Here is a 112,095-nt window from a genome sequence, read left to right as displayed (position 1 = left end):
AACTGGGTCCTCCCCTTCGAGGCCCTCTCCGTCCTCCTCCTCGCCGCCCTGGTCGGCGCGATCGTCCTCTCCCGCAGGACGAAGGAGGACGAGACGACCACGGCAGGCCCAAGGTCCCCGGGCCCCAGGAGCATCACGCCCACCGGGACCGCTCCGACCGCTCCGACCGCCCCGCCGGCCCGGAGCGAGCGGGCCGCGACCCCCCGGAGCGAGAAGGAAGGCCCCCGCTGATGCACCTCGCCTATCCCGCCGTGCTCTCCGCCCTCCTCTTCTGCACCGGCCTGTACGGCGTCCTCGCGCGCCGCAACGCGATCCTGGTCCTGATGTCGGTCGAGCTGATGCTCAACGCCGTCAACCTCAACCTCGTCGCCTTCGACGTGTGGCTGAGCAAGACCGCCCAGGACACCCTGCACTCCGGTCAGGCCCTGACCCTGTTCACCATCGCCATCGCGGCCGCCGAGATCGGCATCGGCCTGGCGATCGTCCTCGCCGTCTACCGCAACAGCGGCACCTCGGACATCGACAAACTCCGCGCCACCGCCGAGGGCCCGGACACGGACGGCCCCGACACCGACAGCCCCGGCGGCCCCGACACCGGCGGCACCGACGGCCACGGCACCAACGGCCCCGACAGCGAAGGCCCCACGGCAGCCGCCGTCACAGCAGACGAGAAGGCTGAGGCCACCGCGTGACCACGACCACCCTCGCCGTCCTCGTCCCCCTCCTTCCTGCCCTGGGCGCTGCGGCCGGCCTCTTCCTGGGCCGCACCGCCCCCGGTTTCGTCCGCCCCCTCGCCGTTCTCCCCACTCTCGCGGCGCTCGTCCTCGCCGTGTTCGTCGCCGTACGCCAGGGCGGGGACCAGGCCGTCGACGCCGCGACCGAGCTGACACCCACCGGCTCGGTCCCCATCGAACTCGCCCTGCACATCGACGGCTTCGCCGCCCTCGTCGCCGTCCTGGTCGGCCTGGTGGCGTCCTGCGTGCAGATCTACTCGACGGGGTATCTGCGCGACGACCCGCGCTACCCCTCGTACGCCGCTCTCGTCTCCCTCTTCACCTCCGCGATGCTGCTCGTCGTCTACTCCGGCGACCTGATCGTGCTCCTGGTCGGCTGGGAGATCATGGGCATCTGCTCGTACTTCCTGGTCGGGCACTACTGGGAGACCCCCGAGGCCCGCGCCGCCTCGATGAAGGCCTTCCTGGTCACCAAACTGGGCGATGTCCCCTTCCTGATCGGCCTGTTCGCCCTCGCCACCGACGCCGGTTCCTTCCGCATCACCAAGATCCTCGGCACCGTCGCGAGCGGCGGGCTCGACCACCCGACACTGATCGCTCTGCTGCTCCTCGCCGGTGTGGCGGGCAAGTCGGCGCAGTTCCCGCTGCACACCTGGCTGCCCGACGCGATGGCGGGCCCCACACCCGTCTCCGCGCTGATCCACGCCGCGACGATGGTCGCCGCCGGTGTCTACTTCGTCGCCCGGCTCCTTCCCGTCTTCCAGGCCTCCTCGGCCGCGATGGTCGTCCTCGCCGTCATGGCCGCCGTCACGATGGCCGGCTCCGGGCTCGCCGCGCTCGCCCAGGACGACATCAAACGCGTCCTCGCGTACTCGACGATCGGCCAGCTCGGCTACATGACCGGGGCGCTCGCCGTCGGCGACCGCGGTGCCGCCGTCTTCCACCTCCTGTCCCACGGCGCCTTCAAGGCCCTGCTGTTCCTCGCCGCCGGCGTGATCATCCACGCCTCCGGCACCAACTCGCTGGCCGCCATGTCCCGGATGAAGGACCTGCGCGCCCGCGTCCCCGACGCCTACTGGACGATGACCGTGGCGCTGCTCGCCCTCACCGCGATCCCGCCCTTCAGCGGCTTCTTCTCCAAGGAAGCCGTCCTCGGCGCCGCCGAGCACGTCGCCACCGGCCACACCGAACACGCCCCCGGCGCCGCGGGCTGGATCGTCCTCGTCGCCGGCCTGGTCAGCGCCGTGCTCACCGCCGCGTACGCCACCCGGCTGTGGCTGCTGGCCTTCCGCGGCAAGGGAGTCGAGGCCCCCGACCACGGGAGGCAGCCGCTCACCATGACCGTCGTGCTGTGGGTGCTCGCCGTCCCGTCGCTCACCGTCGGCCTGGCGTACGGCCCACTGCCCGACTGGTTCGACGGCCGCGACCTGACGCCGGTCCTGACCACCTCGGTCCTCGGCACAGGGCTCGCCCTGGTCGGTGTGATCGTCACCTACGGGGCCTGGCAGCACACCAGCTCGATGGCCGCCCATGTCCCGCTCGGCGCGGTCGCGGCCCACCCCGACGGTGACGCCGGACTGGTCGAGTCCGAGGCGATCGCGAGCCACGCGCCCGCGTACGGAGACGTGGCCTACGCCCCCGACCCGGCGGACCCGGGCCGATTGCTCCTCGGCCCGCTGCACCGCCACGCGGCCGTCGGCTTCCACCTCGACGCCGTGTACACGACACTGTTCGTCCGCCCGGTCCAGGCCGGAGCCGCACTCGCCAGGTTCCTCGACCGCGAGGTCGTCGACACCTACGTACGAGGCGCGGCGGCCCTGCCCCGCTGGCTCGGCGAAGCCGTCCGGCGGGCACAGACCGGCAATGTGCAGACCTATGTGAGCGCGCTGCTCGCCGGCACCGTCGTCCTGGTGGTCGCCGCCCTCCTAGTCGCCACGGGAGCGTGAGCAGGCGTGATCGATATCAGCGAATCCGTGATGCAGATCCTTCTGGCATTCATCGTCGTCGGCCCGCTCATCGGCGCCGCCGCGGCTCTTCTGCCGGCCCCGCCCGGACTGAAGGGGAAGTCGCCCGAGCAGGCCGTGCTGCGGCACGGCGTGGTCGTCAGCGGTGTGGTGCTCATCGCCGCGATCGTCCTCGCGCTCGGCTTCGACCACGACACCCCGGCGAAGGCACACCGGATGCAGGCCACGACGGACATCAGCTGGATCCCCGCACTCGACGTGCGGATCCACCTCGGCGTCGACGGCATCTCCCTCCCCCTTCTCGTCCTCACCGCGCTGCTGACCTTCCTCTGCGCGCTCTACAGCTACTTCAAGATGCCCGCGGGCCCGACCCCGAAGGCATTCGTCGCACTCGTCCTCCTGCTCGAGTCCGGCACCCTCGCGACCTTCGCCGTCCTCGATCTCCTGCTGTTCTTCCTCGCGTTCGAGATGGTGCTCATCCCGATGTACTTCCTCATCGCCCGCTGGGGCGGTGAGCAACGGACCCGGGCCGCTTGGAAGTTCATCCTCTACACACTGCTCGGCTCCGTCGTCATGCTGCTGGGCCTGCTCCTGATCGGAATCAAGTCCGGCACATTCGACATGGTGGCACTCGCCACTGACAACGGCCGGTCGCTGAGCACATCCGTGCAGGTCATCGCCGTTCTGGCGATCGGGATCGGGCTCGCGGTCAAGACGCCGATGTGGCCGCTGCACAGCTGGCTGCCGGACGCCCACACCGCCGCGCCCACCGTCGGCTCGGTCCTGCTGGCCGGCGTCCTGCTGAAGATGGGCACGTACGGATTCGTCCGGATCCTGCTGCCGATCGCACCCGACGGCATGCACACCTTCGCGCCCTACCTCGCCGCCTTCGCGGTGGTCGGGATCATCTACGGATCCCTGGCCTGCCTGGCCCTGGCCAAGCAGGGCGCGAAGGGCGATCTCAAGCGGCTCATCGCGTACTCGTCCGTCGGCCACATGGGCTTCGTACTCCTCGGCATCGCCACGATGACCCCCACCGGCGTGAACGGCGCCCTGTTCGCCAACATCGCCCACGGCCTCATCACCGGCCTCCTGTTCTTCCTGGTCGGCGCGCTCAAGGACCGCACGGGCACCACCGACCTCGACGCCCTCGCCGAGGAGACCGGAGCCGCCCTCTACGGCAGGGCGCCCCGCTTCGGCGGCCTCCTCGCCTTCGGCGCCGTCGCCTCCCTCGGACTGCCGGGACTCGCCGGATTCTGGGGCGAGATGCTGGCACTCTTCGGCGCGTTCAACCCCGCCGACGACCTCAGCCGCCCCGCGTTCCTGACGTTCATGGCGATCGCCGCCTTCGGCACACTGCTCACCGCCGCGTACATGCTCGTCGTCGTACGCCGCGTCTGCATGGGCGCCACCCCACAGCCGGACAGCCCACGGCTCGCCGACGTCCAGAGCTACGAGTACGCCGCCTGGGCCCCGCTCGTCGCCCTCACCCTCGTCGCCGGACTCTGGCCCAAGGCGCTCCTCGGCCTGACCGACCCGGCCGTTCAGCAGCTCTTCGCAGGAGGCACCCGATGAGCTCCCTGGCCCAGTCGGTCGTCCAGTCCGTCGACTGGCTCGCGATCGCGCCGCCCACCGTCGTCGCGGTCGTCGGACTCGTCGTGCTCGTGGCCGACCTCTTCCTCGGCGACACCAGGAAGGCACTGCTCGGCTGGGTGTCCGTCGCGGGCCTCGCCGCGGCCGCGCTCACCCTGCTGCCCCTCCTGGAGGGCGATCGCGCCACCTTCTGCCTGACCGGCGACACGGACGTCTGCAGTTACACGGCGGACCGCTTCACGCTCGTCATCCAGCTCCTGGTCCTCGGCGGCGCGCTCCTGACGGCACTCCTGTCGGTCACCGCCCTGAAGGACGCCGACAAGGAACTGCCCGAGGGCGAGTACTGGTTCCTGCTGCTCTCCTCCGCCGCGGGCGCCGCCCTGCTCCCCGCCTCGCGCGACCTCGCCACCCTCATCGTCGCCCTGGAGGTCGCCTCCCTGCCGGCCTTCGCCCTGGTCGGCATCAGACGCGGCGACAAGAAGTCCTCCGAAGCGGCCCTGAAGTTCTTCCTGTCCTCCGTCACCGCCACCGCCGTGAGCCTGATGGGCGTCAGCTTCGTCTACGCCACGACCGGCACCCTCTACCTCACTGAGATCGCCGACAAGATCCAGCAGGTCGACAGCCAGTTCCACACGCTCGCCCAGGCGGGCGTCGCCCTCACCCTCGTCGGCTTCGCCTTCAAGACGGCCGCCGTGCCCTTCCACTTCTGGGTGCCCGACACCTACGTAGGGGCGCCCCTGCCGATCGCCGCCTACCTGTCGGTCGTCGGCAAGGCGGTCGGCTTCTCCGGGCTGATCCTCGTCACCGTCGTCGCCCTCCCGTCGTACGCGGACGTCTGGGGCCCGGCGCTCGCCGCCCTGGCCGCCCTCACCATGACCGTCGGCAACATCGGCGCCCTGCGGCAGCGCACCACGCGCGCGTACAGCGCGGTACGGCTGCTCGCCTGGTCCTCCGTGGGCCAGGCCGGCTACCTCCTGGTGCCGATCGCGGCAGCCGCCTACTCCAAGGACGCCGAGAAGGCCATCGGCTCCACCGTCGCGTACGCCCTGATGTACGCCGCCGTGAACCTCGGCGCCTTCGCCGTGGCCGCCCTGGTCGCCCGCACGAGCCCCCTCAACCGCATCAGCGACTACCGGGGCCTGTACGCGGCCAGCCCGTTGTCCGCGCTGCTCCTCGGCTTCTTCCTGCTCTGCCTCGCGGGCCTGCCGCCGGGCATCATCGGTCTCTTCGCCAAGGTCACCGTCTTCTCGGCGGCCGTCGAGGCCGGGCTCGGCTGGCTGGCCGTGGTCATGGCCGTCAACGTGGTGATCGCGCTCTTCTACTACCTCCAATGGACCACGCTGCTCTTCCGCGCCCCGGAGGGGGAGTCCGCCAAGCACCGCGTCCCGGCTCCGCTCACGGCGGCGATCGCCCTGGCGGCCGTCCTCGGCATCGCCCTCTCCGGAGCACCGCAGCTGGCCCTGCGCTTCTCGGCGATCGCCCTCTTCTGACGCCCGCCGGGCACACGCGCGCGTGGACCGTCACCCGGACGGCCCACGATCGCGGGTGCGCGCACAAGGGAACTAGTGCTCCTCGTCTGGCGTTGACCAGTACGGGAGGGTCCACTGAAGAGTGGAAGTGGAAGCAGAGCAGCAGTAGGCAAAGGGTTCCCCCGCCGCACCATTTGGAGGGCGTACCGTGCACCGCCGGCACAACGGGCTCAGGACCGCCGTACTCCTCGGGGGACTGTCCGCACTCATCATCGTCATCGGCAGCTTCTTCGGGCGCACCGGCCTCGTCATCGCGCTCGTCATCGCGATCGGCACGAACGCGTACGCGTACTGGAACAGCGACAAACTGGCTCTACGCGCGATGCGCGCACGCCCGGTGAGCGAGTTCGAGGCCCCGGCGCTCTACCGCATGGTCCGCGAGCTCTCCACCCAGGCACGCCAGCCCATGCCGCGCCTGTACATCTCCCCGACGGAGGCGCCGAACGCCTTCGCGACGGGCCGCAACCCGCGCAACGCGGCGGTGTGCTGCACCGAAGGCATCCTGCGCATCCTCGACGAGCGGGAACTGCGCGGTGTCATCGGCCACGAACTCAGCCACGTCTACAACCGCGACATCCTGATCTCGTCGGTCGCCGGCGCCCTCGCCTCCGTGATCATGTTCCTGGTCAACTTCGCCTGGCTGATCCCGATCGGCCGCTCGAACGACGATGACGGCCCCGGCATCCTGGGCATGCTGATGATCATGATCCTGGGCCCGCTCGCCGCGTCCGTCATCCAGCTCGCCATCAGCCGCTCCAGGGAGTACGAGGCGGACGCGTCCGGCGCCCAGCTCACCGGCGACCCGCTCGCCCTCGCCAGTGCCCTGCGCAAGCTCGACGCGGGCACCAAGCAGCTGCCGTTGCCCCCCGAGCCGCGCATCGAGACCGCAAGCCACATGATGATCGCGAACCCCTTCCGCCCCGGAAAGGGAATGTCGAAGATGTTCTCCACCCACCCGCCCATGGCGGAGCGCATCGCCCGGCTCGAAAAGATGGCAGGTCGCCCCCAGTGAAGACAATCCTGAACGTCATCTGGCTCATCCTGAGCGGCTTCTGGCTGTTCCTCGGATACATGCTCGCGGGCCTGCTGCTGTGCATCACGATCATCGGCATCCCGTTCGGCCTCGCCGCGTTCCGTATCGGCGTCTACGCACTGTGGCCCTTCGGCTACACGACGGTGGAGCGCCGTGACGCGGGCGCCCCGTCCTGCGTCGGCAACGTCCTGTGGCTGGTTCTCGCCGGCTGGTGGCTCGCCCTCGCCCACATCGTCACCGGCCTCGCCCTCTGCCTCACGATCATCGGCATCCCGTTCGGCATCGCCAACTTCAAGCTCATCCCCGTGTCGCTGCTCCCCCTGGGCCGCGAGATCGTGCGCACCGACCAGCCGTTCGCGACGCGTTAGCGGTCGGGCCGGGGGGTGGAGCCGCCGAAGTACCTACTGCTCTCCTACGACACCGCAGCCGAGTTCGACGGCGAGGACGGGTACGAGGAGACCTGGGCGTCGTGCGCGGAGGCCGAGGGACTCTTCAGCGATCCACCCCGTCCCACGCGAGGGACGTACGAACTGCTCGGCTCCGCTCCGGAGGGCGAGCTGAGGACCGCCCTCACGCGCGCGCGTGCCGAGGGCTCGGCGCCGCTGGGCCCTCTCACCCTGGAGATCCTGGACAACAGGGGCGACTGCGTCGTCGAGTGGGAGCTGGAAGACGCCCGTGTCATCGGCGACCGCCCGTGCGCGCGTGACCTCTCGCTCCGCGACCTCACCGTGGAGGCGTCGGAATCGGCCGACAACGCGTCCGACTACCCCCAGTGCCCACCTCTCTCGCCGGGCTACCGGCTGTTCGGCGCGGACCGCCGCCCCTGGGGCACCTGTCACGACCTGGCACACGTACAGCTCGAACCGGCCGAACCACCGGAGCCTTCGGTGCGGCTGCTCGGCTGCGCTGCCGGCGGAGCACTGCGCGCGGCGCTGGACGCCGGAGACGAGGACCTGGGGCACGCCAAGCTGCTGCGCCTAGACGCGCACGGCCGCGCCGTACAGCCGGCCGTCGAGGGCGAGCTCACCGCGTGGATCCCCTCGGCGCGTGGCCGAGGCCTGATCGACCTGACATTCGAACCCTGGTCGGAACGGCCGCCCACCGCGGCGCCCGAGGTCTGGGACCTGTGGTGGGACGGCCGCCCGGCCGAGCCCAACCTCTGGGCGCGGTGCGGTTCCGAAGGCCGCGAGTTCTGGCTCCGGACGGCCCTGGCGAACCGCGCGTACGGCGAGCCCGACAGACCGCCCGGCACCACCTACCACCTCGACGGCCGCCACATCACCGATGAGCGAGGCTTCTTCTGCGCGATCGGCGAAGCGGTGAACGGGCCCGGCGGATACTTCGGCTGGGCCCTCGGCGCCCTCGACGACTGCCTCCGCGGACGCTGGGGCGCGAAGGCGCCCTTCACTCTCCTCTGGCACGACGCGGAGGTCGCCCGCGCCTGCCTCGGCGTGACCCCGCACACCGGCCACCGCCCGGTGACCTTCGAGGAACTGCTCGCCTTCTTCGCCGAAAGGCATGTCGACGTCCATCTCGCCTGACCGTGGCCCGCGTTGCTCGGCGGCGCCCGGCGCCGTGGTTATCCACAGGCTGCCCGATTGTCGGTGCCGCGCTGCATGATGAATCCATGACCGAAATCGAGCAGTTGCTGGAGAAGGTGGCGGAAGGCGCCCGCAACACCCGCCCGTGGGGCTGGCCTTCGCTCCCGGAGCCCGTGGACACGGCCACGGTGGCCCGCGCCGAAGCCGTCCTCGGCTTCCCGCTGCCCGCACTGCTCGTCGCGCTCTACCTGCGCATAGGGGACGGCGGATTCGGCCCGGATTACGGTCTGTTGCCCCTGCTCGACGGCCCTCCCTCCGGCGAACCGGCCGTCGTCCCGCAGTACCTGGCCAACAGGAAGAGCGGCCGCAAGGACCCCGACTGGCCCTGGCCCGAGGGCGTCCTGCCCATATCCCACTGGGGCTGCGGAATGTACGCGTGCGTGGACTGCCAGGACCCCGACGGCACGGTCCTCCTCTTCGAGCCGAACGCGGAGGAGGCCGACCAAGCCTGGTACGTGGACGCGCCCGACCTGGCGACCTGGCTGCGCGCCTGGCTCGACGGCACCGGTTGGTACGAGGAGTGCAACGAGGACATGGGGATGGCCCCTTGGCCCGACTTTCGCATACGTACGGCGGCACCGAGGGCTTCGTAGCCGGGGGAGCGCGCACGGGCTTGCTTCGCGGCCGGGCCCGCGAACCGCCGCGGCAGACCGAGCGTCCTGAGTACACGAAGCGTCAAAAGATCACCGGGCAAGGCATGAGCACAGCCTGCCCGGAGCAGGAACACAGCGCGAGCACAGTACGGAGAGGCAGGTTCAGGGCATGGGCATCATCAGCTGGATCATTCTGGGGCTGTTGGCCGGAGCCATCGCCAAATTCCTGCTGCCGGGCCGCGACCCGGGCGGCTTCGTCGGGACGACCGTCATCGGTGTGGCGGGCGCCTTCATAGGCGGCTGGATCTCCGCCCGCTGGCTGGACCACCCGATCAGTAAGCAGTTCTACGACGGTGCCACCTGGGCCGCCGCGATAGGCGGCGCGCTCGTCCTGCTCATCCTCTACCGGATCCTGTTCGGCGACTCGCGCCGCTGAGCGCGTACGCCTGAACCGCGCCGGCACGCGAGGAGGGTGAGCACCCTGGGACTCCGGGTGCCCACCCTTTGTGGTCTACCGGGGCTACCGGTAGTTCACGAACTGCAGGGCGAAGTCGAAGTCCTTGCCCTTGAGCAGTGCCTGAATGGCCTGAAGGTCGTCGCGGCTCTTGGAGCTGACGCGCAGCTCCTCGCCCTGCACCTGAGCCTTCACGCCCTTGGGGCCCTCGTCACGAATGATCTTCGCCACCTTCTTCGCGTTGTCCTGGGAGATGCCCTCCTCGATCGACGCGAAGATCTTGTACTCCTTGCCGGAGAGCTGCGGCTCACCGGCGTCCAGCGACTTCAGCGAGATCCCACGCTTGATCAGCTTGGTCTCGAACACGTCGAGGATGGCTTTGACCCGCTCCTCGGAGTTCGCCTCCATGAGGATCTTCTCGCCGGACCAGGTGATGGAGGCGCCCACGTTCTTGAAGTCGTAGCGCTGCGAGATCTCCTTGGCGGCCTGGTTGAGGGCGTTGTCGACCTCCTGCCGCTCGACCTTCGAGACGATGTCGAAACTGGAGTCGGCCATGTCCTGTGGCTCCTTGTATCGGGGTGTGTCGGGGCGGCCGTCGAGCCCGGCGTGGTCCCCGGCCGCATCCGCATAAGCCTAGCCACCCGCCCCCGCGCGGGGCCGATCAATCAGGTGGCGAAGCACCCCCGGTCATCAGGTATCGTTTACGTCGTTGCCACAGAGCACCGCCAAAACCGGTTCTCAAGGCAGCAAACCCTGGCGGTGTGCCCGAGCGGCCAAAGGGAGCAGACTGTAAATCTGCCGGCTTAGCCTTCCGTGGTTCGAATCCACGCGCCGCCACATGGGAAACAAAGGCCCCGTGACCTGCCCTCTACGCAGGTCACGGGGCCTTTGTCGTGTGGGCTGACGGCGGAGGGCACGAGGTTGTGGCTGAGGGTCGGGCCGGTGAGTGGCGGGCACACTGATGGCATGTCTTCGCGTCGTAGGAACTGCCCTGAGTGCCGCCGGGAGATCGCCGTTGTCGCGGGGCGGTTCGCTCGGCATGATCCACCGGGTGCGCGGGGGAGCGGCGAACTGGTCTCGTGCCCGGGGTCGCGCAGGCAGGCGCAGATCGGGGCGGCCCAGCCGGCGCTGGACGGGTACGCCGTGCCGGACTTCCCCGGGCAGATGTCGTTGTTCTGAGCGGAGTTCGGGTCTTCGGCTCCCACTCGCCCTGTTCTGAGCCGTGTTCGGGTCTACGGCTCCCACTCGCCCCTACGCCGCCGCCCCGCTAGTTCCCCGCCACCGACTTGACCGCCACCGAGATCGGGGTCGAACCGCTGACGAGTTCCAGGGTCAGGCCGGCCGTCGCCGGGGTGTCCACCAGTTCGGCCAGAGTCGCGGCGACGTCGTCGCGCGGGATCGGTCCGCGGCCGGTGGAGGCTTCCAGGCGTACGAGGCCGGTGCCGGCGTCGTCGATCAGGCTGCCGGGGCGCAGGATCGTCCAGTCCAGGGCCTCGCGGCCGCGTACGTACTCGTCGGCCTCGCCTTTGGCGCGCAGGTAGACGTCGAAGATCTCGTCCCCCGGGTGCGCGGGGTCCGCGCCCATCGAGGAGACGACGATGTGACGGCGCACGCCGGCGCGTTCCGCCGCGTCCGCGAAGAGGACGGCGGCGCCTCGGTCCACCGTGCCCTTGCGGTCCGCGCCGCTGCCCGGCCCCGCGCCCGCGGCGAAGACCGCCACGTCCGCACCTCGCAGATGGGCGGCGACCTCTTCCGGCGACGCGGACTCCAGATCGCACACGACCGGCTCGGCGCCGGCCGCCCGTAGATCGTCGCTCTGTTCGGCGCGGCGGATGATCCCCGCGACCTCGTCACCGCGCGCGGCGAGCAGCCGCTCAAGCCGCAGCGCGATCTGACCATGACCTCCAGCGATAACAATGCGCATGGTTTCGACCGTACGCCCGGATGGACGCGTTTGCCGCACAACCCTGGGGGCGACTCACGGGTCACATGGGTGATCACTGTGAACGCGGGAACGAGGGGGATGTCGTGTCAGACGCGCGGCATCATAAGGAGAACGCCATCATCGCCATACGCAAGACCGTCATAGCCGCCGGCTGCACCGCCGTCCTGCTCGCCACGGCGGCCGCCTGTGGCACGGTTCAGAATCTCACCGCGGGCCAGAAGGTCGACGAGGCCGTCGACCGGCTCGGCGAACAGAAGTCGCTCGCCTTCGAGTTGGACCTGGACGCCGACGCCGCCACGCTCGAGGCGATGGCGGGCAAGGCCGGCACCGACGAGGAGATGCCGCCGGAGTTCGCGAAGTTCCTGGCCGGGCTGCGCGTCGAGGTCTCGGTCAAGTCCAAGAAGGCGCTGGCGGATTCGGGCGAGAAGGACCTTGTCGGTACGAGCGCCACGGTCGAGGGCCCCGAAGGCGTCCTGGTCGAACTCCGGGTGGTCGGCGACTTCACGTACTACCGGGTCGACATGGCGGCCCTGGGCGAAACCATGGGTATGCCGATGCCCACGCTCGACGAGATCCCGGAGAGCGCGAAGGAGTTCAGGAAGATCTTCGAGGGCAAGTGGGTCAAGATCGACAACAGTGCCCTGGAGGGGGCCCAGGAGTCCGGCTCGTCCTCCGGTGGCGCGGGTGAGGGTGTCGACGCCAAGACCCAGAAGAAGATCCTCGATGCCGTACGCGGTGTCATCGCCCGCAACGTCACGTTCAGCACGAAGGACGGCGGTGACGGAACCGAACACGTCCTCGCCCAGGCCCACTTCCGTGACCTGATCACCGCCATCATCGACAAGCTCGGGCCGTTGGAGAGCGAACTTCCGGCGGGCGCCGAACTTCCCACCGCCAAGGACCTGAAGGACGCACCGAACAAGAAGGTCGCGGTCGACTTCACGCTGAAGAACGGCGACCTGAAGCAGGTCCAGGTCGACCTCGCGCCCCTCACCGAAGCCGCGAAGGGCACCAAGCTGCCGCTGGTCCTGAAGTTCACCGACGCCGGTGACGTCAGCGCGCCGTCGGGTGCCACGGAGATCCCCGCGGACGAGATGCTCGGCGGCAGCAGCCCGTTCGCCGGCGCTCTGCTGGGCGGCGGCGCGTTCTGAGCACCGGTCACGCCGGTTCCACCGGTGGCATCGGGTACCCCGACGGCGAGCCCCAGGGGGACGGGGAGCGCAACGGTCGGTAAGCACTTAGGCACCAACCCCGCGCGCGTGGGACGGCAGGCACCTGCCTCCCCACGCGCGCGTGCCCTCACAAAAACTCGGTGACCCCGCACACGGCGCCCCGCCCGCCGGTATGCCTACTACCCCCGCCCCTGCCGAGGCAGATCCAGCCCCGCCGCCGCGGAGTTGCAGTACTCCCGCACCGCGCTGGTCCGCGCCACCACACGCCCCCGGTGCACCACGATGCGGCTGTACGCCAGGGACAGTGCCCCCGCGAGCCGGTCCCCTCGTACGGCGAGCAACTCGGCCGGGAAACCCGCCTCCACGCGCACCTCGGGCAGCCCGAGGACGGCGCGGGCGTCGGAACTCACGGCGTCGTACGCCTCCTCGGGCCGCAGGCCGTGCCGCGAGGCCAGCAGGTAGGCGGCTTCCAGCGGATCGCCGCGGCCCACCGGATTCGCCACGTCGCGCAGGGCGCCACTGCCTGCCGCGACCTGGACCCCGGCCGCCCGCAACAGTCGTACCGGAGCGGTTCCGCGCCGCTCCACGGCCCCGCATCCGCCCTGCGGCAGGCAGACGACGGTGACGCCGGCCGCGGCGAGTTGGTCGACCGCCCGGGAGGCGACCTCGGCGGGCAGCCGGCCGAGTCCGGCGCACGGGCCGAGCGTGACCGTGGAGCGCAGTCCGCCCGCCATCGCCGCGAGCCGGCCGAGACGGGCGGGGTCGGTGGCGTCCGTGTGCAGGTCGACCGGGCAGCCGTGCTCGGAGGCCAACTCCAGGACCGCTTCCACGTATCCGGTCGGATCGGGGTCGGTGTCCGGGCATCCGCCCACCACGGAGGCCCCCATCTTCACCGCGTCCCGCAGCATCGCGAGCCCGTCCGCCCCGGCGATCCCGGTCAGCAGCCGGGGCATCGCCACCGTGGTCAACTCGGCCAGCCCGCGCAGCGACCGCCGTGCCTGGAGTACGGCGGCCAGCGCGTCGAGTCCCTGTACGTCGCCGACGCGCACGTGTGACCGCTGAGCCGTCGCCCCGTGCCCGAGTTGCAGCAGCGCGGCCTCGGTGGCGCGGCGTTGGATCTCCTCGGCGTCCTGGGAGAGGGGGCCGTCGGTTTCGGCGGTCAGGGCCGTGTCGCCGTGTGCGTGCGGTTCGGCCGGGGCCGGCAGGAGGAGGTAGCCGCTCAGGTCCACGCGTGCGGCGTGTGCGCTGAGGCTTCCGGCGGTGCCGACCGCCTCGATACGTCCGCCGCCCAGCCGTACGTCCACGGTCCGGCCGTCGGTGAGCCGTGCCCCGCTCAGCAGGAGGGCGGCCGGGTCGGTCTGTCCCGACGCGGAGGACGAGGAGTGGGGCGGCTGCGGCTGACTGCCGGGCACAGGACTGTCGGGCATCGCGCTCCTGAGGCTCGGGGGCGGCTGCGGGGTGGGCGACTGCGGAGAGTGAGTGACGCAAGATCACACAGTGTGCCGAGCCTAGGACGGCGACCTGCCCTCATCGGGGATGAGCGCAATAGTCGTACCGGTGTGGTCCGCAGGGAGACGGCAGCGGGAAAAGGGCTGACGGCACTGGCCGCGAGGCCGCGGAGATCAGCCGGGCCGGGGTCCGGACCAGACGATCGGGTCACGGGCCGAGGCGGCTATTTGACGTGGACCGGACGGCTGGATGACGTGGACCGGACGGCCGGACGGAGTGGACCGGGCAGCCGAACGGCGTGGCCCCGGACAGCCGGACGACCGGAATCACAGGTGTGGTTAGTGGTGCGTGAGAGAGCCGCAGGAACGGCCGCGAACCGGTGGGGAACAGGCCGGGGCGGTTGCCGCGAAACGGATTTGGGCGATCGGCGGCCGACCGTGTAATGTCTTCATCGCTCGCCCCAATAGCTCAGTCGGTAGAGCGTCTCCATGGTAAGGAGAAGGTCTACGGTTCGATTCCGTATTGGGGCTCTGGTGTGGGAGGTTCCCGTCGCTAGGCGGGAACCGATCGCATCTCAGCGGTGTAGCTCAGTCGGTAGAGCAAGCGGCTCATAATCGCTGTGTCACCGGTTCAAGTCCGGTCACCGCTACTGACAGTAGCCGATTGTGGGGTCGGTCCTTCGGTCGGCTACTCTTCTATGCGTTCATTGTGTTAATCGTCCTATCCGTTCGTCAAGGAGCACTCCTGTGGCTGCCACCGACGTCCGCCCGAAGATCACGCTGGCCTGCGTGGAGTGCAAGGAGCGGAACTACATCACCAAGAAGAACCGGCGTAACGACCCGGACCGACTGGAGATGAAGAAGCACTGCCCGCGTTGCAACGCGCACACCGCGCACCGCGAAACGCGATAAGTTTCAGGCTCGTACACGAGGCCGTCCCCTTCGCGGGGGGCGGCCTCGCGTCGTTGCACGAGATCTCGTTGCACCAGATCTCGTCGCACCAGACTTCGTTCCGCCAGCGTCAGTTCCACCAGCGTCAGTTCCACCGGCGTTCGTTCGTCGGCCAAAGCCAGGAGGTGCCGGGCCCATGGCGCTCGACCAGTCCTTCGTGGGGCGGTCCTACCCGCCCACCGACCCCTATGAGGTCGGGCGGGAGAAGATCCGCGAGTTCGCGGAGGCCGTGGGGGACACCAACCCGGTGTACACGGACCCGGAAGCCGCCAAGGCGCTCGGGTACCCCGACGTGATCGCCCCGCCGACCTTCGTCTTCGCGATCAGCTTCAAGGCCGCGGGGCAGGTCATCGAGGACCCCCAGCTGGGGCTCGACTACAGCCGCGTGGTGCACGGCGACCAGAAGTTCGCCTACAACCGCCCGGTGCGCGCGGGCGACCGGCTCACGGTCACCTCGACCATCGAGGCGATCAAGTCCATGGCGGGCAACGACATCCTGGACATCCGCGGCGAGGTCCACGACGAAGCGGGCGAGCACGTGGTGACGTCCATCACCAAGCTCGTGGCGCGGGCGGAGGGCTGATCATGACCGCGAAGATCGCGTACGACGACGTCGAGGTCGGCACCGAGCTGCCGGCCCAGTCCTTTCCCGTGACCCGCGCCACGCTCGTGAAGTACGCGGGCGCGTCCGGGGACTTCAACCCGATCCACTGGAACGAGAAGTTCGCGGTCGAGGTCGGCCTCCCCGACGTCATCGCGCACGGCATGTTCACCATGGCCGAGGCGATCCGCGTCGTCACCGACTGGGCCGGTGACCCGGGCGCGGTCGTCGAGTACGGCGTCCGCTTCACCAAGCCCGTCATCGTCCCGAACGACGACAAGGGTGCGACCGTCGAGGTCAGCGCGAAGATCGGTGCCAAGCTCGACGACAACACCGTCCGCGTCGACCTCACCGCGACCAGCGCGGGCCAGAAGGTCCTGGGCATGTCACGAGCGGTCGTACGCCTGTCCTGAGGGGCGGCGGCGACGACGTGGACGAAGCAGGTAAGGGGCGTCCGCTACGGCGGGCGCCCCTTACGTGTGCCCGGGTGTTGACGTAGGTAGTGATTGAGTACTAACTTTCTTGCATGGTCAGGATGAGCGCAGAGGAGAGGCGCGAGAGCGTCATTCGCGCGGCGATGAGCGAGTTCGCCCGCGGCGGCTACAGCGGTACCTCCACCGAGGCGATCGCCAAGCGTGTGGGTGTCTCGCAGCCGTACCTCTTCCGGCTCTTCCCGGGCAAGAAGGCGATCTTCCTCGCGGCGGCCGAGCGCTGTATGGAGCTCTTCCGTCAGACGTTCGAGGACGCCTCCGAAGGGCTGGAGGGTGAAGAGGCCCTGCACTCCATGGCCAACGCGTACACCAAGGTCATCGCGGATGAGCCCGAGCGGCTGCTCATGCAGATGCAGACCTACGTGGCGGTGGCCGCGGCGGAGGAAGCCGGCGACCACGAACTCGGTGAGCTGGTGCGGGACCGCTGGATGCGGCTCTGGGACACCGCCCACCTGCCGCTCGGGGCCGACCCGAACGAGACCACGACCTTCATGGCGTACGGAATGCTCATCAACTGCCTGGTGGCCATGGGGTTTCCGCCGCAGCACCGGGTCTGGGAAGGGCTCTATCCGTCGGCCCGGACGAAGGGGCGGCTCGAAAAGCACCCCGATGGGACCGGCGCGCACGAAACCGGCCCCGGCGCCGACTGAAGAGGGCGACCTCTCTCGAATCTTCGGAGAGGAACAAGCGCCTGAGGGAAGGGGAACGGCTCGGCGCCTCTTCATGTCCTCAAAAGTTAGTCATCAATAACTAATCATCAGTGCCAACCGTCGATAGTGATCACCCTTTGGGGGAGTGATGTCACAGCAGACCGAACGTCGCGGGGGAGCCGTCTGGGCCCTCGTCATCACCAGCGTCGCCGGATTCATGGCGGCCCTCGACAATCTCGTCGTCACCACCGCCCTGCCCTCCATCCGTGACGACCTCGGGGGAGCGCTGGACGACCTGGAATGGACCGTGAGCGCGTACACGCTCACCTTCGCCGTGCTGCTGATGTTCGGCGCGGCCCTGGGCGACCGCTTCGGCCGGCGGCGGCTCTTCCTCGTCGGGCTCACCATCTTCACCGGCGCGTCCGCCGCCGCGGCCATGGCGCCCGGGATCGACTCGCTCATCGCGGCCCGAGCGGTCCAGGGCGTCGGCGCGGCGATCATGATGCCGCTGACGCTGACCCTGCTGACGACCGCGGTCCCGGCCGCCAAGCGCGGGATGGCGTACGGGATCTGGGGCGCCGTCAACGGCCTCGCGGTCGCCTCCGGACCGCTCATCGGCGGCAGCCTCACCGAACACGTGTCCTGGCACTGGATCTTCTGGCTGAACGTTCCGCTGGGCCTCGCCCTGCTGCCGCTCGCCCGGCTGCGCCTTCGCGAGTCCTACGGCACCGGCGCACCGCTCGACCTCGCCGGCACCGTACTCGCCAGCGGTGGTCTCTTCGGGATCGTGTACGCCCTGATCCGCGGCAACGTCGACGGCTGGACCAGCGCTCCCGTGCTGACCGGCCTGATCGGGGGCGGCGCGCTGCTCGCCGGCTTCGTCCTGCACGGCATACGCGGCAAGAACCCGATGCTGCCCATGCGGCTCTTCCGCAGCCGCGCCTTCGCCGCGATCAACGCGGCCAGCCTGCTGATGTTCGTCGGGATGTTCGGCTCGATCTTCCTGCTGAGCCAGTTCCTCCAGGGTGTCATCGGCTACTCGCCGACCGAGGCGGGCCTGCGGATGCTGCCGTGGACCGGCATGCCGATGATCGTCGCCCCCATCGCCGGGTATCTGTCGGACCGGATCGGCGGACGGCCGGTCGTCACCGCGGGTCTCGCGCTCCAGGCCGTCGGACTCGGCTGGTTCGCCTTGATCGTCTCGCCGGACGTGTCGTACGCGGCCCAGCTGCCCGCCCTGATCTTCAGCGGCATCGGCATGGGCCTCTACTTCGCCCCGGCCGCCGCCCTGGTCATGTCCAGCGTCCGCCCGTCCGAACAGGGCATCGCCTCCGGTGCCAACAACGCCCTCCGCGAGGTCGGCGGCGCCCTCGGTATCGCAGTCCTGGCCTCGGTCTTCTCGGCCCGGGGCGGCTACGAGTCCGCGCAGCGCTTCGTGGACGGCATCTCGCCCGCACTGTGGGTGGGCGCCGCGGTGGTCGGCGTGGGCGCGGTGGCCGCGGCCCTGCTGCCCCGCCGACGGCCGGTGACCGGAACCCCGGTCGCGGCCTCCGCCCCCTCACCCGCACTCGACGCCGTCGCCCACTGACGACTCCTGAGCCCCTGAGTCCGCTGACGACCACCGGACCCCGTGAACCCCTGAACCTCCTGAACCCCTGAGCCTCCTGAACCCTCTGAAGAGCGCACGGCGAGGGCCCCGTCCGACCGGCGGGGCCCTCGCCGTGTCCCGCGGGCCGGGCTCCCCCGTTCCTTCTCGTAGTGTTGAGCCCGTGCAGGTACTCCATGACGCCCCGCTCGCCCCGCTGACCACCTTCAGGCTCGGGGGGCCGGCCACCCGGCTGATCACCGCCACGACCGACGCCGAGGTGATCGCCGCCGTTCGCGAGGCCGACGACGCCGGTACGCCGCTCCTGGTGATCGGCGGCGGGTCCAACCTGGTCATCGGTGACAAGGGCTTCGCCGGGACCGCGCTGCGCGTCGCCACGCGCGGCTTCGAGCTCGACGGCGGGAGGCTGGAGCTGGCGGCGGGCGAGGTGTGGACCGACGCGGTGGCCCGCACCGTCGAGGCGGGACTCGCCGGGATCGAGTGCCTCGCCGGTGTCCCCGGTTCCGCGGGCGCGACACCGATCCAGAACGTGGGCGCGTACGGCCAGGAAGTGTCGTCGACCATCACCGAAGTGGTCGCGTACGACCGGGAAACGCGCGAGACGGTCACGCTGACGAACGCCGAGTGCGCCTTCTCCTACCGGCACAGCCGCTTCAAAGCCGACCCGGAGCGCCATGTCGTCCTCCGCGTCCGCTTCGAGCTGGAGGACGCCAAGGGTCTCAGCGCGCCTCTCAGGTACGCCGAGACGGCTCGCGCGCTGGGCGTGGAGCCCGGCGACCGTGTACCGCTCGCGGAGGCCCGGGAGACCGTCCTGAAGCTGCGCTCGGGCAAGGGAATGGTGCTCGATCCCGAGGACCACGACACCTGGTCGGCCGGGTCGTTCTTCACCAACCCGATTCTCACGGACGAGGAGTTCGCCGACTTCCACGCGCGCGTGGAGGAGCGGCTCGGCGCCGGGACCGTGCCGCCCGCCTACCCCGCGGGCGACGGTCACACCAAGACCTCCGCTGCCTGGCTGATCGACAAGTCGGGCTTCACCAAGGGCTACGGAAGCGGCCCCGCGCGGATCTCAGGCAAGCACACGCTGGCCCTCACCAACCGCGGCGGGGCCACCACCGAGGACCTCCTCGCGCTGGCCCGCGAGGTCGTCGACGGAGTACGTGACGCCTTCGGGATCACCCTGGTCAACGAGCCGGTGACGGTCGGGGTCCAGCTCTAGGACGAGCCCTCTCGCACGGCTCTAGTAGGCGACTCCCACCCCCTGTTTCACCGTTCCCGGGTCGTCGGTCATCGCCAGCATCGCGTGGGCCACGTCGGCGCGTCCGACGAACCTGCCGCCCAGCGGGAAGCCCCCGGCCACCGTCCGGTACGAACCGGTCAGCGGCTTGTCCTGGAGGCGCGGCGGGCGTACGGCCGTCCAGTCGGTGGCGCTGCGGCCCAACTCGGCCTCCATCTCCCGCAGATCGGCGTAGACGCTCTTCAGGAGGCCCGAGATCATGGTGCGGTGCGCATGGCGCGGTCGACGAGCGCGGCGCCCTCGGCGTCGGGACCGACCGGGGCCGCGCTCACCACCAGGAGCCGCCGTACCGACTCCGCCTCCATGGCGGCCAGTACCACTCGGGTCAGCCGGGCCGCGACCCCGGCGTCCTTGCGGCCGCGGGCGCCCAGCCCGGAGAGGACCGCGTCCCTGCCCGCGACGGCCGGGCGCAGGGGCCGCGGATCGGTGAGGTCGGCGCGGACCACCTCCAGGCTCGCGCCCGTGACGGTGAGCCGCGCGGGATCCCGTACGACGGCCGTGACCTGGTGGCCGGAGTTCAGCGCCTGCCGGACGATCTCCTGTCCGATGCCCCCTGTGGCACCGAAAACGGTGAGCTTCATGGCGTGCTCCCTGGTGTGGGCTGTTGTGGAGGAGCTCCTCGACGCCGCGCACGAGCTCATGCTCACCGTCGGCCTCGCCCGGACCACCACCAAGGAGATCGCCAAGGCGGCTGAGTGCTCCGAAGCGGCGCTCTACAAGTACTTCTCGAGCAAGGAGGAACTGTTCATCCGCGTCCTGGAGGAACGGCTCCCGACGCTCGGCCCCCTCCTGGGCAGGCTCACCGCCGAGCCGGGGAAGCACACCGTCGAGGAGAACCTCACGGAGATCGCCCGCCAGGCGGCCCTCTTCTACGAGCAGATCTTCCCGATCCTCGCCTCCCTGTACGCGGAGACGCAGCTCAAGCGGCGCCACGAGGAGGCGATGCGTGCGATGGGCGCGGGGCCGCACATGCCCATCCGGGGGCTCACCGCCTATCTGCGCGCGGAACAGCGGGCAGGGCGCGTCCACCTCGGCGCGGACACCTCCGCGGCCGCTTCCCTGCTCCTCGGCGCCTGCGCCCAGCGGGCGTTCGCCTACGACATGACCGAGGACGGCAAGCCGCCGCCCCTGGACACCTTCGCCCCGTCGCTCGCCCGCACGCTCCTGCGGCGGCATCTCCGTCGCCCAGGGCCCCTACTGAGCGGCGGGTCCGCCCCTCGGGCCGGTCAGGCGGGCGGGCTGCTGAGCCACTCGTCGACTCCTGCCAGGAGCTTGTCGCGCTCGGAGTCGGGAGCGGCGGAGGCCCGGATCGACTGACGGGCCAGCTCGGCCAGTTCGGGATCGGTGAACCCGTGGTACTGGCGGGCGATCTCGTACTGCGCCGCGAGGCGGGATCCGAAGAGCAGGGGGTCGTCGGCGCCGAGCGCCATGGGGACCCCGGCTTCGAAGAGCTTGCGCAGGGGGACGTCCTCCGGCTTCTCGTACACCCCCAGGGCGACGTTCGAGGCCGGGCACACCTCGCAGGTCACCTGGCGGTCCGCGAGGCGCTTCATGAGCCGGGGGTCCTCGGCGGCGCGCACCCCGTGGCCGATCCGGGAGGCGTGCAGGTCGTCCAGGCAGTCGCGGACCGAGGCCGGCCCCGTCAGTTCGCCGCCGTGCGGCGCGGCCAGCAGACCGCCCTCACGCGCGATCTCGAAGGCCCGGTCGAAGTCCCGGGCCATGCCCCGCCGTTCGTCGTTGGAGAGCCCGAATCCGACGATCCCCCGGTCCGCGTACCGCACGGCCAGGCGGGCCAGCGTACGGGCGTCCAGCGGGTGCTTCATCCGGTTCGCGGCCACCAGGACCCGCATTCCGAGCCCGGTCTCCCGCGCGGCCGAGTCCACCGCGTCCAGGATGACCTCCAGGGCCGGGATCAGGCCGCCCAGCCGGGGCGCGTACGACGTCGGGTCGACCTGGATCTCCAGCCACCCGGAGCCGTCCTTCACGTCCTCCTCGGCGGCCTCGCGCACCAGCCGCCGGATGTCCTCGGGCTCTCTCAGGCACGACCGCGCGGCGTCGTACAGCCGCTGGAAGCGGAACCATCCGCGCTCGTCGGTCGCCCGCAGCTTCGGCGGTTCACCGCTGGTCAGGGCGTCGGGCAGCCGCACGCCGTACTTGTCGGCCAGCTCCAGCAGGGTCGTGGACCGCATCGACCCGGTGAAGTGCAGGTGCAGATGGGCTTTCGGCAGTTCACTCACATCACGTACGCGCTCCATCCCAGGATCTTGCCGCACGTGGATGACGTGCCGGTAGCGCTTTCCCTGATCGTGGGCTTGTCCGAACAGAATCCCTAACGAAGAAACGGGGCACCCGCTCCGAAAAGCAGGTGCCCCGCGCGCGTGGAGTTACGGAAACGTCAGCCCGTGGCCTCCGCCAGCAGCTTCTGGAGACGCGAGACGCCCTCGACGAGGTCGTCGTCACCCAGCGCGTACGACAGACGCAGATACCCCGGGGTGCCGAAGGCCTCGCCCGGTACCACCGCGACCTCGGCCTCCTCCAGGATGAGCGCTGCCAGCTCGACCGTGTCCTGGGGGCGCCTGCCGCGGATCTCCTTGCCGAGCAGCGCCTTCACCGAGGGGTACGCGTAGAAGGCGCCCTCCGGCTCGGGGCACAGCACGCCGTCGATCTCGTTCAGCATGCGCACGATGGTCTTGCGGCGGCGGTCGAAGGCCTCCCGCATCTTCTCGACGGCCGTCAGGTCGCCCGAGACGGCGGCGAGCGCGGCGACCTGCGCGACGTTGGAGACGTTGGACGTGGCGTGCGACTGGAGGTTGGTCGCGGCCTTGACGACGTCCTTGGGGCCGATCACCCAGCCGACCCGCCAGCCGGTCATGGCGTACGTCTTGGCGACGCCGTTCACGACGATGCACTTGTCGCGCAGCTCGGGCACCACGACGGGCAGGGAGTGGAACTCCGCGTCGCCGTAGACCAGGTGCTCGTAGATCTCGTCGGTCAGGACCCACAGGCCCTTGTCGGCGGCCCAGCGGCCGATCTCCTCGATCTGCTCGCGGGTGTAGACCGCGCCCGTCGGGTTGGAGGGGGAGACGAAGAGCAGCACCTTGGTGTTCTCGGAGCGGGCGGCCTCCAGCTGCTCGACCGAGACGCGGTAGCCGGTGGTCTCGTCGGCGACGACGTCCACCGGGACACCGCCGGCGAGACGGATCGACTCCGGGTAGGTCGTCCAGTACGGAGCCGGGACGATGACCTCGTCGCCCGGGTCGAGGATCGCGGCGAAGGCCTCGTAGATGGCCTGCTTGCCGCCGTTGGTGACCAGGACCTGCGCGGCCTCCACCTCGTAGCCGGAGTCGCGCAGGGTCTTCGCGGCGATCGCGGCCTTCAGCTCGGGCAGGCCGCCGGCCGGGGTGTAGCGGTGGTACTTCGGGTTCGAGCAGGCCTCGATGGCGGCCTGGACGATGTAGTCCGGGGTGGGGAAGTCCGGTTCACCGGCGCCGAAGCCGATCACCGGCCGCCCCGCGGCCTTGAGGGCCTTGGCCTTGGCGTCCACGGCGAGAGTGGCGGACTCGGAGATCGCGCCGACTCGGGCGGAGACCCGGCGCTCGGTGGGAGGGGTTGCAGCGCTCATGCCCCCCATCGTTTCAGACCCGAAACCTCCCCGGCACGCGGGTTTCACGTACTGAACAAGGACTGAACAACCGTCCGGATCCGGGCGGTGGGCTGGACGATCTTCCGGGACCAAAGCCCGTACGGACACTTTCTGTTCGACGACCGGCTCAGGAGCACGTACACTCTCTCCTCGTTGGCCTTCACCGGCCGCACTCACCCGGTGCACACCGAGCACCCGGGCGGATGCGGTACGTTGGGGGGAAATCAAAGGGTCGTAGCTCAATTGGTAGAGCACTGGTCTCCAAAACCAGCGGTTGGGGGTTCAAGTCCCTCCGGCCCTGCTACACAATCCTTCGCCAGGATGTGTGTGCAAGTACGTACTGCAATGCACCGCCGTGCGGCCTGGCCGGGCGCGGCACGGCCACGACCCGGAATCAGGTGAGGACGAGTGACGGACGCCGTGGGCTCCATCGACATGCCTGATGCCGAGGCACCGGAGTCCAACAAGAAGGCTCGCAAGGGCGGCAAGCGTGGCAAGAAGGGCCCTCTGCGGCGCCTCGCCACTTTCTACCGCCAGATCGTCGCTGAACTCCGCAAGGTCGTATGGCCGACGCGCAACCAGCTGACGACGTACACCTCAGTGGTCATTGTCTTCGTGGTCATCATGATCGCCCTGGTGACTCTGATTGACTACGGACTCGACCACGCCGCCAAATACGTATTTGGCTGAGCCAAACGCGAAGGGCGCCGGGACCGGCGCCCCTTTCGCGTGTTCCACCCCCATGTATCCAGGAAGAAGCAGCCACCGTGTCTGACCCGAACCTGAACGACGCCATCGAGTCGGTCGAGTCCGCTGAGGACGAGCTCGACATCGTGGAGGGCGCGGACACCGCTGACACCGAGAACTCTGACGAGGTCGAGGCTGCCGACGCCGCCGCGGGCGAGCCCGCCGAAGAGGCGGCCCTGCACGTCGAGGACGAGTCCGGTGAGGACCTCGCCGACCAGGACGTTCCGGACGAGGCCCTCGCGGTCGAGGACGCGGAAGCCGACGCGGAGGCAGAAGAAGAGGCCGAGCCCGTCGACCCCGTCACCGCGCTGCGCGACGAACTGCGCGCGCTCCCCGGCGAGTGGTACGTCATCCACACGTACGCCGGTTACGAGAACCGCGTGAAGACCAACCTCGAACAGCGTGCCGTCTCGCTGAACGTGGAGGACTTCATCTTCCAGGCCGAGGTGCCGCAGGAAGAGGTCGCGCAGATCAAGAACGGCGAGCGCAAGACCGTCCGGCAGAACAAGCTTCCCGGCTACGTGCTGGTGCGCATGGACCTGACGAACGAGTCCTGGGGCGTCGTCCGCAACACCCCCGGCGTCACCGGCTTCGTGGGCAACGCCTACGACCCGTACCCGCTGACCCTGGACGAGATCGTCAAGATGCTCGCCCCGGAGGCCGAGGAGAAGGCCGCCCGTGAGGCCGCCGAGGCCGAGGGCAGGCCGGCTCCGGCCCGCAAGCTCGAAGTCCAGGTGCTCGACTTCGAGGTCGGCGACTCGGTCACCGTCACCGACGGCCCGTTCGCCACGCTCCAGGCGACCATCAACGAGATCAACGCCGACTCGAAGAAGGTCAAGGGCCTTGTCGAGATCTTCGGCCGCGAGACTCCGGTCGAGCTCTCCTTCGACCAGATCCAGAAGAACTGACACCTTCTGGACGTACGTCTTCCGAACAGGTCAGACGGGCTCTCGTAGCCGGTCTGACCTGCTCGGTTTTTGGCCGCGCGAGGATACCCGTTATCGTTGTGCGGTATGCCTCCATCCGAGTCGGAGTCCTTGGCCCGCTTGGAGGCAGCCGTCCGGGCCTGTCTCGGACGTAGGTAGGCGAAAACGAAAGAGGACCCGGAATGCCTCCCAAGAAGAAGAAGGTCACGGGGCTTATCAAGCTCCAGATCCAGGCCGGCGCCGCCAACCCGGCTCCGCCGGTGGGCCCCGCGCTGGGCCAGCACGGCGTCAACATCATGGAGTTCTGCAAGGCCTACAACGCGGCGACCGAGTCGCAGCGTGGCTGGGTGATCCCGGTGGAGATCACGGTCTACGAGGACCGCTCCTTCACCTTCATCACCAAGACTCCGCCGGCCGCCAAGATGATCCTCAAGGCCGCGGGTGTCGAGAAGGGCTCCGGCGAGCCGCACAAGACCAAGGTCGCCAAGATCACCCAGGCGCAGGTCCGTGAGATCGCCACGACCAAGCTCCCCGACCTGAACGCCAACGACCTGGACGCCGCGTCGAAGATCATCGCCGGCACCGCCCGCTCCATGGGCATCACGGTCGAGGGCTGACACCCACCTTCGTAGGAATCATGCGGCCTCGGCCGCACGTGGCAGGGCCTGCTCGGTCCGCACCACGACTCCTCAGAACACATCAGGAGAAGCAGTGAGCAAGCGCAGCAAGTCTCTCCGCGCTGCGGACGCCAAGGTCGACCGGGAGAAGTTCTACGCCCCGCTCGAGGCCGTCCGTCTCGCCAAGGAGACCTCCACCTCGAAGTTCGACGGCACCGTCGAGGTCGCCTTCCGTCTGGGTGTCGACCCGCGCAAGGCCGACCAGATGGTCCGTGGCACCGTGAACCTCCCGCACGGCACCGGTAAGACCGCCCGGGTCCTGGTCTTCGCGACCGGTGACCGTGCCGAGGCCGCACTCGCCGCGGGCGCCGACATCGTCGGCTCCGACGAGCTCATCGACGAGGTTTCGAAGGGCCGTCTGGACTTCGACGCCGTCGTCGCCACCCCGGACCTCATGGGCAAGGTCGGCCGCCTCGGCCGAGTCCTCGGCCCGCGTGGTCTGATGCCGAACCCGAAGACCGGCACCGTGACCCCGGACGTGGCCAAGGCCGTGACCGAGATCAAGGGCGGCAAGATCGAGTTCCGCGTCGACAAGCACTCGAACCTGCACTTCATCATCGGCAAGACCTCGTTCGACGAGACCCAGCTGGTGGAGAACTACGGCGCCGCGCTCGACGAGATCCTTCGTCTGAAGCCGTCGGCCGCCAAGGGTCGTTACATCAAGAAGGCCGCGATCAGCACCACGATCGGCCCCGGCATTCCGCTCGACCCGAACCGCACCCGCAACCTCCTCGTCGAGGAGGACCCGGCCGCCGTCTGAGCCTCCCGCTCACCCGGTGACCGCGTCGCGCACGCGTAGCTGACACGGGCCCCGCACCTTCCGAGGTGCGGGGCCCGCCGCCGTTCGCGGCGATACCCCTGCCGGTTGTCGTGCCCCGGAGTTAGCTTGGACCCCACGGGGCGCACAAGGGGGGCACGGACGATGTACAGACTGGCGGGACGAGGGATGGTCCCGACCGCGGTGCTGGCCGCGCTGGCCACGGTCGCGGCCTGTGGTTTCTGGGCGGACTCGGACAGCCGCGCCGGGGAGCCCGCCGGAGGGAGCGGACACCCCGACGCCCGCTCGGTGGCGGCGCTGCGGGCCGCCGAGAAGGCCACCGGCAGGGCCGGCTCCGCCAGGATCACCTCCACCTCGGTGATGGGCGACCTGCTCGCCATGAGGACGGACGGCGCCCTCGGCTGGGCCGGCGCGGCCACGGGCAGGCTCAGGCTCACCTACACCGGCGGTCAACTGGCCGAGACCATGCGGAAGTTGAACAGCTCCCCGATGGAGGCCCGGCTGCTGCCCGACGCCTACTACGCGAAGGTCGGTGACGAGTTCGCCGCCCGGATCCACGGCAAGCACTGGATCAGGTACGACTACGACGACCTGGCGAGCCTGCCCGGGGGCTCGGGGACGTATCTGAAGGAGCAGCTCGCGAACACCGCCCCGATCCCACCTGTCAAGCTCCTGCTGGTCTCCCGTGACGTCCACAGGGTCGGCGAGGAGGAGGTGCGCGGGGAGCGGACCACGCACTACTCAGGCACGGTGGACGTGGCCGACCTCAAGGACACCGACGCCCTCAAGGCCCAGCTGGAACAGGCCGGCGTCACCACGGAGACGGTCGACGTCTGGGTCAACGGCGACGACCTGCTGGTCAAGAAGGTCGAGAAGGGCGAGCTGGCCACCGGCTCGATGTCCTCCACGGCGTACTACAGCGACTACGGCGTGCGGGTCCCGGCCCAGGAGCCCCCGGCCGGCGACACCGCGGACTTCCAGGAGCTGATGAAGTCGCAGGGGGCCACCTCGTGAGCGTCCGCGAGAGGCCGCCGCGGGTGTCGCGAGAGCCGCTCATGGGCGGATTTGCCTGACGCGCGACCGTTCACGTACTCTTCCGAGGAAGCCAAAGACCGCTGGTCGTTGTCTTGTGCTCGTCAGAGGACAGGGTGACCGAAGGATCCGCTGAAACTGCGGACGACCCGCGTAGGTGACTGTGGACATGCTCCTGGAGTTCTCCGGAATTCTGGTCGAGCTACGCCCCGTGCGCCTGCGCCGGGGCGTTTCGTTTTCCTCAGCCCCTTCTGAGCGGTCCTCATCACCCGGAAGGAGGCCACGCTTATGGCAAGGCCCGACAAGGCTGCCGCGGTAGCCGAGCTCGCGGACCAGTTCCGTAGCTCGAACGCCGCTGTGCTGACCGAGTACCGGGGTCTCACCGTGGCGCAGCTCAAGACGCTGCGTCGTTCGCTCGGTGAAGACGCCCAGTACGCCGTGGTGAAGAACACGCTGACCAAGATCGCGGCCAACGAGGCCGGGATCTCCACGCTCGACGACCTGTTCAATGGTCCGACGGCGGTCGCCTTCATCACCGGTGACCCGGTGACGTCGGCGAAGGGTCTTCGTGACTTCGCCAAGGACAACCCGAACCTCGTCATCAAGGGCGGTGTCCTTGACGGCAAGGCGCTGTCCGCCGACGAGATCAAGAAGCTTGCGGACCTCGAGTCCCGCGAGGTTCTGCTCGCCAAGCTGGCGGGCGCCATGAAGGGCAAGCAGTCGCAGGCTGCCTCGCTCTTCCAGGCGCTTCCGTCGAAGTTCGTCCGCACCGCGGAGGCGCTTCGCGTCAAGCTGGCCGACGAGCAGGGCGGTGCCGAGTAATTCGGCTCGCGCGTTGACCGCCGCCTGAGGCGACGGTCGTAGCGGGCCGAACGTACGCCCGCCTCACCAGTACATACCGGCACCTGCCGAATTAGTGGAAGGACGCCATCATGGCGAAGCTGTCCCAGGAAGAGCTGCTCGCGCAGTTCGAGAACCTCACCCTCATCGAGCTTGCCGAGTTCGTGAAGGCGTTCGAGGAGAAGTTCGACGTCACCGCCGCCGCCGCGGTCGCCGTTGCCGGCCCCGCCGGCCCGGGCGCCGTTGCCGAGGTCGCTGAGGAGCAGGACGAGTTCGACGTCATCCTCACGGGTGCCGGCGAGAAGAAGATCCAGGTCATCAAGGTCGTGCGTGAGCTGACCTCGCTGGGTCTGAAGGAGGCCAAGGACCTCGTCGACGGCGCTCCGAAGCCGGTCCTCGAGAAGGTCGCCAAGGAGGCCGCCGAGAAGGCTGCCGAGTCCCTCAAGGGCGCCGGCGCCTCCGTCGAGGTCAAGTGACCCGACGAGTCCGCCCGGACTCTCCCGCGTGCTGACACAGCCGCTGAAGTAGCGCTGTAACGCTGACGCACCGAAGAGCGATCACCCAACTGGGTGGTCGCTCTTCGGCGTTCCGGGGGTCGGGCGGCGGCTGCCTTGCGCTGGAGTTCGCGACGAGTAAGGTGATCTTCGTTGTGCCTCCGGCCGCCCCAGTGACGGGCTGCAAGACGGGCTGTACGTGACAATCGCTGCACTCGGTTTGGGCATGGGGGGCCTTGACGAACCGCACGCAGCGCGCAATTCTCAGGACGCGTCGTCACAACGATCCGGATCCGAGGCATGGATCGGTGGCGAAGAGGGCAGTATCGATGTGCATTGAGGGCGTGGCTTGCCGCAGGTGTTGAGAACAACGAGGGTCTCAAAAAACCGGGACTGGACATCAGTGGGCCTAGTGGCTACACTGACCCTTTGCGCTGCCTGTTAGCTGCCTCCTGCCCGTCACCAGGGGCATACCCGTGTATGAGCACTGACGATTGGATCGTCCCTGACCTGGCCTTTTGGCCGATCCGGGAACGCCTCAATGCTGTGCCCGACATGGGACCGGTACGCGCGTAGTGAGTCCGAGCCCTCGGAAGGACCCCCTCTTGGCCGCCTCGCGCACTGCCTCGACCGCGAATACGAACAACGGCGCCAGCACCGCCCCGCTGCGCATTTCCTTTGCAAAGATCAAGGAGCCCCTCGAGGTTCCGAACCTTCTTGCGCTGCAGACCGAGAGCTTCGACTGGCTGCTCGGCAACGCATCGTGGAAGGCTCGTGTCGAGGCGGCTCTGGACAGTGGACAGGACGTCCCCACCAAGTCCGGTCTGGAGGAGATCTTCGAGGAGATCTCTCCGATCGAGGACTTCTCCGGGTCGATGTCCCTGACGTTCCGCGACCACCGCTTCGAGCCCCCGAAGAACTCGATCGACGAGTGCAAGGACCGTGACTTCACGTACTCCGCGCCGCTCTTCGTCACCGCCGAGTTCACCAACAACGAGACCGGCGAGATCAAGTCCCAGACGGTCTTCATGGGCGACTTCCCGCTCATGACCAACAAGGGCACCTTCGTCATCAACGGCACCGAGCGTGTCGTCGTGACGCAGCTGGTCCGTTCGCCGGGCGTCTACTTCGACTCCTCCATCGACAAGACGTCCGACAAGGACATCTTCTCGGTCAAGGTCATCCCGTCCCGGGGTGCCTGGCTGGAGATGGAGATCGACAAGCGCGACATGGTCGGTGTCCGCATCGACCGCAAGCGCAAGCAGTCCGTCACCGTTCTCCTGAAGGCTCTCGGCTGGACGACCGAGCAGATCCTCGAGGAGTTCGGCGAGTACGAGTCCATGCGCGCCACCCTGGAGAAGGACCACACCCAGGGCCAGGACGACGCGCTGCTCGACATCTACCGCAAGCTGCGTCCGGGCGAGCCGCCGACCCGTGAGGCCGCGCAGACGCTGCTCGAGAACCTCTACTTCAACCCGAAGCGCTACGACCTGGCCAACGTCGGCCGTTACAAGGTCAACAAGAAGCTGGGCGGCGAAGCCCCGCTGGACGCCGGGATCCTGACCGTCGAGGACATCATCGAGACGATCAAGTACCTGGTGAAGCTGCACGCCGGTGAGACCGAGACCGTCGGCCCCAACGGCACCTCGATCGTCGTCGAGACCGACGACATCGACCACTTCGGCAACCGTCGTCTGCGCAACGTCGGCGAGCTCATCCAGAACCAGGTCCGCACGGGTCTGGCTCGTATGGAGCGCGTCGTCCGCGAGCGCATGACGACTCAGGACGTCGAGGCGATCACGCCGCAGACCCTGATCAACATCCGGCCGGTCGTCGCCTCCATCAAGGAGTTCTTCGGCACCAGCCAGCTGTCGCAGTTCATGGACCAGAACAACCCGCTGTCGGGCCTCACGCACAAGCGCCGTCTGAACGCGCTGGGCCCCGGTGGTCTGTCCCGTGAGCGGGCCGGCTTCGAGGTCCGTGACGTACACCCGTCGCACTACGGCCGCATGTGTCCGATCGAGACCCCCGAAGGCCCGAACATCGGCCTGATCGGCTCGCTCGCCTCCTACGGCCGGATCAACGCGTTCGGTTTCGTCGAGACCCCGTACCGCAAGGTCACCGGTGGTGTCGTCACCGACGACGTCGACTACCTCACGGCTGACGAAGAGGACCGATTCGTCATCGCGCAGGCCAACGCGCCGCTCACCGAAGAGCTTCGGTTCGAGGAGTCCCGCGTGCTGGTCCGCCGTCGTGGCGGAGAGGTCGACTACGTCCCCGGTGACGACGTCGACTACATGGACGTCTCGCCGCGCCAGATGGTGTCGGTCGCGACCGCCATGATCCCGTTCCTCGAGCACGACGACGCCAACCGTGCCCTGATGGGCGCGAACATGATGCGTCAGGCCGTGCCGCTCATCAAGTCCGAGGCGCCGCTGGTCGGCACCGGCATGGAGTACCGCTGCGCGGTCGACGCCGGTGACGTCCTGAAGTCGGAGAAGGACGGTGTGGTCCAGGAGGTCTCCGCGGACTACATCACCACCGCCAACGACGACGGCACGTACACCACGTACCGCCTCGCGAAGTTCTCCCGCTCCAACCAGGGCACCTCGGTCAACCAGAAGGTCGTCGTCGACGAGGGCGACCGGGTCGTCGCCAGCCAGGTGCTGGCCGACGGTCCGGCGACCGAGAACGGCGAGATGGCGCTCGGCAAGAACCTGCTCGTGGCGTTCATGCCGTGGGAGGGTCACAACTACGAGGACGCGATCATCCTGTCGCAGCGCCTCGTGCAGGACGACGTCCTCTCCTCGATCCACATCGAGGAGCACGAGGTCGACGCCCGTGACACCAAGCTCGGCCCCGAGGAGATCACCCGGGACATCCCGAACGTCTCCGAGGAGGTCCTCGCCGACCTCGACGAGCGCGGCATCATCCGTATCGGTGCCGAGGTCGTCGCCGGTGACATCCTCGTCGGCAAGGTCACGCCCAAGGGTGAGACCGAGCTGACCCCCGAGGAGCGCCTGCTCCGCGCGATCTTCGGTGAGAAGGCGCGCGAGGTGCGCGACACCTCGCTGAAGGTGCCGCACGGCGAGATCGGCAAGGTCATCGGCGTCCGCGTCTTCGACCGTGAAGAGGGCGACGAGCTGCCGCCGGGCGTGAACCAGCTGGTTCGTGTCTACGTGGCGCAGAAGCGCAAGATCACGGACGGTGACAAGCTCGCCGGCCGGCACGGCAACAAGGGCGTCATCTCGAAGATCCTGCCGATCGAGGACATGCCGTTCCTGGAGGACGGCACCCCGGTCGACATCATCCTCAACCCCCTCGGTGTCCCGTCCCGAATGAACCCGGGACAGGTCCTGGAGATCCACCTCGGCTGGCTCGCCAGCCGCGGCTGGGACGTCTCCGGGCTCGGCGAGGACTGGGCGCAGCGCCTCCAGGCCATCGGCGCCGACCAGGTCGCTCCGGGTACCAACGTCGCCACCCCCGTCTTCGACGGTGCGCGTGAGGACGAGCTCGCGGGCCTGCTCCAGCACACCATCCCGAACCGCGACGGCGACCGCATGGTGCTGCCGACCGGTAAGGCGCGGATGTTCGACGGCCGCTCCGGCGAGCCGTTCCCGGAGCCGGTCTCGGTCGGCTACATGTACATCCTCAAGCTCCACCACCTGGTCGACGACAAGCTGCACGCGCGTTCGACCGGTCCGTACTCGATGATCACCCAGCAGCCGCTGGGTGGTAAGGCCCAGTTCGGTGGCCAGCGCTTCGGTGAGATGGAGGTGTGGGCGCTTGAGGCTTATGGCGCCGCGTACGCCCTCCAGGAACTGCTGACCATCAAGTCCGACGACGTGACCGGCCGCGTGAAGGTCTACGAGGCCATCGTCAAGGGCGAGAACATCCCAGAGCCCGGCATCCCCGAGTCCTTCAAGGTGCTCATCAAGGAGATGCAGTCCCTGTGCCTCAACGTGGAGGTGCTGTCCTCGGACGGCATGTCCATCGAGATGCGCGACACCGACGAGGACGTCTTCCGCGCGGCGGAGGAGCTCGGCATCGACCTGTCCCGGCGCGAGCCGAGCAGCGTCGAAGAGGTCTGACGGGAGTCCGGAGACCTGTACTCACAGGTCTCCGGCCCCAGGACCCCCGAATCAGACCTTTAAGACTTACAACCCTGAGAGGGATTGACGCATAGTGCTCGACGTCAACTTCTTCGATGAGCTCCGGATCGGTCTGGCCACCGCTGACGACATCCGTCAGTGGAGCCACGGCGAGGTCAAGAAGCCCGAGACCATCAACTACCGCACCCTCAAGCCCGAAAAGGACGGACTCTTCTGCGAGAAGATCTTCGGTCCGACCCGGGACTGGGAGTGCTACTGCGGTAAGTACAAGCGTGTCCGCTTCAAGGGCATCATCTGCGAGCGCTGCGGCGTCGAGGTCACTCGCGCCAAGGTGCGTCGTGAGCGGATGGGCCACATCGAACTGGCCGCGCCCGTCACCCACATCTGGTACTTCAAGGGCGTTCCGTCGCGTCTTGGCTACCTGCTCGACCTCGCTCCGAAGGACCTGGAGAAGGTCATCTACTTCGCGGCGTACATGATCACGTACGTCGACGACGAGCGCCGTACGCGTGACCTGCCCTCGCTGGAGGCGCACGTCTCCGTCGAGCGTCAGCAGGTCGAGAACCGTCGCGACGCCGACCTGGAGTCCCGCGCCAAGAAGCTCGAGGGCGACCTGGCCGAGCTGGAGGCCGAGGGCGCCAAGGCCGACGTACGCCGCAAGGTGCGCGAAGGTGCCGAGCGTGAGATGAAGCAGCTGCGTGACCGTGCGCAGCGCGAGATCGACCGTCTCGACGAGGTGTGGACCCGGTTCAAGAACCTCAAGGTCCAGGACCTGGAGGGCGACGAGCTCCTCTACCGCGAGCTGCGTGACCGCTTCGGCACGTACTTCGACGGTTCGATGGGTGCCGCGGCGCTGCAGAAGCGTCTGGAGTCCTTCGACCTGAACGAAGAGGCCGAGCGGCTTCGCGAGATCATCCGCACCGGCAAGGGCCAGAAGAAGACCCGTGCGCTCAAGCGCCTCAAGGTCGTCTCCGCGTTCCTGCAGACCAGCAACAGCCCCAAGGGCATGGTGCTCGACTGCGTGCCGGTCATCCCGCCGGACCTGCGTCCGATGGTGCAGCTGGACGGTGGCCGCTTCGCGACCTCCGACCTGAACGACCTGTACCGCCGCGTGATCAACCGCAACAACCGTCTGAAGCGACTTCTCGACCTCGGCGCCCCCGAGATCATCGTGAACAACGAGAAGCGCATGCTTCAGGAGGCCGTCGACGCGCTGTTCGACAACGGTCGTCGTGGCCGTCCGGTCACCGGTCCCGGCAACCGCCCGCTGAAGTCCCTGAGCGACATGCTCAAGGGCAAGCAGGGTCGTTTCCGTCAGAACCTGCTCGGCAAGCGTGTGGACTACTCCGCGCGTTCCGTGATCGTCGTCGGTCCGCAGCTGAAGCTGCACCAGTGCGGTCTGCCGAAGGCCATGGCGCTGGAGCTCTTCAAGCCGTTCGTGATGAAGCGCCTGGTGGACCTGAACCACGCGCAGAACATCAAGAGCGCCAAGCGCATGGTCGAGCGCGGCCGCACGGTCGTGTACGACGTCCTGGAAGAGGTCATCGCCGAGCACCCGGTTCTGCTGAACCGTGCGCCGACGCTGCACCGCCTCGGCATCCAGGCCTTCGAGCCGCAGCTGGTCGAGGGCAAGGCCATCCAGATCCACCCGCTCGTCTGCACCGCGTTCAACGCGGACTTCGACGGTGACCAGATGGCCGTGCACCTGCCGCTCTCCGCGGAGGCGCAGGCCGAGGCCCGCATCCTGATGCTGTCCTCGAACAACATCCTGAAGCCGGCCGACGGCCGCCCGGTCACGATGCCGACCCAGGACATGGTCCTCGGTCTGTTCTTCCTGACCACGGACGGCGAGCTGCGTGACGTCAAGGGCGAGGGCCGGTCCTTCGGCTCCACGGCCGAGGCGATCATGGCGTTCGACGCCGGCGAGCTCGCGCTCCAGTCGGCCATCGACATCCGCTTCCCGGTGGGCACCATCCCGCCGCGTGGCTGGGTGCCGCCGGTCCGCGAGGAGGGCGAGTCGGAGTGGCAGCAGGGAGACGTCTTCCGTCTCCGTACGACGCTGGGCCGCGCGCTCTTCAACGAGCTGCTGCCCGAGGACTACCCGTTCGTCGACTACTCGGTGGGCAAGAAGCAGCTCTCCGAGATCGTCAACGACCTGGCCGAGCGCTACCCCAAGGTCATCGTGGCGGCGACGCTCGACAACCTGAAGGCGGCCGGCTTCTTCTGGGCGACCCGCTCCGGCGTCACCGTGGCCATCTCCGACATCGTCGTTCCCGAGGCGAAGAAGGAGATCGTCAAGGGCTTCGAGGCGCAGGACGAGAAGGTCCAGAAGCAGTACGAGCGCGGTCTGATCACCAAGGACGAGCGCACTCAGGAGCTCATCGCGATCTGGACCAAGGCGACCAACGAGGTTGCCGAGGCGATGAACGCGAACTTCCCGAAGACGAACCCCATCTTCATGATGGTCGACTCGGGTGCCCGAGGAAACATGATGCAGATGCGTCAGATCGCCGGTATGCGCGGTCTGGTGTCGAACGCCAAGAACGAGACGATCCCGCGCCCCATCAAGGCCTCCTTCCGTGAAGGCCTGTCGGTGCTCGAGTACTTCATCTCGACCCACGGTGCTCGTAAGGGTCTCGCCGACACCGCCCTGCGTACCGCCGACTCGGGTTACCTCACCCGTCGTCTGGTGGACGTCTCGCAGGACGTCATCATCCGCGAGGAGGACTGCGGCACCGACCGCGGCCTCAAGCTGCACATCGCGGAGCGTGGCGCGGACGGCGTGCTGCGCAAGGCGGACAACGTCGAGACCAGCGTGTACGCACGTGCGCTGGCCGAGGACATCGTCGTCGACGGAGTGGTGCTGGCCCCGGCCAACACCGACCTGGGCGACGTCCTCATCGACGAGCTCGTCAAGCACGGCATCGAGGAGGTCAAGACCCGCTCGGTCCTGACCTGCGAGTCCGCCGTCGGCACCTGCGCCATGTGCTACGGCCGTTCGCTGGCCACCGGCAAGCTGGTCGACATCGGTGAGGCGGTCGGCATCATCGCCGCCCAGTCCATCGGTGAGCCCGGCACGCAGCTGACGATGCGTACCTTCCACACCGGTGGTGTGGCCGGTGACGACATCACCCAGGGTCTGCCCCGTGTCGTCGAGCTCTTCGAGGCTCGTACGCCCAAGGGTGTCGCCCCGATCTCGGAGGCGGCCGGCCGCATCCGTATCGAGGAGACCGAGAAGACCAAGAAGATCGTCGTCACCCCGGACGACGGCAGCGACGAGACGGCGTTCCCGATCTCGAAGCGTGCCAAGGTCATGGTGCGCGAGGGTGACCACGTCGAGGTGGGCCAGAAGCTCACCTTCGGTGCCACCAACCCGCACGACGTGCTGCGGATCCTCGGTCAGCGCGCGGTCCAGGTCCACCTGGTCGGCGAGGTCCAGAAGGTCTACAACTCGCAGGGTGTGTCGATCCACGACAAGCACATCGAGATCATCATCCGGCAGATGCTGCGCCGTGTGACGATCATCGAGTCGGGCGACGCGGAGCTGCTGCCCGGCGAGCTGGTCGAGCGTTCGAAGTTCGAGACCGAGAACCGTCGTGTGGTCCAGGAGAGCGGTCAGCCCGCCTCCGGTCGTCCGCAGCTGATGGGTATCACCAAGGCCTCGCTCGCCACCGAGTCGTGGCTGTCGGCGGCGTCCTTCCAGGAGACGACCAGGGTTCTGACGGACGCGGCGATCAACGCCAAGTCCGACTCCCTGATCGGCCTCAAGGAGAACGTCATCATCGGTAAGCTCATCCCGGCCGGTACGGGTCTGTCCCGCTACCGAAACATCCGGGTCGAGCCGACCGAGGAAGCCAAGGCCGCGATGTACTCGGCCGTCGGCTACGACGACATCGACTACTCGCCGTTCGGCACGGGCTCCGGCCAGGCCGTTCCGCTGGAGGACTACGACTACGGTCCGTACAACCAGTAAGGCGTACGTCTGCTGAAGGGCGGCCACCCCGTTTCGTACGGGGTGGCCGCCCTTCGGCGTGTCATCGGCGGGTGCAGGGCTTGTACGGGCCCTTCAGCGCCGCTCAGGGGTGCTCGGCTCGGTCGGGCTAGGGAATCCCCAGTTCGAACATCACATAGTGCGCGTACCACCCGGAGGCCACCGCCGCCGTCGTGAAGAACACGATCAGGCTCGGCAGTTTCAGGCGGCTCATCGCGGCGGCCGGGGCGAGGAGCAGTGGGAAGCAGGGGAGCAGGTAGCGCGCGGTGTTGCCGAACATCTGCTGGGTGCCGAGCACGGAGACGAGCCCGGCCAGCGTGTAGGCGACCAGTACCAGCGGCGGGCGCTTGCGCAGCATCAGCGCGATGAGGAACGGCAGGGCCAGGACGAGCTGTACGCCGATCAGGTCGGGGACGGTGAAGGCGAACATGTAGTCGTGCTTGCCGATCGCGGTGTTGCGCAGGACGTCGTAGGTGTAGTGGCCGAAGTCGAAGTAGTGCGCCCAGCCCTCCTTCTGGAGGGTGAAGTAGGCGGTGAGGTCGCCCATGCTGACGCCGACCCAGGTGATGTAGGTGAGCAGGCCGAGCGGTGCGGCGAACATGGCGTACGCGGGGCCCGCGATTCCGTGTTCCCGTCTGCTCTCGCGGCGGGCGAGTGTCACCAGCGCGGCCAGTCCCACGGCGCCGATGAGCGCGGCGGAGGTCGGCCTGTTGAGGCCGGCGGCGAAGGCGAGCAGTCCGGCGGCCACCCACTGGCGCTTCATCACGCAGTAGCAGCACCAGGAGGCGATGGCCACGAACAGGGACTCGGAGTAGATCGCCCACTCGGCGCCGGCGCCGGGCGCGACGGCCCACAGTCCGGCGGCGATCGTGCCGGCACGGGCACCGGCGAGCAGCGAGATCACGGCGTAGACGCCGGCCGCGGCGACGAACGAGGCCAGGATTGATACGAGCATCCCGGCTCCGAACAGGCCGAGGCCCGTGATCTCGGACACCGACCGGATCAGCGCCGGGTAGAGGGGGAAGTAGGCGACGGAGTTCTGCTTGACGGTGAACATGCCGCCGGGGGCGAGCCGTTCGAGGGGGCGGGGGTCGTACCCCTTCTCGGCCACCTGGAGATACCACCAGCCGTCCCAGCTGGCGAGCACGTCCCACCAGTGGGCGCCGCCGCCGAAGCGCGGATTCTTCTTCTGGTATTCACCGGCGCTTTCCAGCAGCCAGGCGAAGACGCCGAGCCCTGTGAGTTTGGCGACTCCGTAGAGGGCCAGCGGGGCGGCGTACTGCCGTGCGCCGGCCGGCAGGGTGGGGCGGCCGACGGGTATTCGGGGCCGCCACCGGTGCCGCGGCCACCACGTTCGTGCCCGGCCCGGCTTGCCCAAATCGCTGGTCACGTCGCCGTCCGTCGCCGTGTTGCCGGAAATCGTGCTCATGACGGTCCCCCCGTCCGGCCACCTGACCCAGAGCGTGACGCACGGCCCCGGTGGTTGTGAACTGTCTGTACGTGAGATCGCGACAGACTCGCACATCCGTGTCCGGGCCCGGCCGGAACCCCCGGTGTGTCGGCCCCGGGGCATTTGTTTTGACCACAGCGAATGAGGTAGGTACGCTCATACCTTGTGCCTGGGGTGTGCCCTGGCTCTCGTGCGTGCCTTCGAACCGCGCGGGAAGCCGTAAGCGGCCACCGTGAATCTGCGCCATTTTCGCCTTTGGGCGGAAGTCTGCAGGCTTCGACACACCCGACCGCGTGGGTCGGCGATGTTCCAGGTTAGCTTCACCATTCGGCACACAGAAACCGGAGAAGTAGTGCCTACGATCCAGCAGCTGGTCCGGAAGGGCCGGCAGGACAAGGTCGAGAAGAACAAGACGCCCGCACTCGAGGGTTCGCCCCAGCGTCGCGGCGTCTGCACGCGTGTGTTCACGACCACCCCGAAGAAGCCGAACTCGGCCCTGCGTAAGGTCGCGCGTGTGCGTCTGACCAGCGGGATCGAGGTCACTGCTTACATTCCGGGTGAGGGACACAACTTGCAGGAGCACTCCATCGTGCTCGTGCGTGGTGGCCGTGTGAAGGACCTGCCCGGTGTTCGCTACAAGATCATCCGCGGTTCCCTTGACACCCAGGGTGTGAAGAACCGCAAGCAGGCCCGCAGCCGCTACGGCGCCAAGAAGGAGAAGTAGAAAATGCCTCGTAAGGGCCCCGCCCCGAAGCGCCCGGTCATCATCGACCCGGTCTACGGTTCCCCTCTGGTGACCTCCCTGATCAACAAGGTGCTGCTGAACGGCAAGCGCTCCACCGCCGAGCGCATCGTCTACGGCGCCATGGAGGGCCTGCGCGAGAAGACCGGCAACGACCCGGTCATCACGCTCAAGCGCGCTCTGGAGAACATCAAGCCGACCCTTGAGGTCAAGTCCCGCCGAGTCGGCGGTGCGACGTACCAGGTTCCGATCGAGGTCAAGCCCGGTCGCGCCAACACGCTCGCGCTGCGCTGGCTCGTCGGTTACTCCCGCGCCCGTCGCGAGAAGACGATGACCGAGCGTCTGCTCAACGAGCTTCTCGACGCGTCCAACGGCCTCGGTGCCGCTGTGAAGAAGCGCGAGGACACCCACAAGATGGCCGAGTCCAACAAGGCCTTCGCGCACTACCGCTGGTAGTCGCTACCCCCATCGAGACCGAGAGAAGACCGAAGCCTTATGGCTACCACTTCACTTGACCTGGCCAGGGTCCGCAACATCGGGATCATGGCTCACATCGACGCGGGCAAGACGACGACGACCGAGCGGATCCTGTTCTACACCGGTGTCTCCTACAAGATCGGTGAAGTCCACGACGGCGCTGCCACGATGGACTGGATGGAGCAGGAGCAGGAGCGTGGCATCACGATCACTTCTGCCGCCACCACTTGTCACTGGCCGCTCGAGGACAACGACTACACGATCAACATCATCGACACCCCGGGCCACGTCGACTTCACGGTCGAGGTGGAGCGCTCGCTGCGCGTCCTCGACGGTGCCGTCACGGTGTTCGACGGTGTGGCCGGTGTCGAGCCGCAGTCCGAGACGGTGTGGCGTCAGGCCGACCGTTACGGCGTACCGCGTATCTGCTTCGTCAACAAGCTCGACCGGACCGGCGCGGAGTTCCACCGCTGCGTCGACATGATCAAGGACCGCCTCGGCGCGGTTCCGCTGATCATGCAGCTTCCGATCGGTGCCGAGATGGACTTCAAGGGCGTTGTGGACCTGGTCCGCATGAAGGCGCTCGTGTGGTCCGCCGAGGCGGCCAAGGGCGAGATGTACGACGTCGTCGACATCCCGGCCACGCACGCCGAGGCTGCCGAGGAGTACCGCGGCAAGCTCGTCGAGGCCGTCGCGGAGAACGACGACGAGATCATGGAGCTGTTCCTGGAGGGCCAGGAGCCCACCGAGGAGCAGCTGTACGCCGCGATCCGTCGTGTCACCATCGCGTCCGGCAAGTCCAAGGACGTCACGGTCACCCCGGTGTTCTGTGGCACCGCGTTCAAGAACAAGGGCGTCCAGCCCCTGCTCGACGCGGTCGTGCGCTACCTGCCGACCCCGCTCGACGTCGAGGCCATCGAGGGCCACGACGTCAAGGACCCCGAGGTCGTCGTCAAGCGCAAGCCGTCCGTGGACGAGCCGCTGTCCGCCCTCGCGTTCAAGATCATGAGCGACCCGCACCTGGGCAAGCTCACCTTCGTCCGGGTCTACTCGGGCCGCCTGGAGACTGGCACCGCGGTGCTGAACTCCGTCAAGGGCAAGAAGGAGCGCATCGGCAAGATCTACCGCATGCACGCGAACAAGCGTGAGGAGATCGACGCGGTGGGCGCCGGCGACATCGTCGCCGTCATGGGCCTGAAGCAGACCACCACCGGTGAGACGCTGTGCGACGACAAGCAGCCGGTCATCCTGGAGTCCATGGACTTCCCGGCGCCGGTCATCCAGGTCGCCATCGAGCCCAAGTCCAAGGGTGACCAGGAGAAGCTGGGTGTCGCCATCCAGCGTCTCGCGGAGGAGGACCCCTCCTTCCACGTTCACTCGGACGAGGAGACCGGCCAGACCATCCTCGGTGGTATGGGCGAGCTGCACCTCGAGGTGCTGGTCGACCGTATGAAGCGCGAGTTCCGCGTCGAGGCCAACGTCGGTAAGCCGCAGGTCGCCTACCGTGAGACGATCCGTAAGGCCGTCGAGCGCGTGGACTACACCCACAAGAAGCAGACCGGTGGTACCGGTCAGTTCGCCAAGGTGCAGATCGCGATCGAGCCCATCACCGAGTCCGACGGCCCGGCGTACGAGTTCGTGAACAAGGTCACCGGTGGCCGTATCCCGAGGGAGTACATCCCCTCGGTGGACGCCGGTGCGCAGGAGGCCATGCAGTTCGGCATCCTCGCCGGGTACGAGATGACGGGTGTCCGCATCACGCTGCTCGACGGTGCCTACCACGAGGTCGACTCCTCCGAGCTCGCGTTCAAGATCGCTGGATCGCAGGCCTTCAAGGAGGCCGCGCGTAAGGCGTCCCCCGTGCTCCTTGAGCCGATGATGGCCGTCGAGGTCACCACGCCCGAGGACTACATGGGCGAGGTCATCGGCGACATCAACTCCCGCCGTGGTCAGATCCAGGCCATGGAGGAGCGTGCCGGTGCTCGCGTCGTGAAGGGCCTCGTGCCCCTCTCGGAGATGTTCGGCTACGTCGGCGACCTCCGCAGCAAGACCTCGGGTCGCGCAAGCTACTCGATGCAGTTCGACTCCTACGCCGAGGTTCCCCGGAACGTCGCCGAGGAGATCATCGCGAAGGCCAAGGGCGAGTAACGCACCCCGTTTGCACGCTTTAGGCTTGACCCGACCGCCGGGGCAGACCCGGGAGGGAAAACCCCGGCGGGCGGCATCCCAGCAAAGATCACCTGGCGCCGATGAGTAAGGCGTACCAGAACCACTCCGCAGGAGGACCCAGTGGCGAAGGCAAAGTTCGAGCGGACTAAGCCGCACGTCAACATCGGCACCATCGGTCACATCGACCACGGTAAGACGACCCTCACGGCCGCCATTACCAAGGTGCTGCACGACGCGTACCCGGACCTGAACGAGGCCTCGGCCTTCGACCAGATCGACAAGGCTCCTGAGGAGCGTCAGCGCGGTATCACGATCTCGATCGCGCACGTCGAGTACCAGACCGAGACGCGTCACTACGCCCACGTCGACTGCCCCGGTCACGCGGACTACATCAAGAACATGATCACGGGTGCGGCGCAGATGGACGGCGCCATCCTCGTGGTCGCGGCCACCGACGGCCCGATGCCGCAGACCAAGGAGCACGTGCTCCTGGCCCGCCAGGTCGGCGTTCCGTACATCGTTGTCGCGCTGAACAAGGCCGACATGGTGGACGACGAGGAGATCCTGGAGCTCGTCGAGCTCGAGGTTCGTGAGCTGCTCTCCGAGTACGAGTTCCCGGGCGACGACCTTCCGGTCGTCAAGGTCTCGGCGCTCAAGGCCCTTGAGGGCGACAAGGAGTGGGGCCAGACCGTCCTCGACCTGATGAAGGCCGTCGACGAGAACATCCCGCAGCCCGAGCGTGACGTCGACAAGCCGTTCCTCATGCCCATCGAGGACGTCTTCACGATCACCGGTCGCGGTACGGTCGTCACCGGCCGTATCGAGCGTGGTGTCCTCAAGGTCAACGAGACCGTCGACATCGTCGGCATCAAGACCGAGAAGACCACCACCACGGTCACCGGCATCGAGATGTTCCGCAAGCTGCTCGACGAGGGCCAGGCGGGCGAGAACGTCGGTCTGCTCCTCCGTGGCATCAAGCGCGAGGACGTCGAGCGCGGCCAGGTCATCATCAAGCCCGGCTCGGTCACGCCGCACACCTCGTTCGAGGCCCAGGCGTACATCCTGTCCAAGGACGAGGGTGGCCGTCACACGCCGTTCTTCAACAACTACCGTCCCCAGTTCTACTTCCGTACGACTGACGTGACCGGTGTTGTGACCCTCCCCGAGGGCACGGAGATGGTCATGCCCGGCGACAACACTGAGATGACGGTCGACCTCATCCAGCCCGTCGCCATGGAAGAGGGCCTGAAGTTCGCCATCCGTGAGGGTGGCCGGACCGTGGGCGCCGGCCAGGTCATCTCGATCAACAAGTAATTGTCGATCGCCTGACCTGGTAGCTCCTTCAAGAGCTCCTGAAAGGGCCCGTACGACTTCGGTCGTACGGGCCCTTTTGCCATGCTCCGGTCGTCACCAGGCGACCGGCAGGGCCACCGGTCCGCGGATCATCGTGCGCTGCCGCCAGGGCACCTCGTCGGCGGGCACGGCGAGCCGCAGCCCCGGCAGCCGGTCGAGCAGGGCGTCGATCAGGAGCTCGGTCTGCATACGGGCGAGGACGGCGCCGGTGCAGTAGTGCGGGCCGTGACCGTAGGCCAGGTGCGCGCTGGTGTCCCGGTCGATGTCGATGCGGTCGGGGTCCGGGAAGACGTCCGGGTCGCGGTTGGCGGCGAGGTAGGAGACGTAGACGGGATCGCCCGCGGTGATGCGTACGCCCTGGATGTCGATGTCCTCCAGCGCGATACGGGCCAGACCGACCGAGGTGCGGTGCGGGATGTAGCGCAGGAGTTCGTCGATGGCGGCGGGGCGCGACTCGGGGTGGCTGCGCACCCGGTCGAGGAGTTCGGGGTCGGTCAGCAGCAGGTAGAGCATCTGGCCGCAGTGGTGGGTGACGGCCTCGCCGCCGATCTGGAGCGGGCCGGCGACGCCGATGGCCTCCTCCTCGCTGATGTCACCGCGGCCGACGGCGGCGCCGAGCAGGGAGAGGACGTCCTCGCTCTCGCTGCGGCTTCGCTCGCGGATCGCCCGCGCGATGTAGCCGTACATCCCCTCCTTGGCGCGTTCCGCGGCCTCGGCGCCGCCCGCGGTGGAGATGATCTGCCGGGTCCAGGCGTGCACCTGCTCCCGGTCGGCCTCGGGCACACCCATGACCTCGCAGACGACGGCGATGGGGAACGGTTCGAGGACGCGCTCGACGAGGTCGGCGGGGGAACCCTCCGCCACCACCCCGTCGACCAGGGCGTCCAGGGTCTCCTGCGCGCGGGGGCGCAGCCGCTGCACGGCTTTCACGGTGTACGCCGCCGCCACCGCCTTGCGCAGCCGGTTGTGGTCGGGCTGGTCGGCGAACGCCAGTGACCCCGGCTTCGGCTTGAAGTGCGGTGCCAGCCGGGTGACTTGGCGGTCGACGACCTCGGCACGGCTGAAACGCGGGTCGTTCGTGATCGCCCGCACGTCCTCATGGCGGGTCGCCAGCCACGCCCAGCCCTCCCCGTGCGGGAGCCGGATCCGGGTCAGGGGTCCCTCGCGCATCAGCTCGGTGAGCACGGGGTCGAACTCGGTGGCGTGCAGCTCGCGCGGGGGCCAGTCCCGCACGGGGGGAGGGGCCTGGCCGGTCAGGGTGGTGGTGTCTTCTGCCATGGGTCCACCATCGGTCGGCCCGGCGTGGGTGTCGCGCGGGGGTGCTCCAGGCGGGAGTGGCGGGGCACCGGTCGGCCTACTCGCCCGCCTCGTGTGATGGTCTCGTGGCCGATCTGGGACTGGGCGTTCTTCTCCGGTAATTTCGCTGATGCGTACGACAGTTACTGAGGTGAACGTGACGGGGGTTGCGGTATGGCGGGGGTGCGGCCGAAGGACTGGCATGTCCTGGACCTGGACAGGGATCCGACTCCGGGTGATCCGGACCGGGTGCGGTCGCTGGCCAAGAACTTGCAGGATTTCGCCGATGACGTCGGGGACGCGCTGCGTCTGATCAAGGGGATGGCGGACGAGGAAGCGGTCCTGCAGTGGGCGGGGAAGTCGGCGAAGGCGTTCCAGGATCAGTTCTCGGGTGTGCCGAAGCAGCTGAAGAAGCTGAAGACGTCGTACGACATGGCGGGGGGTGCGCTGGCGGCGTACTGGCCGAAGCTGGAGCGTGCGCAGGCTCTGGCCGATCGGGCGCTGGCTGATGGGCGTGCCGCGCAGAGTGACCTCAGCTCCGCGAAGTCGCGTCTGGCGTCGGCTGATTCGTGGGTGACGACGGCCGGTAAGGAGGCGGACAAGTACAAGGACGATCCGACGGGGAGCAAGAGCGCGGAGAAGCCGGACGAGGCGAAGGTCCGTGCCGCCACCCGTGACGCCCAGCATGCGAAGTCGGCCCAGACGTCCGCCCGGTCGGACGTCAGCTCCGCGCAGGACGCGCTGGACGCGGCGATGAAGATGGCTGCGGACGCCCGCAAGATGCGGGAGGACGCGGCGGGTGAGGCGAAGCGGAAGATCGACGAGGCGTCGGACGCGGGGATCCGGAACCGGAAGTGGTGGGAGGAGGTCGGGGACTGGTTCTCCGACAACTGGGACACCATCGTCACGGTCTGCAAGGTCGTCGTGGCGGTGGTGGGGATCATCGCGCTGGTCATCGGTGGGCCGATCCTGGGGGCGATCGTCCTCATCGCGGCCCTCGTCGTCCTCGCGGACACCCTGAACAAGTACTCCAAGGGGCAGGCGTCGCTGTGGGATGTGGCGTTCGCGGCGCTGGACTGCATACCCGGGATGAAGGGACTGACCACTCTCGGGGGGCTTGCCAAGGGGCTGAAGGGTGGGGCGGCCGCCCTCAAGGGGCTCAGGGGCGGGCTGAAGGGGATGGGCCTGGCCGCGCGCGGGCTCGGCAAGACCGGCGCGCAGCACATGAAGGACCTCTTCAGGGGGCTGCGCTCGGGGGCGGGGGACGAGGCCAAGGCCGGCAAGGCGATGGACGGCCGCTGTAAGGGCGGCGACCCCGTCGACATGGTCACCGGCGAGATGCTGATGTCCCACACGGACGTCCGCCTGCCGGGCCTGCTGCCCCTGGTGATCGAGCGTCACCACCTGTCGGGCTTCCGCTCCGGGTGCTGGTTCGGCCCGGCGTGGATGTCGACCTTCGACGAGCGCCTCGAACTCGACGCCGACGGTGCCGTCTGCGCCAACGCGGACGGCATGCTCCAGGTCTATCCCGTTCCGGAGCCCGGCAGGCCGGTGCTGCCGAGCCGCGGTCCGCGGCGGTCGATGACCTGGGACGGAACCCCTGACGGCACCGTCACGGTCAGCGACCCGCTCACCGGGCTGACCCGGCTCTACGGCCCCGCCCTGGTCCCGGATTCCAACGGCGGAGGCCCCGCGTCGGCCGTCGTGCTGCCACTGCGCGCCGTCATCGACGGCAACGGCAACCGTCTCGACTTCCAGCGGACCCCCGAAGGCACGCCCGTCGCGGTCCGCCACTCCGGCGGCTACCACCTCACCGTCGACACCGAGGACGGTCGGATAACGGCCCTGCGCCTCGTGGAGCCCGCGGACGGCGAGCCGTCGGACAGCGACTCCGCGGATGGTGGCTCCTCCGACGGCACGACCGGCCACCCCCGCCCCGGCACGGTCCTGCGCACTTACACGTACGAGGGCCCTCACCGGCACCTCACCGGCATAGCGGACTCCGCCGACCGTCCCTACCGGCTCACGTACGACGAACTCGGCCGCATCACCTCGTGGACCGATCGGAACGGCCGTTGGTACCGCTACGAGTACGAGGGCGCCACCGACCGGGTGGCGCGCGGCATCGGGCAGGACGGCGCGATGTCCGCGCGGTTCGCGTACGACGACGCGTGGCGCGTGACCACGATGACCGACAGCCTCGGCCACCGCACCGAGTACCACTACGACGAGCAGCTCCACCTGACCCGCGTCGTCGACCCGTTGGGCTTCGCCGTGGTCACCGAGCACGACGCGTACGGGCGGCTGCTGTCCCGTACCGACGAGCTGGGGAACACCACCCGCTTCACCCTCGACGAGCACGGCCAGCCGGTGCGCCTGGACCGGCCGGACGGCACCAGCGTCCAGGTGGCCTACGACGACGCCCTCCTGCCGGTCGCCGTCACGCAGGCCGACGGGGCTCGCTGGGAGCGCGCGTACGACGACCGGGGCAACCTGGTCACCACCACCGACCCGCTGGGCGCAGTGAGTTCGTACACCTACGACCGACGCGGGCACCGGATCGCGGAGACCGACGCGCTGGGCAACACCTTCCGGTTCGACACCGACGGGGCCGGGCTTCCGGTGCGTGTCGTCGATCCGCGCGGCAGCGCCGTCACCGTGGACAGGGACGCGAGTGGCCGCGTCGTGCGCGTCGACGACCCGGTCGGCGGGACCGTCCGCCAGGGCTGGAACTCCGAGGGCCTGCTGCTGTGGCGGGAGCGAGCCGACGGCGGCCGGGAGACCTGGGCGTACGACGCGGAGGGCAACCTCACCGAGCACTGTGAGGCGGGCGGGTCCACCACCGTTTTCGAGTACGGGGCGTTCGACCGGCCCACGGCCAGGACCGACCCGGACGGCACCCGCTACCGCTTCACCCACGACACCGAGATGCGGCTCACCGCCGTGACCGGTCCGCGCGGCGACGAGTGGAGTTACCGCTACGACGCGGGGGGCTGCCTGATCGGCGAGACGGACTTCGACCGCCGCACGCTCACCTACGTCTGCGACGCGGCCGGCCGCCAGGTCGAGCGGGCGAACGGCAGCGGCCAGAGGGTGCGGATGACCCGGGACACCGCGGGCCGTGTCGTGACGTCACGTTCCGACGAGGGCCAGGTCACCTCCCTGCGCTACGACGCCGCGGGACGCCTCGTCGAGGCCGTTAACCCCGTCAGCAGGGTCACCTACGGCTACGACGCGGTGGGCAGGATCGTCGCCGAGACCGTCGACGGCCGGACCGTCACCAGTTCGTACGACCTGCTGGGCCGACGGGTACGGCGGGTCACGCCGTCGGGCGCCGCCTCCCACTGGTCGTACGACTCCGCGGGCCTGCCCACCTCGCTCGTCACCGCCGGCGGCGAGCTGACCTTCACGCACGACGCGGCAGGCCGGGAGACCGCCCGCGGCCTGGGCGGCGCCGCCACCCTGTCGCAGTCCTGGGACTCGGGCCACCGTCTCGTCGAACAGATCATCCGGTCCGGGTCCGTCGACGACGGCGGAACCGGCGCCGCGACCGTGCGGCAGTCCCGCTCCTACGCCTACCGGGCGGACGGCCACCTGACCGGGATCACCGACCGCCTCGGCGGCAGCCGCGGGTTCGACCTCGACCGCGCCGGCCGCGTCACTCGGGTGTCGGCCGAGACCTGGACCGAGTCCTACGCCTACGACGAACTCGGCAACCTCACCGCCGCCGCCCACCCGGCCCCCGGCGGAGAGGACGCCCAGGGCCCCACGCGGCACTCCGGGACGATGGTCGAGTCGGCGGGCCGCACCGCGTACGAGCACGACGCCCAGGGGCGCGTGGCCCGGGTGATCCGGCGGACGCTGTCCGGGCTGCGCCGGATCTGGACGTACACCTGGGACGCCGACGACCGGCTCACCGAGGCGGCGACGCCCAGCAGCGGTGTCTGGCGGTACCGCTACGACGCGCTCGGCCGGCGTACCGCCAAGTTCCGTGTGGAAGAGGACGGTTCGGTCGCCGACGAGGTCCTCTTCAGCTGGGACGGCACCAACCTCGCGGAGCAGCGGACGGTCCGTGGGGACGTGGTGGAGGCCGACACCTGGGACTGGGAGCCGGGCACCCACCGCGCTGCGGCCCAGGTCCGCAGCCGGTGGCGCATCGCCGACCCGGACGAGGTCAGCAGGCAGTTCTACGCGATCGTCACCGACCTGGTCGGGACGCCCAGTGAACTCGTCGGGCAGGACGGCGCGATCGCCTGGCGGGCGGCCACCAGCCTGTGGGGAAGGCCGCTCACCGGCGAGAGCGGCGGCCTGTGCCCGCTCGCCTTCCCGGGCCAGTACCGCGACCCGGAAACCGGCCTCCACTACAACCTGTCCCGCTACTACGACCCGGACACCGCGAGCTACCTCTCGCCCGACCCACTCGGCCTGGCCCCCTCACCGAACCACCACGCGTACGTCGACAACCCCCTGCGCTGGAGCGACCCGCTCGGTCTGGAGGGCGACGAGTCTGCCCGCGTTTACGACGACTCGTCATACAGCAAGCACGGTTCGCGCAGCGGGTCCTCGGCCAAGGGCGAGGTCAGTCGTGCGCCCAGCGACGGCCAGGCCGCGTTGGATCGGTCCATCCCCTTGGGCGATCCGAACAACCCGGACAAGTTCCGGCGACTCGGCGTGGACCATGTGAACAACGAGATCGTGGTCCTGGACCGGCACGAGAAGCTCCTGGACAAGGACGGCAACATCGTCAAGGAGATCTATCACGGCCACGTCCGGGCCTCGTACCCGTCGGACGGCATCACGGAAGGCGATCTGACCAAGCTGAAGAGGGCAGGCATGATTAATAACGTCAAGAAGCAGCGCGTGCTCCCCCCCAAGTGCGATGGGTGACGGACGAAGGGCGAAGGTCGGTATGACTTCCGAGTACAACTGGGAGACCGGCGAGGGTGTGTCGCATATCGACGATCCTGCCGAGGTGGACGCCGCTTTTGAGCGTGGCGAGTGGTCTCTCGGTTCGGCGGTGATCGGGTTGGCCTTCAACTGTTCGCTGGAGGAGGCGTCGCCTCGGATTGTCCGGGCGATGCGGTTGTCGGACCCTGATCAGCGGGGGTTTGCGTTCACTGCGGCGGGTGCGGCGGCTCGCCTCAATGGGGAACTGACGCCGGAGTTGTACGCCGCGCTGCGCACGGAGGGGCCTCATGGCTTGGCCGAGCATGCCATCAACGACACGTTGTACTCCGTTCCGTTTCGGGACCTGCCACCGTGGTTCAAGTGGCGGAAGGTGGTGAACGCAGTGCGCAACAAACTGGAGGGCTGGTGGCTGCGGTCCGAGGACGCGGTCGGGGATGCCTGGCGGGCCCTGCGTCGACGTCGTTGACACGGGGAGAGTCAGACATGGCGTCCGAATGGGACTGGGAAAGCGGTGAGGGCCTTCTCGGTATCGACGACCCCGCCGAGGTGGACGCCGCGTTCGGGCGTGGCGCGGACCATCTGGGCACGGCGGTGATCGGCCTGGCCTTCAACTGTTCGCTGGAGGAGGCGTCGCCTCGGATCGTCCGGGCGATGCGGCTGCCGGACATCGCTCAGCGAGGGTTCGCGTACACCGCGGCGGGCACCGCGGCCCGGCTCAACGGTGCCCTGACACCCGAGCTGTACGCCGCGCTGCGGGCGGAGGGTCCCGGTCGCAAGAGCATCGCCGAGCACGCCATCAACGACACTCTCGACTACGTCCCGTTCCGGCAGCTGCCGCTGTGGCTCAAGTGGTGGACGGTCGTGTCGAAGGTGCGGGACAAGGTGGAGACCTGGCGGCTGGAGACGGGATACGCCGTCGGTGACGCCTGGAAGGCACTGCGCGGACGGCGCCGTTCCTGAAGGCGGAGCCCGGCCGAAGCTTCCGCGTTCAGTAGGTGAATCGAGGGTGAACGGCATACGGTGCGTGGGTGGCCGTTGGGGCAAGTGTGCGTCCCTGGTGGGGAGTTTGTTCCTGTCTGGCCGCTGTGGGGTGGTTGTGGCGGTCGTAGCCTGAGCCGGCCGGTGGTCGCTCGGCTCCGGGGTTCCTTGTGATGGTGGGTAGGTGTTCATGCGCGGCGCCGCAGGCGGATCGGCGATACCCGTGCGGGGTTCGGGTGGGCTGAAACAGCCGCTCCCTCCGCTCGCCGAGTCGGACTGGCGGACCGGTGTCGCCACGGCCGAGCGGCTCACCCGGCCGCCCTCGGGTGCCAAGGACGGCAAGGACGCCCAGGGCGGTCAGGACGGTAAGTCCGCCCGTCCGCAGCGCGCCGGCACCCGGCTGTACGCCATCGACGGCATCCGCATCCTCGCCGCGCTCCTGGTGGCCCTGCACCACTTCGCCGGTACGCGGCGGGTGAACCAGCCCGGCAACGCGATCTGGGACCGTCCGGTGTCGGACATCATGCCCACCGTGTTCCGCGTGGCGACGTACGGCTGGATCGGCGTCGAGATCTTCTTCGTGATCAGCGGATTCGTGATCTGCATGTCGTGCTGGGGGCGCACCCCCCGGCAGTTCTTCGTCTCCCGGGTGATCCGGCTCTACCCGGCGTACTGGTTCGCCGTCCTGTTCACCACGGGGATGCTGGTGGCCGTGCCGGGGGTGTGGGAGCGGCTGCGGCTGCGCGAGGTCCTGCTCAACCTCACGATGCTGCAGTCCGGTTCGGGCGTGCAGAACGTCGACGGGGTCTACTGGACGCTCTGGTCCGAGCTCCGCTTCTACCTGCTCTTCATGCTCGTCGTCGCGACCGGCCTGACGTACCGCAAGGTCGTGGTGTTCTGCTGCGTGTGGGGCGCCGCCGCGATGCTCGCCCCGGCGTCCGACTTCCACCTGCTGGAACTCGTCGCCAACCCCGAGGGCGCCTGGTACTTCATCGCGGGCCTCGCCCTCTACCTCATGCACCGCTTCGGCCAGGACCTGCTGCTGTGGGGCATCCTCGCCATGGCGTGGCTGATGGGCCAGATGGAACTGGGGTACCGGATCGACCACGTCGAGTACGTCTCCGGCTGGCGGGGCAGCGTGCTGATCTTCACCGTGTTCCTGCTGGTCATGGTCGGTATCGCGCTGGGCATGACCGACCGGATCCAGTGGAGGTGGCTCGTCACCGCCGGCACCATGACTTACCCGCTCTATCTGATGCACTACGCGGTCGGTACGGCGCTGATCAACCGCCTGCGTGACACCATGGACGCCCGGCTGCTGGTCGTCAACATGATCGTCGGCTTCCTGGTCCTGAGCTACCTGGTCCACCGCTTCGTGGAGAAGCCGGTGGCGGGGTGGCTGAAGAAGGGCCTCGACTCGTCGTTCGCCCGGCTGCGCGACCCCCGTAACACGGCCTGACCGGAAAACGGGACCCCGCGAACCGAGCCTGTGTTTGACCTGCGTCACCTTCGGGGTACGATCCCTGGCTCGATTGGCCAGGCCCATGCCCCGTATGGCAGACTGTCGGAGTTGCTCGGTCGAGTGCCGATGCTGCGCGCCTCCCGTCGGGAGGACCGAAAGCGAGTCCCACAGTACTCGTCGCCCCAACTGCCGTAAGGCAGCGCTGGGGCGGACGTACGGGAATCTTTCGGGAAGTGTCAGCGGGGTGCGGGCCAGGCACCCGGTGGGTGTTCAGCCCCCGGTCCAGCGGTTGCTTTCGGGCGAGCCGCGTCCCTCGCAGGGAAATCCGTGACGGATATCTGTGCGGCAGGAGCGCGACACACCCGACCGCGTGGGTCGGAGGACGGGACGCGAACCCCCGGGTACCAGAGCGTTTCACTAGACAAAGGACTACTGAGTAGCCATGGCGGGACAGAAGATCCGCATCCGGCTCAAGGCCTACGACCACGAGGTCATCGATTCCTCGGCGAAGAAGATCGTCGAGACGGTGACGCGAACTGGTGCGTCGGTCGCGGGCCCGGTGCCGCTGCCCACTGAGAAGAACGTGTACTGCGTCATCAAGTCGCCGCACAAGTACAAGGACTCGCGCGAGCACTTCGAGATGCGCACGCACAAGCGCCTGATCGACATCCTCGACCCGACGCCCAAGACCGTTGACTCTTTGATGCGACTCGACCTCCCGGCCGGTGTCGACATCGAGATCAAGCTCTAGGGGATGTGGTCTGAGAATGGCTAAGCAGATCAAGGGCATCCTGGGCGAGAAGCTCGGCATGACGCAGGTGTGGGACGAGAACAACCGCGTTGTTCCCGTCACCGTCGTCAAGGCCGGCCCGAACGTCGTGACCCAGGTCCGTACGAATGACTCCGACGGCTACGAGTCGGTCCAGATCGCCTTCGGCGAGATCGACCCTCGCAAGGTGAACAAGCCCCTCAAGGGTCACTTCGCCAAGGCCGACGTCACCCCCCGCCGCCACCTCGTCGAGATCCGTACCGCTGACGCCAGCGAGTACACCCTCGGCCAGGAGATCACCGCCGAGACCTTCGAGGCCGGCGTCAAGGTGGACGTGACCGGCAAGAGCAAGGGCAAGGGCTTCGCCGGTGTCATGAAGCGCCACAACTTCCGTGGCCTCGGCGCCGGACACGGCGTCCAGCGCAAGCACCGCTCTCCCGGCTCCATCGGTGGCTGTGCCACCCCTGGCCGTGTCTTCAAGGGCATGCGCATGGCGGGCCGCATGGGCAACGAGCGGGTCACCACCCAGAATTTGACCGTGCACGCTGTTGACGCGGAGAAGGGACTGCTCCTCATCAAGGGAGCCATCCCCGGTCCGAACGGCGGCCTCGTCCTGGTCCGTACCGCGGCCAAGGGGGTCTGAGGACATGACCACCATCGACATTCAGTCGCCCTCCGGCGACAGCGCCGGGACCGTTGAGCTCCCGGCCGAGATCTTCGACGTAGAGAAGATCAGCATTCCGCTGCTCCACCAGGTCGTCGTCGCACAGCTGGCCGCTGCCCGTCAGGGCACGCACAAGGTCAAGCGTCGTGGCGAGGTCCGCGGTGGTGGCCGCAAGCCGTACCGCCAGAAGGGCACCGGCCGCGCCCGTCAGGGTTCGACCCGTGCGCCGCAGTTCGCCGGCGGTGGCGTCGTTCACGGTCCCACCCCGCGTGACTACTCGCAGCGGACCCCGAAGAAGATGAAGGCCGCGGCCCTGCGCCACGCCCTCACCGACCGGGCCCGCAACGCTCGCATCCACGTCATCACCGACGTGATCGACGGCGAGACCATCTCCACCAAGGCCGCGAAGAGCTTCCTCGGCAAGATCTCGGAGCGCAAGAACGTGCTCCTGGTCATCGAGCGCTCCAACGAGGCCGCGCTGCTTTCCGCGCGCAACCTGCCCCAGGTGCACATCCTGGAGCCGGGCCAGCTGAACACGTACGACGTTCTCGTCTCGGACGACGTGGTCTTCACCAAGGCCGCTTTCGAGTCCTTCGTGTCCGGCGCGCCCTCCGAGGAGCGGAACGCTGACACCGAAGGGAGCGAAGCCTGATGGCTACGCGTCACCCGAGCATCGCCTCGAAGGCCGCCAAGGCCAAGAAGGTCGCGCGCGTCGCCAAGGCGAAGCGCCACGAGACCGAGGGCAAGAACACCGTCGAGACGCCGATCAGCAAGAGCTTCACGGACCACCGTGACGTTCTGCTGAAGCCGGTCGTCTCCGAGAAGAGCTACGCGCTGCTCGACGAGGGCAAGTACACCTTCGTCGTCGCGCCGGGCGCCAACAAGACCCAGATCAAGCAGGCCGTCCAGGCGGTCTTCTCGGTCAAGGTCACCGGGGTCAACACGATCAACCGCCAGGGTAAGCGCAAGCGGACCAAGAGCGGTTTCGGCAAGCGTGCTGACACCAAGCGCGCCATCGTGACCCTCGCTGAGGGCGACCGTATCGACATCTTCGGCCAGGCCTCCTAACGGAGCGCCCTGGTCCGAATATCGGACGAGGACTGAGAAATGGGAATCCGCAAGTACAAGCCGACTACGCCGGGCCGCCGTGGCTCCAGCGTCGCCGACTTCGTCGAGGTCACGCGGTCCACGCCGGAGAAGTCGCTGGTTCGCCCCCTGCACAGCAAGGGCGGCCGTAACAATTCCGGTCGTGTGACCGTTCGCCACCAGGGTGGCGGACACAAGCGCGCCTACCGCGTGATCGACTTCCGTCGTCACGACAAGGACGGCGTGCCGGCGAAGGTCGCGCACATCGAGTACGACCCCAACCGCACCGCGCGCATCGCGCTGCTGCACTACGCGGACGGCGAGAAGCGTTACATCCTCGCCCCCCGCAACCTGTCGCAGGGCGACCGCGTCGAGAACGGTCCCGGGGCCGACATCAAGCCGGGCAACAACCTGGCGCTCCGCAACATCCCGGTCGGTACCACGATCCACGCGATCGAGCTCCGTCCGGGTGGCGGCGCCAAGTTCGCCCGCTCCGCCGGCGCCTCGGTGCAGCTGCTCGCGAAGGAGGGCACCATGGCCCACCTCCGCATGCCGTCCGGTGAGATCCGCCTGGTCGACCAGCGCTGCCGCGCCACGGTCGGCGAGGTCGGCAACGCCGAGCAGAGCAACATCAACTGGGGCAAGGCCGGCCGCAAGCGCTGGCTGGGCGTCCGCCCGTCCGTTCGCGGTGTGGCGATGAACCCGGTTGACCACCCGCACGGTGGTGGTGAGGGCAAGACCTCCGGTGGTCGCCACCCGGTCTCCCCGTGGGGTCAGAAGGAGGGTCGTACTCGCTCGCCGAAGAAGGCTTCGAGCAAGTACATCGTCCGCCGCCGCAAGTCGAACAAGAAGCGCTAGGAGCGGGTTTAGATGCCGCGCAGTCTCAAGAAGGGGCCCTTCGTCGACGACCACCTGATCAAGAAGGTGGACGTACAGAACGAAGCCGGCACCAAGAACGTCATCAAGACCTGGTCCCGTCGCTCGATGATCATCCCGGCCATGCTCGGTCACACGATCGCGGTGCACAACGGCAAGATCCACATCCCGGTGTTTGTCACCGAGTCGATGGTCGGCCACAAGCTCGGCGAGTTCTCGCCGACGCGCACCTTCCGGGGTCACGTCAAGGACGACCGGAAGACGAAGCGCCGCTAGCGCGGGGTGGAATCGACCATGACAGACACTGGAAGGACAACCATGGAAGCCAGGGCCCAGGCGCGGTACATCCGCGTTACGCCCATGAAGGCCCGCCGTGTGGTGGACCTTATCCGTGGCATGGATGCCACGGAGGCTCAGGCGGTCCTGCGTTTCGCCGCGCAGGCCGCGAGCGTGCCGGTTGGCAAGGTGCTCGACAGCGCCATCGCCAACGCCGCGCACAACTACGACCACACCGACGCCGGCAGCCTCGTCATCTCCGAGGCGTACGTCGACGAGGGTCCGACCCTGAAGCGGTTCCGGCCGCGTGCCCAGGGCCGTGCCTACCGGATCCGCAAGCGGACCAGCCACATCACCGTGGTCGTCAGCAGCAAGGAAGGAACCCGGTAATGGGCCAGAAGGTTAACCCGCATGGGTTCCGGCTCGGCATTACCACGGACTTCAAGTCCCGTTGGTACGCCGACAAGCTGTACAAGGACTACGTCAAGGAAGACGTCGCCATCCGTCGGATGATGACGTCCGGCATGGAGCGCGCCGGCATCTCGAAGGTTGAGATCGAGCGCACCCGTGACCGCGTGCGGGTGGACATCCACACCGCGCGTCCCGGCATCGTCATCGGCCGCCGTGGCGCCGAGGCCGACCGCATCCGCGGTGACCTCGAGAAGCTCACGGGCAAGCAGGTCCAGCTGAACATCCTCGAGGTCAAGAACCCCGAGACGGACGCTCAGCTGGTCGCTCAGGCCGTTGCCGAGCAGCTGTCCTCCCGCGTCTCCTTCCGGCGTGCCATGCGCAAGAGCATGCAGTCGTCGATGAAGGCCGGCGCCAAGGGCATCAAGATCCAGTGTGGTGGCCGTCTCGGCGGCGCCGAGATGTCCCGCTCGGAGTTCTACCGCGAGGGCCGTGTGCCCCTGCACACCCTCCGTGCGAACGTCGACTACGGCTTCTTCGAGGCCAAGACGACCTTCGGCCGCATCGGTGTGAAGGTCTGGATCTACAAGGGCAACGTCAAGAACATCGCCGAGGTCCGCGCCGAGAACGCCGCTGCCCGTGCGGGTAACCGCCCGGCGCGCGGTGGCGCGGGTGGCGGCGGCGACCGCCCGGCCCGTGGCGGCGCCCGTGGTGGCGAGCGTGGCGGCCGCGGCCGCAAGCCGCAGCAGCAGTCCGCGCCGGCAGCCGAGGCCCCCAAGGCCGACGCTCCCGCCGCCGCTGCCGCTCCGGCCGAGAGCACCGGAACGGAGGCCTGACCGACATGCTGATCCCTCGTAGGGTCAAGCACCGCAAGCAGCACCACCCGAAGCGCCGTGGTCAGGCCAAGGGCGGTACGCAGGTTTCGTTCGGCGAGTACGGCATTCAGGCCCTCACGCCGGCTTACGTGACCAACCGCCAGATCGAGGCGGCGCGTATCGCGATGACCCGTCACATCAAGCGTGGCGGCAAGGTCTGGATCAACATCTACCCGGACCGCCCGCTGACCAAGAAGCCTGCCGAGACCCGCATGGGTTCCGGTAAGGGTTCGCCCGAGTGGTGGGTCGCGAACGTGCACCCGGGCCGGGTCATGTTCGAACTGTCCTACCCCAACGAGAAGATCGCCCGTGAGGCCCTTACTCGCGCAGCGCACAAGCTGCCGATGAAGTGCCGGATCGTCAAGCGCGAGGCAGGTGAAGCGTGATGTCGGCCGGTACCAAGGCGTCCGAGCTGCGCGAACTGGGTGACGAGGAGCTTCTCGCGAAGCTCGTCGAAGCCAAGGAAGAGCTGTTCAACCTCCGCTTCCAGGCGGCGACCGGTCAGCTCGAGAACCACGGGCGGCTCAAGGCCGTCCGCAAGGACATCGCGCGGATCTACACCCTGATGCGTGAGCGCGAGCTGGGCATCGAGACGGTGGAGAGCGCCTGATGAGTGAGAGCAATGTGACTGAGACCGCTGAGGGTCGTGCCTTCCGCAAGACCCGTGAGGGTCTCGTCGTCAGCGACAAGATGGACAAGACCGTCGTCGTCGCCGTCGAGGACCGCGTCAAGCACGCGCTGTACGGCAAGGTCATCCGCCGTACCAGCAAGCTCAAGGCCCACGACGAGCAGAATGCCGCAGGCATCGGCGACCGCGTCCTCCTGATGGAGACCCGGCCGCTGTCCTCGACGAAGCGCTGGCGCATCGTCGAGATCCTCGAGAAGGCCAAGTAAGTACCTGAGGGTTCCCTCAGGTTGGTTCCGCCAGGCTCGGGGCGGGGCGCCGTAAAGGCTGACCCCGCCCCGGGAACCGGCAGACAATCAGGAGATAGACGTGATCCAGCAGGAGTCGCGACTTCGTGTCGCCGACAACACTGGTGCGAAGGAAATCCTTTGCATCCGTGTGCTCGGTGGCTCCGGTCGCCGCTACGCGGGCATCGGCGACGTCATCGTCGCCACCGTCAAGGACGCGATCCCCGGTGGCAACGTGAAGAAGGGTGACGTCATCAAGGCGGTCATCGTTCGCACCGTCAAGGAGCGCCGCCGTCCGGACGGCTCGTACATCCGCTTCGACGAGAACGCCGCTGTCATTCTCAAGAACGACGGCGACCCTCGTGGCACCCGTATCTTCGGCCCGGTGGGCCGGGAGCTGCGCGAGAAGAAGTTCATGAAGATCATCTCGCTCGCGCCGGAGGTGCTGTAAGCATGAAGATCAAGAAGGGTGACACGGTTCAGGTCATCACCGGCAAGGACAAGGGCAAGCAGGGCAAGGTCATCGCGGCCTACCCCCGCGAGGACCGCGTCCTGGTCGAGGGTGTCAACCGGGTCAAGAAGCACACCAAGGCCGGCCCGACCGCAAAGGGTTCGCAGGCCGGTGGCATCGTCACGACCGAGGCGCCCGTCCACGTCTCCAACGTCCAGCTGGTCGTTGAGAAGGACGGCAACAAGGTCGTCACGCGTGTCGGTTACCGCTTCGACGACGAGGGCAACAAGATCCGCGTTGCCAAGCGGACGGGTGAGGACATCTGATGGCTACCACCACGACTCCGCGTCTCAAGACGAAGTACCGCGAGGAGATCGCGGGCAAGCTGCTTGAGGAGTTCTCGTACGAGAACGTCATGCAGGTTCCCGGCCTCGTCAAGATCGTGGTCAACATGGGTGTCGGCGACGCCGCCCGTGACTCGAAGCTCATGGACGGTGCCGTCCGTGACCTGACCACGATCACCGGTCAGAAGCCGGCCGTCACCAAGGCCCGCAAGTCCATCGCGCAGTTCAAGCTGCGCGAGGGTCAGCCGATCGGTGCTCACGTCACGCTCCGTGGCGACCGCATGTGGGAGTTCCTGGACCGCACCCTGTCGCTCGCGCTTCCGCGCATCCGCGACTTCCGTGGTCTGTCCCCCAAGCAGTTCGACGGGCGTGGCAACTACACCTTCGGTCTCACGGAGCAGGTCATGTTCCACGAGATCGACCAGGACAAGATCGACCGCGTCCGGGGTATGGACATCACCGTGGTCACCACGGCGACCAACGACGCTGAGGGCCGCGCCCTTCTCCGTCACCTCGGCTTCCCCTTCAAGGAGGCGTAACCGAGATGGCGAAGAAGGCTCTGATTGCCAAGGCTGCTCGTAAGCCCAAGTTCGGCGTACGTGGCTACACGCGCTGCCAGCGCTGCGGCCGTCCGCACTCCGTGTACCGCAAGTTCGGCCTGTGCCGCATCTGCCTTCGTGAGATGGCTCACCGTGGCGAGCTGCCGGGCGTGACCAAGAGCTCCTGGTAACTCCTTTCCGTCCGTAGGACGTTAGGGATACCCAGAGGCTCTCGGTAAGCAATGGGTCGGTAAGGTGCCCTCCCCTTCATGGCTTAGGCTAGGAGGGTTGGGCGCCTGCCGCCCCGTACGACTTACTACGCCGTAGGTCCCCGCACCGCACCCGTCCCGCCACTGAGTGGGGAGAGGGATGGCGCACTGGAAACCCCGGCGAGAGAGGCCGAAGGCCAATTCATGACCATGACTGATCCGATCGCAGACATGCTTACGCGTCTGCGCAACGCGAACTCGGCGTACCACGACTCCGTGGGAATGCCGCACAGCAAGATCAAGTCGCACATCGCGGAGATCCTCCAGCAGGAGGGCTTCATCACGGGCTGGAAGGTCGAGGACGCCGAGGTCGGCAAGAACCTCGTCCTCGAGCTGAAGTTCGGCCCGAACCGTGAGCGCTCCATCGCGGGCATCAAGCGGATCTCCAAGCCCGGTCTCCGGGTTTACGCGAAGTCCACCTCCCTGCCCAAGGTGCTTGGCGGCCTCGGCGTGGCGATCATCTCCACGTCGCACGGTCTCCTCACTGGACAGCAGGCCGGCAAGAAGGGCGTAGGCGGAGAAGTTCTCGCCTACGTCTGGTAGCGGAAGGGAACGGAGGAAACAGCTATGTCGCGTATTGGCAAGCTCCCCATCACGGTTCCCGCCGGCGTGGACGTCACCATCGACGGCCGTACGGTCCAGGTGAAGGGCCCCAAGGGCTCTCTCTCCCACACCGTCGCGGCGCCGATCGAGATCGCTAAGGGCGAGGACGGCGTTCTGAACGTCACCCGCCCGAACGACGAGCGTCAGAACAAGGCCCTCCACGGCCTGTCCCGCACGCTGGTGGCGAACATGATCACCGGCGTGACCGAGGGTTACGTGAAGAAGCTCGAAATCAGCGGTGTCGGTTACCGCGTCCTGGCGAAGGGCTCCAACCTGGAGTTCTCGCTCGGCTACAGCCACTCGATCACCGTCGAGGCCCCCGAGGGGATCTCCTTCAAGGTCGAGAACCCGACGCGGTTCTCGGTCGAGGGCATCGACAAGCAGAAGGTCGGAGAGGTTGCGGCCAACATCCGCAAGCTGCGCAAGCCCGACCCGTACAAGGCCAAGGGCGTCAAGTACGAAGGCGAAGTCATCCGCCGCAAGGTCGGAAAGGCGGGTAAGTAAGCCATGGCATACGGTGTCAAGATTGCTAAGGGCGACGCTTACAAGCGTGCTGCCATCAAGCGTCGTCACATCCGGATCCGTAAGCACATCTCGGGTACGGCTGAGCGTCCTCGCCTGGTCGTGACGCGCTCGAACCGCCACATCGTGGCCCAGGTCATCGACGACGTAAAGGGTCACACCCTGGCGTCGGCGTCGACCCTGGACACCACGGTCCGCGGTGCTGAGGGCGACAAGTCCGCGCAGGCCAAGTCGGTCGGCGCCCTGGTCGCCGAGCGCGCCAAGGCCGCCGGTGTCGAGGCTGTCGTATTCGACCGTGGTGGCAACCAGTACGCCGGGCGCATCGCCGCTCTGGCGGACGCCGCCCGCGAAGCCGGACTCAAGTTCTGAGTCGCCCGTCGCGCTAGCGGCTTAGGCCGCTGCGTAGCTAGCGGAAAAAGAGAGAGGTAATCCAATGGCTGGACCCCAGCGCCGCGGAAGCGGTGCCGGTGGCGGCGAGCGGCGGGACCGGAAGGGCCGTGACGGCGGCGCCAGCGCTGCCGAGAAGACCGCGTACGTTGAGCGCGTTGTCGCGATCAACCGCGTCGCCAAGGTTGTGAAGGGTGGTCGTCGCTTCAGCTTCACTGCGCTCGTCGTAGTGGGCGATGGTGACGGCACCGTCGGTGTCGGTTACGGCAAGGCCAAGGAGGTGCCGGCCGCGATCGCCAAGGGTGTTGAAGAGGCCAAGAAGCACTTCTTCAAGGTCCCCCGTATCCAGGGCACCATCCCGCACCCGATCACGGGCGAGAAGGCCGCGGGCGTCGTCCTGCTCAAGCCTGCTTCCCCCGGTACCGGCGTTATCGCCGGTGGCCCGGTGCGTGCTGTCCTGGAGTGCGCCGGCGTTCACGACATCCTGTCGAAGTCGCTCGGCTCGTCCAACGCGATCAACATCGTGCACGCGACCGTGGCGGCCCTCAAGGGCCTGCAGCGTCCCGAGGAGATCGCGGCCCGCCGCGGTCTGCCCCTCGAGGACGTCGCCCCCGCGGCTCTGCTCCGTGCACGTGCGGGAGCGGGTGCGTAATGGCTCGCCTCAAGGTCACGCAGACGAAGTCGTACATCGGCAGCAAGCAGAACCACCGCGACACCCTGCGCTCCCTTGGTCTCAAGGGAATCAACACGCAGGTCGTCAAGGAGGACCGCCCCGAGTTCCGCGGAATGGTTCACACCGTCCGCCACCTCGTGACGGTTGAGGAGGTCGACTGATCATGGCGGAGAACAACCCGCTCAAGATCCACAACCTCCGTCCCGCCCCGGGCGCCAAGACCGCCAAGACCCGTGTTGGTCGTGGTGAGGCGTCGAAGGGTAAGACGGCTGGTCGTGGAACCAAGGGCACGAAGGCCCGTTACCAGGTTCCGGAGCGCTTCGAGGGTGGCCAGATGCCCCTCCACATGCGTCTCCCGAAGCTCAAGGGCTTCCGGAACCCGTTCAAGACCGAGTACCAGGTCGTGAACCTCGACAAGCTGGCGTCGCTGTACCCGGAGGGTGGCGAGGTCACCGTCGAAGGGCTCGTCGCCAACGGTGCGGTTCGCAAGAACAGCCTCGTCAAGGTCCTCGGCCAGGGCGACATCTCCGTGGCACTGCAGGTGACGGTCGACGCCGTCTCCGGTTCCGCCAAGGAGAAGATCACCGCCGCCGGCGGTACCGTCACCGAGCTCGTCTGAATTCAGCAGGCGTCTCGATGACTTGAGCGATCCCGACCGGGGATGCCCCACAAAAGGGGCATCCCCGGTTGGTCGTTCCTAGGGGCGTGGTGTCGCCGGTAAGGTGGCCTGCGCTGCTGATTTTTTCCGGTGTGCCAGTAGGGAACTCCGGGGCGCTTTTCACTGTTAGCTAGCTGTCCGTCACTTATCCGTCGAACCTCAAGACCGTCACCTCTGACGCAGTAGCGCGGGGGTCGCAGGAGGCACCGTGCTCACCGCGTTCGCCCGGGCGTTCAAGACGCCCGACCTGCGCAAGAAGCTGCTCTTCACGCTCGGCATCATCGTGGTCTATCGGGTGGGTACCCACATCCCGATCCCGGGTGTCGACTACCAGAACGTGCAGACCTGTATCGAAGTGGCCAAGGGCAACCAGGGTCTGTTCGGGCTGGTCAACATGTTCAGTGGTGGCGCGCTGTTGCAGATCACGATCTTCGCGCTGGGCATCATGCCGTACATCACGGCGAGCATCATCCTCCAGCTGCTGACCGTGGTGATCCCGCGCCTCGAAGCCCTCAAGAAGGAGGGCTCGGCCGGCACGGCGAAGATCACGCAGTACACCCGCTACCTGACGGTGGCGCTGGCCATCCTCCAGGGCACCGGCCTGGTCGCGACCGCCCGCAGCGGCGCGCTCTTCAGCGGTTGCCAGGTCGCCACCGAGATCGTGCCCGACCAGTCGATCTTCGTCACCATCACGATGGTCATCACGATGACCGCGGGTACGGCCATGGTCATGTGGCTCGGCGAGCTCATCACCGACCGCGGTATCGGCAACGGCATGTCGATCCTCATGTTCATCTCGATCGCCGCGACCTTCCCGTCCGCGCTGTGGGCCATCAAGACCCAGGGCACGCTGGCCGACGGCTGGATCGAGTTCGGCACCGTCATCCTGGTCGGCCTGGTCATGGTCGGACTCGTGGTCTTCGTCGAGCAGGCCCAGCGCCGCATTCCGGTCCAGTACGCGAAGCGCATGATCGGCCGCCGGTCCTACGGCGGTACCTCGACGTACATTCCGCTGAAGGTCAACCAGGCCGGCATCATCCCTGTGATCTTTGCCTCGTCGCTGCTCTACATCCCGGCTCTGATCGCCCAGTTCTCCAGCGGAACGTCCAGCTGGAAGACCTGGATCGAGACGAACCTGACCAAGGGTGACCACCCGATCTACATCACGGTCTACTTCTTGCTGATCGTTTTCTTCGCCTTCTTCTACGTGGCAATCTCCTTCAACCCCGAAGAAGTAGCCGACAACATGAAGAAGTATGGTGGCTTCATCCCGGGCATCCGGGCTGGCCGGCCGACCGCTGAGTACCTGGGATACGTACTCAACCGGATCACCTGGCCGGGTTCGCTGTATCTGGGTCTGATCGCTCTCGTGCCGACGATGGCGTTGGTTGGTTTCGGGGCGAACCAGAACTTCCCGTTCGGTGGTACCAGCATCCTGATCATCGTGGGTGTCGGTCTGGAGACGGTGAAGCAGATTGAGAGCCAGCTCCAGCAGCGCAATTACGAAGGGTTCCTCCGCTGATGCGAATCGTCCTCGTCGGGCCGCCCGGCGCCGGCAAGGGAACGCAGGCCGCGTTCCTTGCTCAGAACCTGTCGATCCCGCACATTTCCACGGGCGACCTGTTCCGCGCCAACATCAGCCAGCAGACGGAACTCGGCAAACTGGCGAAGTCCTACATGGACAAGGGCGAACTGGTACCGGACGAGGTCACCATCGCGATGGCCAAGGACCGCATGGAACAGCCCGACGCGGAGAACGGCTTTCTGCTCGACGGCTTCCCTCGTAACGTCTCGCAGGCCGAGGCGCTCGACGACATGCTGAAGGCCGAGAGCATGAAGCTCGACGCGGTGCTGGACCTTGAGGTACCCGAGGACGAGGTGGTCAAGCGGATCGCCGGCCGGCGCATCTGCCGGAACGACTCGGCGCACGTCTTCCACGTGACGTACAAGCCCGCGAGGCAGGACGGCGTCTGTGACGTCTGCGGCGGCGAGCTGTACCAGCGGGACGACGACTCCGAGGAGACCGTGCGCAAGCGACTCGAGGTCTACCACACGCAGACCGAGCCGATCATCGACTACTACAAGGCCCAGGGCCTGGTCGTCACGATCTCCGCGCTCGGCAAGGTGGAGGACGTCACGGCGCGTGCGATGGAAGCGTTGGCTCGCGAGGACGCCTAGTTCTCGCGTGGGCGCCGTTCTCTCGCGTGGGCGCGTTTCGCAGTACGTTGCTTCGGCCGCGGCACCCCGAGGGTGCCGCGGCCGAGGTGTGCGGTGGGTTGGTGCCCCCCCGCGGGGGCGGGAGCCGGTGTCCGGCGGGGGAGTGCGGACGTGGCCGCGCTGTCGGGGGAACGGGCGGGTTTGGGGTGGTGGTCGTCGGTCCGGGGTGGCGGTTCGAGGGTGGCGGTCGTCGGTCCGCGGGTGCTGGTTCGAGGTTGCCGGTCCGAGGGTGCCGGTCCGAGGGTCTACGAGGGCTCGTGTACGCGGGTGGTCCCGCGGTCGGCGGGTATGGCGAGCGTCTCGGGCCCGTCGTGGGGCGTCGCCCCGGTCGTAGGTCGCCCGCTTGGTGCCTGGTGAGGGCCGCGGGGTCGGTGGGCCGGGTGCCTCGGTCCGCGGGGTGGGTGGGAGCACCCGTATCGTTGGAGCAGTCCGTTCTTTTCGGTCAGGAAGGCCGCAGTCCCATGGTGCAGATCAAGACCCCCGAGCAGATCGCCAAGATGCGTGAGGCGGGCCTGGTCGTCGCGGCCATTCACGCGGCCACCCGTGAGGCGGCCGTGCCCGGCGCCACGACGAAGGATCTGGACGAGGTCGCGCGCAAGGTCCTCGCCGAGTACGGGGCGAAGTCGAACTTCCTCGGGTACGGCGGGTTCCCGGCGACCATCTGCACCTCGGCCAACGAGGTCGTCGTCCACGGCATCCCGGACGACAAGACCGTCCTGAAGGACGGCGACATCATCTCCATCGACGCCGGCGCGATCGTCGACGGGTGGCACGGCGACGCCGCGTACACCGCGTTCGTGGGCACCGGGCACGCTCCGGAGCTGCTTGAGCTCTCCCGGGTGACCGAGGAGTCGATGTGGGCGGGCATCGCCGCGATGAAGCTGGGCAACCGGCTCGTCGATGTCTCCCGTGCCATCGAGACGTACATCCGACGTCAGCCCAAGGTCGGTGGCGGGCGGTACGGGATCGTCGAGGACTACGGCGGCCACGGCATCGGCACGGAGATGCACATGGACCCCCACCTCCTGAACTACGTCGAGCGCCGCCGCGGCAAGGGCCCCAAGCTCGTCCCCGGCTTCTGCCTCGCCATCGAACCGATGGTGTCCCTCGGCACCCCCAAGACCCAGGTGCTGGAGGACGACTGGACCGTCATCACCACGGACGGGACCTGGTCCTCGCACTGGGAGCACTCGGTGGCGTTGACGGAGGCGGGCCCGTTGGTGCTGACGGCGCCTGATGGCGGCAGGGCGAAGCTGGCGGAGTACGGGATTGTGGCGGCGCCGGACCCGTCGGCCTGACGCCGGACGCCGGGCGTCGTCCGGTCCGCCGATCGGAGGCCGGCGCAGCCGCGCCGTCTGGTTGACGCCGGGCGTCTTCAGCTCCGCTTCGCGGTCCGGTGGGCGGTAGGAGAGCGGCCGGAGGCGAGTTCCGTCGACCGGTGCCCTTGGTTTGCCGGGTGGGTGGCCGTGTGGTGGGGCGTGTGCGGCGCTCGTCGGTGGGCGGGGTGGGTGGGGTTTTGGTGCGTCCTTTTTTGGTGGGGCGTGGGTGTCGGGGCTGGGTGGATCTGGTTAATGATCTTCCAAGGCGGGCATTCTTCCTCGATTCGTCTTTCCGGGTGCGCTGACGTAGACTGACTCGTCGGCTCTCGTGCACCCGCATGCCTGCATGCGCTCGTACGGAGTCGATCAAGGTAGTCGATTCGAAGGGCGAAGCGTGGCCAAGAAGCAAGGTGCCATCGAGATCGAGGGCACTGTCGTCGAGTCTCTTCCGAACGCCATGTTCAAGGTTGAGCTCCAGAACGGCCACCAGGTTCTGGCACACATCAGCGGCAAGATGCGTATGCACTACATCCGCATCCTCCCTGACGACAGGGTCGTGGTGGAGCTGTCTCCGTACGACCTGACGCGTGGCCGGATCGTCTACCGGTACAAGTAGATCTTGCCTGTGCCCCGCTCACGCGGGGTGGTGGCACTGACCCGGAGAACCTCACCAATGAAGGTCAAGCCGAGCGTCAAGAAGATCTGCGACAAGTGCAGGGTGATCCGCCGTCACGGCCGGGTCATGGTCATCTGCGAAAACCCGCGCCACAAGCAGCGCCAGGGCTGACGCACGACCGACCTTCTGCATCCGCAGATACTTCGCGCGACGCAAGTAGTACATGTTCATACGCAGAGCCCAGGGCTGACACTCATCAGGCCTGACACCCCCGGTCGGAGGCTGGGGACCCGGTTCGTACCGAATCTTCGAAACGAAGAGGACGGCGGGCGGGAAACGGTTCTGCGGAAGACCTCCGAACGACAACTGGAGCCATTGAATGGCACGCGTTTCCGGTGTTGACATCCCGCGCGAAAAGCGCGTGGAGGTTGCCCTCACCTACGTGTTCGGCATCGGCCGGACCCTCTCGCAGAAGACGCTGGCCGAGACCGGCGTCAACCCGAACACCCGCGTTCGTGACCTCTCCGAGGAGGAGCTGGTCAGGATCCGCGAGTACGTGGACGCCAACTTCAAGACCGAGGGTGACCTCCGTCGCGAGGTGCAGGCCGACATCCGCCGCAAGGTCGAGATCGGCTGCTACCAGGGTCTGCGTCACCGTCGCGGCCTGCCCGTCCACGGTCAGCGCACCAGCACGAACGCTCGTACCCGCAAGGGCCCGCGTCGCGCGATCGCCGGTAAGAAGAAGCCGGGCAAGAAGTAGTCCTCAGCGGACAACGCTTCATCAGCGGTCTTCGCTGTAGGACCGACCACCTCCCCGTAGGAGTAATAGATGCCCCCCAAGGGTCGTCAGGGCGCTGCCAAGAAGGTGCGCCGCAAGGAAAAGAAGAACGTCGCCCACGGGCACGCTCACATCAAGAGCACGTTCAACAACACGATCGTCTCGATCACGGACCCCTCGGGCAACGTGATCTCCTGGGCCTCCGCCGGCCACGTCGGCTTCAAGGGCTCGCGCAAGTCCACCCCCTTCGCCGCGCAGATGGCCGCCGAGTCGGCCGCCCGTCGCGCGCAGGAGCACGGCATGCGCAAGGTTGACGTCTTCGTGAAGGGCCCGGGCTCCGGTCGCGAGACCGCGATCCGCTCGCTCCAGGCCACCGGCCTGGAGGTCGGCTCCATCCAGGACGTCACCCCCACCCCGCACAACGGCTGCCGTCCGCCGAAGCGCCGCCGCGTCTGACGCACGGTAGTTCTGGGATTCGGGCGGTACGGCTCTTCGGGGCGGTGCCGCCCGTACCCTTGCAGTAACAGCAGGACGTCAAATAGTGGGCGTCCATGACTGAAGGATCGCAACATGCTGATTGCTCAGCGTCCGTCGTTGACCGAAGAGGTCGTCGACGAGTTCCGTTCCCGGTTCGTGATCGAGCCGCTGGAGCCGGGATTCGGCTACACCCTCGGCAACTCTCTCCGCCGCACGCTCCTCTCCTCGATCCCCGGCGCTGCTGTCACCAGCATCCGGATCGACGGTGTCCTGCACGAGTTCACCACCGTGCCGGGCGTCAAGGAGGACGTCACCGACCTGATCCTCAACATCAAGCAGCTGGTCGTGAGCAGTGAGCACGACGAGCCGGTCGTGATGTACCTGCGGAAGCAGGGTCCGGGTCTGGTCACCGCCGCCGACATCGCGCCGCCGGCCGGTGTCGAGGTGCACAACCCCGACCTCGTCCTCGCCACGCTGAACGGCAAGGGCAAGCTGGAGATGGAGCTGACCGTCGAGCGCGGTCGCGGTTACGTCTCGGCGGTGCAGAACAAGCAGGTGGGTCAGGAGATCGGGCGCATCCCGGTCGACTCGATCTACTCGCCGGTCCTGAAGGTCACGTACAAGGTCGAGGCGACTCGTGTCGAGCAGCGCACCGACTTCGACAAGCTGATCGTCGATGTCGAGACCAAGCAGGCCATGCGTCCCCGTGACGCCATGGCGTCGGCCGGCAAGACGCTGGTCGAGCTGTTCGGTCTGGCGCGTGAGCTCAACATCGACGCCGAGGGCATCGACATGGGCCCCTCGCCCACGGACGCCGCCCTCGCCGCCGATCTCGCCCTGCCGATCGAGGAGCTGGAGCTCACCGTTCGGTCCTACAACTGCCTCAAGCGTGAGGGCATCCACTCCGTGGGTGAACTCGTCGCCCGCTCCGAGGCCGACCTCCTCGACATTCGCAACTTCGGTGCGAAGTCCATCGACGAGGTCAAGGCGAAGCTGGCCGGCATGGGCCTGGCCCTCAAGGACAGCCCGCCCGGATTCGACCCGACCGCCGCCGCCGACGCCTTCGGCGCCGACGACGACGTGGACGCGGGTTTCGTGGAGACCGAGCAGTACTGACCGACCAGTACTGATCGGGATGCACACCTCCGGGGCCCTTCGGGGTCCCGGATCTCCGACGGGCGATCGCCCGCTCGGACACTGACCTCGGTACCTGATACGGCCGGGGCAGACACCAAGGAGAAAGACCATGCCGAAGCCTGCCAAGGGTGCCCGTCTGGGCGGCAGCGCCGCGCACGAGAAGCTGCTCCTCGCGAACCTCGCGAAGTCGCTCTTCGAGCACGGCCGCATCACCACCACCGAGGCGAAGGCCCGTCGCCTGCGCCCGTACGCGGAGCGTCTGGTCACCAAGGCGAAGAAGGGTGACCTTCACAACCGCCGTCAGGTGCTCTCGGTGATCACGGACAAGAGCATCGTGCACACGCTCTTCACCGAGATCGGCCCGCGTTACGAGAACCGTCCGGGTGGCTACACCCGTATCACCAAGATCGGTAACCGTCGTGGCGACAACGCGCCCATGGCTGTCATCGAGCTGGTGGAGGCCCTGACCGTGGCGCAGGCAGCCACCGGTGAGGCCGAGGCGGCGACCAAGCGTGCCGTCAAGGAAGACACCCTCAAGAAGGACGCCCCGGTCGAGAAGACCGAGGCTTCCGACGAGGTCGTCGAGGACGCGAAGCCGGCTGACGCCGTCGAGGGCGACGAGTCCAAGTCCAAGGACGCCTGAGCTTCGGCTCGCGTGTGAGCGGGTCCGTCCCCTTGGGGGCGGGCCCGCTTTCGCGTTGCCCCGACGGGGGAGCGGGGGTCGTCCATGGCAGTCCCTGAGAGGATCTGTTTGTGAGTGATGAAGCAGCGGCCGGGTTCGTGCGGGTGCGGTTGGACCTGAGCTATGACGGGCGGGAGTTCTCCGGGTGGGCCAAGCAGGCCAGCGGGCGCAGGACCGTGCAGGGGGAGATCGAGGACGCCCTGCGGACGGTGACCCGGTCGGGGGACGCCACTCATGAGCTGACCGTGGCCGGGCGGACCGACGCCGGGGTGCACGCACGCGGGCAGGTGGCGCACGTCGACCTGCCCGAGGCTCTGTGGGAGGAGCACCGGGAGAAGCTGCTGAAGCGGCTCGCAGGGCGGCTGCCCAAGGACGTACGGGTGTGGTCGGTGGCTCAGGCGCCCAGCGGGTTCAACGCCCGTTTCTCGGCGGTCTGGCGGCGGTACGCGTACCGGGTGACGGACAACCCCGGCGGCGTCGATCCGCTGCTGCGTGGCCATGTCCTGTGGCACGACTGGCCGCTCGACGTCGACGCCATGAACGAGGCCGCCCGACTCCTGGTCGGCGAGCACGACTTCGCCGCCTACTGCAAGAAGCGGGAGGGTGCCACGACCATCCGTACGCTCCAGGAGCTGAGCCTGGTGCGCGACGGTGACGGGGTCGTCACCGCGACCGTGCGCGCCGACGCCTTCTGCCACAACATGGTGCGTTCGCTGATCGGGGCGCTGCTGTTCGTGGGGGACGGGCACCGCGGGGTCGAGTGGCCCGGGAAGGTGCTGGGTGCCGGCGTACGGGACTCGGCCGTCCATGTCGTACGGCCGCACGGGCTGACGCTGGAGGAAGTCGGTTACCCCGCCGACGAGTTGCTGGCCGCGCGGAGCAAGGAGGCGCGGAACAAGCGGACGCTGCCGTCGGCGGGGTGCTGCTGAGCGTCTCCGGGCCCTTCGGGCCGTCTCCGGGCCCGTTCGTCGGGCGCCTTCGGGTGTTCGGCGGAGGGCCCGATTACTCGTTGGCCGCTACTCGCTGGCCGCGGCCGACGCCTGGGACTCGCCGCGGCGGCGGATCTGGCGGAAGGCGAACTCGGCGAGGTCGTCCCCGGCCGTGAAGACCGCGGTGTCCTTGGCGGTCACGTCCTTGCCGCTGGTGTAGCCGCCGAGGGTGAAGTAGGCGTAGCGGCCGTAGGAGTTGGTGGTGGAGCGGCAGACCGCCGAGTTGCAGAAGGCATTGACGCCGTTGCCGGGCAGTGAGGCGATGATGCTCTTGGCGTCCGCCTGGCCCTTGGCCTTGGCGGCCTGGGCCGCGGTGTCGAAGACGGCCACGCCGACCGTCGCCGCGACGCCGCCCTTGCTGTAGGTGACGCGCAGCATGCGCTTGCACGAGTTCTTGGTGAGGACGGTGCCGAGCGTGCCCTTCACCGCCGAGGCGCAGTTCGTCGTGTCGGCCTTCGCGCCCTTGAGGTAGACGCGGTCACCCATGGTCAGCGACGAACCGGGGAAGAGGATGTCCGGGCTGAGCGGCGCTGTGTCCTTCTTCACGCTGGATATGAAGTCCTCGGGGTCCAGCGGGGGCGGGGCCGAGGTCGGTTCGAAGGACGGTGTCGGCCCGGTGGTGTCGCTCGGGATGTCCGCGGTGGCGGGCAGGTTGCTGGGTGTGTTCGAGGCCTGGCTGCTGCCGTTCGCGGACACGACGGCCACCGCGACGGCGACGCCGACCGCGACCGTGGCGAGCGCTCCGCCGCAGATCAGCAGCAGCCTGCGGCGCCTGTTGCGCGACTCGGAGGCGTCGGCGAGTGCCGCCCAGTCCGGAGTCCGGTCGTCCGTCTGGCTGCCCCACTGAGGCCGCTGGGATCCCGAATTCCAGGGATCCCACGGGGGCTGCCCCTGCCCACCCTGCCCATAGCTCATGCGCCGCATCTTAGACGGGCGTTGGGGGGTGTCGTTCCGCTCCGCCGGGCACTTGAGACGTCGGTGTGACCTGACCGCGTACGGGCAAAAGTGACATCTCCGGGTGGTTGGTGCGTCACGTGGCCCCGCGATCGGAGGGCGCGTGGATTTCATGTGTTCGTACGAGACGTGGGCGAGTGCGATGCGGGCTTCGGGGCGCGTTTTGACCCGTCCGGGGCGGCACGAGTAGTCTTGTGCTTCGTTATGCGTATCGGCTTGGTCGTTCTCACGCGAGAGGCCCTTACGTAGGTTCCCTGGAGCAGTTACCAGAGGGCGGCATACGGGTCAGCGTTCCCGGCACTGTCGTCCCCAGCTGCACGATCGCTTCAGTGATGCCATGTGTCAGGACCCATCCACTGAAGAAGCGAAGGCTACGAAGTGCGTACGTTCAGCCCCAAGCCCGGCGACATCACTCGCCAGTGGTATGTCATCGATGCCCAGGACGTCGTCCTGGGTCGTCTGGCCACCACTGCCGCGACCATCCTGCGGGGCAAGCACAAGCCGATCTATGCGCCCCACGTCGATGCCGGTGACTTCGTCATCATCATCAACGCCGACAAGGTGCATCTCTCCGGCAACAAGAAGACCCAGAAGATGGCGTACCGCCACTCCGGTTACCCGGGTGGTCTGCGCTCCGTCCGTTACGACGAGCTGCTGGCGAAGAACCCCGAGAAGGCCGTCGAGAAGGCCATCAAGGGCATGATCCCCAAGAACACCCTGGGCCGTCAGGTGCTCTCCAAGCTGAAGGTCTACTCGGGCGACCAGCACCCGCACGCTGCGCAGCAGCCGGTGCCGTTCGAGATCACCCAGGTCGCGCAGTAGTTCCGGCCACCCCCTAAGACGAAAAAGAATCTGAGGACAATCGTGGCCGAGACCACCGCTGAGCAGCCGGTCGAAGAGACCGGGACCGAGCTCGTCGAGAACGCCGAGAACGTCGAGAGCTACACCACCGAGTCCGAGGTGCCGCCCGTCGAGGGCGAGTACACCTCCGAGTCGCTCGCGGGCCGCTTCGGCGACCCGCAGCCCGCCGCCGGCCTGGGCCGTCGCAAGAACGCCATCGCCCGCGTCCGGATCGTCCCGGGCTCCGGCAAGTGGAAGATCAACGGTCGCACCCTTGAGGACTACTTCCCCAACAAGGTGCACCAGCAGGAAGTCAACGAGCCCTTCAAGGTGCTCGAGCTCGACAACCGCTACGACGTGGTCGCCCGCATCACGGGTGGCGGCGTCTCCGGTCAGGCCGGTGCGCTCCGTCTCGGTGTCGCCCGCGCGCTGAACGAGGCCGACGTCGACAACAACCGCGGCGCCCTCAAGAAGGCCGGCTTCCTCAAGCGCGACGACCGTGCGGTCGAGCGCAAGAAGGCCGGTCTCAAGAAGGCCCGTAAGGCCCCGCAGTACAGCAAGCGTTAATCTTCGCTGCCTGCTCGTACGCGTAGCACATGCGCTCCGCGGAGTACGTGTAGTTGCGCGTAGTACGTCCGAACGCCCCGGCGGCACGCCACAGTGCCGCCGGGGCGTTCGTTTATCACAGCCTTGGGCGTATAACGGCACAAGGTGCTCAAAGGCTCGTGTGATCGGATGACTTCCGAATTCTGAAGCTTCCTCAGGAGGACAAGTGGGACGACTCTTCGGCACGGACGGGGTGCGCGGTGTCGCCAACGCGGATCTGACGGCCGAGCTCGCGCTCGGCCTCTCCGTCGCGGCGGCACACGTACTGGCCGAGGCGGGCACGTTCGAGGGCCACCGGGCCGTCGCGGTGGTCGGCCGTGATCCGCGTGCGTCCGGGGAGTTCCTGGAGGCCGCGGTGGTCGCCGGGCTGGCCAGCGCGGGCGTGGACGTCCTGCGCGTCGGTGTGCTGCCCACCCCCGCGGTGGCGTACCTCACCGGCGCGCTGGGTGCCGACCTTGGCGTGATGCTCTCCGCCAGCCACAACGCCATGCCCGACAACGGCATCAAGTTCTTCGCCCGCGGCGGGCACAAGCTCGCCGACGAGCTGGAGGACCGTATCGAGGGTGTCTACGAGGAGCACCGCACCGGCGCTCCCTGGGACCGGCCGACCGGCTCGGGCGTGGGCCGCGTGCGCTCGTACGACCAGGGCTTCGACCAGTACGTCGCCCACCTCGTCGCCGTGCTGCCGAACCGTATCGACGGTCTGAAGGTCGTCCTGGACGAGGCGCACGGTGCCGCCGCGCGTGTTTCGCCCGAGGCCTTCGCGCGGGCCGGCGCCGAGATCATCACGATCGGTGCCGAGCCGGACGGGCTCAACATCAACGACGGCTGCGGCTCCACCCACATGGAGAAGCTCCAGGCCGCCGTACTCGAACACGGTGCCGACCTCGGTATCGCGCACGACGGTGACGCCGACCGCTGCCTCGCCGTGGACCACACGGGTGCCGAGGTGGACGGCGACCAGATTCTGGCAGTTCTCGCGCTGGCGATGCGGGAGCGTTCCGCACTGCGCTCCGACACCGTTGTCGCGACTGTCATGTCCAATCTGGGCTTCAAGCTCGCCATGGAGCGCGAGGGGCTGTCCTTCGTGCAGACGGCGGTCGGTGACCGCTACGTCCTGGAGGAGATGAAGAAGCACGGGTACGCGCTCGGTGGCGAGCAGTCCGGGCACGTGATCATCCTCGACCACGCCACCACGGGTGACGGCACGCTGACCGGGCTGTTGCTCGCGGCCAGGGTCGCCCAGTCCGGCCGTACGCTGCGGGACCTCGCGGCCGTCATGGAGCGGCTGCCGCAGGTGCTCATCAACGTGCCCGACGTCGACAGGTCCCGGGTGGGCACCTCGGCGGAGCTGGCCACGGCGGTCGCCGACGCCGAGCGTGAACTCGGCTCCACCGGGCGGGTGTTGCTCCGCCCCTCCGGCACCGAGCCGCTCGTACGGGTGATGGTCGAGGCGGCCGACATCGACCACGCCCGCTCGGTGGCCGGACGGCTCGCGGACGCGGTGAAGTCCGCCCTCGGCTAGGCCGGACAGGGCCCAAGTCGCCTCAAGGCCGGGCCACTTCGGGTGTACGCGCGCGCTGCCTCGCCCAGAACCACTTCTGGGCGAGCAGTGTGAGCGTGCCGGCCACGATGATGCCGCCGAGGTTGGCGAGGAGCTGCAGGCTGGAGCCCCACGTCTGGGAGTAGTCCGTGTAGCTGAACGCCACGGCGGCGTTGGCGGCCGCCGGGACCGTCGTCACCGAGATCGCGACGCCGATCAGCGCGCCCGACTTGGCGGACGTGAGGGAGAGGGTTCCGGCGATACCGGCCAGGAACGCCACCACGAACGACATGCTGTCGGGCTTCCAGATGAAGGCCGTGTTCGGGCGGTCGCCCTCCACCATCGACCGCTCGAACAGCCCGCAGAGGTCGAGCAGGTAACTGAAGCCCGCCGTCAGCACCATGGCGATCGCGAATCCGGCGAGCAGCGCCCACAGCGACCGCCACACCAGGTGCGGGGCGCGCCGCACCAGCGCCGTGGAGATCCCGGCGAGCGGTCCGAACTCCGGGCCCACGGCCATCGCTCCGACGATCAGGATCGCGTTGTCGAGCATCACACCGCAGGCCGCGAGCATCGTCGCGACCGCCAGGAGACCCACGTAGGTGACGGTGAGCGTCGACTCCTCGTTCGTCGCCTCGGCCAGTTGCTCCCACAGGACCGCGTCCACGCCCTCGCCCGGCGCCGCTTCCTCCGCCTCGTCGGCGCGCTTGGACAGGGAGAGGTCGATGTTCTCGATGGCGATCGAGCCGGTCCTGTCGAGGTCCAACTCGCGCAGGGCCCCGATCAGTTCGTCACCCGCCTCGCGGGCCACGTCGACCGTCACCACGTCTCCGGCCGGATCGCGGGCGGCACCCGGCATGACCACGAGGTGGGCGGTGCCGACCGTGTTCTCGATGAGCCGCAGGACGTCGTCGGTCTTGTCGGCGGGGGTGATGAGGCGGAGGTGCAGCATGGAGGCAGGGTAGCCGTGCCGACGGTCATCGCCGCCGGTTGCCTATCCGGAGGGCTCCCAGACGTACGGGGTGAGGCGGCGCAGTTCCGGCCAGCGGGGGGAGCCGACGAGCTCGGCGGCCTGTGCGGCGGCGGACCGGTCCGCGGTGACGGTCCACCGTCGGCCGGTGAAGTACGTGTCCTCCAGTTCGGCCAGTTTCGTCTGTGCCCGCCGTGCGTCCGGCTCCGGCAGGTTCTTCCGGCCGGCCTGTCTCCGGGTCCGCACCAGTTCCTCCACCCGGTCGGGCAGTTGGTTCGTGCGGCCCCGCAGCTCGCGGGCGGTCATGCCCACGATGCCGTTGGCGTCGGTGTCGACGGTGATCTCGATCAGCGGCGTGCGCCGGGGATGGCGGGGCAGGTCCATCAGCTCCAGCACGGCCACGGACCTGTTGGCCGCGGCAGTCTCCTGTTCGCCCTCCACGAGGTGGAGCATCATGGTGCGCTGGTTGTCCGCGCTCGGTGTGACGAACTCCCGGCGGCGCGTGGGAATCGTGTCGTTGTGCGCGATCATCGTCATGACTGTGCCGCCCTGGGTCTCGATGCCGAGCGAGGTCGAGATGACGTCGAGGAGCAGCGAGTCCACGACGGAGCCGCTGAGGATGCCGCTCTGCAGCGCGGCGCCGGTGACGATTCCCTCCGGGATGAGCCCGCGGTAGGGCTGGCGGCCATCGGTGAGTTCGCGGACCAGCTCCTCGATGGCGGGCATCCGGGTGGCCCCGCCGGTCAGGATCACCTGGTCCAGTTCGGCGAGCCGGATCCCGCCGTCCCGGAGGGCTTGCAGGACGGGCCTACGGCAGCGCTCCAGCAGGTCCTGCGTCAAGGCTTCGAACTTCTCGCGGGTAAGGGTCTCTTCGAGGTGCAGAGTGAAGTCCGCCGTGGTCGCCAGGTAGGGCAGGCTGATGGTCGCGCTGCCTGCCGACGTCAGCTCGACCTTCGCCGCCTCGGCGGCCTCCTGGAGCCGCTGCATGGCCGCCACGTCGTGGGTGAGGTCGACTCCGTAGCGATCCCACACCCGTCGCGCCAGGTACTGGGCGAGTCGCCGGTCCCAGTCGTCCCCGCCGAGGTGGTTGTCGCCTCCGGTCGACTTGACCTCGACGACGCCGTCACCGACCTCGATGAGGGAGACGTCCAGGGTGCCGCCGCCGAGATCGAAGACCAGGACGGTCGCCTCGGTCTCGCGGTTCAGTCCGTACGTGATCGCGGCGGCCGTCGGTTCGTTGATGACACGTTGGACAGGGAGCCCCGCCCGCCGAGCGGCCTCGACCAGCTCCGCGCGCTGGCCCAGGTCGAAGTTGGCGGGGACGGTCAGTACGGCGATGGCCGGAGGGCCGCCGATGAACGCCTCCGCGTCCGAGCGCAACCTCGCGAGGATGCGCTCCGCGACGTCCTCCGCGGTCAGTCGCACCTCGCCGCGCGTGATGCTCCAGCCCGTGCCCAGCTTGAGCTTGGCCGAACGCACCGTGTAGTCGGGGTTGGTGATCGCCTGTCGCTTGGCCGCCGTCCCCACCAGGATCTCGCCCTCGGCGGTGATGGCCAGCAGGCTCGGGGTGCTGAGGGCTCCCTCGGCGTTGGGGACCATCCGGACGTCGTCGCCCTGGAAGAGACCGATCGAGGAGTTCGTGGTACCGAAGTCGACGCCCACCACGGGTGGGTGGGTGTCGCCCGGCCGGGGCGTGGCCGGTCTCTTCGGACGCGGTGCCCGGGCCGTCGGGATCTCCCCGAGGCCTCGTGCGTGCCACAACTCCCGTGCGCGCCGGGCGACTTCACGGTCCGCGTCGGCGATCAGCCCGAGCAGCGCCGCCCGTGCCGTGTTCCGGGTCGCTTCGCGGACGCTGCCGAGCAGCTGTTCCACGAGGTGCAGGGAGCCGATGCGCTTCCAGGGCTGTACGTCGAGTACGGCGGCCCGCATCTCGGCCAGCTGGTCGACATCGCCGTGCCGGGGGCTGCGGGCCAGGTAGATCGTGCCCTGGGCGTTGTCGACGCTGAGGGTCGGGGTCTGTCCTGCGATCCGCTGCCGTACCTGCTCGTGCACGTAGTCGTACAGCTCGTCGACCGACACGAGCCCGTCGCCGTCCAGGTCGGCCGAGCCGTCCCGCAGGCCGCGCACCACCGCCGAGGTGAAGACGGACGGCTGGGTCGGCGTCCGGCTGTAGCGGACGTCCCGCTCGCCCTCGTAGGCGTACTGGAGGGCGGTGGACGCGGTGAGGACGACGCGGCCGTTGCCCGCGAAGGGCTCGGCGACGTCGACCGTGGGCGTGCCCGCGTCGCGGCGCACCGCGTTCAGGGCGAACGCTCCGCTGTAGCAGCAGTCGAGCATGACGACGACGCGTCGGGAGCGGCTCTGTCCCAGCCAGTCGCCGACGAGTTCCGCGGAGACTGCCGTCGAGCCGGGAAGGTCGCGTTCGGTGTCGCGCATGACGAAGTACAGCCGGCCCCGCAGGTCCTTCCAGCCGTGCAGGGACAGGTGGAGGAGGAGCAGGTCGTCGGGGCGGGCCCGGGTGAAGAAGGATTCGAGCGCGCGCAGCGCGGGGCGCTGTTCGACGTCGGCCAGGGTCTCGACCTCGAAGCCGCCGATGTCCGGGGCGCCCAGGACCTCCGCCAGGGCGGCGGCGTCCGCGGACGCGGCGGGCAGCGTGGCGAAGTGCTCGTCGTCGTAGCGGCTGTTCGCGATGATCAGGGCGCGGTTCGCCACCGGGGTCACTCCCCGTGGCGGCGGAGGAAGTCCTCCAGTGCGCGCCGCTGCATCTCGTCGGACACCGCGGTCAGTTCCAGCTCGTCGTCGCCGATCTTCAGGCGGATGCTGCCTGACCGCCGCCGGTGCAGCCAGTCCTGTACGAGCCCGACGAGCAGCGGGAGCAGGGCGCCGCTGCCGCCCAGGCCGATCAGCAGTGCGCCCAGTTCTACGGCGTCGCCGCCGCGGGTGCCCGCCGGGGCCGGACGGTGCGTAACGCGTTCGATGCTCTCGACGTCCAGTCGGCTCAACTCGGCCAGCAGGAAATGGAGTTCCTCTCCGGTGCGCTCCGGGTCCCCACCCTGTGGGTCCAGCACCAGCTCGACCGACATCTCCTCCACCGCCACAGCGCCTCCCCGTTGGTGATAGCAGGCGGTAACTGTATCGCCACGGAGGGAAGTTGGGGGCGGGTCGATGACTGCCCGGTGCTCACAGCTTGCGCAGGCTCAGTTTCTGCACCTTGTGGTCGGGGCCCTTGCGGACGACGAGGGTGGCGCGGCCTCGGGTGGGGGCCACGTTCTCCAGGAGGTTGACCTTGTTGATGGTCCGCCAGGTGGTGCGGGCGTAGTCGAGGGCCTCCTCCTCGGAGACCTGGGTGTACTTGCGGAAGTACGAGGAGGGGTTCTGGAAGGCGGTGGCGCGGAGCTTGCGGAAGCGGTTGAGGTACCAGGCCTCGATGTCCTCGGCGCGGGCGTCGACGTACACGCTGAAGTCGAAGTAGTCGGCGAGGCCCACGCGGGTGCGGCCGTCCTGGCCGGGGAGGGCGGGCTGGAGGACGTTCAGCCCTTCGACGATCAGGATGTCGGGGCGGCGGACGGTGAGCTCGCGGCCGGGGACGATGTCGTAGATGAGGTGTGAGTAGACGGGGGCCGTCACCTCGTCCTTGCCCGCCTTGATGTCGGCGACGAACCGGGTGAGCGCGCGGCGGTCGTACGACTCGGGGAAGCCCTTGCGGGACATCAGGCCGCGTGCCTCCAGCTCCCTGGTGGGGAGCAGGAATCCGTCCGTGGTGACCAGCTCGACGCGCGGGTGCTCGGGCCAGCGGGACAGCAGGGCCTGGAGGAGGCGGGCGACGGTCGACTTGCCGACCGCCACGGAGCCGGCGACGCCTATCACGAACGGCGTGCCGGACTGGGAGCCCTTCTCGCCCAGAAAGGTGTTCAGGGCGCCGCGCAGGCCGTCCGTCGCCCCCACGTAGAGGTTGAGGAGCCGGCTCAGCGGGAGGTAGATGTCCCGCACCTCGTCGAGGTCGATGACATCGCCGAGGCCGCGCAGCTTCTCCACCTCCTCGGCGTTCAGCGGGAGCGGCGTCTTTTCGCGCAGCGCGCTCCACTCGGCACGGGTGAGGTCGACGTAGGGAGTCGCCTCCGGCCTGGACCGGTGGGCGCTCCGGGGGGTCGAGGAGACCGGAGAGATCACAGTCCATTGTTACGGGAGTATGGACGGGACGGTACGTGGGGTCCGTCACGCGGGTTACCCGGCGGGGCGGGCGAGGCCAGGCGGGAATTTCCGATTTCGGGCATGAAGTGTCGGGTTTGGGCGTCTTTTGGTGTCTAGGCTGCCGTTCATGTGCGGAATCGTGGGATACGTGGGGTCGCAGTCGGCGCTTGACGTGGTGATGGCCGGGCTGAAGCGGCTGGAGTACCGGGGGTACGACTCGGCCGGGGTCGCCGTGCTCGCCGACGGCGGGCTGGTCGCGGCGAAGCGGGCCGGGAAGCTCGTCAACCTGGAGAAGGAGCTGTTGGAGCGGCCGCTGCCGGCCGGGCCGACGGGGATCGGGCACACGCGCTGGGCCACGCACGGCGGCCCCACCGACGCGAACGCCCATCCGCATCTGGACAACGCAGGACGCGTCGCCGTCGTGCACAACGGGATCATCGAGAACTTCGCCGCCCTGCGGGCCGAGCTGGCCGACCGCGGGCACGACCTCGCCTCCGAGACCGACACCGAGGTCGTGGCGCACCTGCTCGCCGAGGAGTACTCCTCCTGCGCCGACCTCGCGGAGTCGATGCGGCTGGTGTGCCGCCGCCTGGAAGGCGCGTTCACGCTGGTCGCGGTGCACGCCGACGAGCCGGACGTGGTCGTCGGGGCGCGCCGGAACTCGCCGCTCGTGGTGGGCGTCGGCGAGGGCGAGGCCTTCCTCGCCTCCGACGTCGCCGCCTTCATCGCCCACACGCGCTCCGCGATCGAGCTGGGCCAGGACCAGGTGGTCGAGCTCACCGTGGACGGCGTCACGGTCACCGGCTTCGACGGCCGGCCCGCCGAAGTCCGCTCCTTCCACGTCGACTGGGACGCCTCGGCCGCCGAGAAGGGCGGCTACGACTACTTCATGCTCAAGGAGATCGCCGAGCAGCCCAAGGCGGTCGCCGACACCCTGCTGGGCCGCATCGACGCGGCCGGCTCACTGACCCTGGACGAGGTGCGGATCTCCGCCGCCGAACTCCGCGAGGTCGACAAGATCGTCATCATCGCGTGCGGTACGGCCTTCCACGCCGGGCTGATCGCCAAGTACGCCATCGAGCACTGGACGCGGATCCCCTGCGAGGTGGAGCTCGCGAGCGAGTTCCGCTACCGGGATCCCATCCTGGACGTGCGGTCCCTGGTGATCGCGATCTCCCAGTCCGGCGAGACCATGGACACGCTGATGGCCCTGCGGCACGCCCGCGAGCAGGGCTCCAAGGTGCTGGCGATCTGCAACACCAACGGCTCGACGATCCCGCGTGAGTCCGACGCGGTGCTCTACACGCACGCGGGCCCCGAGGTCGCCGTCGCGTCCACGAAGGCCTTCCTCACCCAGCTCGTCGCCTGCTATCTGGTGGCCCTCTACATCGGCCAGGTGCGCGGCACCAAGTGGGGCGACGAGATCCAGGACGTCATCCGCGACCTGTCGCACATCTCGGCCTCCGTGGACCGCGTCCTTGAGACCATGGAGCCGGTACGGGAGCTGGCGCGGTCCCTCGCCGACAAGGACACCGTGCTGTTCCTCGGCCGCCACGTGGGCTATCCCGTCGCCCTCGAAGGCGCCCTGAAGCTCAAGGAGTTGGCCTACATGCACGCCGAGGGCTTCGCGGCGGGCGAGCTCAAGCACGGGCCCATCGCCCTCATCGAGGAGGACCTCCCCGTCGTCGTGGTCGTGCCGTCACCCCGGGGCCGCTCCGTCCTCCACGACAAGATCGTGTCCAACATCCAGGAGATCCGCGCGCGGGGTGCGCGGACCATCGTCATCGCCGAGGAGGGCGACGAGGCGGTCGTCCCGTACGCCGACCACCTCATCCGGATCCCGGCCACCCCGACGCTGCTCCAGCCCCTCGTCGCGACGGTCCCCTTGCAGGTCTTCGCCTGCGAGTTGGCCACCGCCCGCGGCAACGAGGTCGATCAGCCTCGGAACCTGGCGAAGTCGGTGACGGTGGAGTAGCGCTTCACACCGTCGAGGAAGGTGACGAAGGCTCCGGCCGGGAAGGTGAGGGTGGCTCTGGCCGGGGCCTTGGAATCGCGGATCGCGGTGTGGGTGGGGGAGTTCGCGATCTCGACGCAGTCGTTGCCGTCCCCCTCGCCGGAGTAGGACGACTTTCGCCAGTTGTCCATGGGGGTGCCTCACATCTCTTTCGCCAGCCTGTGGATGAAGTCACGCGATCGTTCGGGCTCGATTGATACAGCTTGCACCTTACGGAAGCGTGTTCGATAGGCGTTGAGTTGAGCTTCTGAATCGATGAAGACCGAGCCGTGGGGTGCGTCTCGCACCACCGTGTCCAGTTTTGATAGAGAGCCGCCCACGTACTGCATGGTGCTTGAGGCCCTGGCGAAGCCGTCCAGGTCGAAGGGGATGACGCGCAGGGTGATGTTGTCTGCCTCGGAAAGCTGAACCAGGCTGGCGAGTTGAGTCTGTGAACCGACGCGGTTGCCGACCCTGATACGTAGTGCGGCCTCGTGGATCACCACTTCGTACGGGATGGTGATCTCTTGGCGTGCCATCCGATGGCGGACACGCAACTCGAGTTCTTCAGGCGTGAGTTCAGGAAGCCTGGAAGAGAAGACGGCGCGAGCGTATTGCTCGGTCTGAAGCAGGCCCGGCACGTAGAGGATCGCCACATCGCGCCGGAACGAGGCGTGGTGATCCAGCTCGGACAGGTCCAGGAACGACGTGGGCAACAGGCCCCGGTACTCCTCCCACCAGCCGCGTGTCCGATCGGTGGCCATTGCGACCAGGGTGTCGATGAACTCCTCGTCCGTGCAGGCGTAGTGGGATGCGAGGCGGCGGAGTCTCTTCTCGCTCACGCCTGCGAGTCCTGACTCGATGTGGGTGATCTGGGCCGGGCTCACGCCGAGCAATGCAGCCGCCTGGCGGGCGTTGAGGTCTGCCGCCTCACGGAGTCTGCGCAGTTCAGTCGCCAGACGCATCTGACGTGCCGTCGGTTCGCGCCTCAAAGCTCTCGACCGCTCCTCGGTTCAACGCGCCTGCGGGCGCTACTCGTTCGGCGTCAGATTACGCGATCGGCTTGCTGCGTCTCTATATTTAGATCTACCGTCAGTCACGCGACGCACACTCTGCGGAATCCCGGGGCCCCGGAAGCGCACCACTCCGTCCTGCCATGACGGACGTGGCCATGCCACCGCCCGTCACCCGCAGGTCTCCGAAAACCCTCCACCGAACCGGAGTTCACGCATGCCCGAAAACGAGACCGCGCCCTGGGAGTACTACCTCTACGTCCCCAACGACCTCCGCGCCGTCACGGTCAGTCGCCGCACCCTGCGGCTCATCCTCACCATGCACGGGCTGATCCGCCTCGCGGACGTCGGCGAACTCCTCGCGACCGAGCTGGTCTCCAACGCCGTACGCCATACGAAGGGTCCCGCCGCCCTGCGGGTGTCCTGGGCCGCGGGCGTGCTGCGGATCGGGGCGTGGGACGCCGATCCCCGGCCACCGGAGCCACCGCGGGCGTTCGGCGAGGGCGTCGACCTGGAGGAGGGGCGCGGGCTCGCGCTGGTGCGGGCGTGTGCCGACCTGTGGAGCTGGCAGCCGCTGGCCAGGGACGGCAGGCGGGGGAAATACGTGTGGTGCGAGCTGGCCGCGGCTTAGCCGGAACTCCTGGCGGTGAGCCGGTGGCGGGGCGCATGCGAAAGGTCCCGTTACGGCCGAGGTGACGGGACCGGTGTTGTGTCTACGCGGGGGAGCGGATGTCCTGCGGCCTACCCACCCTGGCGCGCTGGTTCGCAGCGGGCCTGGTCCGGCGCTGGCCGCCAAGGTGGGAGGCGCGGCGGGACGATCAGTGCTGACGGCCGCCGAAGTGCGAGCCGAACAGGAAGCCGTCGCGGTCCTCGTGCTCGTCGCCGGTGCGCTGGCATCCCTGGGTGTAGAAGCCCTTGCCGTCGCCCGCGCCGGCCGCGATCCAGCACGCGCTCGACGACTGGCCGTCGTCGTCGCCCTGTCCGTCCCAGCCGTGCGCCAGCGCCGAGGCCGAACCGCCCAGAACGAGACCGGCCGACAGAACCGCGGCCGACATAATGGTACGCATGCGCATGAAAAGACTCCCTGTTCGATGAGTTGAAGGGTCGTCCTCAGCAATGGCCCCCAGGCGCGGGTCGCAAACCTGCACAAACCCGTTCAGCCCCGATCATGGCAGGTCGGCAGACTGGCGCCCGAGCCGGTCGCCGTAGGGTCTCGGCATGAGCATCATCGGGGTCGGTATCGACGTGGCCGAGATCGAGCGGTTCGCGGCGTCGCTGAAGCGGACGCCGGGGCTGGCGGAGCGGCTGTTCGTGGCGGGCGAGTTGCTGTTGCCCAGCGGGGAGCGCCGGGGCGTCGCCTCGCTCGCGGCCCGCTTCGCGGCGAAGGAGGCCCTGGCGAAAGCGCTGGGCGCCCCGGCGGGCCTGCACTGGACCGACGCCGAGGTCTACGTCGAGGACAGCGGGCAGCCGCGGCTACGGGTGAAGGGCACCGTCGCGGCCCGCGCGGCCGAGCTGGGCGTCCGGTCGTGGCACCTGTCGCTGAGCCATGACGCGGGGGTCGCCTCGGCCGTGGTGGTGGCGGAGGGATAGCCCGGCCGGCGGGGGTGCCCGCGGGCTGGGGCTGTGGTCCGGGGCGTCGTGCGGGAGACTCGAACGCATGCGAACTGCGTACAGCGTCGAGACGGTCCGGGCAGCCGAGCGGGAGCTGATGTCGCGGCTCCCGGAGGGTGCACTCATGCAGCGGGCGGTGGCCGGACTGGCCGTCGCCTGCGGTCAGTTGCTGGGGCGGGTGTACGGCAGCCGCGTCGTGCTGCTGGTCGGAAGCGGGGACAACGGCGGCGACGCCCTGTACGCGGGCGCCCGCCTCGCGCGGCGCGGCGCCGGGGTCACCGCCGTCCTGCTCAGCCCCGAACGCACGCACCCGGGCGGACTCACGGCGCTGCGCCGGGCGGGCGGCCGTACGGTCGCCCCCGACGCCGCTGAGGACATCGTCCGCCGGGCCGATCTCGTCGTCGACGGCATCGTCGGGATCGGCGGCACGGGCGGGCTCCGGCCGGCCGCCGCACAGCTCGCCGCTCTCGTCGCGCACTCCCGGGCCGCCGTCGTCGCCGTCGACCTGCCCAGCGGCATCGAGGCGGACACCGGCGAGGTGCGCGGCTCCGCGGTCCGGGCCGACCTGACGGTCACCTTCGGGACGCACAAGCCCGGCCTGCTGGTCGACCCCGCGCGGGAGTACGCCGGGTCGGTGCGGTTCGTCGACATCGGCCTCGGTGCCGAACTGCCCGCGGAGCCCGACCTGGAGGCCCTCCAGCACGCCGACGTGGCCGACCTGCTGCCCGTACCGGCGGCGGAGAGCGACAAGTACCGGCGGGGCGTCGTCGGGATCGCCGCCGGGTCCGCGCGGTATCCGGGCGCCGCCGTGCTCGCCGTGGCCGGTGCGCTGCGGGGCGGCGCGGGGGCCGTGCGGTACGTGGGCCCCGCGGCGGACGCGGTGCTCGCCCGGTTCCCCGAGACGCTCGTGACCGACAAGGGGCCCGCGCAGGCCGGGCGGGTGCAGGCCTGGGTCGTGGGGCCCGGCGCCGGGGACGACGCGTCGGCCGTGGGTGAGGTGCTCGCGTCCGACGTACCCGTGCTGCTGGACGCCGACGGCCTGCGGCTCGCCGACGTCGGCGCCGTGCGGGACCGTACGGCGCCGACGCTGATGACCCCGCACGCCGGGGAGGCCGCCGCGCTGCTCGGCGTCAAGCGGGAGGAGGTCGAGAGGGCTCGGCTGGCCTCGGTGCGGGAGCTGGCGCGGCGGTACGGGGCGACGGTGCTGCTCAAGGGGTCGACCACGCTGGTCGCCGACTCCGGGGGCGGGGCGGTGCGGGTGAATCCGACCGGGACGGGGTGGCTGGCCACGGCGGGGAGCGGGGACGTGCTGTCCGGGCTGGCGGGGTCGTTGCTCGCGGCCGGGCTGTCCGCGCTGGACGCGGGGAGTGTGGGGGCGTATCTGCATGGGCTCGCGGGGCGGTTCGCCGCGGACGGGGCGCCTGCGGGGGCGCACGACGTGGCCGCGGCCATTCCGGACGCGTGGCGGGACGTACGGGGGTGAGGTGAGGGGTTTCTCGCCCCCTCCGCCCCTTCCCGTCCCGTGTCCGGGGGCTGCGCCCCCTGGCCCCCCATCGCCCGAAGGGCTCGTCCTCAAACGCCGGACGGGCTAAAGGCGCGCGCGGCTCATTCATGGGCGTCCCGCCGCCGCGTAGAGCTGATCTCATGATCAGCAGACGAATGATGTGCCGTGGCCTCGCGGTGCTGCTCGCCGCGGTGAGTGTGCTGCCTGTCGGGGTGGCGTACGGGGAGCCTGTTCCGCCTGCTTCCGGGCCCGAGGCGGAGCTCGTGCCGGGGGTGCCGCCGGGGCCGTACCAGCCGTGGCACATCGACACGCCCGACCAGGTGCTGCCGCCGAAGGTCTACACGCCGCCCGCCTCGGAGGACGCGGTCGAACCGAGGGACGCGAGGGCGGGGACGTACGACCTCGTCGAGTACGTGCCGCTCGGGGACGCCGCCGCGAAAGTGACGTGCAGCAAGCGGACCGGGCCCTATCAGCGGCAGGTCGAGCGGTGGCTGAAACTCAGGGTCGACGGGAAGCAGTCCGGCGCCGACTGCCTGGCCATCCGTACCTTCCAGACCAAGCACAGGATCAAGCCCAGCATCGGTTTCGCCGGGACCGTCACCTGGGCGCAGATGCGGCTGCTGTCGGCGAGGAAGAACCCGAACGCGGCGAAGAAGTGTCCCGTCCGGTCGTACCGCGTCGCCTGCGTGGATCTCAGCCGTCAGCTCACCTGGGTGCAGAAGGGCAAGAAGGTCGTCTACGGGCCGGTGCCGATGCGCAGCGGGCGGGCCGGCTACGGGACGCGGACCGGGTGGAAGAAGATCTACTGGAAGCACAAGAACCACTGGTCGACGCTCTACAACACCTCCATGCCGTACAGCCAGTTCTTCGACGGCGGACAGGCCTTCCACGCCGTCTACGGCAGCATCCACACCACCGTCGGCTCGTGGGGCTGCGTGAATCTGCGGCTCGCCGACGCCCGGAAACTGTGGGGGGTGCTCAAGAAGGGCGACCGGGTATACGTATGGGGCCGCAGGACGGACGGCTGAGCGGCACCGGTGCCGGAGTGCTGTCCGACCCCTCTGAGACACTGGGGGCGCCATGAACGAGACAGCACCCCTGCGCGCCCGCGCCGAGATCGACCTTGCCGCCCTCCGGGCCAACGTGCGGAGTCTGCGCGCCCACGCGCCGTCCGCGGCCGTGATGGCCGTGGTCAAGTCCGACGCGTACGGCCACGGGGCGGTGCCGTGCGCCCGCGCGGCGCGTGAGGCGGGCGCCGGCTGGCTCGGCACGGCCACCCCCGAGGAGGCGCTCGCCCTGCGCGAGGCCGGGCTGCCGGGCCGGATCCTGTGCTGGCTCTGGACCCCCGGCGGCCCCTGGGCCCAGGCCATCGAGGCCGACCTCGACGTGTCGGTCAGCGGCATGTGGGCGCTGCGGGAGGTCGTCGAGGCGGCGCGAGCGGTCGGCATCCCCGCCCGCGTACAGCTCAAGGCCGACACCGGCCTCGGGCGCAACGGCTGCGGGCCCGCCGACTGGCCCGAACTCGTCGCCGCGGCCCTGCGGGCCGAGGCCGAGGGACTGATCACGGTCACCGGCCTCTGGTCGCACCTCGCCTGCGCCGACGAACCCGGCCACCCCTCCATCCGGCCCCAACTCACCCTCTTCCGCGAGATGGTGGCGTACGCCGAGGAGCGGGGCGCCCGCCCCGAGGTGCGGCACATCGCCAACTCGCCCGCCACGCTGACCCTCCCCGAGAGCCACTTCGACCTCGTCCGCACGGGAATCGCGGTCTACGGCATCTCGCCCAGCCCCGAGATCGGCACCCCGGCCGACTTCGGGCTCCGCCCGGTGATGACGCTGAGCGCGTCGATCGCACTGGTGAAGCACGTGGAAGGCGGCCACGGCATCAGCTACGGCCACCACTACGTCACGCCGGGCGCCACGACCCTCGGCCTCATCCCCGTCGGCTACGCGGACGGCATCCCGCGGCACGCCTCCGGCACCGGACCCGTGCTGGTCGGCGGCAAGCTGCGGACGGTCGCCGGACGGATCGCGATGGACCAGTTCGTCGTCGACCTCGGCGGGGACGAGCCCGCGGTGGGCGAGGAGGCGGTGCTGTTCGGGCCCGGCGACCGGGGCGAACCGACCGCCGAGGACTGGGCACGCGCCGCGGGAACCATCGCGTACGAAATCGTCACCCGGATCGGAACCCGCGTACCCCGCGTCCACGTGAAGGTGAATAACGAACTGAGCGGGTAACAGCGGAGGGGTGTACAGCGAATCCGCGTGCCACGAGTGCGCGCCAGGACCTCGAACAGTGCGGGCAGCCGGTGAAAAGGAGCGGGAAGTGAGCGAGAGCAGCGCGGAGGCCGTCGTGGATGCGGCCTCGGCGGTCGCCGCCTCCGCCGGGAACTGGCGCAAGGCGACGGGTATCGCGGGCGTCGCCATAGGCGTGGTCGCGGCCGGTGCCGCCGCCGGGGTCGCCATAGAGCGGCTCACCGTCGGCCGCGGCATGCGGCAGAGGGCCCGGCTCGCCCTCGACTCGGCGGGACCCTACGGCGCGCTGCGCGGCACGCCCGGCAAGGCGTACGCCTCCGACGGCACCGAGCTGTACTACGAGGTCGACGACCTCGAACCGGAGGCCCCGCTCAACGGCCGCCGCCGACGGCTCTTCGGCCGCAAGGCACCGGCCCCCGTCACCGTCGTCTTCAGCCACGGCTACTGCCTCAACCAGGACTCCTGGCACTTCCAGCGGGCCGCGCTGCGCGGTGTGGTGCGCACGGTGCACTGGGACCAGCGCAGCCACGGGCGCTCCGGCCGGGGCGTCGGCCAGGTCCAGGAGCGGGAGCCGGTCACCATCGACCAGCTCGGCCAGGACCTGAAGGCCGTCATCGACGCCGCCGTGCCCGAGGGGCCGATCGTGCTGGTCGGGCACTCCATGGGCGGCATGACGATGATGGCGCTGGCCGACCAGTACCCCGAACTCATCCGCGAGCGGGTCGTCGCCGCCGCACTCGTCGGTACGTCGTCGGGGCGGCTCGGCGAGGTCAACTTCGGGCTGCCCATAGCGGGCGTCAACGCGGTGCGGTGGGCGCTGCCCGGCGTGCTGAAGGCGCTCGGACAGCAGGCCGCCCTGGTGGAGCGGGGGCGGCGGGCCACGGCCGATCTGTTCGCCGGGATCATCAAGCGGTACTCGTTCGCGACCCGGGACGTCGACCCGGCCGTCGAGCGGTTCGCCGAGCGCATGATCGAGGGCACCCCGATCGACGTGGTCGCCGAGTTCTACCCGGCGTTCACCGAACACGACAAGACCGCGGCGCTCGTGCACTTCGCGGCCATGCCGGTGCTCGTCCTCGCCGGTCTCAAGGACCTGGTGACGCCGAGCGAGCACAGCGAGGCGATCGCGGACCTGCTGCCCGACGCCGAGCTGGTGCTCGTGCCGGACGCCGGACACCTCGTGATGCTGGAGCACCCCGAGGTGGTCATAGACCGTCTCGCCGACCTCCTGATGCGCGCGGGAGCCGTCCCGGCAGGGGCTACCGTTGGTGGCTATGGAACGACCAGCAGCAGCCCACAACCCGGCTGAGCCCACCGCGGGGAGCACCGGCGTTCGGATCACCGTCAACTCCCCGGAGCAGATGCGGGAGTTGGGTCTCCGCCTCGCCAAGCTGCTGCGCGCGGGCGACCTGGTGATGCTGAACGGCGAACTCGGCGCGGGCAAGACGACACTGACCCGCGGCCTCGGCGAAGGGCTCGGCGTGCGCGGTGCGGTCACCTCGCCGACCTTCGTCATCGCCCGCGTGCATCCCTCCCTCGGCGAGGGTCCGCCGCTCGTCCACGTGGACGCGTACCGCCTCGGCGGCGGGCTCGACGAGATGGAGGACCTCGATCTCGACGTCTCGCTGTCCGACTCGGTGATCGTCGTGGAGTGGGGCGAGGGCAAGGTCGAGGAGCTGACCGACGACCGGCTGCACGTCGTGATCCACCGGGCCGTGGGCGACACCACGGACGAGGTCCGGCACGTCGCGCTGACCGGGCTCGGGGGGCGCTGGGCGGGGGCGGATCTGGGCGTGCTCTCCGCCTGAACGCCGGATTCTTCGTACGTTCGAATAACGTTCCGACAAGGCGTCGGCAAGATGTTGCTTTTCGCGTCCCGGGCGTGGTCACATGGACATCAGGTCGTGGTTAGGTCTACCTAATCATGGTGGCCCCCGAAGCTCCAGGAGGCGTCCATGTCGGCTTCAGAACGGTCGGCTTCAGAGCGGTCGGATTCATCGCGTGCGGTGCCGGTGCCGGCGGCTGTCGGTGGGGTTTCGATGCGGGAGCTGTTGGCTTCCTGCGCTGCGGCCGAGGCGGTTTCGCTTCCGCCTCGGGCGCCGTTGCCGGCTGTGCCGGATGCGGAGTCGGAGCCTCGCAGGGCTGCGTGAGCGCTCCGCTGGTGGGGGGGGATTTCGTCCGCGGGTCCGGTGGGGGCTGGCCGCGCAGTTCCCCGCGCCCCTAAAGGGGCGCTGATCGTGCCGTGTCCCGCGTCCCTGAAGGGGCACTGGCGGGGTCGTCCGGTCGCGGGCTGTTACTTCAGGACGACGATTTTTACGCCGACTGTTGCGAAGTTCCACATGGCGGTGCCGTCCTCGCGGGACTCTCGGATGCCGCCGAGCTTCTTGGTGGCGTCGGGGGCGGTGGTGGTGCCGTCGACGGCGGCGCTGAAGCCGATCGCGACGCCGTCGACCGAGGTGAAGCGGACGACGTGTTCGATCTGCACGCCGTCCGAGCCGGTGACCGCGTTGGCGCGGGTCGTCACGGCGTACGTCCCCTTGGCCGGGTCCACGGTGCCGGGCGTGACCTCGAAGGTGCGCCGCACCTTGTTGTTCGCGCCGACCAGCCACACGCGGTCCGTCCCGGTCGCGTAGACGACGCGCTCACCGGTGCCGGACGCGGCGGGCAGTGCCGCCGGGTCGGCGGACTGCCGGGGGGTCTTCGAGGCGGAGGCCTTGGGCGTCGCACCCGAGTTCCCCTTGCCCAGGTCGTCCGGCACGTTCGCGGACGCCTGGTAGGCGAGGAAACCGACTGCGGCGACCGCCGCCACGGTGAGCCCGGCCACGATTCCCGAGCTGCTCCTAGCCACCTTGTACGCCTGCCTCTCGAACCACGTTCCTGCCCTGCACGTCGCTTGTGGTGACGGTAGCAGGGCGGGTACTGAACACCGGGGCGGCCATACGTCCGGCTCGGGCGCCGTACGCTGTTTGCGTGCTCTTGCTCGCTCTGGATACCGCCACCCCCGCCGTGACCGTCGCCCTGCACGACGGCACGGCCGTCATCGCCTCGTCGAGCCAGGTGGACGCGCGTCGGCACGGGGAACTGCTGCTGCCGGCCGTCGACCGGGTGCTCGCCGAGGCGGAGCTGCGCCTCGACGCCGTCACCGGCATCGTTGTCGGGGTCGGCCCCGGCCCCTACACCGGGCTGCGCGTCGGCCTCATGACCGCCGACACCTTCGGCCTCGCGCTCGGCGTGCCGGTGTACGGCCTGTGCACCCTCGACGGGCTCGCCTACGCGGCCGACGTCGAGGGCCCCTTCGTCGTGGCGACCGACGCACGGCGCAAGGAGGTCTACTGGGCGCGTTACGCCGATCCGCGCACCCGCGTGTCGGAGCCCGCCGTGGACCGGCCCGCGGAGCTGGACCTCGGCGGTCTGCCCGCCGTCGGAGCGGGCGCGCTGCTCTACCCCGACAGCTTCCCGGACGCCCGCGGACCCGAGCACGTCTCGGCCGCCGCGCTCGCCGCACTGGCGGCGGAGCGGCTCGCGGCGGGTGAGGAACTGCCCGCTCCCCGGCCGCTCTACCTGCGCCGCCCGGACGCCCAGGTGCCCAAGAACTACAAGGTGGTCACCCCCAAGTGACCGCCGTGCTGCGCGAGATGCGCTGGTGGGACATCGATCCCGTACTGGGTCTGGAGAAGGACCTCTTCCCCGAGGACGCCTGGTCGCGGGGGATGTTCTGGTCCGAGCTCGCCCACGCGCGCGGGCCGGAGGCGACCCGGCGCTATGTCGTGGCCGAGGAGGACGGGCGCCTGGACGGGTACGCGGGACTCGCGGCCTCCGGCGACCTCGGCGACGTACAGACGATCGCCGTGCGACGCGAGCAGTGGGGGACCGGGCTCGGCGCCCGGCTGCTGACCGAACTGCTGCGGGCCGCGACCGCCTTCGAGTGCGCCGAGGTGCTGCTGGAGTGCCGGGTGGACAACATCCGCGCACAGAAGCTGTACGAACGCTTCGGCTTCGAGGCCATCGGTTTCCGCCGCGGCTACTACCAACCGGGGAACGTCGACGCGCTCGTGATGCGCCTCAACGACCCCTCCACCTCAGTAAACGGCGTACAAGGAACCGAGAGCAATGGCTGACGAACCGCTCGTCCTCGGCATCGAGACCTCCTGCGACGAGACCGGCGTCGGCATCGTCCGCGGCACCACGCTGCTCGCGGACGCCATCGCGTCGAGCGTCGACGAGCACGCCCGCTTCGGCGGGGTCGTGCCCGAGGTCGCCTCCCGGGCGCACCTGGAGGCGATGGTGCCGACCATCCAGCGCGCCCTGAAGGAGGCGGGAGTCGCCGCCTCCGACCTGGACGGGATCGCCGTCACCGCGGGCCCCGGGCTCGCCGGCGCGCTGCTCGTCGGGGTCTCGGCCGCGAAGGCGTACGCGTACGCGCTGGGCAAGCCGCTCTACGGCGTGAACCATCTCGCCTCGCACATCTGCGTGGACCAGCTGGAGCACGGGCCGCTGCCCGAGCCGACCATGGCGCTGCTCGTCTCCGGCGGCCACTCCTCGCTGCTGCTCTCGGCCGACATCACCTCCGACGTACGGCCGATGGGCGCGACCATCGACGACGCCGCGGGCGAGGCCTTCGACAAGATCGCGCGGGTGCTGAACCTCGGTTTCCCCGGCGGCCCGGTCATCGACCGGTACGCCAAGGAGGGCGACCCGAGAGCGATCGCGTTCCCGCGCGGGCTCACCGGGCCGCGCGACGCGGCGTACGACTTCTCCTTCTCCGGTCTCAAGACCGCCGTGGCCCGCTGGATCGAGGCCAAGCGGGCGGCGGGCGAGGAGGTGCCGGTGCGCGACGTGGCCGCGTCCTTCCAGGAGGCGGTCGTCGACGTGCTGACGCGCAAGGCCGTACGGGTCTGCAAGGACGAGGGTGTCGACCACCTGATGATCGGCGGCGGGGTGGCCGCCAACTCCCGGCTGCGGGTGCTCGCCCAGGAGCGCTGCGAGGCCGCCGGGATCCGGCTGAGGGTGCCGCGGCCGAAGCTGTGCACGGACAACGGCGCGATGGTCGCCGCGCTGGGCGCCGAGATGGTCGCGCGTAACCGGGCCGCCTCCGACTGGGACCTGTCGGCGGACTCGTCGCTGCCGGTGACCGACACCCATGTGCCGGGGCGGGGGCACGCCACCGCTTCGCACGACCATGTGCACGAGGTCTCGAAGGAGAACCTGTACTCGTGAGCGTGGTGCTGATGTGGGAGGCGCGGGCCGCCGCCGGGCGGGGCGGGGAACTGCTCGACTGGGTGCGCGAGCAGCAACTGGGGGCCGAGCCCGTGCGCCGGGAAATCTTCCGGGCGCCCCAGGACCGGGTGCTCGTGCTCACCTGGTGGGACGCGCCGTACGACGCCGAACTTCCCGAACTGCCGGAACCCGAGGGTGAGTTGGTCACCCGGGCGGTGCACAGGTGGCGGTTCGAGCCGGTGCCCTGACGGCTGTCGGGTCATCTGCGACTCCGGCCGGGCTTCACGTCGACTTCCGGCTTGGCTTCCCGTCGACCTCGCTTTTCCGGAAGACTCCTGCAAGGTTTCATGATTGTCGACGGAGGTGGGCGCGTGGCCCGGGAGAGCATCAAGAACAAGGTGACGATCACCGAGATCGCCCGGGAGGCCGGCGTCTCGGTGCCCACCGTGTCGCGGGTCGTCAACGGCCGTTCCGATGTGTCGCCGGAGACCCGGGCCCGTGTGGAGGACCTGCTGCGCCACCACGGTTACCGGCGCAAGCCGTCCGCGCCCGGCGACCGGGCCGCCCTGGTCGACCTGGTCTTCAACGACCTCGACAGCCCCTGGGCCGTGGAGATCATCCGCGGCGTCGAGGAGGTCGCGCACGCCTCCGGGGTCGGCACGGTGGTGTCGGCCATCCACGGGGCGTCCGGCTCGGCCCGGCAGTGGATGACCAACCTGCGCGCCCGTGCCTCGGACGGGGTGATCCTGGTGACCTCGGTGCTGGAGCCCCTGATGCACGAGGAGCTGCGGCGCCTCGGGGTGCCGCTCGTGGTCGTCGATCCGGCGGGGTCGCCGTTCCAGGACGTGCCGACCGTCGGTGCCACCAACTGGGCCGGTGGCATGGCGGCCACCGAGCATCTGCTCGGACTCGGGCACCGCAGGATCGGCTTCGTCGCCGGGCCGGTGCGGCTGCTGTGCTCGCGGGCGCGGCTCGACGGGTACCGGGCGGCGCTGGAGAGCGCGGGGGTCGCGGTCGACGACGACCTCGTCGTGCAGGGGGACTTCTACCACCAGTCCGGGTTCGAGGGCTGTGACCGGCTGCTCGACCTGGCGGAGCCGCCCACCGCGCTGTTCGCCGCGAGTGACCAGATGGCGCTCGGGGCGATCGAGGCGTTGCGGCGGCGGGGGCTTCGGGTGCCCGAGGACATGAGTGTGGTCGGGTTCGACGACCTGCCCGAGGTGCGGTGGTCGGCGCCGCCGTTGACCACCGTGCGGCAGCCGCTTGCCGACATGGGCAAGCTGGCGACTCGTACGGTGTTGCGGCTCGCGGTGGGGGAGGAGCCGGCGTCTCCACGGGTGGAGCTCGCCACCGAGCTGGTGGTGCGGGCGAGTACGGCGCCGCTGGGCTGACGGCCCGCGGGCCCCGGGCGGGGTGGGCGGGGTCGTTCACCGGCCGCGGGCCGGTGGGGGCCGGTCGCGCAGTTCCCCGCGCCCCTGAAGGGGCACTGATCCGCCCGGCGTTCGCAGCGCGCTCATAAACCCCTTATTTGTCAGGGCCGTTGACTTACCTGTCGTACGTCCGTAACTTCCCGCGCACTCGACCGATAATTCTCGGCAGGCTTCCGGAAGGTGCGCGATGCGAGCGTTGAGCAACACCTACCCCTCTCTCAATCGCCGGAGGTTCCTCGCGGCCTCCGCGGCGACCGGGCTCGGGGCGGCCGCCCTGAGCGCGTGCGGTTCCTCCGACGAGGGGAGCGGTTCGGGCAGGACCACCGTCGAGTGGTGGAACATCACCACGACCCAGCCCGCGAAGAAGCTGTGGGCGGAGCGGGCCAAGGAGTTCGAGGCCGCGCACCCCGACGTGCGGATCAAGATCGTCACGCTGGAGAACGAGGCGTACAAGTCGAAGATGACCGCGCTGACCACCTCGGGGAAGCTGCCGGACATCTTCCACACCTGGGGCGGCGGGGTCCTGAAGCAGCAGGTCGACGCCGGTCTGGTGGAGGACCTGACGGACAAGGTGGCGTCCTGGACCAAGGACTTCGTGCCGGCCGCGCAGGCGGCGTACGAGATCGAGGACCGGACGTACGCGGTGCCCTTCGACATCGGGATGGTCGGCTTCTGGTACAACAAGGCGCTCTTCGAGAAGGCGAAGATCGCCTCGCCGCCCACCACCTGGTCCGGCTACCTGGACGCCGTCCAGGCGCTCAAGGACGCCGGGGTCACCCCGATCGCCCTCGCGGGCAAGGAGAAGTGGCCCGGCATGTACTACTGGGCGTACCTCTCCATGCGGGTCGCCGGGCTCGAAGCGATGCAGAAGGCGGCCACCGACGCCGACTTCACCGGGGAGGGGTTCGTCACGGCGGGGCAGCACCTCAAGGACCTCGTCGCCCTTGAACCGTTCCAGAAGGGGTTCCTCGGGGCTGCCTACTCCACGCCCAACGGCGAGGCGGCCACGATGGGCAACGGCAAGGCGGGCATGGAACTGATGGGCCAGTGGGCGCCCGTCGTCCAGAACGACTCGGGCAAGGGCATCGGCGAGGACCTCGGCTTCTTCTCCTTCCCCGCCGTCGAGGGCGGAAAGGGCGCGCTCACCGAGGTGTTCGGCGGGGGCGGCGGACACGCGCTGCGCAAGGGCGCCCCCGACGCGGCCGTGGAGTTCCTGAAGTTCTTCGCCGAGAAGGAGTTCGCCGAGAAACTCGTCAAGGACACCGGGCTGATACCGGTGTCCAAGGCCGCGCGCGGCGCGCTGACCGACGCCAACCTCACCGCCGTGTCCGACGCGCTGAACACCGCCACCGGCTTCCAGCTCTACCTCGACCAGGCGTACGCCCCCGCCGTCGGCCAGGAGATCAACGACAGCGTTGCCGCGCTCATCGCGGGCTCCAAGTCCCCTGAACAGGTCACGCGTTCGGTCACCCAGGTCGCCAAGAGCGAGGGCTAGCCGCCGCCGATGACCCACTCGACGACACCGACGTACGCGCCCGAGGCCGGCGCCGGCAAGGAGCCCGGCCCGGTGCCGCAGTCACCGCCCGGCGTGGAACCCCGTGGGCCCGCCGGGCGCCGACTGCGCGACTGGCTCGGCGCGTTCGTGTTCACGGTCCCGGCGCTCCTGCTCTTCGGGCTCCTGGTGCTGGTGCCGATGGGCTACGCGTTCTACATCAGCTTCTTCGACTGGGGCGGCTTCGGGCCGATCGCGGACTTCGAGGGCCTCGGCAACTACACGCGGCTCCTCAAGGACCCTGTCTTCCTCGGCGACCTGTCGCGCGGCGGGCTGCTGATCGGGCTCTCGATCGTGGTCCAACTGCCGTTCGCGCTCGCCATGGCCGTGCTGCTCAACCAGAAGCTGCGCGGCCGGGCGGTGTACCGGATGCTGTTCTTCGCGCCCTACATCCTGTCCGAGGTCATCACCGGCGTGCTGTTCGGCATGATCTTCGCGCCGGGGGACGGGCTCGCCGACAAGGTCCTCGACGAGGTGGGGCTGAGCGCGCTGGGCGGCGACTGGTTCGCCGGTCAGAACACCGTGCTGCCCACGCTCTTCCTCGTCATGACGTGGAAGTACTTCGGCTTCCACATGATGCTGTACCTCGCGGGGCTCCAGGGCATCCCGGCCGAACTGCACGAGGCGGCGCGCATCGACGGCGCGGGCACCTGGCAGCGGTTCCGTCACATCACGCTGCCGCTGCTGGCGCCGACCATCCGGATCAGCGCGTTCCTGTCCGTCATCTTCTCCATCCAGCTCTTCGACCTGGTGTGGGTGATCACCACCGGCGGTCCCGACCACGCCTCGGAGACGATGGCGATCTCCATGGTCCAGTACGGCTTCAAGCGCTACCAGATGGGCTACGCGAGCGCGATCAGCGTCGCGATGTTCCTGATCAGCCTCGTCTTCGCCCTCGCCTACCAGCGTTTCGTGCTGCGCCGTGACACCGAAGGAGCCATCACCACCATGCGAGCGAACCGATGAGCGCGGCGCCGGGCGCGGAGAAGGACGCGGTGCCGGGCGCGCGGAACGGCGTACCGAAGGACGTGGTGCGGCGGCGCAGGCTGCGCAAGGCGCCCCTGTACGCGGTCCTCTGGCTGGTCGGGGTCTTCATGGTGACCCCGCTGCTGTACGCCCTCATCTCCGGCTTCAAGTCCACCGACCAGCTCTCCAGCAACCCCTTCGGGCTTCCCGACCCCTGGGTGACCTCCAACTACACGTCGCTGCTCGGCTCGGGCGCGTTCTGGCGGTCCATCGGCAGCAGCACGCTGATCGCGGTGGGCGCGACCGTGCTCACCGTGGCGACGGCGGCGCTCGCGGCCTTCGCGCTGGCCCGGTTCGCCTTCCGTGGGCGGGAGTTGATGTTCACCCTGTTCACGATGGGGCTGATGTTCCCGTTCGCGGTGGCGATCCTGCCGCTGTTCATCCTGCTGCGCACCTTCGGGCTCCTCGACAACCCGTGGGGCGTGATCCTTCCCGAGGCGGCCTTCGGCCTGCCGCTCACGATCGTCATCCTGCGCGGCTTCTTCCGGGAGATCCCGGGGGAGTTGGAGGAGGCGGCGACCATCGACGGCTGCTCACGCTTCGGCTTCTTCTGGCGCATCCTGCTGCCGCTGGCGCGGCCCGCGCTCGGCACGGTCTCGGTCCTCGCGATCGTGGGGAGCTGGAACCAGTTCCTGCTGCCCCTGCTGGTGTTCAGCGAGCCCACCTGGTGGACCATCCCGGTCGGCATCCAGCAGTTCCAGGGCCAGTACGCCTCCGACGTGGCCCGCATCTTCGCGTATCTGGTGCTCGCCATGGCGCCCGCCCTCGCCTTCTACGCGGTCGCCGAACGGCAGTTGATCGGCGGCATCACGCTCGGCGCGACCAAGGGCTGACCCCCTCCCCTCCACCGCTGTGAGGAGTTACATGACCCACCCCTGGCAGGACCCCGCTCTCCCCGCAGGCGTCCGCGCCGCCGATCTGCTCTCCCGGATGACCCTCCGGGAGAAGACCGCGCAGCTCTACGGGATCTGGCCCGGCTCGGACCAGACGCCGGGCGGCGACATGGCGCCGCTCCAGCACGCGCTGTCCGGCGGGGTCGACCTGACGGAGCTTCTCCCCGACGGCCTCGGCCAGTTGACGCGCCCCTTCGGCACCACGCCGGTCGAGCCGGCCGAGGGCGCCGCCCGTCTCGCCGCACTCCAGGAGCGCATCCGCTCGGCGAACCGCTTCCGGCTGCCCGCCGTCGCCCACGAGGAGTGCCTCACCGGCTTCACCGCCTGGCAGGCGACGATCTTCCCCACGCCGCTCGCCTGGGGCGCGAGCTTCGACCCGGCCCTGGTCAAGGAGATGGCCGCGGCGATCGGCGCCTCGATGCGGTCGGTGGGCGTGCACCAGGGCCTCGCGCCGGTCCTCGACGTCGTACGGGATCCGCGCTGGGGCCGCACGGAGGAGTCGATCGGCGAGGACCCCTACCTGGTCGCGACCGTCGGCACCGCCTACGTCCAGGGGCTGGAGTCGGCCGGGATCATCGCCACGCTCAAGCACTTCGCGGGCTACTCGGCCTCACGCGGCGCCCGTAACCACGCGCCCGCCTCGATCGGGCCGCGTGAGCTGGCGGACGTCATCCTGCCCCCGTTCGAGATGGCCCTGCGGGAGGGCGGCGCGCGGTCGGTGATGGCGGCGTACAACGACGTCGACGGCCTGCCCGCGCACGCTCATCACGCGCTGCTCACCCGACTCCTGCGGGAGGAATGGGAGTTCGGCGGGACGGTCGTCGCCGACTACTTCGGTGTCTCCTTCCTGGAGTCGGCGCACGGGCTCACCGACTCGCCTGCCGGTGCGGCGGCGCTCGCGCTCGCGGCGGGCGTGGACGTGGAGCTGCCCTCGGTGCGGTGCTTCGGGGACGGCCCGCTGGAGGAGGAGTTGGTGGACCGGGCGGCGCTGCGGGTCCTCACGCAGAAGTGCGAACTGGGGCTGCTGGACCCGGACTGGGCGCCGCCGCCCGCCGACGGGTCCCCGGCCGATCTCGATCCGCCCCATATGCGGTTGCTGGCACGGCGGTTGGCGGAGGAGTCGGTCGTCCTGCTGTCCAACGGCGGTGTCCTGCCGCTCGGTGAGGGGACCCGGCGGATCGCGGTCCTGGGACCGCTCGCCGACGACCCTGCGGCCATGCTCGGCTGCTACACCTTCCCCCGCCATGTGCTGCTCGACCACCCCGAGCTGCCGATGGGCGTCGCCGTGCCGACGCTGCTGGAAGCGCTGCGGGCGGAGCTGCCCGACGCGGAGTTCACCGACGACCCTGCCGCCGCCGAGGTGTGCGTGGTCGCCGTCGGGGACCGATCGGGGCTGTTCGGCCGGGGCACCTCGGGCGAGGGCTGCGACGCGGCCGACCTCGAACTACCGGAGGGGCAGGGGCGGTTGGTGGACGCGGCGCTGGCCTCCGGGACGCCGGTCGTGCTCGTGGTGCTCTCCGGGCGGCCCTACGCGCTCGGCCGGTGGGCGGACCGCTGCGCGGCCGTGGTGCAGGCGTTCTTCGCGGGCCAGGAAGGCGGACCCGCGGTCGCCGGGGTGCTGTCCGGCCGGGTGAACCCCTCGGGCCGCCTGCCGGTGAGCGTGCCGCGCGACCCCGCCGGGCAGCCGTGGACCTACCTCGCCCCGCCGCTCGGCCTGCGCGGCGAGGCGAGCAACCTCGACCCGACCCCGCTGTTCCCCTTCGGGCACGGGCTCTCCTACACCACGTACGCCTGGCACGGCCCCACGGCCGACACCGACACCTTCCCCACGGACGGTGAGACGACGCTGCGCCTGACGGTCCGCAACACCGGGGAGCGGGCCGGTACGGAGGTCGTGCAGCTCTACCTCCACGACCCCGTCGGCAAGGTGGCGCGGCCGGTGGCCCGGCTGGTGGGCTACGCGCGGGTGCCGCTGGAGGCGGGGGCCTCGGCGGAGGTCCACTTCACGTTCCCGGCCGACCTCGCCGCGTACACCGGTCCTGACGGCGACCGGATCGTCGAACCGGGCGAGCTGGAGCTGTGGTTGGGCGGTTCCAGTGGGGGAGAGGGCGCACGGCACTCGGTGCTCGTGACGCTGACTGGGCCGGAGCGGGTGGTGGGGCGGGAGCGGCGGATGCGGTGCGAGGTGCGGGTGAAGTGAACCGGGCCGCGCCAGAGAAAGGAGTCGGGCGGCGCGCGGACCGAATGTTTCGCGCCGGTGGCCGACTGTCCTGGGAGGAGTGTGGCGTCAAAGGGGGTTAGCCGCGCGGGTGGGCGGGGCTACGATCTCCGCCATGACTTCTGCCAATCCGGCGCGGCCTCTGGGGACGGGGACGGCACGGCGGTCGACCCAGACCGCCACGCTCGCCGAGATCGCCCGCGAGGCCGGGGTATCGGCTCCGACTGTTTCGAAGGTGCTCAACGGGCGGGCCGACGTGGCCCCGGCGACCCGTACCCGGGTGGAAGGGCTGCTGCGCGAGTACGGCTACCGGCGCCGCCGCGCCGAGTCCAGCCGGTCACCCCTCATCGACCTGGTCTTCCACGAGCTGGAGAGCGCCTGGGCGATGGAGGTCATCCGGGGTGTCGAGAACGTCGCGCGGGACGAGGGGCTGAGCGTCGTGCTCTCCGAGAGCGCGGGCCGGCTCACCCCCGGCCGCACCTGGGCCGACCAGGTCGCCGCCCGCCGCCCGCACGGCGTGATCCTCGTCCTGTCCGGCCTCGACGCCTCCGGGCAGGCGCTGCTGACCAGCCGGGCCATCCCGTTCGTGGTGCTCGACCCGGCCGGTGACCCCGGCGACGACGTGCCGTCCATCGGCGCCACCAACTGGCAGGGCGGGCTGGCCGCGACCCGCCACCTCGTCGAGCTCGGCCACACTCGGATCGGCGCGATCAGCGGCCCTACGCGCATGATGTGCAGCCGCGCCCGCGTCGACGGCTACCGCGCCGCCCTGGAGACGGCCGGGCTGCCGGTCGACCCGGCGCTGATCCTGCCCGGCAACTTCCACCACGACTCCGGCTACCGCGCGGGCCTCGAACTGCTCAGGTCACCGGACAGGCCCACCGCCGTCTTCGCGGGCAACGACCTCCAGGCCCTGGGTCTGTACGAGGCCGCCCGTGAGCTGGGGCTGCGGGTGCCGGAGGACCTGAGCGTCGTCGGCTTCGACGATCTGCCGGTGGCACGCTGGGTCGGCCCGCCGCTGACGACCGTACGGCAGCCGCTGACGGAGATGGCCGAGGCGGCAGCGCGGCTGGTGCTGGAACTCGGACGGCGCGCACAGCCGGCCGCGGGCACCCGGATGGAGCTGGCCACGAGCCTGGTGGTGCGCAGCAGCACGGGGGCGCCGCCGGTGTAGCCGTGTCCCGGCCGTGCAATGCGGGGGAGTCGCCGGTGTAGCCGTGTTCCGGCGGTGCAATGCGGGGGAGTCGCCGGTGTAGCCGTGTTCCGGCCATGCCGGGGCGGGGCGCGGTTCCTGGGTCCGGGACGGGACGCTGTTCCTGTATTGACGAGTGGTGCGGGCCGCTCCACACTCTCCGAAGCCAATCGGTTGCACGACCGAAACTTTCGGAGGTACCCGCAATGAGATCTCTGAGATCAGGCTTCTCCCCGGCGTCACTGCTGACCGGCGCCGCCACCCTCGTCACCCTCGGCGCCCTGCTGGTGGCGGCCCCCGCCGCCCAGGCCGCCGACACCCCGCTGCGCGACCTCGCCGCCGCCAAGGGCAAGGCCATCGGCACCGCCGTCACCGGGTCCAAGCTCACCGGCACGTACGGCGACATCGCCGGTGCCCAGTTCAACTGGCTGACCCCCGGCAACGCCATGAAGTGGGAGACCGTCGAGCCCAGCCGCGGAACCTACAACTGGGCCGAGGCGGACCAGATCGTCGCGTTCGCGCAGGCGCACAACCAGCAGGTGCGCGGCCATACGCTGGTCTGGCACAGCCAGAACCCGGACTGGCTGGAGAACGGCACCTGGACCCCGGCCGAGCTGAGCACGCTGCTCCAGGATCACATCAGCACCGAAGTCACGCGCTACAAAGGCAGGCTGGCCGCCTGGGACGTGGTGAACGAGCCCTTCAACGAGGACGGCACCTACCGCTCGACGCTCTGGTACAACGGCCTCGGCGCCGACTACATCGCCCAGGCGCTGACCTGGGCGCGGGCGGCCGATGCGAGCGCCAAGCTCTACATCAACGACTACAACGTCGAGGGCGTCAACGCCAAGAGCACCGCCCTCTACAACCTGGTCAAGTCGCTGAAGGAGCGCGGCGTCCCGATCGACGGCGTCGGCCTCCAGGCCCACCTCATCCTCGGCCAGGTCCCGGCCACCTTCCAGCAGAACATCCAGCGATTCGCCGACCTCGGGGTGGACGTCGCGATCACCGAACTCGACATCCGCATGCAACTCCCGGCCTCCGAGGCGAAGTTGACGCAGCAGGCCGCCGACTACAAGGCCGTGCTCGACGCCTGCGTCGCGGTCAGCGGGTGCTCGGGGGTCACCGTCTGGGGCTTCACCGACTCCGACTCCTGGATTCCGGACGTCTTCGAGGGCTACGGGGCGGCGACCCCGTACGACGAGAACTACGTGCCGAAACCGGCGTACCACGCGATCGCGACGGCGCTCGGCGGCACGACCACCCCGCCGACGGGCGCGTGCACGGCGACGTACGGCGTCACCAGTCAGTGGAACACCGGTTTCACGGGCCAGGTGCGGATCGCCTGCTCGGGGGCGGCCCTGTCCGCGTGGCGGGTGAGCTGGAGCTTCGGCGCGGGCCAGCGGATCACGCAGGCCTGGAACGCGACCTGCACGCAGACGGGCGCGGCGGTGAGCTGCGTCAACGCGTCCTACAACGGAACGGTGCCGAACGGCGGTTCGGTGACATTCGGGTTCAACGGGGCATGGAGTGGGAGCAATCCGGTGCCCGCCGTGACGGTGGGCTGAGCGTTCTGGGGTCGGCTCTGAGCCATGGCTGAGAAGTCTGAGATTTTCCGAAGGAATGGGCAGAAGGGGTTCCTGCTCGTAATAATTCGGACTTATGTTCCTTCGTGTGACGGCTGAAGACGAGCACGGGGATCATGACGAGGGCGTCGAAGGGGACCAGGGCGAAGGCGTCGAAGGCCGGGGTGGCCGACGGCGGGGCCTGCTGAAAGTCGCCGGCATCGTGTTCGCCGGCGCCCTCGTCCTCTCCGCCGCGGGGGCGGGCTGGGTGTACTGGCACCTCAACCAGAACATCAGAACCGTCGACATCAACAGCGCCCTCGGCGACGACCGCCCGCCGAAGACCGTGTCCACCCCGTCGGCGGCGGCCTCCGCGAGCCCCCTCCCCAGCGGGGCGCTCAACATCCTGGTCCTCGGCTCCGACTCCCGCAGCGGCGAGGAGAACGCGGCGCTCGGCGGTGGCGGCACGACCTCGGGAGCCCGCTCGGACACCGCGATGGTCGTCCACATAGACGAGGGCCGTACGGCGGCGACGGTGGTCAGCATCCCGCGCGACACCCTCGTCACCCGCCCGTCCTGCCCCACCTCCTCCGGCGGGACCACCTCGGTGGCCTACAACTCGATGTTCAACAGCGCCTATTCGGTGGGCGGTCCGGTCTGTGCCGTGAAGACGGTCGAGTCGATCACCGACGTCCGCATGGACCACTTCATCGAGATCGACTTCTCCGGCTTCGCCAAGCTGGTCGACGCGCTCGGCGGGGTCACGGTCACCACGGACGAGGACATCGACGACGAGGACAGCCACCTGGTCCTGAAGGCGGGCGAGCACCACCTCGACGGCACCCAGGCGCTGGCCCTCGCCCGCACCCGGCACGGCATCGGCGACGGCAGCGACCTCGGCCGCATAGGCCTCCAGCAGACCCTGGTGAAGGCCCTGTTGGAGCAGATGTCCGACACCAGCCTCCTCACCGACCCCACCAAGCTGTACAAGGTCGCCGACGCGGTCACAGGCAGCCTCACGACCGACACCGGCCTCAACTCCCTGACCGAGCTGATGCGGTTGGGGCAGAGCCTCAAGTCGCTGCCCTCGGACGCCCTCAAGACGGTCACCATGCCGGTGCTGCCGGCCGCCTCGGACCCCAACAGGGTGGTGGCGGACGAACCGGAGGCGAGCGAACTGTGGGCGTCGCTCCGGTGACCTGCCGTAACCTTGGATGACCGGTGATGCACACAGCGTGGTGTGCCCCAGGTGGGGGAGGGCTTGTGACCGAGCAGTCGCCGACCGCGTGGAAGTACTGCGGCAACCAGTTCAAGATGTGGCGCCAGGAGGCGGGGGTCAGCCGCGAGCGGGTCGGCGACGAGACCAACTACTCGCCGGACACGATCACCGCGTTCGAGCGCGGGGTGCGGAGGCCGACGGCGCGGTTGCTCGCCGTGGGCGATGAACTGTTCGGGGCGCGGGGGAAGTTGAAGGCGGCGGCGCAGTATCTGGAGCCGGAGCGGTTTCCGCCGCGCACGCAGGACTTTATGGACTGCGAGGCCGACGCCATCGCCTTGCAGTCCTACCAGACCCTGCTGATTCCCGGCCTGCTCCAGACTGAGGCGTATGTGCGGGCGCTGCTCAACGCCCACTACCCGCCGCTGGACGACGAGACGATCGAGAGCCGGGTGGCCGCCAGGCTGGAGCGGCAGCAGTTGTTGGTCCGCAAGCCGACGGCGTACTACGGCTTCGTCTTCGAGGAGATCACGCTACGGCGTCCCGTGGGCGGGGCGGCGGTGATGCGGGAACAGTGCCGACGCCTGCTGGATCTGGGGCGGTTGCGCAATGTCTCCGTCCAGGTGCTGCCGACCGACCGGGGCGCGCATGCCGGACTCAACGGCCCCATGGTGCTGATCGAGACGCCCGAGCGAGAGCATTACGCCTACGAGGAAGGGCAGGCGGTCAGCGTGCTGCACTCCCGTTCGGAGGAACTCAGCAATCTGACCCAGCGCTTTGGCATGATCCGGACGCAGGCCCTCAGTACGGAGGAGTCGGCACGGTTCATCGGAAAGGTGGCTGACGAGTGGTGAACACCGGACTCGCCTGGTTCAAGTCGAGTTACAGCGGCACGGAAGGTGGCAACTGCGTCGAGGTCGCCCACGCCTGGTTCAAGTCGACGTACAGCGGCACCGAAGGCGGCGACTGCGTCGAGGTCGCCCTCACCCCCCGTACCGTCCATGTCCGGGACTCGAAGCTCAACCCGTCCGGCAGTGGGCCCGAGTTGACGGTTCCCGCCTCCGTGTGGGCGGAGTTCATCACGCACGTCGGGGCTTGAGCTTCGGGGGTCGGGATTCGAGACTCTTTTTGCAAGGAATGGGTGGGTGGCTCAACCCGCCCACCCTCCCTTGTCGGCGGCCGAAGTGCCGCTCGGGCCAGGGGAGATGACTTTTCGTGACCGGGTCGCGCCGGAGCGTGGCGGACGTGTAGCGTGCGCCGGGAAAGCATCGACCCCCGTGGGTGTTAGCAGCACCACGCGGGGGTCTGACCAGCAGATCGAAAGAGGTCGATCCATTGGCTACGGCCCAGCTTAGTGCTGCCCCGCGCCCCTCCGCCCACCCCGCGGCCAATCCCGGATACGGGAAGAGGTCCGCCCCGGACCAGGAACCGCGCACCGGACGGGACTTCGCACATCTGCCCGCCCGTGAGTCGTCGATCGCCACGTACCTCGACCGGCTCGACGACGAGGCGGACATGTCCATCAAGACGCTGGCCAGGCATCTCGACTACGGCCAGTGCGCCATCGGCACCGCCCTCAACAACCTCTCCGTAGCGGGCCATCTGCGCCGCGTACGGCGTCCGGTCACCGTCGACGGCTGCCCGCGCTGGGTCTGGCACACGTTCTTCTCGCGCACCGCCCGCGACGACGCCTGGTGGGACGCCCTGCTCGCCGGGGCGGCCCCGGTCACCGAGCGGCGCTCGCCGGAAGCGGCGCGATCGGCGGCGTACGGCGTGCTGGCGGGACTCGGCCGGATCGACGCGCGGCTCACGCTGTCGGCGGGGGAGTGCGGGGCGCTGGAGGAACACGCCGCCGAGTGGCTCGCGCGGGGCGCGGGCGAGGCGCAGCTCGTGGCGGCGATGACGGCCGGCCTCCCGGAACGGGTGGCGCACGCGCACGGCTTCGTACGCGCCCGGTTGCTGGCCAAGCTCCCGCCCGCACCGCCGACACCGTCGCCCTACGAGGCCCTGTGCACGGCCTGCGGCGAGCCGAGCGAAAGCACCAGCCTGCGGGGAGGCCTGTGCGGCGGCTGCTGGGGCGACCGGCCCGGTCTCCCGGCGGACCGGGTCCAGACCCATGCGGGGCGGCTGCGAGCGGCCCTGCGCAACGGGACACGTACAGGGAAAGGAACAGGCACGTGACGACCTTGCAGCACGGTCCGCCCGTTGCCGGGGCAGGATGGAGTGGAGGAGGCGACGCCATGACCCCCAGCACGTCCGACCACCCCCAGATGGGCATCGAGGACTTCGAAGAGCTCGCCCTCCTCACGCACGAGACGGCGCGCCTGGAGTTCCTGAACGGAAAGATCGGGGTCAAGGCCGTGCCTGACGGGAATCACGGCGAGATCGTCGCCTGGCTTCTCAGGCGGTGCATGCAGCATCGCCCCGAGCTGTTCCTCTATCCGGAACAGGGGCTCCAGGTCGAGGCGTACCGTCAGGGGCGAGCCCGGCCCGACGGTGCTCTGGTACCCGAGGAGTACTTCGCCGGAAAGGGTGAGTGGGCGGCGCCTGACGGTGTCCTGATGGTGGTCGAGGTCACGTCCCCCGACAGCGACGCCACCCGGCGTGACCGGATCGAGAAGCCGGAGGCCTACGCGGCTACTGGCATCCCCGTCTACCTGTTGATCGACAGGGAAGCCGCGACCGTCACGGTGTACTCCGATCCGGAGGACGGGAAGTACCGCTCAGGTACCGCTCGGCCGTTCGGCGCCTTGGTCGAGCTGCCCGATCCCGTCGGCTTCACCCTGGAGACCGAGAAGCTCAAGGACTTCGCCGATTGAGCCGTCCGTGGGCCTGCGAACAGCGGAAACGAGCCCCCGGAAGATCCAGACCGAAGAAATCCGAAGAAATCCGGGGACAGTGTCGAGACCGGCGTCTCCCGTTCGACGCATGGGTGAGAGGCGGGGACAGTCCCCGCCCGCTGCTGAAGGAGTCACCATGCCGCGCTACCTGTCGATGGTCCGGATCGACGAGAAGAACGCTCCCGCCGAGGGCCCCAGTGACGAGCTGATGCAGCGGATGGGCGAGCTGATCGAGGAGATGACCAAGGCGGGCGTGATGCTGGACACCGCCGGCCTCGCCCCCACCGCCCAGGGCACCCGGGTCCACTGGGAGAAGGGCGAACTGACCGTCACCGACGGCCCGTTCACCGAGTCCAAGGAGGTCGTCGGCGGCTACGCGATCATCCAGGCCAAGGACAAGGCCGAGGCCGTCGAGTGGGCCAAGCGGTTCCTGAGGGTCCACGAGGAGCACTGGACGGTCACGTCCGAGGTGCGGGAGATCATGGGCGGCTGAGCCGTTCCTTGGCCTGAGGCCGTCCCTGGTGTCTGATGGGGGGCTGTGGACCAGCAGCCCCCCGTCACCACACCCGCATCCGCGCCGTCGGCCTCGCCCGGCCCCGGCAGCGGCTCCGGTTCCGGCACCGGCCCTGGCACCGGCCCTGGCACCGGCCCCGGTACCGACGCCGATGCCGACGCTCTCGCGACCGTGGAGACGATCTTCCGGATCGAGTCCCCGCGCGTCATCGCGGGCGTCACCCGCGTCGTCCGCGACGTCGGTATCGCCGAGGAACTCGCGCAGGACGCCCTGGTCGCGGCGCTGGAGCAGTGGCCGCGGGACGGCGTGCCGGACAACCCGGGCGCCTGGCTGATGGCCACCGCCAAACACCGCGCGATCGACCTCGTACGCCGCCGGGAGCGCTACGCGCGCAAGCTCGCGGAGATCGGCCGCGACCTGGACACCACCACGCCCTTCGAGGAACCCGCCGACCCGGAGGACATCGACGACGACCTGCTGCGGCTCGTCTTCACCACCTGCCATCCCGTCCTCTCGGCCGAGGCCCGCATCGCCCTCACCCTGCGGCTGCTCGGCGGCCTGACCACCGTCGAGATCGCCCGCGCCTTCCTCGCCCCCGAGGCGACGATCGCTCAGCGCATCGTGCGCGCCAAACGGAAACTGGCGACGAGCGGAGTGGCCTTCGAGGTCCCCTACGGCCCGGAGCGCGAGGCCCGCCTCGGATCGGTGCTTGAGGTCATCTACCTGATCTACAACGAGGGTTACGCGGCCACGGCGGGCGCGGACTGGCTGCGGCCCGCCCTGTGCGAGGACGCCCTGCGACTCGCCCGCGTGCTGGCCGAGTTGATGCCCAAGGAGCCCGAAGTGCACGGTCTGGCCGCGCTGTTGGAGCTCCAGACGTCACGCGCGGCGGCCCGGTCCGGCCCGGCGGGCGAGCCGGTCCTGCTGAAGGACCAGAACCGCCGCCGCTGGAACCGCATGCTGATCCGCCGCGGCTTCGCCGCCCTGGGCCGCGCCGGCGCCGTCACCACCACGGGGCCGGGCCCGTACGCCCTCCAGGCCGCCATCGCCGCGTGCCACGCACAGGCGTACGCGTACGAGGACACCGACTGGGGCCGGATCGCCACCCTGTACGGCCTGCTTGCCGCGCGCTCCCCGTCCCCCGTCATCGAGCTGAACCGCGCGGTCGCCGTCTCGATGGCCGACGGCCCGGCACCCGCCCTGGCCATCGTCGACACCCTCGCCGCGGAACCCGCCCTGCGCGACTACCACTTGCTCCCGAGCGTCCGCGGCGACCTGCTCGCCCGGCTCGGCCGCACGGCACAGGCGCGCGCGGAATTCGAGCGAGCGATCACACTGACGCGCAACGAACAGGAACGGGAACTACTGCGGGCGCGGGTGCGCGAACTGGACCCGCCGCGGTCTGAAACGCCGTAGCTCCGAGCCGCCGTAACTCCGAGCCGCCGTGGACCTGAATGCCGCAAGTCCGAACCGCCGCAGTCCTGACCCGCCGCGGTCCTGAACGGCCGCAGTCGCGAACCGCCGCAGGACTGAGCCGCCGTAGCCCTGAATCGCCGCAGTTCTGACCCGCGGCGGTCCTGAACGCCGTAGCCCCGGAACGCCATCGCCCCGGAACGCCATCGCCCCGACCCGCCGCGGTTCAGGCCGTCAGCGGGTGCCCCAGCAGCATCGTCGGCGCACCCGCCACCCGGGTCAGGAACACGGTCGCCGACTTCGAGCCCTGCGACTTCGGCAGAACCTTGCGCCGCAGCTCCTCAGGCTCGACGGCCGACCCGCGCTTCTTCACCGTGAGTACGCCCACGCCCCGCTCCCGCAGCAGCGCCTTCAACCGCTTCACGCTGAAGGGGAGTTGGTCGGTGATCTCGTACCCGGAGGCGTAGGGGGTGGCGCGCGCCTGGTCCGTCGTGACGTACGCGATCGTCTCGTCGACCAGGCCGCCGTCGAGTTCCTCGGCCACCTCCGCGACCAGATGCGCCCGGATGACGGCGCCGTCGGGCTCGTACAGATACCGCCCGACCGGCCGCACCGCCGGATCGGGCAGCCCGCGCCCGCGCACCTCGCGCGGCCCCGGCAGCAGCGTGGCCCGTACCAGGCCCGGCTCGGTGCCGAACCACAGCACCGCCTCCTTCACGTCGCCGCCGTCCGAGATCCACTCCGCCTCCGCCTCGGCGGGAACCGCCTCGTGCGGGATGCCGGGAGCGATCTTCAGCGCGGCGAGCGGAGCCTTCGAGGCGGCGCCGACCGCCCACGACAGGGGCGGCGAGTAGGCCTCGGGGTCGAAGATCCGTCCCCGCCCGCCCCGGCGCCCTGGATCCACGAACACGGCCTCGAACCCGGACACGTCCACCTCCGTGACGTCCGCCTCGCGCACCTCGATCAGGTCCGCGAGGCCGAGCGCGTCGGCGTTCGCGCGCGCCACCGCCACCGTCAGCGGGTCCCGGTCGACGGCGAGGACCCGGATCCCGGCGCGGGCCAGCGCGATCGCGTCGCCGCCGATACCGGAGCAGAGGTCGGCGACGGAGCCGACACCGAGGGCGCGCAGCCGATCCGCGCGGTGCGCCGCGACCGTCGTACGGGTCGACTGCTCCACCCCGTTGGGGGTGAAGAACATCAGCTCCGCGTCCGCGGCCCCGAACTTCGCCGCCGCCCGCTGCCGCAGCCGCGCCTGTCCGAGGGCCGCCGAGACCAGGTCCGCCGGGTGCTCGCGGCGCAGCCGGGTGGCGACGGCCAGCTCCCGCGCCGGGTCGGTGCCGCGCACCTCGTCGAGCAGGGCCCGGCCCTCCGGGGCGAGGAGGGCGGCGAAGGAGGCGAGGGGGGTCAGCGGAGGGAGGTCGTTCACCGGGCCATTGTGGGCCAGTCGGTGGACGGCGCGCGTGCGGCCGAGGTGTCGTACCCCCGCGAGGGCGGTGACCTGCGAGGATCCGGCGCCATGCGATCAGTACGACAAAACTATAAAAAGGGTATGAAAGTGACGGCGGCCCGCACCGGCATCGCCGCGCTCGCCCTTGCCGCCCTTGTGTCCGGCTGCGCCACGGGGGCCGACTCCACCCCCGCGAAACCGGCGCCCGCCCCGGCGCTCGACGCCGCCGCCAAACTCAAGCTCGCCCAGGCGGCCAGGGCCGCCGCCGCCAAGCGCTGGCGCCTCGCCAAGACCCCGCTGGCCGCGCCGCCGGCCCCGGCCAGGAAGCCGGTGATCAAGTTCCGCGAGGGCTTCGAGGTCGAGGACGGGGAGGACCTGCCGCCGGTCTTCACCACCATCCCCACCAAGGACAAGGTCGTCTTCCTCACCATCGACGACGGCGCCGAGAAGGACCCCGCCTTCCTGCGGATGATGAGCGAGCTGAAGATCCCGTACACCGCCTTCCTCAGCGACTACCTGGTCAAGGAGGACTACGGGTACTTCCGCGAGATGCGCGACCGCGGCGTCGTACTCAACAACCACACCCTCCACCACCCCTACCTGCCCGGACTCTCCTACGAGCGGCAGAGGCACGAGATCTGCGGCATGCAGGACGTGATCAGAAAGCAGTTCGGCAAGCGCCCGACGCTCTTCAGGCCGCCCTTCGGCAACTACAACGCGGACACCCTGCGCGCCGCCAAGTCCTGCGGCATCAAGGCCGCCCCGCTGTGGAACGAGGAGATCTTCGTCGACCACTGGGAGTACCGCGAGTGGGACCGCGACCTGCACCCCGGCGACATCGTCCTCAGCCACTTCCGGGGCAAGGAGGACTGGAAGGGCTCGATGACCGACATGGTCCGCCGTTTCATGAAGACGGTCACCGACAAGGGATACGCGGTGGCCCGCCTGGAGGACTATCTGTGAGGTCGAAGCCGTACGGGGTCGCCGCCGCACTGCTCGCCTGCGTGCTGGTGTCCGGCTGCGCCCAGTCCCTCGACCCCCTCGAACGGCCGGGCGGCAGGGCGGCGCACGAGGTGGGCAAGGCGCGGTCGCACGGGCCGACCCTGGCGACGTACCGCCACTGGGGGCTGTCCGCGCCGCTCGCCGTCGCGCCGAAACCGTCCGCCCGGCCCACCGTGCGTGCCGCGGGCCCGGGTCTCGCGCCCGTCGTGGACCGCGTGCCCACCCGCGACAAGGTCGTCTTCCTCACGTACGACGACGGCGCCGAACGCGACCCGCGGTTCGTCGACATGGTCCGCGAACTGCGCCTGCCGGTCGGCATGTTCCTCACCGACAGCGTGGTCGGGCCGGGATACGGCCACTTCGCCCGGCTGCGGGTGGTCGGCGCGACCGTGCAGAACCACACCCTGGACCACTCCTCGCTGCGCGGCCTGCCGTACGCCGGCCAGCGCGCCGAGATCTGCGGCCAGCAGGACAAGCTCAGAGAGCGCTTCGGCATCCGCCCCCGCTTCCTGCGGCCCCCCTACGGCACGTACGACACCACCACCCTGCGCGCCGCCGCGGACTGCGGGATCGCGGCCGTCGTACGAGGGCGGGAGGCCGGGACGGGCCCGCTGCGGCCCGGCGACATCCTGTCCGGCTTCGACGAGCCCGACCTCACGGAGGCGACGGTCGGACTGCTGCGCCGGATCCAGGCCGAGGGGTACACGCCGGCGCGGCTGGAGGACTACCTCTAGTAGTGCTTCGTTAGGTTCGTGCTCTGGGTCTGCTGGCGATGAGAGGGCGGCCGCAGGTGGTGCAGATGCCGGTCCAGCACCTCAGCAGGTC

The 112,095-nt window shown here is 69.1% G+C and carries 114 protein-coding genes, 4 tRNA genes and 2 pseudogenes (1 of these 120 only partly in view); 102 read left to right on the top strand and 18 right to left on the bottom strand.

The genetic code is table 11. The annotated features are described in order from the left end of the window. The 10 genes from ACIP79_RS40530 to ACIP79_RS40485 form a co-directional block, all read left to right on the top strand. Positions 1-231, top strand: partial view of an NADH-quinone oxidoreductase subunit J gene (locus tag ACIP79_RS40530; RefSeq protein ID WP_401232553.1) — the 3' end only. Its footprint begins 516 nt before the window's first position; 231 of the gene's 747 nt are visible here — the last part of the coding sequence; its start codon lies beyond the left edge, outside the window; its stop codon occupies positions 229-231. Continuing rightward, on the top strand, positions 231-692 hold the full coding sequence (gene nuoK / locus ACIP79_RS40525; protein WP_401232469.1) for an NADH-quinone oxidoreductase subunit NuoK: 462 nt from the start codon (positions 231-233) through the stop codon (positions 690-692). The genes ACIP79_RS40530 and nuoK overlap by 1 nt, the downstream gene beginning before the upstream one ends. Next, positions 689-2,680 carry an NADH-quinone oxidoreductase subunit L gene (locus ACIP79_RS40520; RefSeq protein ID WP_401232466.1) on the top strand — a complete coding sequence of 664 codons (1,992 nt, stop codon included), beginning with the start codon at positions 689-691 and terminating at the stop codon, positions 2,678-2,680. Before nuoK ends, ACIP79_RS40520 begins: the two co-directional genes overlap by 4 nt. A gap of 6 nt (positions 2,681-2,686) precedes the next feature. Then, positions 2,687-4,273: an NADH-quinone oxidoreductase subunit M gene (locus tag ACIP79_RS40515; protein WP_401232464.1), complete on the top strand. Its 1,587-nt coding sequence runs from the start codon at positions 2,687-2,689 to the stop codon at positions 4,271-4,273. After that, entirely contained in the window at positions 4,270-5,781 is a 1,512-nt protein-coding gene (locus ACIP79_RS40510; protein ID WP_401232461.1) for an NADH-quinone oxidoreductase subunit N, read from the top strand. The genes ACIP79_RS40515 and ACIP79_RS40510 overlap by 4 nt, the downstream gene beginning before the upstream one ends. 187 nt (positions 5,782-5,968) lie before the next feature. Continuing rightward, entirely contained in the window at positions 5,969-6,832 is an 864-nt protein-coding gene (gene htpX / locus ACIP79_RS40505) for a zinc metalloprotease HtpX (protein WP_383684495.1), read from the top strand. Further along, positions 6,829-7,221: a YccF domain-containing protein gene (locus tag ACIP79_RS40500; RefSeq protein WP_401232457.1), complete on the top strand. Its 393-nt coding sequence runs from the start codon at positions 6,829-6,831 to the stop codon at positions 7,219-7,221. The genes htpX and ACIP79_RS40500 overlap by 4 nt, the downstream gene beginning before the upstream one ends. Before the next feature lie 15 nt (positions 7,222-7,236). Further along, positions 7,237-8,394, top strand: coding sequence for a barstar family protein (locus ACIP79_RS40495; RefSeq protein ID WP_401232455.1), 1,158 nt, complete (start codon positions 7,237-7,239; stop codon positions 8,392-8,394). Between the two features lie 86 nt (positions 8,395-8,480). Then, positions 8,481-9,047: an SMI1/KNR4 family protein gene (locus tag ACIP79_RS40490; RefSeq protein WP_401232452.1), complete on the top strand. Its 567-nt coding sequence runs from the start codon at positions 8,481-8,483 to the stop codon at positions 9,045-9,047. 169 nt (positions 9,048-9,216) lie between these two features. Then, positions 9,217-9,483: a GlsB/YeaQ/YmgE family stress response membrane protein gene (locus ACIP79_RS40485; RefSeq protein ID WP_383684489.1), complete on the top strand. Its 267-nt coding sequence runs from the start codon at positions 9,217-9,219 to the stop codon at positions 9,481-9,483. A gap of 84 nt (positions 9,484-9,567) precedes the next feature. Here the strand turns inward: ACIP79_RS40485 and ACIP79_RS40480 are convergent, their stop codons facing one another. Beyond that, entirely contained in the window at positions 9,568-10,056 is a 489-nt protein-coding gene (locus tag ACIP79_RS40480) for a YajQ family cyclic di-GMP-binding protein (protein ID WP_401232449.1), read from the bottom strand. A 200-nt stretch (positions 10,057-10,256) separates the two neighbouring features. Between ACIP79_RS40480 and ACIP79_RS40475 the strand changes: the two genes are divergently transcribed. Continuing rightward, positions 10,257-10,338, top strand: a tRNA-Tyr gene (locus tag ACIP79_RS40475). Positions 10,339-10,467: 129 nt separating this feature from the next. Beyond that, positions 10,468-10,680 carry a hypothetical protein gene (locus tag ACIP79_RS40470; RefSeq protein WP_401232447.1) on the top strand — a complete coding sequence of 71 codons (213 nt, stop codon included), beginning with the start codon at positions 10,468-10,470 and terminating at the stop codon, positions 10,678-10,680. A gap of 88 nt (positions 10,681-10,768) precedes the next feature. Here ACIP79_RS40470 and ACIP79_RS40465 read toward each other — a convergent pair whose 3' ends face one another. Next, positions 10,769-11,425, bottom strand: a complete 657-nt coding sequence (locus ACIP79_RS40465) for an SDR family oxidoreductase (RefSeq protein ID WP_383684484.1) — start codon at positions 11,423-11,425, stop codon at positions 10,769-10,771. A gap of 104 nt (positions 11,426-11,529) precedes the next feature. On the opposite strand from ACIP79_RS40465, the gene ACIP79_RS40460 reads away from it, so the two are divergent. After that, positions 11,530-12,597 (top strand): hypothetical protein, encoded by a 1,068-nt coding sequence (locus ACIP79_RS40460; RefSeq protein WP_401232443.1) that lies wholly within the window; start codon positions 11,530-11,532, stop codon positions 12,595-12,597. A 200-nt stretch (positions 12,598-12,797) separates the two neighbouring features. On the opposite strand, the gene ACIP79_RS40455 is transcribed toward ACIP79_RS40460, so the two are convergent. Beyond that, a complete protein-coding gene (locus ACIP79_RS40455) occupies positions 12,798-14,030 on the bottom strand; it encodes an amidohydrolase family protein (RefSeq protein ID WP_401232551.1) in 1,233 nt (410 codons plus the stop codon). Between the two features lie 494 nt (positions 14,031-14,524). Between ACIP79_RS40455 and ACIP79_RS40450 the strand changes: the two genes are divergently transcribed. The 8 genes from ACIP79_RS40450 (at position 14,525) to ACIP79_RS40415 (ending at position 19,584) form a co-directional block, all read left to right on the top strand. Next, positions 14,525-14,597 (top strand) — tRNA-Thr (locus tag ACIP79_RS40450). A 46-nt stretch (positions 14,598-14,643) separates the two neighbouring features. Further along, positions 14,644-14,716: transfer RNA gene (locus tag ACIP79_RS40445), tRNA-Met, on the top strand. A 97-nt stretch (positions 14,717-14,813) separates the two neighbouring features. Then, complete coding sequence (rpmG, locus tag ACIP79_RS40440; protein ID WP_004571794.1) at positions 14,814-14,978, top strand: 50S ribosomal protein L33; 165 nt, start codon at positions 14,814-14,816, stop codon at positions 14,976-14,978. A gap of 175 nt (positions 14,979-15,153) precedes the next feature. Beyond that, the gene (locus ACIP79_RS40435; RefSeq protein ID WP_383678798.1) at positions 15,154-15,600 is read left to right on the top strand and encodes a MaoC family dehydratase N-terminal domain-containing protein; all 447 of its coding nucleotides are present in this window, start codon (positions 15,154-15,156) and stop codon (positions 15,598-15,600) included. A gap of 2 nt (positions 15,601-15,602) precedes the next feature. After that, positions 15,603-16,031, top strand: coding sequence for a MaoC family dehydratase (locus tag ACIP79_RS40430; RefSeq protein WP_383678796.1), 429 nt, complete (start codon positions 15,603-15,605; stop codon positions 16,029-16,031). A 113-nt stretch (positions 16,032-16,144) separates the two neighbouring features. After that, positions 16,145-16,759 carry a TetR/AcrR family transcriptional regulator gene (locus ACIP79_RS40425; protein ID WP_401232439.1) on the top strand — a complete coding sequence of 205 codons (615 nt, stop codon included), beginning with the start codon at positions 16,145-16,147 and terminating at the stop codon, positions 16,757-16,759. Between the two features lie 148 nt (positions 16,760-16,907). Then, positions 16,908-18,347, top strand: coding sequence for a DHA2 family efflux MFS transporter permease subunit (locus ACIP79_RS40420; RefSeq protein ID WP_401232436.1), 1,440 nt, complete (start codon positions 16,908-16,910; stop codon positions 18,345-18,347). Between the two features lie 181 nt (positions 18,348-18,528). Continuing rightward, positions 18,529-19,584 (top strand): UDP-N-acetylmuramate dehydrogenase, encoded by a 1,056-nt coding sequence (locus tag ACIP79_RS40415; protein ID WP_401232434.1) that lies wholly within the window; start codon positions 18,529-18,531, stop codon positions 19,582-19,584. Positions 19,585-19,605: 21 nt separating this feature from the next. Here ACIP79_RS40415 and ACIP79_RS40410 read toward each other — a convergent pair. Continuing rightward, positions 19,606-20,243: pseudogene (locus ACIP79_RS40410) on the bottom strand (NAD(P)-dependent oxidoreductase). Between ACIP79_RS40410 and ACIP79_RS40405 the strand changes: the two are divergent. Next, positions 20,242-20,863: pseudogene (locus ACIP79_RS40405) on the top strand (TetR/AcrR family transcriptional regulator). The pseudogenes ACIP79_RS40410 and ACIP79_RS40405 sit on opposite strands and share 2 nt — an antisense overlap. Positions 20,864-20,888: 25 nt before the next feature. On the opposite strand, the gene ACIP79_RS40400 reads toward ACIP79_RS40405, so the two are convergent. Continuing rightward, complete coding sequence (locus ACIP79_RS40400) at positions 20,889-21,917, bottom strand: adenosine deaminase (protein ID WP_401232431.1); 1,029 nt, start codon at positions 21,915-21,917, stop codon at positions 20,889-20,891. Positions 21,918-22,057: 140 nt separating this feature from the next. Further along, positions 22,058-23,284, bottom strand: a complete 1,227-nt coding sequence (locus ACIP79_RS40395; protein ID WP_401232428.1) for a pyridoxal phosphate-dependent aminotransferase — start codon at positions 23,282-23,284, stop codon at positions 22,058-22,060. A 249-nt stretch (positions 23,285-23,533) separates the two neighbouring features. Here ACIP79_RS40395 and ACIP79_RS40390 point away from each other — a divergent pair. The 10 genes from ACIP79_RS40390 to ACIP79_RS40345 all read left to right on the top strand — a co-directional run bounded on the left by ACIP79_RS40390 (position 23,534) and on the right by ACIP79_RS40345 (position 36,884). Then, positions 23,534-23,606, top strand: a tRNA-Trp gene (locus ACIP79_RS40390). Positions 23,607-23,713: 107 nt separating this feature from the next. Then, on the top strand, positions 23,714-23,995 hold the full coding sequence (gene secE, locus ACIP79_RS40385) for a preprotein translocase subunit SecE (RefSeq protein WP_383678782.1): 282 nt from the start codon (positions 23,714-23,716) through the stop codon (positions 23,993-23,995). A gap of 77 nt (positions 23,996-24,072) precedes the next feature. Then, positions 24,073-24,960, top strand: a complete 888-nt coding sequence (nusG, locus tag ACIP79_RS40380; RefSeq protein ID WP_401232424.1) for a transcription termination/antitermination protein NusG — start codon at positions 24,073-24,075, stop codon at positions 24,958-24,960. A gap of 200 nt (positions 24,961-25,160) precedes the next feature. After that, positions 25,161-25,595, top strand: coding sequence for a 50S ribosomal protein L11 (gene rplK, locus ACIP79_RS40375; RefSeq protein ID WP_010986329.1), 435 nt, complete (start codon positions 25,161-25,163; stop codon positions 25,593-25,595). 94 nt (positions 25,596-25,689) lie between these two features. Continuing rightward, a complete protein-coding gene (gene rplA, locus ACIP79_RS40370; RefSeq protein WP_383678778.1) occupies positions 25,690-26,415 on the top strand; it encodes a 50S ribosomal protein L1 in 726 nt (241 codons plus the stop codon). A 162-nt stretch (positions 26,416-26,577) separates the two neighbouring features. Next, a complete protein-coding gene (locus tag ACIP79_RS40365; protein ID WP_401232419.1) occupies positions 26,578-27,447 on the top strand; it encodes a hypothetical protein in 870 nt (289 codons plus the stop codon). Positions 27,448-27,753: 306 nt separating this feature from the next. After that, entirely contained in the window at positions 27,754-28,287 is a 534-nt protein-coding gene (gene rplJ / locus ACIP79_RS40360; RefSeq protein WP_383678775.1) for a 50S ribosomal protein L10, read from the top strand. A gap of 110 nt (positions 28,288-28,397) precedes the next feature. Further along, entirely contained in the window at positions 28,398-28,781 is a 384-nt protein-coding gene (rplL, locus tag ACIP79_RS40355) for a 50S ribosomal protein L7/L12 (RefSeq protein ID WP_383678773.1), read from the top strand. A 623-nt stretch (positions 28,782-29,404) separates the two neighbouring features. Next, the gene (rpoB, locus tag ACIP79_RS40350; protein WP_383678771.1) at positions 29,405-32,890 is read left to right on the top strand and encodes a DNA-directed RNA polymerase subunit beta; all 3,486 of its coding nucleotides are present in this window, start codon (positions 29,405-29,407) and stop codon (positions 32,888-32,890) included. 94 nt (positions 32,891-32,984) lie between these two features. Continuing rightward, positions 32,985-36,884, top strand: a complete 3,900-nt coding sequence (locus tag ACIP79_RS40345; protein ID WP_401232415.1) for a DNA-directed RNA polymerase subunit beta' — start codon at positions 32,985-32,987, stop codon at positions 36,882-36,884. Between the two features lie 127 nt (positions 36,885-37,011). Here ACIP79_RS40345 and ACIP79_RS40340 read toward each other — a convergent pair whose 3' ends face one another. After that, entirely contained in the window at positions 37,012-38,331 is a 1,320-nt protein-coding gene (locus ACIP79_RS40340) for a hypothetical protein (protein ID WP_401232412.1), read from the bottom strand. Positions 38,332-38,704: 373 nt separating this feature from the next. On the opposite strand from ACIP79_RS40340, the gene rpsL reads away from it, so the two are divergent. The 4 genes from rpsL to tuf all read left to right on the top strand — a co-directional run bounded on the left by rpsL (position 38,705) and on the right by tuf (position 43,054). Then, entirely contained in the window at positions 38,705-39,076 is a 372-nt protein-coding gene (gene rpsL / locus ACIP79_RS40335; RefSeq protein ID WP_003948652.1) for a 30S ribosomal protein S12, read from the top strand. A gap of 3 nt (positions 39,077-39,079) precedes the next feature. Further along, positions 39,080-39,550, top strand: a complete 471-nt coding sequence (gene rpsG / locus ACIP79_RS40330) for a 30S ribosomal protein S7 (protein WP_003974303.1) — start codon at positions 39,080-39,082, stop codon at positions 39,548-39,550. A gap of 39 nt (positions 39,551-39,589) precedes the next feature. After that, complete coding sequence (gene fusA, locus ACIP79_RS40325; protein ID WP_383678765.1) at positions 39,590-41,719, top strand: elongation factor G; 2,130 nt, start codon at positions 39,590-39,592, stop codon at positions 41,717-41,719. Between the two features lie 141 nt (positions 41,720-41,860). After that, on the top strand, positions 41,861-43,054 hold the full coding sequence (tuf, locus tag ACIP79_RS40320; RefSeq protein WP_326721212.1) for an elongation factor Tu: 1,194 nt from the start codon (positions 41,861-41,863) through the stop codon (positions 43,052-43,054). Between the two features lie 93 nt (positions 43,055-43,147). Here tuf and ACIP79_RS40315 read toward each other — a convergent pair whose 3' ends face one another. After that, positions 43,148-44,371: a cytochrome P450 gene (locus tag ACIP79_RS40315; RefSeq protein ID WP_401232408.1), complete on the bottom strand. Its 1,224-nt coding sequence runs from the start codon at positions 44,369-44,371 to the stop codon at positions 43,148-43,150. Positions 44,372-44,563: 192 nt separating this feature from the next. Between ACIP79_RS40315 and ACIP79_RS40310 the strand changes: the two genes are divergently transcribed. The 35 genes from ACIP79_RS40310 (at position 44,564) to truA (ending at position 70,204) form a co-directional block, all read left to right on the top strand. Beyond that, a complete protein-coding gene (locus tag ACIP79_RS40310; protein ID WP_401232405.1) occupies positions 44,564-49,276 on the top strand; it encodes a DUF6531 domain-containing protein in 4,713 nt (1,570 codons plus the stop codon). A gap of 22 nt (positions 49,277-49,298) precedes the next feature. After that, on the top strand, positions 49,299-49,763 hold the full coding sequence (locus ACIP79_RS40305; RefSeq protein ID WP_401232402.1) for a hypothetical protein: 465 nt from the start codon (positions 49,299-49,301) through the stop codon (positions 49,761-49,763). Between the two features lie 17 nt (positions 49,764-49,780). Beyond that, positions 49,781-50,257, top strand: coding sequence for a hypothetical protein (locus ACIP79_RS40300; RefSeq protein ID WP_401232399.1), 477 nt, complete (start codon positions 49,781-49,783; stop codon positions 50,255-50,257). A gap of 208 nt (positions 50,258-50,465) precedes the next feature. After that, positions 50,466-51,734 carry an acyltransferase family protein gene (locus tag ACIP79_RS40295; RefSeq protein ID WP_401232397.1) on the top strand — a complete coding sequence of 423 codons (1,269 nt, stop codon included), beginning with the start codon at positions 50,466-50,468 and terminating at the stop codon, positions 51,732-51,734. Positions 51,735-52,179: 445 nt separating this feature from the next. Next, positions 52,180-52,488 carry a 30S ribosomal protein S10 gene (gene rpsJ / locus ACIP79_RS40290; RefSeq protein WP_003948644.1) on the top strand — a complete coding sequence of 103 codons (309 nt, stop codon included), beginning with the start codon at positions 52,180-52,182 and terminating at the stop codon, positions 52,486-52,488. A 16-nt stretch (positions 52,489-52,504) separates the two neighbouring features. Further along, on the top strand, positions 52,505-53,149 hold the full coding sequence (gene rplC / locus ACIP79_RS40285) for a 50S ribosomal protein L3 (RefSeq protein WP_266456024.1): 645 nt from the start codon (positions 52,505-52,507) through the stop codon (positions 53,147-53,149). A 4-nt stretch (positions 53,150-53,153) separates the two neighbouring features. Further along, positions 53,154-53,822 (top strand): 50S ribosomal protein L4, encoded by a 669-nt coding sequence (gene rplD / locus ACIP79_RS40280; RefSeq protein WP_401232394.1) that lies wholly within the window; start codon positions 53,154-53,156, stop codon positions 53,820-53,822. Then, positions 53,822-54,238 carry a 50S ribosomal protein L23 gene (gene rplW, locus ACIP79_RS40275; RefSeq protein ID WP_388680121.1) on the top strand — a complete coding sequence of 139 codons (417 nt, stop codon included), beginning with the start codon at positions 53,822-53,824 and terminating at the stop codon, positions 54,236-54,238. Before rplD ends, rplW begins: the two co-directional genes overlap by 1 nt. 39 nt (positions 54,239-54,277) lie before the next feature. Next, positions 54,278-55,114, top strand: a complete 837-nt coding sequence (gene rplB / locus ACIP79_RS40270; RefSeq protein WP_043676819.1) for a 50S ribosomal protein L2 — start codon at positions 54,278-54,280, stop codon at positions 55,112-55,114. Positions 55,115-55,126: 12 nt separating this feature from the next. Next, on the top strand, positions 55,127-55,408 hold the full coding sequence (rpsS, locus tag ACIP79_RS40265) for a 30S ribosomal protein S19 (protein WP_266456015.1): 282 nt from the start codon (positions 55,127-55,129) through the stop codon (positions 55,406-55,408). A gap of 42 nt (positions 55,409-55,450) precedes the next feature. Further along, complete coding sequence (gene rplV, locus ACIP79_RS40260) at positions 55,451-55,798, top strand: 50S ribosomal protein L22 (protein WP_266456014.1); 348 nt, start codon at positions 55,451-55,453, stop codon at positions 55,796-55,798. Next, entirely contained in the window at positions 55,798-56,652 is an 855-nt protein-coding gene (gene rpsC, locus ACIP79_RS40255) for a 30S ribosomal protein S3 (protein ID WP_266456011.1), read from the top strand. The genes rplV and rpsC overlap by 1 nt, the downstream gene beginning before the upstream one ends. A 5-nt stretch (positions 56,653-56,657) precedes the next feature. After that, on the top strand, positions 56,658-57,077 hold the full coding sequence (gene rplP / locus ACIP79_RS40250; protein WP_099500627.1) for a 50S ribosomal protein L16: 420 nt from the start codon (positions 56,658-56,660) through the stop codon (positions 57,075-57,077). Beyond that, positions 57,077-57,301, top strand: coding sequence for a 50S ribosomal protein L29 (gene rpmC / locus ACIP79_RS40245; protein WP_043676824.1), 225 nt, complete (start codon positions 57,077-57,079; stop codon positions 57,299-57,301). Before rplP ends, rpmC begins: the two co-directional genes overlap by 1 nt. Beyond that, the gene (rpsQ, locus tag ACIP79_RS40240) at positions 57,301-57,585 is read left to right on the top strand and encodes a 30S ribosomal protein S17 (protein WP_383678748.1); all 285 of its coding nucleotides are present in this window, start codon (positions 57,301-57,303) and stop codon (positions 57,583-57,585) included. Before rpmC ends, rpsQ begins: the two co-directional genes overlap by 1 nt. A gap of 100 nt (positions 57,586-57,685) precedes the next feature. Further along, positions 57,686-58,054 carry a 50S ribosomal protein L14 gene (gene rplN, locus ACIP79_RS40235; RefSeq protein ID WP_003992364.1) on the top strand — a complete coding sequence of 123 codons (369 nt, stop codon included), beginning with the start codon at positions 57,686-57,688 and terminating at the stop codon, positions 58,052-58,054. Positions 58,055-58,056: 2 nt separating this feature from the next. Continuing rightward, entirely contained in the window at positions 58,057-58,380 is a 324-nt protein-coding gene (gene rplX / locus ACIP79_RS40230) for a 50S ribosomal protein L24 (RefSeq protein WP_266455993.1), read from the top strand. Continuing rightward, positions 58,380-58,937, top strand: coding sequence for a 50S ribosomal protein L5 (rplE, locus tag ACIP79_RS40225; RefSeq protein WP_266831341.1), 558 nt, complete (start codon positions 58,380-58,382; stop codon positions 58,935-58,937). The genes rplX and rplE overlap by 1 nt, the downstream gene beginning before the upstream one ends. A gap of 5 nt (positions 58,938-58,942) precedes the next feature. Continuing rightward, entirely contained in the window at positions 58,943-59,128 is a 186-nt protein-coding gene (locus ACIP79_RS40220; protein WP_261705331.1) for a type Z 30S ribosomal protein S14, read from the top strand. A 222-nt stretch (positions 59,129-59,350) separates the two neighbouring features. Continuing rightward, the gene (gene rpsH, locus ACIP79_RS40215) at positions 59,351-59,749 is read left to right on the top strand and encodes a 30S ribosomal protein S8 (RefSeq protein WP_383678745.1); all 399 of its coding nucleotides are present in this window, start codon (positions 59,351-59,353) and stop codon (positions 59,747-59,749) included. 24 nt (positions 59,750-59,773) lie between these two features. After that, complete coding sequence (gene rplF, locus ACIP79_RS40210) at positions 59,774-60,313, top strand: 50S ribosomal protein L6 (protein ID WP_401232384.1); 540 nt, start codon at positions 59,774-59,776, stop codon at positions 60,311-60,313. A gap of 3 nt (positions 60,314-60,316) precedes the next feature. Beyond that, entirely contained in the window at positions 60,317-60,700 is a 384-nt protein-coding gene (gene rplR / locus ACIP79_RS40205) for a 50S ribosomal protein L18 (protein ID WP_168510320.1), read from the top strand. A 64-nt stretch (positions 60,701-60,764) separates the two neighbouring features. Next, positions 60,765-61,370, top strand: a complete 606-nt coding sequence (rpsE, locus tag ACIP79_RS40200; RefSeq protein ID WP_383678741.1) for a 30S ribosomal protein S5 — start codon at positions 60,765-60,767, stop codon at positions 61,368-61,370. Continuing rightward, positions 61,370-61,552 (top strand): 50S ribosomal protein L30, encoded by a 183-nt coding sequence (rpmD, locus tag ACIP79_RS40195; RefSeq protein WP_055553514.1) that lies wholly within the window; start codon positions 61,370-61,372, stop codon positions 61,550-61,552. Before rpsE ends, rpmD begins: the two co-directional genes overlap by 1 nt. 2 nt (positions 61,553-61,554) lie before the next feature. Continuing rightward, on the top strand, positions 61,555-62,010 hold the full coding sequence (gene rplO / locus ACIP79_RS40190) for a 50S ribosomal protein L15 (protein ID WP_399216656.1): 456 nt from the start codon (positions 61,555-61,557) through the stop codon (positions 62,008-62,010). A gap of 247 nt (positions 62,011-62,257) precedes the next feature. After that, positions 62,258-63,571, top strand: coding sequence for a preprotein translocase subunit SecY (gene secY / locus ACIP79_RS40185; protein ID WP_401232380.1), 1,314 nt, complete (start codon positions 62,258-62,260; stop codon positions 63,569-63,571). Beyond that, positions 63,571-64,227: an adenylate kinase gene (locus tag ACIP79_RS40180; RefSeq protein WP_401232377.1), complete on the top strand. Its 657-nt coding sequence runs from the start codon at positions 63,571-63,573 to the stop codon at positions 64,225-64,227. Before secY ends, ACIP79_RS40180 begins: the two co-directional genes overlap by 1 nt. Before the next feature lie 500 nt (positions 64,228-64,727). Next, positions 64,728-65,564 carry a type I methionyl aminopeptidase gene (gene map, locus ACIP79_RS40175; RefSeq protein ID WP_401232374.1) on the top strand — a complete coding sequence of 279 codons (837 nt, stop codon included), beginning with the start codon at positions 64,728-64,730 and terminating at the stop codon, positions 65,562-65,564. A 415-nt stretch (positions 65,565-65,979) separates the two neighbouring features. Further along, positions 65,980-66,201: a translation initiation factor IF-1 gene (infA, locus tag ACIP79_RS40170; protein WP_003948620.1), complete on the top strand. Its 222-nt coding sequence runs from the start codon at positions 65,980-65,982 to the stop codon at positions 66,199-66,201. A 57-nt stretch (positions 66,202-66,258) separates the two neighbouring features. Further along, positions 66,259-66,372: a 50S ribosomal protein L36 gene (gene rpmJ, locus ACIP79_RS40165; RefSeq protein ID WP_003998809.1), complete on the top strand. Its 114-nt coding sequence runs from the start codon at positions 66,259-66,261 to the stop codon at positions 66,370-66,372. Positions 66,373-66,580: 208 nt separating this feature from the next. After that, positions 66,581-66,961: a 30S ribosomal protein S13 gene (rpsM, locus tag ACIP79_RS40160; protein ID WP_266831354.1), complete on the top strand. Its 381-nt coding sequence runs from the start codon at positions 66,581-66,583 to the stop codon at positions 66,959-66,961. A gap of 69 nt (positions 66,962-67,030) precedes the next feature. Next, positions 67,031-67,435 (top strand): 30S ribosomal protein S11, encoded by a 405-nt coding sequence (gene rpsK, locus ACIP79_RS40155; RefSeq protein ID WP_003956432.1) that lies wholly within the window; start codon positions 67,031-67,033, stop codon positions 67,433-67,435. 114 nt (positions 67,436-67,549) lie between these two features. Next, positions 67,550-68,572, top strand: coding sequence for a DNA-directed RNA polymerase subunit alpha (locus tag ACIP79_RS40150; RefSeq protein ID WP_019055532.1), 1,023 nt, complete (start codon positions 67,550-67,552; stop codon positions 68,570-68,572). A 130-nt stretch (positions 68,573-68,702) separates the two neighbouring features. Then, positions 68,703-69,236, top strand: a complete 534-nt coding sequence (gene rplQ / locus ACIP79_RS40145) for a 50S ribosomal protein L17 (RefSeq protein ID WP_401232368.1) — start codon at positions 68,703-68,705, stop codon at positions 69,234-69,236. A 110-nt stretch (positions 69,237-69,346) separates the two neighbouring features. Beyond that, the gene (gene truA / locus ACIP79_RS40140; protein WP_383678726.1) at positions 69,347-70,204 is read left to right on the top strand and encodes a tRNA pseudouridine(38-40) synthase TruA; all 858 of its coding nucleotides are present in this window, start codon (positions 69,347-69,349) and stop codon (positions 70,202-70,204) included. Between the two features lie 87 nt (positions 70,205-70,291). Here truA and ACIP79_RS40135 read toward each other — a convergent pair whose 3' ends face one another. Continuing rightward, positions 70,292-71,179, bottom strand: a complete 888-nt coding sequence (locus ACIP79_RS40135) for a hypothetical protein (RefSeq protein ID WP_401232365.1) — start codon at positions 71,177-71,179, stop codon at positions 70,292-70,294. A gap of 417 nt (positions 71,180-71,596) precedes the next feature. On the opposite strand from ACIP79_RS40135, the gene rplM reads away from it, so the two are divergent. The 3 genes from rplM (at position 71,597) to glmM (ending at position 74,189) form a co-directional block, all read left to right on the top strand. After that, positions 71,597-72,040, top strand: coding sequence for a 50S ribosomal protein L13 (gene rplM, locus ACIP79_RS40130; RefSeq protein WP_055515165.1), 444 nt, complete (start codon positions 71,597-71,599; stop codon positions 72,038-72,040). Between the two features lie 42 nt (positions 72,041-72,082). After that, entirely contained in the window at positions 72,083-72,625 is a 543-nt protein-coding gene (rpsI, locus tag ACIP79_RS40125) for a 30S ribosomal protein S9 (RefSeq protein ID WP_383678720.1), read from the top strand. Positions 72,626-72,830: 205 nt separating this feature from the next. Continuing rightward, the gene (gene glmM, locus ACIP79_RS40120; RefSeq protein WP_401232360.1) at positions 72,831-74,189 is read left to right on the top strand and encodes a phosphoglucosamine mutase; all 1,359 of its coding nucleotides are present in this window, start codon (positions 72,831-72,833) and stop codon (positions 74,187-74,189) included. A 22-nt stretch (positions 74,190-74,211) separates the two neighbouring features. Here the strand turns inward: glmM and ACIP79_RS40115 are convergent, their stop codons facing one another. From ACIP79_RS40115 to coaA, 4 genes are all read right to left on the bottom strand, one after another. Further along, on the bottom strand, positions 74,212-75,159 hold the full coding sequence (locus ACIP79_RS40115; protein ID WP_401232357.1) for a DUF389 domain-containing protein: 948 nt from the start codon (positions 75,157-75,159) through the stop codon (positions 74,212-74,214). Between the two features lie 42 nt (positions 75,160-75,201). Then, positions 75,202-77,889 (bottom strand): Hsp70 family protein, encoded by a 2,688-nt coding sequence (locus tag ACIP79_RS40110; RefSeq protein ID WP_401232354.1) that lies wholly within the window; start codon positions 77,887-77,889, stop codon positions 75,202-75,204. A 5-nt stretch (positions 77,890-77,894) separates the two neighbouring features. Then, positions 77,895-78,275 (bottom strand): hypothetical protein, encoded by a 381-nt coding sequence (locus ACIP79_RS40105; protein WP_401232352.1) that lies wholly within the window; start codon positions 78,273-78,275, stop codon positions 77,895-77,897. An 82-nt stretch (positions 78,276-78,357) separates the two neighbouring features. Then, positions 78,358-79,347 carry a type I pantothenate kinase gene (coaA, locus tag ACIP79_RS40100; RefSeq protein WP_401232349.1) on the bottom strand — a complete coding sequence of 330 codons (990 nt, stop codon included), beginning with the start codon at positions 79,345-79,347 and terminating at the stop codon, positions 78,358-78,360. 148 nt (positions 79,348-79,495) lie between these two features. On the opposite strand from coaA, the gene glmS reads away from it, so the two are divergent. After that, on the top strand, positions 79,496-81,343 hold the full coding sequence (gene glmS / locus ACIP79_RS40095; protein ID WP_387180061.1) for a glutamine--fructose-6-phosphate transaminase (isomerizing): 1,848 nt from the start codon (positions 79,496-79,498) through the stop codon (positions 81,341-81,343). Here the strand turns inward: glmS and ACIP79_RS40090 are convergent. Both ACIP79_RS40090 and ACIP79_RS40085 read right to left on the bottom strand, forming a co-directional pair. Then, complete coding sequence (locus ACIP79_RS40090) at positions 81,304-81,513, bottom strand: DUF397 domain-containing protein (protein WP_401232345.1); 210 nt, start codon at positions 81,511-81,513, stop codon at positions 81,304-81,306. The genes glmS and ACIP79_RS40090 overlap by 40 nt on opposite strands. A 9-nt stretch (positions 81,514-81,522) precedes the next feature. Next, a complete protein-coding gene (locus ACIP79_RS40085; protein WP_401232342.1) occupies positions 81,523-82,326 on the bottom strand; it encodes a helix-turn-helix domain-containing protein in 804 nt (267 codons plus the stop codon). 265 nt (positions 82,327-82,591) lie between these two features. Between ACIP79_RS40085 and ACIP79_RS40080 the strand changes: the two genes are divergently transcribed. After that, entirely contained in the window at positions 82,592-83,005 is a 414-nt protein-coding gene (locus ACIP79_RS40080; RefSeq protein ID WP_401232340.1) for an ATP-binding protein, read from the top strand. Between the two features lie 187 nt (positions 83,006-83,192). Here ACIP79_RS40080 and ACIP79_RS40075 read toward each other — a convergent pair whose 3' ends face one another. Further along, entirely contained in the window at positions 83,193-83,441 is a 249-nt protein-coding gene (locus ACIP79_RS40075; protein ID WP_401232338.1) for a hypothetical protein, read from the bottom strand. A 151-nt stretch (positions 83,442-83,592) separates the two neighbouring features. On the opposite strand from ACIP79_RS40075, the gene ACIP79_RS40070 reads away from it, so the two are divergent. From ACIP79_RS40070 to tsaE, 6 genes are all read left to right on the top strand, one after another. Next, the gene (locus ACIP79_RS40070; protein ID WP_401232335.1) at positions 83,593-83,964 is read left to right on the top strand and encodes a holo-ACP synthase; all 372 of its coding nucleotides are present in this window, start codon (positions 83,593-83,595) and stop codon (positions 83,962-83,964) included. Positions 83,965-84,031: 67 nt separating this feature from the next. Then, positions 84,032-85,468: an NAD(P)H-hydrate dehydratase gene (locus ACIP79_RS40065; protein WP_401232333.1), complete on the top strand. Its 1,437-nt coding sequence runs from the start codon at positions 84,032-84,034 to the stop codon at positions 85,466-85,468. Positions 85,469-85,629: 161 nt separating this feature from the next. After that, a complete protein-coding gene (locus ACIP79_RS40060; RefSeq protein ID WP_401232331.1) occupies positions 85,630-86,517 on the top strand; it encodes a L,D-transpeptidase in 888 nt (295 codons plus the stop codon). A 52-nt stretch (positions 86,518-86,569) separates the two neighbouring features. After that, positions 86,570-87,727, top strand: coding sequence for an alanine racemase (alr, locus tag ACIP79_RS40055; protein ID WP_401232328.1), 1,158 nt, complete (start codon positions 86,570-86,572; stop codon positions 87,725-87,727). A gap of 88 nt (positions 87,728-87,815) precedes the next feature. After that, positions 87,816-89,054, top strand: a complete 1,239-nt coding sequence (locus ACIP79_RS40050; protein ID WP_401232325.1) for an alpha/beta fold hydrolase — start codon at positions 87,816-87,818, stop codon at positions 89,052-89,054. Beyond that, positions 89,020-89,553 (top strand): tRNA (adenosine(37)-N6)-threonylcarbamoyltransferase complex ATPase subunit type 1 TsaE, encoded by a 534-nt coding sequence (gene tsaE, locus ACIP79_RS40045; RefSeq protein ID WP_383678688.1) that lies wholly within the window; start codon positions 89,020-89,022, stop codon positions 89,551-89,553. Before ACIP79_RS40050 ends, tsaE begins: the two co-directional genes overlap by 35 nt. Before the next feature lie 485 nt (positions 89,554-90,038). Here tsaE and ACIP79_RS40040 read toward each other — a convergent pair whose 3' ends face one another. Next, positions 90,039-90,593 carry a hypothetical protein gene (locus ACIP79_RS40040; RefSeq protein ID WP_383678686.1) on the bottom strand — a complete coding sequence of 185 codons (555 nt, stop codon included), beginning with the start codon at positions 90,591-90,593 and terminating at the stop codon, positions 90,039-90,041. Positions 90,594-90,715: 122 nt separating this feature from the next. Between ACIP79_RS40040 and tsaB the strand changes: the two genes are divergently transcribed. The 18 genes from tsaB (at position 90,716) to ACIP79_RS39950 (ending at position 108,824) form a co-directional block, all read left to right on the top strand. After that, complete coding sequence (tsaB, locus tag ACIP79_RS40035; protein ID WP_383678684.1) at positions 90,716-91,363, top strand: tRNA (adenosine(37)-N6)-threonylcarbamoyltransferase complex dimerization subunit type 1 TsaB; 648 nt, start codon at positions 90,716-90,718, stop codon at positions 91,361-91,363. A gap of 17 nt (positions 91,364-91,380) precedes the next feature. Continuing rightward, positions 91,381-91,863 (top strand): ribosomal protein S18-alanine N-acetyltransferase, encoded by a 483-nt coding sequence (gene rimI / locus ACIP79_RS40030; protein WP_383678805.1) that lies wholly within the window; start codon positions 91,381-91,383, stop codon positions 91,861-91,863. Further along, positions 91,856-92,962 (top strand): tRNA (adenosine(37)-N6)-threonylcarbamoyltransferase complex transferase subunit TsaD, encoded by a 1,107-nt coding sequence (gene tsaD / locus ACIP79_RS40025; protein WP_401232321.1) that lies wholly within the window; start codon positions 91,856-91,858, stop codon positions 92,960-92,962. The genes rimI and tsaD overlap by 8 nt, the downstream gene beginning before the upstream one ends. Beyond that, on the top strand, positions 92,959-93,210 hold the full coding sequence (locus tag ACIP79_RS40020; protein ID WP_401232318.1) for a hypothetical protein: 252 nt from the start codon (positions 92,959-92,961) through the stop codon (positions 93,208-93,210). Before tsaD ends, ACIP79_RS40020 begins: the two co-directional genes overlap by 4 nt. A gap of 99 nt (positions 93,211-93,309) precedes the next feature. Continuing rightward, positions 93,310-94,353: a LacI family DNA-binding transcriptional regulator gene (locus ACIP79_RS40015; protein WP_401232315.1), complete on the top strand. Its 1,044-nt coding sequence runs from the start codon at positions 93,310-93,312 to the stop codon at positions 94,351-94,353. 226 nt (positions 94,354-94,579) lie between these two features. Continuing rightward, positions 94,580-95,887, top strand: a complete 1,308-nt coding sequence (locus tag ACIP79_RS40010; protein WP_401232314.1) for an extracellular solute-binding protein — start codon at positions 94,580-94,582, stop codon at positions 95,885-95,887. Between the two features lie 9 nt (positions 95,888-95,896). Continuing rightward, a complete protein-coding gene (locus tag ACIP79_RS40005; RefSeq protein ID WP_401232311.1) occupies positions 95,897-96,910 on the top strand; it encodes a carbohydrate ABC transporter permease in 1,014 nt (337 codons plus the stop codon). A gap of 128 nt (positions 96,911-97,038) precedes the next feature. Further along, positions 97,039-97,803 carry a carbohydrate ABC transporter permease gene (locus tag ACIP79_RS40000; protein ID WP_383678803.1) on the top strand — a complete coding sequence of 255 codons (765 nt, stop codon included), beginning with the start codon at positions 97,039-97,041 and terminating at the stop codon, positions 97,801-97,803. Between the two features lie 31 nt (positions 97,804-97,834). Beyond that, positions 97,835-100,063: a glycoside hydrolase family 3 N-terminal domain-containing protein gene (locus ACIP79_RS39995; RefSeq protein WP_401232308.1), complete on the top strand. Its 2,229-nt coding sequence runs from the start codon at positions 97,835-97,837 to the stop codon at positions 100,061-100,063. Between the two features lie 133 nt (positions 100,064-100,196). After that, a complete protein-coding gene (locus ACIP79_RS39990) occupies positions 100,197-101,255 on the top strand; it encodes a LacI family DNA-binding transcriptional regulator (RefSeq protein WP_401232306.1) in 1,059 nt (352 codons plus the stop codon). Positions 101,256-101,479: 224 nt separating this feature from the next. Beyond that, positions 101,480-102,841: an endo-1,4-beta-xylanase gene (locus tag ACIP79_RS39985; protein ID WP_401232303.1), complete on the top strand. Its 1,362-nt coding sequence runs from the start codon at positions 101,480-101,482 to the stop codon at positions 102,839-102,841. Between the two features lie 94 nt (positions 102,842-102,935). Further along, entirely contained in the window at positions 102,936-104,036 is a 1,101-nt protein-coding gene (locus ACIP79_RS39980) for an LCP family protein (RefSeq protein WP_401232302.1), read from the top strand. Between the two features lie 65 nt (positions 104,037-104,101). Next, entirely contained in the window at positions 104,102-104,908 is an 807-nt protein-coding gene (locus ACIP79_RS39975) for a helix-turn-helix domain-containing protein (RefSeq protein WP_401232299.1), read from the top strand. Beyond that, positions 104,902-105,153, top strand: coding sequence for a DUF397 domain-containing protein (locus ACIP79_RS39970; protein WP_401232296.1), 252 nt, complete (start codon positions 104,902-104,904; stop codon positions 105,151-105,153). Before ACIP79_RS39975 ends, ACIP79_RS39970 begins: the two co-directional genes overlap by 7 nt. Positions 105,154-105,389: 236 nt before the next feature. After that, entirely contained in the window at positions 105,390-106,235 is an 846-nt protein-coding gene (locus ACIP79_RS39965) for a hypothetical protein (RefSeq protein ID WP_401232294.1), read from the top strand. Positions 106,236-106,294: 59 nt separating this feature from the next. Continuing rightward, a complete protein-coding gene (locus ACIP79_RS39960) occupies positions 106,295-106,873 on the top strand; it encodes a Uma2 family endonuclease (RefSeq protein ID WP_401232291.1) in 579 nt (192 codons plus the stop codon). A 157-nt stretch (positions 106,874-107,030) separates the two neighbouring features. Beyond that, the gene (locus tag ACIP79_RS39955) at positions 107,031-107,387 is read left to right on the top strand and encodes a YciI family protein (protein ID WP_383678659.1); all 357 of its coding nucleotides are present in this window, start codon (positions 107,031-107,033) and stop codon (positions 107,385-107,387) included. A gap of 192 nt (positions 107,388-107,579) precedes the next feature. After that, on the top strand, positions 107,580-108,824 hold the full coding sequence (locus tag ACIP79_RS39950; RefSeq protein ID WP_401232546.1) for an RNA polymerase sigma factor: 1,245 nt from the start codon (positions 107,580-107,582) through the stop codon (positions 108,822-108,824). A gap of 223 nt (positions 108,825-109,047) precedes the next feature. Here the strand turns inward: ACIP79_RS39950 and ACIP79_RS39945 are convergent, their stop codons facing one another. Further along, positions 109,048-110,247 carry an SAM-dependent methyltransferase gene (locus tag ACIP79_RS39945; protein ID WP_401232288.1) on the bottom strand — a complete coding sequence of 400 codons (1,200 nt, stop codon included), beginning with the start codon at positions 110,245-110,247 and terminating at the stop codon, positions 109,048-109,050. 90 nt (positions 110,248-110,337) lie between these two features. On the opposite strand from ACIP79_RS39945, the gene ACIP79_RS39940 reads away from it, so the two are divergent. Both ACIP79_RS39940 and ACIP79_RS39935 read left to right on the top strand, forming a co-directional pair. Then, positions 110,338-111,231 (top strand): polysaccharide deacetylase family protein, encoded by an 894-nt coding sequence (locus ACIP79_RS39940; RefSeq protein WP_401232285.1) that lies wholly within the window; start codon positions 110,338-110,340, stop codon positions 111,229-111,231. Beyond that, entirely contained in the window at positions 111,228-112,004 is a 777-nt protein-coding gene (locus tag ACIP79_RS39935; protein WP_401232282.1) for a polysaccharide deacetylase family protein, read from the top strand. Before ACIP79_RS39940 ends, ACIP79_RS39935 begins: the two co-directional genes overlap by 4 nt. Positions 112,005-112,095 lie beyond the last annotated feature (91 nt).

It is taken from the genome of Streptomyces sp. NPDC088747, from assembly GCF_044751025.1.
In the GTDB taxonomy this organism is placed as follows: domain Bacteria; phylum Actinomycetota; class Actinomycetes; order Streptomycetales; family Streptomycetaceae; genus Streptomyces.
This window is presented reverse-complemented; position numbering and strand designations above follow the sequence as displayed.

What these genes read in the sequence shown, in the direction of transcription:
- nuoK (WP_401232469.1), top strand. Translation starts at nt 231, where the DNA reads ATGCACCTCGCCTATCCCGCCGTGCTCTCCGCCCTCCTCTTCTGCACC.
- ACIP79_RS40510 (WP_401232461.1), top strand. Translation starts at nt 4,270, where the DNA reads ATGAGCTCCCTGGCCCAGTCGGTCGTCCAGTCCGTCGACTGGCTCGCG.
- ACIP79_RS40490 (WP_401232452.1), top strand. Translation starts at nt 8,481, where the DNA reads ATGACCGAAATCGAGCAGTTGCTGGAGAAGGTGGCGGAAGGCGCCCGC.
- ACIP79_RS40485 (WP_383684489.1), top strand. Translation starts at nt 9,217, where the DNA reads ATGGGCATCATCAGCTGGATCATTCTGGGGCTGTTGGCCGGAGCCATC.
- ACIP79_RS40480 (WP_401232449.1), bottom strand. Translation starts at nt 10,056, where the DNA reads ATGGCCGACTCCAGTTTCGACATCGTCTCGAAGGTCGAGCGGCAGGAG.
- ACIP79_RS40470 (WP_401232447.1), top strand. Translation starts at nt 10,468, where the DNA reads ATGTCTTCGCGTCGTAGGAACTGCCCTGAGTGCCGCCGGGAGATCGCC.
- ACIP79_RS40465 (WP_383684484.1), bottom strand. Translation starts at nt 11,425, where the DNA reads ATGCGCATTGTTATCGCTGGAGGTCATGGTCAGATCGCGCTGCGGCTT.
- ACIP79_RS40435 (WP_383678798.1), top strand. Translation starts at nt 15,154, where the DNA reads ATGGCGCTCGACCAGTCCTTCGTGGGGCGGTCCTACCCGCCCACCGAC.
- ACIP79_RS40430 (WP_383678796.1), top strand. Translation starts at nt 15,603, where the DNA reads ATGACCGCGAAGATCGCGTACGACGACGTCGAGGTCGGCACCGAGCTG.
- ACIP79_RS40425 (WP_401232439.1), top strand. Translation starts at nt 16,145, where the DNA reads ATGGTCAGGATGAGCGCAGAGGAGAGGCGCGAGAGCGTCATTCGCGCG.
- ACIP79_RS40420 (WP_401232436.1), top strand. Translation starts at nt 16,908, where the DNA reads ATGTCACAGCAGACCGAACGTCGCGGGGGAGCCGTCTGGGCCCTCGTC.
- ACIP79_RS40400 (WP_401232431.1), bottom strand. Translation starts at nt 21,917, where the DNA reads ATGGAGCGCGTACGTGATGTGAGTGAACTGCCGAAAGCCCATCTGCAC.
- ACIP79_RS40395 (WP_401232428.1), bottom strand. Translation starts at nt 23,284, where the DNA reads ATGAGCGCTGCAACCCCTCCCACCGAGCGCCGGGTCTCCGCCCGAGTC.
- rplK (WP_010986329.1), top strand. Translation starts at nt 25,161, where the DNA reads ATGCCTCCCAAGAAGAAGAAGGTCACGGGGCTTATCAAGCTCCAGATC.
- ACIP79_RS40365 (WP_401232419.1), top strand. Translation starts at nt 26,578, where the DNA reads ATGTACAGACTGGCGGGACGAGGGATGGTCCCGACCGCGGTGCTGGCC.
- rplJ (WP_383678775.1), top strand. Translation starts at nt 27,754, where the DNA reads ATGGCAAGGCCCGACAAGGCTGCCGCGGTAGCCGAGCTCGCGGACCAG.
- rplL (WP_383678773.1), top strand. Translation starts at nt 28,398, where the DNA reads ATGGCGAAGCTGTCCCAGGAAGAGCTGCTCGCGCAGTTCGAGAACCTC.
- ACIP79_RS40340 (WP_401232412.1), bottom strand. Translation starts at nt 38,331, where the DNA reads ATGAGCACGATTTCCGGCAACACGGCGACGGACGGCGACGTGACCAGC.
- rpsG (WP_003974303.1), top strand. Translation starts at nt 39,080, where the DNA reads ATGCCTCGTAAGGGCCCCGCCCCGAAGCGCCCGGTCATCATCGACCCG.
- fusA (WP_383678765.1), top strand. Translation starts at nt 39,590, where the DNA reads ATGGCTACCACTTCACTTGACCTGGCCAGGGTCCGCAACATCGGGATC.
- ACIP79_RS40315 (WP_401232408.1), bottom strand. Translation starts at nt 44,371, where the DNA reads ATGGCAGAAGACACCACCACCCTGACCGGCCAGGCCCCTCCCCCCGTG.
- ACIP79_RS40310 (WP_401232405.1), top strand. Translation starts at nt 44,564, where the DNA reads ATGGCGGGGGTGCGGCCGAAGGACTGGCATGTCCTGGACCTGGACAGG.
- ACIP79_RS40305 (WP_401232402.1), top strand. Translation starts at nt 49,299, where the DNA reads ATGACTTCCGAGTACAACTGGGAGACCGGCGAGGGTGTGTCGCATATC.
- ACIP79_RS40300 (WP_401232399.1), top strand. Translation starts at nt 49,781, where the DNA reads ATGGCGTCCGAATGGGACTGGGAAAGCGGTGAGGGCCTTCTCGGTATC.
- ACIP79_RS40295 (WP_401232397.1), top strand. Translation starts at nt 50,466, where the DNA reads ATGCGCGGCGCCGCAGGCGGATCGGCGATACCCGTGCGGGGTTCGGGT.
- rpsJ (WP_003948644.1), top strand. Translation starts at nt 52,180, where the DNA reads ATGGCGGGACAGAAGATCCGCATCCGGCTCAAGGCCTACGACCACGAG.
- rplC (WP_266456024.1), top strand. Translation starts at nt 52,505, where the DNA reads ATGGCTAAGCAGATCAAGGGCATCCTGGGCGAGAAGCTCGGCATGACG.
- rplD (WP_401232394.1), top strand. Translation starts at nt 53,154, where the DNA reads ATGACCACCATCGACATTCAGTCGCCCTCCGGCGACAGCGCCGGGACC.
- rplW (WP_388680121.1), top strand. Translation starts at nt 53,822, where the DNA reads ATGGCTACGCGTCACCCGAGCATCGCCTCGAAGGCCGCCAAGGCCAAG.
- rplB (WP_043676819.1), top strand. Translation starts at nt 54,278, where the DNA reads ATGGGAATCCGCAAGTACAAGCCGACTACGCCGGGCCGCCGTGGCTCC.
- rpsS (WP_266456015.1), top strand. Translation starts at nt 55,127, where the DNA reads ATGCCGCGCAGTCTCAAGAAGGGGCCCTTCGTCGACGACCACCTGATC.
- rplV (WP_266456014.1), top strand. Translation starts at nt 55,451, where the DNA reads ATGGAAGCCAGGGCCCAGGCGCGGTACATCCGCGTTACGCCCATGAAG.
- rpsC (WP_266456011.1), top strand. Translation starts at nt 55,798, where the DNA reads ATGGGCCAGAAGGTTAACCCGCATGGGTTCCGGCTCGGCATTACCACG.
- rplP (WP_099500627.1), top strand. Translation starts at nt 56,658, where the DNA reads ATGCTGATCCCTCGTAGGGTCAAGCACCGCAAGCAGCACCACCCGAAG.
- rpmC (WP_043676824.1), top strand. Translation starts at nt 57,077, where the DNA reads ATGTCGGCCGGTACCAAGGCGTCCGAGCTGCGCGAACTGGGTGACGAG.
- rpsQ (WP_383678748.1), top strand. Translation starts at nt 57,301, where the DNA reads ATGAGTGAGAGCAATGTGACTGAGACCGCTGAGGGTCGTGCCTTCCGC.
- rplX (WP_266455993.1), top strand. Translation starts at nt 58,057, where the DNA reads ATGAAGATCAAGAAGGGTGACACGGTTCAGGTCATCACCGGCAAGGAC.
- rplE (WP_266831341.1), top strand. Translation starts at nt 58,380, where the DNA reads ATGGCTACCACCACGACTCCGCGTCTCAAGACGAAGTACCGCGAGGAG.
- ACIP79_RS40220 (WP_261705331.1), top strand. Translation starts at nt 58,943, where the DNA reads ATGGCGAAGAAGGCTCTGATTGCCAAGGCTGCTCGTAAGCCCAAGTTC.
- rpsH (WP_383678745.1), top strand. Translation starts at nt 59,351, where the DNA reads ATGACCATGACTGATCCGATCGCAGACATGCTTACGCGTCTGCGCAAC.
- rplF (WP_401232384.1), top strand. Translation starts at nt 59,774, where the DNA reads ATGTCGCGTATTGGCAAGCTCCCCATCACGGTTCCCGCCGGCGTGGAC.
- rplR (WP_168510320.1), top strand. Translation starts at nt 60,317, where the DNA reads ATGGCATACGGTGTCAAGATTGCTAAGGGCGACGCTTACAAGCGTGCT.
- rpsE (WP_383678741.1), top strand. Translation starts at nt 60,765, where the DNA reads ATGGCTGGACCCCAGCGCCGCGGAAGCGGTGCCGGTGGCGGCGAGCGG.
- rpmD (WP_055553514.1), top strand. Translation starts at nt 61,370, where the DNA reads ATGGCTCGCCTCAAGGTCACGCAGACGAAGTCGTACATCGGCAGCAAG.
- rplO (WP_399216656.1), top strand. Translation starts at nt 61,555, where the DNA reads ATGGCGGAGAACAACCCGCTCAAGATCCACAACCTCCGTCCCGCCCCG.
- ACIP79_RS40180 (WP_401232377.1), top strand. Translation starts at nt 63,571, where the DNA reads ATGCGAATCGTCCTCGTCGGGCCGCCCGGCGCCGGCAAGGGAACGCAG.
- map (WP_401232374.1), top strand. Translation starts at nt 64,728, where the DNA reads ATGGTGCAGATCAAGACCCCCGAGCAGATCGCCAAGATGCGTGAGGCG.
- rpmJ (WP_003998809.1), top strand. Translation starts at nt 66,259, where the DNA reads ATGAAGGTCAAGCCGAGCGTCAAGAAGATCTGCGACAAGTGCAGGGTG.
- rpsM (WP_266831354.1), top strand. Translation starts at nt 66,581, where the DNA reads ATGGCACGCGTTTCCGGTGTTGACATCCCGCGCGAAAAGCGCGTGGAG.
- rpsK (WP_003956432.1), top strand. Translation starts at nt 67,031, where the DNA reads ATGCCCCCCAAGGGTCGTCAGGGCGCTGCCAAGAAGGTGCGCCGCAAG.
- ACIP79_RS40150 (WP_019055532.1), top strand. Translation starts at nt 67,550, where the DNA reads ATGCTGATTGCTCAGCGTCCGTCGTTGACCGAAGAGGTCGTCGACGAG.
- rplQ (WP_401232368.1), top strand. Translation starts at nt 68,703, where the DNA reads ATGCCGAAGCCTGCCAAGGGTGCCCGTCTGGGCGGCAGCGCCGCGCAC.
- ACIP79_RS40135 (WP_401232365.1), bottom strand. Translation starts at nt 71,179, where the DNA reads ATGAGCTATGGGCAGGGTGGGCAGGGGCAGCCCCCGTGGGATCCCTGG.
- ACIP79_RS40115 (WP_401232357.1), bottom strand. Translation starts at nt 75,159, where the DNA reads ATGCTGCACCTCCGCCTCATCACCCCCGCCGACAAGACCGACGACGTC.
- glmS (WP_387180061.1), top strand. Translation starts at nt 79,496, where the DNA reads ATGTGCGGAATCGTGGGATACGTGGGGTCGCAGTCGGCGCTTGACGTG.
- ACIP79_RS40090 (WP_401232345.1), bottom strand. Translation starts at nt 81,513, where the DNA reads ATGGACAACTGGCGAAAGTCGTCCTACTCCGGCGAGGGGGACGGCAAC.
- ACIP79_RS40085 (WP_401232342.1), bottom strand. Translation starts at nt 82,326, where the DNA reads ATGCGTCTGGCGACTGAACTGCGCAGACTCCGTGAGGCGGCAGACCTC.
- ACIP79_RS40080 (WP_401232340.1), top strand. Translation starts at nt 82,592, where the DNA reads ATGCCCGAAAACGAGACCGCGCCCTGGGAGTACTACCTCTACGTCCCC.
- ACIP79_RS40075 (WP_401232338.1), bottom strand. Translation starts at nt 83,441, where the DNA reads ATGCGTACCATTATGTCGGCCGCGGTTCTGTCGGCCGGTCTCGTTCTG.
- ACIP79_RS40070 (WP_401232335.1), top strand. Translation starts at nt 83,593, where the DNA reads ATGAGCATCATCGGGGTCGGTATCGACGTGGCCGAGATCGAGCGGTTC.
- ACIP79_RS40065 (WP_401232333.1), top strand. Translation starts at nt 84,032, where the DNA reads ATGCGAACTGCGTACAGCGTCGAGACGGTCCGGGCAGCCGAGCGGGAG.
- ACIP79_RS40060 (WP_401232331.1), top strand. Translation starts at nt 85,630, where the DNA reads ATGATCAGCAGACGAATGATGTGCCGTGGCCTCGCGGTGCTGCTCGCC.
- alr (WP_401232328.1), top strand. Translation starts at nt 86,570, where the DNA reads ATGAACGAGACAGCACCCCTGCGCGCCCGCGCCGAGATCGACCTTGCC.
- tsaE (WP_383678688.1), top strand. Translation starts at nt 89,020, where the DNA reads ATGGAACGACCAGCAGCAGCCCACAACCCGGCTGAGCCCACCGCGGGG.
- rimI (WP_383678805.1), top strand. Translation starts at nt 91,381, where the DNA reads ATGCGCTGGTGGGACATCGATCCCGTACTGGGTCTGGAGAAGGACCTC.
- tsaD (WP_401232321.1), top strand. Translation starts at nt 91,856, where the DNA reads ATGGCTGACGAACCGCTCGTCCTCGGCATCGAGACCTCCTGCGACGAG.
- ACIP79_RS40015 (WP_401232315.1), top strand. Translation starts at nt 93,310, where the DNA reads ATGATTGTCGACGGAGGTGGGCGCGTGGCCCGGGAGAGCATCAAGAAC.
- ACIP79_RS40010 (WP_401232314.1), top strand. Translation starts at nt 94,580, where the DNA reads ATGCGAGCGTTGAGCAACACCTACCCCTCTCTCAATCGCCGGAGGTTC.
- ACIP79_RS40005 (WP_401232311.1), top strand. Translation starts at nt 95,897, where the DNA reads ATGACCCACTCGACGACACCGACGTACGCGCCCGAGGCCGGCGCCGGC.
- ACIP79_RS40000 (WP_383678803.1), top strand. Translation starts at nt 97,039, where the DNA reads ATGGTGACCCCGCTGCTGTACGCCCTCATCTCCGGCTTCAAGTCCACC.
- ACIP79_RS39995 (WP_401232308.1), top strand. Translation starts at nt 97,835, where the DNA reads ATGACCCACCCCTGGCAGGACCCCGCTCTCCCCGCAGGCGTCCGCGCC.
- ACIP79_RS39990 (WP_401232306.1), top strand. Translation starts at nt 100,197, where the DNA reads ATGACTTCTGCCAATCCGGCGCGGCCTCTGGGGACGGGGACGGCACGG.
- ACIP79_RS39985 (WP_401232303.1), top strand. Translation starts at nt 101,480, where the DNA reads ATGAGATCTCTGAGATCAGGCTTCTCCCCGGCGTCACTGCTGACCGGC.
- ACIP79_RS39980 (WP_401232302.1), top strand. Translation starts at nt 102,936, where the DNA reads ATGTTCCTTCGTGTGACGGCTGAAGACGAGCACGGGGATCATGACGAG.
- ACIP79_RS39960 (WP_401232291.1), top strand. Translation starts at nt 106,295, where the DNA reads ATGACCCCCAGCACGTCCGACCACCCCCAGATGGGCATCGAGGACTTC.
- ACIP79_RS39955 (WP_383678659.1), top strand. Translation starts at nt 107,031, where the DNA reads ATGCCGCGCTACCTGTCGATGGTCCGGATCGACGAGAAGAACGCTCCC.
- ACIP79_RS39940 (WP_401232285.1), top strand. Translation starts at nt 110,338, where the DNA reads ATGCGATCAGTACGACAAAACTATAAAAAGGGTATGAAAGTGACGGCG.